Genomic DNA, 92,705 nt, shown 5'->3' with positions numbered 1-92,705 from the left:
GTGCTGACCCCACCGCCGCAAGACGGCCCTGGTGGCGCTCCGCCAGCCCCTTCACGCCAAACCCGCCCCGCGATCGCGCCTTGTTCAGCGCCCTCCTAGGACGGCTCCCCAGTGAAGGACGATGACGACCTTGAGTGCACACAGTCACGCCGAGATGGTCTGGAAGATCGCAGACCTGCTTCGCGGCCCGTACCGACCGAAAGAGTACGGGCAGGTGATCCTGCCGTTCACCGTGCTGCGCCGGATGGACTCTGTCCTAGAGCCGACAAAGAGCCAGGTGCTGGCCGCGTACGAGAACTACGCCGAAACCGGGGTGCCGCTGACAGCGGTTCTGCCGCAGGTCTCAGGCCAGCCGTTCTACAACACGTCCAGGTACACCATGGAGAAGCTGGGTGACCCAGACCATGTCCGGTCCAACCTGCTTGACTACGTCAACGGGTTCTCCGCGAACGTGCGTGACATCTTCGACGAGTTCGACTTCGCCGCCCAGGTCGAGCGGTTGGACAAACACGACTTGCTGCTCCTCGTGACGCGTGAGTTCGCCCGGCAGGACTTCTCCCCGGCGGTGGTTTCGAACGCTCAGATGGGCACGATCTTCGAACACCTGATCCTCAAGTTCGCTGAGTCGTCCAACGAGACCGCCGGGGAGCACTTCACCCCCCGTGAGGTGATCGAGCTCATGGTCGACCTGCTGTTCCAGCCGGACGCGCACGAGGACGGGCTGAACAACCCGAACGCGATCCGGTCCGTGTACGACCCCACTGCGGGCACCGGCGGCATGCTCTCGGTCGCGGACGAGCACCTGCGGGACCGGAACCCGACCGCGAAGCTGTCCCTGTTCGGGCAGGAGATCAACGCGTCGTCGTACGCGATCTGCAAGGCCGACATGGTCATCAAGGGCCAACCCGTCGACGCGATCATCCTGGGCAACACCCTCACCGACGACGGGCACGCCGACCGCACGTTCAACTACTGCCTGTCCAACCCCCCGTACGGGGTCGACTGGCGACCCTCTCAACGCGCCGTCGTGGAGGAAGCCAAGCTCGGGTTCGAAGGCCGATTTGGTCCCGGCCTCCCTTCGATCAGTGACGGGCAGATGCTGTTCTTGCTCCACCTGATCTCCAAGATGCGCCCCAAGAAGCAGGGCGGCGGCAGGGCCGGGATCGTCCTGAACGGGTCCCCCCTGTTCACCGGGAAGGCAGGGTCAGGAGAGTCGGAGATCCGACGGTGGATCATCGAGTCCGACCTGCTGGACGCGATCGTGGCGCTGCCGACGGACATGTTCTACAACACCGGTATCGCCACGTACGTGTGGATCCTCGACAACGACAAACCGGCCGACCGGCAGGGCAAGGTCCAGCTCATCGACGGGTCCGGTCTGTGGCACAAGATGCGCAAGTCCCTCGGGTCAAAACGGAAGCGCCTGGACCGGGACGACATTGACCAGGTTCTCGCCGCGTACGCCCGCCCGGACGAGGTCGACCCGGCGTTGACGAAGATCTTCGACAACGTCGACTTCGGGTACCGCACCATCACCGTCGAACGGCCCCTCCGCCTGAACTTCCAGACCACCCCCGAACGCATCGACACCGTCCTGGGCGACAAGACCATCGAGAAGGCACTCAGCGACGGCGACAGGGTGCTCCTGCGGTCCGCGCTCGAAGGCATGGACCCAGCCGCGGTGTGGAAGGACCGGGCCGAGTTCACCAAAGCACTCGGGAAGGAGCTCGGGAAGGTCGGGCTGCGCCTGTCCACGCCGCACCGAAAGGCCGTCATCGCCGCCCTCGGGGAACGCGACCAGACCGCGGAGAAGTGCCGCGACGGCAAGGGCAACGTCGAACCCGACCCGAAGCTCCGCGACACCGAGAACGTGCCCCTCGTCGAGGACATCCACGACTACTTCGCCCGCGAAGTCACCCCCCACGTGCCCGACGCGTGGATCGACGAGACGAAGACGAAGGTCGGGTACGAGATCCCGTTCACCCGCCACTTCTACACCTACACACCACCCCGACCCCTGACCGAGATCGACGCCGACGTCGAACGCGTCATCGCCCAAATCACCGCCCTCTTCCAGAAGGTCGAGCAGGCATGAGCACCGGGCTGCGTCTCAGGTTCGCGGTCAGCGAGCACGTTGACAAGACGGACGGCTCCCCAGAGCCATACCTCGGCCTTGAGGGCATCGTCGGCGCTGTCGGAGCCCTTGTGCAACAGGATCTGCCGCTCAAGGAAGCGACCGACTCGGTCCGGTTCCAATCGGGCGACGTGCTGTTCGGGAAGTTGAGGCCCTACTTGGCCAAGGCGTGGCACGCCGATCGTGACGGCACTGCGACGGGGGAATTGCTGGTCATGCGCCCCGGTCCAGAGGTAGACGGTCGCTACCTGACCTACCTCGCGCTCTCACGTGCGTGGCTGGAGTGGGCGGGCGTTTCTGCCTACGGAGCAAAGATGCCCCGGTCTTCCTGGGACGCCATGCGTGACTTCAGACTGCCCGCCTTCTCACTTGACCGGCAGCGGACTATCGCGGGCTTCTTGGATCGGGAGACGGCTGATATTGACGCGATGATCGCTAAGCAGGAGGAACTGGTTGGGTTGTTGGGTGAGCGGCGGTCGGCGGTCATCGCGCACGCCGTCACTAAAGGACTTAATCCCAACGCTCCGCTGAAGGACTCCGGCGTGGAGTGGCTCGGCGATGTGCCAGCGCACTGGGGAGTGAAGCGGCTGTCCTGGCTGTTCGGACTGATTTCCAGCGGCACGACGCCAGCCAATGAGGACCAGCTGGAAGACGACGGGGATCACTACTGGGTGACCACGAGCGAGCTCAGGGAACGCCCGATTCGGCATACTCGGCGCATGGTCTCGTCCGAGACCGTGGAGGCCCTCAGCCCGCTCAAGCTCTATCCGCCGGGGACTCTGCTCATCGCCATGTACGGCGCGACCATCGGCCGGCTTGGCATGTTGGAGGTCGAGGCATGCACCAACCAGGCATGCTGCGCCTTCGCTGAGGCGAAGGGTGTCCTCCCGGAGTTCGCCATGTACGCACTGCTGGCTGCCCGGGAACACCTGCTGGTGCTCGCATCGGGAGGCGGACAACCCAACATCAACCAAGACAAGTTGCGATCCCTACGCATCCCGGTCCCGCCCGTGGATGAGCAGGAGGCGCTGGTCCGACACCTGAAGGAGGTGCTCGACGACATGGACGCGGTCGTCGAGCGGACGCAGGAGTCGGTCGGCTTGATGCGGGAGCGTCGGGCGGCGTTGATCTCGGATGCGGTGACGGGCAGGTTGGACCTCGACACCTACGGGCGGGTTGAGCGGGAGGGTGTGGCGTGAGTCTGCACGAGGAGAAGACGTTCGAGGATGAACTGACGGCGCACCTGGGTGCGCACGGGTGGTTGTACTCGGAGAACGATCACGGGTACGACAAGGACCTGGGGCTGTTCCCGGAGGACGTGTTCGCCTGGCTGGAGGGGTCGCAGCCGGAGGCGTGGGAGAAGGTCGTCCGCCCGACCGACCCTGAGGCGGTGCAGGCTAAGTCGAAGGCTCGGGTGTTGGACCGGCTGGTGAGGACGCTCGATAAGCCGTTCGAGCATGGTGGGGGTGCGTTGAATGTGCTGCGGCGTGGGTTCAAGGAGCACCCGGCGACCTTCGCGATGTGTGAGTTCAAACCAGCAGACAACCTCAACCCGGCTGTGTTGGAACGGTACGGGAAGGTGCGGTTGCGGGTGGTCCGGCAGGTCCACTACTCCAAGCATCACAACGGGTCGATCGACTTGGTGTTCTTCGTGAACGGGATCCCGGTCGCGACCGCGGAGTTGAAGACGACGTTGACGCAGTCGGTCGGGGACGCGATCGCCCAGTACAAGCAGGACCGGGCCCCACATGCCCCGGGGAAGGGCGCCGAGCCGTTGTTGTCATTCGGGCGACGTGCCCTGGTGCATTTCGCGGTCGACACGGACGAGGTGTTCATGACGACCCGCCTCGCCGGGGAGAACACGAGGTTCCTGCCGTTCAACAAGGGCGACGGCCAGCGCGAGGGGAACCCGCCCAACCCGGACGGCTACCGCACGTCGTACTTGTGGGAGGAGACCCTGTCCAAGGACGTGTGGCTCACGATCCTGGGCAAGTTCATGCACCTGCAGGTGACCGAGACGGTCAACCCGGTCACCGACGTGAAGGAACGCTGCGAGACCTTGCTGTTCCCGCGCTATCACCAGTACCGGGCCGTGACCCGGCTGGTGGCGGCGGCACGGGAGGAAGGGGCGGGGCACCGGTATCTGGTGCAGCACAGTGCGGGGTCGGGGAAGACGAACTCGATCGCGTGGTTGGCGCACCGGTTGTCGTCGTTGCATGACAAGGATGACGAGAAGATGTTTGACTCGGTCATCGTGGTGACCGACCGGACGGTCCTGGATGACCAGTTGCAGGAGGCGATCTTCCAGATCGACCACAAGCAGGGCCTGGTCGTCCCGATCGGGGACCGGATCCACACCGGGACCACGGGCACGTTCACGTCGAAGTCGGAGGCCCTCGCGGATGCGTTGGAGCGGCGCGCGCCGATCATCATCGTGACGATCCAGACGTTCCCTTTCACGCTGAAGCAGATCAGCGAGTCCCAGGCCCTCCAAGGGCGTCGGTTCGCGATCATCGCGGACGAGGCACACTCGTCCCAGACCGGCATGGCCGCCGCCACGCTGAAGGAAGTCCTGTCCACGCAGGAGCAGGCGGATCTTGCTGATGGGGGTGAGGCGTCGTTGGAGGACGTGCTCGCGGTCACGATGGCGCAGCGGGCGAACCCGACCAACATTTCCTTCTTCGCGTTCACCGCGACCCCGAAGGGCAAGACCCTGGAGCTGTTCGGCCGGCCCGGACCGGACGGGACCCCAGGCCCGTTTGACCTGTACTCGATGCAGCAGGCCATCGCGGAGGGGTTCATCCTGGACGTGCTGCGGAACTACACGTCCTACAAGACCGCGTTCCGCCTCGCGCACAACGGGCAGGACTACGACAGTGACGAACTGGTCGACCAGTCCCAGGCGCTCAAGTCGCTCATGCGGTGGGTGAAGCTGCACCCGGAGACGATCGGGCAGAAGGTCCAGATCATCGTGGAGCACTTCCGGTCCAACGTCGCGGGCCTGCTTGACGGGAAGGCCAAGGCCATGGTGGTGACCGACTCCCGCAAGGCCGCGGTCCGGTACAAGCTCGCGATCGACAAGTACATCGAAGACCATCACTACAACGGCCTGGGCACCCTGGTCGCGTTCTCCGGTGAGGTCACCGACGCCGAGTCGGGGCCGGAGTCGTTCACCGAGACGAACATGAACGAGCTCAAGGGCCGGTCGGTCGCGGACGTGTTCCACAAACCTCAGTACCGGGTGCTGCTGGTCGCGAACAAGTACCAGACCGGGTTCGACCAGCCGTTGTTGACGGCGATGTACGTCGACAAGAAGCTCTCCGGCGTGACCGCGGTGCAGACCCTGTCAAGGTTAAACCGGACCGCGACCGGGAAGGACAACACGTACGTCCTGGACTTCGTGAACGACCCCGACGACATCCTCAAGGCGTTCCAGCCGTACTACCAGCAGGCGGCCTTGTCGGACGTGACCGACCCGAACATCGTCCACGACCTGGCAGACAAGCTCGACCAGGCAGGCATCTTCACCCCCGAAGACATCGAAGCGACCGCCCAAGCATGGTGGGTCACGAAGACCCAGGCCGCGTTGAAGGCGGCGTTGGACGTGCCGAAGGACCGGTTCAACCACGCCTACGACCAAGCCCTTGACGAGAAGGACAAGGGCGAGGTCGAACGGCTCGAACTGTTCCGCAAGGACGTGACCAGCTTCGTCAACGCCTACGACTTCCTCTCCCAAATCATCGACTTCCAGGATGTCGACTTGGAGAAGCGGGCCGTGTTCCTGCGGCTGCTCTCCAGGGAGATCACCGACCGGAACCGGCACCAGGTCATCGACCTGTCCGAGGTCGTCATGACGCACTTGGCCACGAAGGATCACGGCACCCACACGCTCAAGCTTGGCGACAGCCCCGACGAGGACAAGCTCAACCCGTTGACCGCGACCGGGTCCGGGGCCGCCCGCGACCCGAAAATGGTCCGCCTCGCCGCCGTCCTCGAACAACTCAACACTCTCTTCGAAGGCACCGGCCTGTCCGACGAGGACGCCCTGTCCGTGTACGAGGACGTCATGCGCAAGATGCTCGACAAGGACGCGCTGCGCGACCAGGCCAAGTCCAACACCCGCGTCGACTTCTACGACTCACCCGACCTGTGGCCCACCATCCAGACCGCCGTCCTCGAAGCCGGCGACTTCCACACCAAGGGCGTCACCAAACTCCTCGACGAGGACAACAAAGCCCAAGTCATCAAAACCCTCGTCGCCGGTGCCCTTTACGAGATGCTCCGCGGCGAAGCTCAGTCTGCGTGAGCGGATGCCCTGGATCGCCCGTGCAGGTGCGGGCGACGCCGGGCTGGCGACCCGATAGAGGTCGACAGGCTGGCTATCTGATCGTTACGAGTCCTCTAGCAACCAACGCACGAACCGCCCCGGGTCCCTCACGTGCTGAAGGTGGACCCGTTGCTGCCCCATGAGGACTTCCCGCATGGACATAGCCGTCTGAGTCGTGCATTTCTTTGTGCGGACGGCCAACCGCACAAGGTCCCAAGTCGTAATGCAGTGGACCTGGACGTTGTGGGACACCGCCCGATCGGGCACCTTTCTGTCATCCGTCACGAACACGGACTCGATGCGGCGGCAGTCAATGATCGCCAGGGTCTCTGACTCTCCTAGATGCTTCCTTGGGCCGTCACCTGGTTGACGGAAGTAGGCTTGGTGCCCCGTGATCTCCAGGTGCTCCTTCGTGCCGTTGGGGACGAGGGGCGTGCCGAAGATCGTGTGCGCGTCCAGCATCTTCGGTAGGTCCCAGTCCTGTGCCTGGTCGTTGCACTCCGTGGCGACTGATGCTGTCCAGGAGGCGCGTCCGTTCACCAGCTCTGCAAGGAGTTCCATCTGGTCGCACAGGGCGAAGTTGATCAGGACGGTGGTGTCGGGAAAGACGAGCGGCACCCTCACGAGGCTAGCTGAGGATCTTCTCCAGGTCCGCGGGAGCCATGCTCTTGGGGGCCTCGGGTGCGTCGACCTCTAGCGCATCCTCGGCGACCCCCAGCATCCAGGCGAGCGTTCCCTTGCGTGCGGATCCTTCTGCGATGCGGTCCAGGTGTGCCTCCTGGATCCACAGTGGGAAGTGTCGCGCCGACGCGGCCTGGATGCGTTCCGTGATCTCGTCCCGCATGGTTGCCCCAGTCCAGTGACGCCGCAGAAGGGCCTGCGTGGTCAACTGCAACAGGCTGTTGACTTGCTGGCTGACGGCAACTCGCAAGTTGGTAAGCCGTGTTGACAGCGCTTGAGTGGACACGCCCAGGACCCACACCTGGTCAGCGAGTTCCTTTGGCGTCATGCTCGCCCAGTCCAGGGAGTCCATCAGGGCCTGCGGCAGCAAGAGCTCGGCGGCGAACTTGTTCGCCTGCCGTTCGTACTCTTCAACGTCCTTACCGTCGGCCGCGATGACGTCCGCGTGGCCGAGGACGTGATGGGCGAGTTCGTGGGCCATGTCCCAGTTCTCTCGGAACCAGTTCCCCTTAGCGGGGATGGCGATCACCGCACGCTCACCTACGCAGAACGAGTAGGAGGTTGTGAGTTCGGGGACTCGAACCACGTCGATGCCGCAACGCCCCTCTAGCCGCTCCAGCATGACTCGGACGAAGTCATCTCCGAGACGCTCACGCGCTTCGGCCAGGTCGGTAGGAACCGTCGATGGCTGGGCTGCACACTCGCCTGCCTGGTGGTAGGCCAAGGCGATGTCATCAAGGACTTGCCGGTCCTGATGGTAACTGTCCACGGAGCGCTCGCGGGTGTCCCGATCGTAGGCATGGCGCGCTGCGGGGACCAGGCGTCGGGGGTCAGGTTCGCCGGTGATGAGGTAGTGGACGTCCTGGTTCAAGACGTCTGCCAGGTTGGCCAACTCGATCGCGGAGAAGCCTCGTTCTCCCTTCAGGGCACGGGAGAACGCGTCGGGTGTCATGCCGACACTCGCCGCGACTTCCTTCTGGGTCGTCCCTGATGGCAGTACCTGGGAAACTCTGGCTCCGATCCCCTTACTCATCTAGTCAGCCTAGCGCGCTGTTGGGATTTTCCCAACTACTGGCGGGCATGTCGAGGAGCCAGGGCTGGCCCTTGGGTGGTCATGCGCCCGGACCGTCGGGGAGGATGATCGTCCCCTCGTCGCGCACGTCGAGGATGGAGCGTTGCAGGTCGTAGATGATCGCCTCAACGTTCGTCACCCACGACCAGAGGGCCATCTCCTCGTACAGTTGGGGTCGCGCTCGGGAGCGGGCCCACTTATCGTAGTCGCCGTGTAGGTAGCTGCCATACAGGACATCGAGCGTAATGTCGTCGGCGTGGTCGTATGGGCCGCCCGCGCCGTCCCCGAACGCGGCACTCCCCGCGTTGCCCCCCCCCCCCCCCCCCCGCATCTCCGACCGGATCTGTTCGTTGCGTTCGGGCATGAGAGCGTCGAGGGACTGAACAACCCGGACAACCGTCACGTGGTCGTTCGCGGACACGAGCTTCCGGAGGGCGAACGCCCTGAGTAGACGGTGCCAGTGGTCCGCGGGATCCCTTGGAACCCCCACAGTGAACTCCACTGTGACCGGAAGGACGCTAGCGAGGACGCGATAGTCCTCGACCAAGTCTAAGAAGAGGAGCAGCCGGGCCTCGTGGCTGGGCGGTGCGCTCTTGGACACACGCGGAGCCTACGCCCGCACGGACGCGCCGACTCAGCCGGTGACCGGCCACGGCATGGTGTCCGCAAACGTCCATCGTGCTGCGTGGCGGCTCCCGAGCCTACCTGCGAGTCTCGACTCGCCCCAGGAAGAAGGCATCGGCCTCTTCAATGTCGTGAATGATCTTCGCTTCGGGCACGCCCACGGCTCGTGCAAGGTCGATGCTGGCCAGCATCCTGAGCTCTACGTTCGCAGTCAGATCGAAGGCCCGTTCCCGAAGCGCGCGGTAATAGTCGTGCTGTGCCGTGATCCGCAGGTACTCCGCCTGGAGTTCCCCGTCCAGTCCAGAGATGTACTTCGCGATCTCGGCCTCGCGTGCCTCGATGGTCGCTGCCTCAGCTCTGTTCAGAGAGCCCTTCCCCTGGCTGAGGATTACGTTCGCGGCGATCGACCCGACGACCGCCCCCAGGATCGGAATGGGGATGACCATCTGCCCGAGTGCCGCACCGACGGCTGCGCCTGTCGCGTCCAAGGCGTTGAACAGGGCGAGGTCTGCGAACTCGTCGTCGTCGACCTTCCCCGCGCGAAGGTTCAGGGTTGCAGCTGCTAGGCCGATCGCCCCCGACGCGACGGCAGCGGCTGCTGGCGCACTCATGCCGCAGACATTGGTCAGCCCGTAAATGGACAGGCCCGTGACCCCGCCCTTCGCGCTGCCTTTCGCAGTCTCGACCCCGGCAGCCTTCCAGTCCTCCCGTCCGAACTCCCACAGCTTCACGCCGTCCTTGTGCCGTTGGTATGCGAACATTACGAACGCGAGCCCGCCGTGGACCGCTGCCCCGGTGGCCGCAACCTGGCCGGCTTCGGCCCACGATGCCTGCGCCTGCTGTGCGGCGTGAGCTCGTTTCGCGTTCGCGTCGTCACGAACCTGGCGACGCTGTTCCGACGCTCGATCTTGAAGGGACTGTGCGCGAGAATCCAGCGTGTCCCGGAACGTGCCGACCTGCACGTCCGCGTAGTCCAACTTGGAGGCCCTCATCCACTCCGTGTAGGGCCCGCCGCGCTGCGCGCTCTCGTTCTCGATGAGTTCGCGGATCGCGCGAACCTGGCTCATTTTCAGTGGCGTGCCACCGACCTCGATGTGGGTCTCGCCCCGCATGATCCTGTCGAAGACCTCGACGTGGTCCTTGGGGAACATCATCTTCATGCCGTGGTAGCCCGCGGACGTGCGAATCTCGTTTCCCAGATCGGCGTAGAACTTCATCTGCACGGATGACTTTCCGACATGCAGATCCGCCGGACCGTTGTTTGCCCAGACAGTCGTGAGTACGCGGGTCCCATCAATGGCGCGTTCGGCGTTCGTGATGCCGGTCTCCGCGAACTCTGCAATGAAGCCGTGCACTCCCCTGGACCCTCCGCGGTTCACTGCCACGATCGCTTCGGCTCTGAGGCGCGCCACGTCCACGTGTCCGAGGGCCCTTGCCTCACGGGCGGCGACCTGGGCCAGTCCGTCCGTCTCGTGGGTCAGGATCTTCGCGGCGTTCTCGGCGAAGTCAGCCAACCGCATGGATTCCAGGAATCGGGCGTGCGCCCCGATCCCCTGCGCGACGACGCGGTCCGCAGCGCTACTCGTCGGCATCGACGCTGAGTTCCTTGTTCACGAGCTCGGCAAGGACGAGGTTCCCGTTGACCAGCATGGCTGCCCCCTTGCGCTCCGCCTCCGAGAAGGACCGGTAGTCGGCGTCGGGAACACCCTTGGAGAGGCGCTTTAGCTCAGCCATCTGGCTGCGCGTAAGTTCGTCGAGCGAGGAGATTTCAGCGATGACGCGGTCGAACCGGCGGATCGCCGCCTCGATCTCCATCCGTTCGTTGTCTGACTCGGCGGCGGCGGACTTGTTCTTGGTCGCAGTACGGACACCGACTCCAACTGACACGGCACCTGCGGCTACCGCGATCGCCCAGCCAACCGGGCCGGCCAGGGCAAGCAGCGTCCCCCCAGCGGCCATCCCACCTCCCCCTGCGGCGAGCGCTCCCCCGCCGAGCCACGCAAGTGCCGCATTGGTCGCGGCAGCTCCGGACAGGCTCGCGATGGCGGTACCCGTCGACGCAACACCGAACGTTGTCGCAACGCTCATCGCCGCCGTGGGCCCCATGGTGGCGACAGCGACGCCCAGAGCACCGAGAGAAGCGCCCGCAGCGCTTCCCTTAGCCTCACGCTTAGCCTGCTTCACTACCTTCTCGATCGCGCGCTGCTTGCCCTCGAAACTCTTGATCTCGGCCCTCGTAAGCGCCACCGCTGCCTTGAACTCCCGGGGGGTGTGCGCGAGAGAGTTGATCTTTCCGGTCACTGCCTCAACCGTCTGGACCGCGTCGAGACGTACCCTGTAAAGATCTTCCGCCCCCGTCTCGAACTTCTTGGCCGTCGCGACATAACGCTCGACGGCAGCGTTGAAGTTCTCTACCGCGCGCTTCCGCACCTTCGAGTTGTACATCCGCGACTTCCATCTCCCGGGAACTCCGCCCGTGCCGTGCCGACCGTCTGCGCACTCGGGTGTTCTGCGTCTACAAGGTCCGTGGTGGAGCCTGCATGTGGCAAGTATGGCCCAGCCCACCGACAACCCACGAGAGATCCTCGTCTCTCGGCCCTCACAGAGGACCGAGATGACCCGGACAGCCACCATCAACACGGACGACCGTGCCGAGTTCTTCTTCGGCCTGGCTGTGGTCCTGGCCGCGCACAGGCAGTCGGGCCGGAGGCAGGCGACCCACGGACTGGAGGCTCGGCCTCCCCACGCACGCACGCCAGCCTCGCCAGGCTGCGGGGGGTGTGCCATTCTGCTTCTCGAGCCTGTGCCATCGTCCTGAACAGCCTGGGATCGTCCCAGGTCAGACCCTTTTGTGAAGGTCCCGCCCACCGCCTAGGGTCGTCGGTATGCAGACCCGTCGCCTGGGCCCGTTCACCGTCTCCGCCATCGGCCTGGGGGCGATGCCGTTCTCGCTGGGCAAGGACCCGCAGCCCAGCGAGGAGCAGGCGATCGCCACGGTGCACGCCGCCCTCGACGCGGGGGTGACCTACATCGACACGGCCGACATCTACGCGCCCAGCTGGGACCAGATGGGGCACAACGAGCGGGTCGTCGCGAAGGCGCTCCAGGGCTACGGCGACACCAGCCACGTCGTTGTCGGCACCAAGGGCGGCATCACCCGCGCCGAGGGCGAGCAGTGGGGTCGCGACGGGTCACCGGCATACCTGAGGGGTGCCGTCGAGGCCTCGCTGCGCGCGCTGCAGGTCGAGACCATCGACCTCTACCAGTGGCACCGCCCCGACCGCTGGCGGGTCTACGGCGAGGTGATCCAGACCTTCAAGGAGCTGCAGGACGAGGGCAAGATCAGGGCTGTCGGCATCTCCAACGCCGACGTCGAGGAGATCGAGGTGGCGCTGGAGGTGCTCGGCGAGGGCGGGCTGGCCTCGGTGCAGAACGAGTTCTCCCCGCGCTTCCGCTCCAGCCGCGACGAGCTCGAGATGTGCGGTGAGCACGGGATCGCCTTCCTCCCCTGGAGCCCGCTCGGCGGCACCGGGTCGGCGAGCGACGTCGGGGTGACCTACCCCGCCTTCCACGAGATCGGCACTGAGCGCGGCGTGAGCCCGCAGCAGGTGGTGCTCGCCTGGGAGCTGAGCCTGGGCGAGCACGTCATCCCGATCCCCGGCGCCAGCGGCCGGAGTCGATCACCGACTCGGTGCGCGCCGCCGACCTGCAGCTGACCCGGGACGAGCTCGACCGGATCGAGGGTCAGTTCCGCTGATTCACCCCCTCTTGGGTCCTCGCCTACTGTGGGAGGCATGAGCCAGGGACCGGACGACGAGGTGGACCGCATCGTCGCGGCCTGGGGCGCGAGCGCCCGGACCTGGACGTCACCCCGCTGGAGGTGCTCTCCCGGGTCTCCCGCCTGTCCAGGCATCTCGACCTGTCCCGGCGGCACGCGTTCAGCACCCACGAGCTGGAGTCGTGGGAGTTCGACGTGCTCTCGGCCCTGCGCCGCGCCGGTGAGCCCTACGAGCTGACCCCCACCCAGCTGGTGCGGCAGACCCTGGTCACCAGCGGCACGATGACCAACCGGCTCGCGCGGCTGGAGGGACGCGGCTTCGTGGACCGCGCTGCGTCCGCGGCGGACCAGCGCTCCAAGCTGGTGCGGCTGACCGTCGAGGGTCGGGACGTCGTCGACGCGGCCCTGGCCGACCTGGTGACCGACGAGCGACGGCTGCTGCAGGGGCTCTCACCGCAGCGTCAGACCGAGCTCGCCCAGCTCCTCAAGGGGCTGCTCGCGCCGTTCGACTGACGCTCGGTGGGGGTCGAGCCCACCACGCGCGAGGCCCGGTGGGGACGTGGTCAGAGAGTGGTTGACTGAATGTTCAGTCAATGCCACGCTGAACACATGGTCAGCCACGCGACCGACGAGACCCCCGCCGAGCCAGGGCTCGAGCGCATCCTCACCACGGCGATCGACCTCTTCGGCCGGCACGGGGTGAAGGCGACCAGCGTCCGCGCCATCGCCGAGCAGGCCGGCGTGTCCCCACCGCTGGTCATCCATCACTACGGCTCCAAGGAGAAGCTGCGGGAGGCCTGCGACGACCGGGTGCTCGCCTTCATCCGCGAGTCCAAGGCCGAGACCATGCGCGCCGGCCTCGGCGGCCCGCCGATCCAGGTCGACACCCGCGTGGCGCAGGCACGACCGGCGTTGCGCTACCTCGCCCGGACCCTCTCCGAGGGCAGCCCGCGGCTGGACGAGTTCGTCGACGACCTCGTCGAGGACGCCGTCGGCTACACCGCCCAGGGCGTCGAGACCGGCCTGGTCCTGCCCAGCGCGAACCCACGGGCCCGGGTGGTCATCCTGACCCTCTGGTCGCTCGGCGCGCTGGTCCTCCACGAGCACATGCAGCGACTCCTCGGCGAGGACCTCATCGGCGAGGGCAGCACCGACCTCTACACCCAGACGATGCTCGAGCTCTTCTCCGAGGGGCTCCTCACCGAGCGGGCGAAGCAGGCCTTCATCTTCTCGGGCGACACCGACGACACCACGGAGGAGACCGCATGAACACCACCGTCAGTCCCGTGATCGAGACCAACGCCCTGGTCAAGACCTTCGGCAGCACCCGTGCCCTCGACGGCCTCGACCTGTCCGTCGCCCCGGGCGAGGTCCACGGCTTCCTCGGCCCCAACGGCGCCGGCAAGTCCACGACGATCCGCGTCCTGCTCGGACTGCTCCGGGCCGACGGCGGCACGGCACGCCTCTTCGGCGCCGACCCGTGGGACGACGCCGTGGCGCTGCACCACCGGCTGGCCTACGTCCCCGGTGACGTCGAGCTGTGGCCCAACCTCACCGGAGGTGAGGCCATCGACCTCTTCGCCCGGCTCCGGGGCACGCTCGACAAGGCCCGCCGCAGCGAGCTGTGCGAGCGCTTCGACCTGGACCCCACCAAGAAGGCCCGCACCTACTCCAAGGGCAACCGGCAGAAGGTCGCGCTCATCGCCGCCCTGGCCTCCCCCGTCGACCTGCTGCTGCTCGACGAGCCCACGGCGGGTCTCGACCCGCTGATGGAGCTGGTCTTCCAGGACTGCATCCGCGAGGCCCGCGACGCCGGGACCACCGTGCTGCTCTCCAGCCACATCCTGGCCCAGGTCGAGGTCCTCGCCGACCGTATCTCCATCGTCCGCGCCGGCCGGGTCGTCGAGACCGGCAGCCTGGACGACCTGCGCCACATGACGCGCACCACGATCGTGGCGCGCACCGACCGCCCGGCCGACGGTATGGCCTCGCTCACCGGCGTCCACGACGTCACCACCGAGGACGACCAGGTGCGGCTCGAGGTGGACGGCGAGCACGTCGGCCCGGTGGTCAGCCGGCTCGGCGAGCTGGGGGTCCGGTCGATCACGGCCCACCCGCCGACGCTGGAGCAGCTGCTCGTGAGCCACTACGGCGAGCAACGACAGGCGACGTCCGGCGGGGCTGAGGGCAACCACTCGCGGCGCTCGGTCGAGGAGGGGGCCACGCGATGAGCACCGCCATCCGCGACCACGACGCCTCGGCCAGCCGCCCACCGACCGACCGGAGCGGACCCGCCCACGGGGCGCCACGGCATACCCGCGGCAGCGGCACGCTCGCCGGGACCGGCACGCTGGTGCGCTTCATGCTGCGGCGCGACCGGATCAAGCTGCCCGCCTGGGTCGCCGGGCTGGGCCTCTTCGTCATCTACATCGGTGCCGCGCTGCCCCAGGTCGCGCCCACCGAGGCCGACCTCGCGGCCGCGAGCCCGTTGCTGCGCCAGCCGATCGGCCGCATGTTCGCCGGCCCGGCCTACGGCATGGACCCGCCGAGCTACGAGACCTTCTTCGCCGGCGGCTACACGCTCTACCTCTACCTGCTCGCCGCGCTCATGAACATCCTGCTGATCTCCCGGCACACCCGGGTCGAGGAGCAGAGCGGCCGCGCCGAGCTGGTGCGGGCCAACGTGACCGGCCGGCACGCCCGGCTCACCGCGGCGCTGGTCGTGGCGGTGATCACCAACCTCGCGGCGGCGGTCGCGGTCACCGCGATGGCGCTCGCCAACGACTTCGCCACGACGGGCTCGCTGCTGGTCGGCGTCGGGGTCGCCCTGACCGGTATGACGTTCGCCGGGGTCAGCGCGGTCACCGCGCAGCTCTCGGAGTACTCCCGCTCCGCCTCGGGCCTGGCCGGTCTCGTGCTGGGGGTCTCCTTCGCGCTCCGCGCCCTGGGCGACATGGCTGCCGAGGGCGGCAGCACGCTGTCGTGGTTCTCCCCGCTGGGCTGGGCCAGCCAGACCGCCCCCTACGTGCTCGACCGCTGGTGGCCGCTGCTGCTGTCGGTCGGCCTCGCGGCGGCGACCACGGCGCTCGCCTTCGGGCTGCAGGACCGGCGTGACCTGGGCGCGGGGCTGCTGGCCGCGCGTCCCGGCCGCGGCGAGGCGGGCCCGGCGCTGGGCACGGTCTGGGGTCTCGCAGCGCGGCTGCAGCGCGGCCCGGTCCTGGCCTGGGGCTTCGCCATCGCCGTCCTCGGGGTGGTCGACGGGCTCTTCACCCAGGTGATGCTGGACTCGGCCGAGAACATGCCCGACGCGCTGCAGCAGGTCTTCGGCGCGGGCGAGCTCGCCGCCGGATACCTGGCCTTCCTCTCGGTCTTCAGCGGCTATCTCACGGCCGCCTTCATCGTGTATGCCGTGCAGGGCCTCAAGGCGGAGGAGGACTCCGGCCGGGCCCAGGCGGTGCTCGCCACGCCGACCGGCCGCACCGCCTGGGGCCTGTCGCACGTGCTGGCGATCGGCCTCGGGGCCGTGGCCGTCATGCTCGTCACCGGCCTGCTCGTCGGCGTCGCGGCGGCCGGGGTCACCGGCACCGGTGCGCTCGTCGGCGACGGATTCCTCGCCCACGTCAACACGCTGCCCGCGGCGCTCGTCACCCTGGGGATCTGCACGCTGCTCGTCGGCTGGGCACCGCGGCTGCTGGCTCCGGTCGGGTGGGCCCTGGTCGGCGTCATGATCTTCGTCGGCAACTTCGCGACCCTCCTGGAGGTGCCGGACTGGGTGCTCGCGCTCTCCCCGCTGCACCACATGGCTCAGGTGCCGGTCGAGCCGGTGCAGTGGCTGCCGCTGCTCTGGCTCGGGCTCATCGCGGTCGTGGCGGCGGCCCTCGGTCTGGTCGGTCTGCGCCGCCGGCAGATCAGCGCCCGGAGCTGAGACCCCGGCGCGCGCGGAGACTCCTGGCCGGGGCTGAGCGCGTGATAGGCCCGGGCCATGGCTGAGGTGCACCGCTGGGGATCCTCCGCACGCACCGCTGCCCTCGCGGTTCGTCCTGGGCGCCGGCGCGGCAGCCGCCACCGGCACGGCTGTGCTGCGTCGACCGCTCGCCTCCGTCCTCATCCTGCTGGTCTTCCTCCCCCCGGCCGTCCTGGTGCCGATGGTGACCGGCGCCGCCGTGGCGGCGTCGGTGACCCAGGCCCTCGGCGAGCGCGCACCGCAGCCACCGGCACCGACGCACTGACGTCTCGGGACGCGGCTACGCCTCGGCCACCTCGGAGGCCTCGAGCCACTCGGTCTCGAGCGCCTCCTCCTGCGCGGTGAGCTCGGCGTCGCGGGCGGTCAGCCGGGCCAGCTCGTCGGGATCGGTCGCCACGGCGGCCATCTGCTCGTGCAGCCGCTGCTGCTGGGTATGCAGCCGGTCCAGGGCCTTCTCCACCCGCGCCAGCGTCTTGCGGGCCTCGCGCACCTGGGCCGGGCTGCGCGACGAGGAGCCAGACCCCGACCCACCGGCGGCCGGTCCGCCCACCCGCGCCGCGGTCGGCGTGCCCGAGGGGGACGCCGCAGACCCCCTGGTCCGGCCGGCCGAGCTCATACCCTCGCGAAGCCGGAGGTATTCCTCCACGCCGCCCGGCAGGTCCCGCAAGCTGCCGTCCCCGAGCAGCGCCACCTGCCGGTCGGTCATGCGCTCCAGCAGGTAGCGGTCGTGGGAGACGACGAGCAGGGTCCCGGCCCATCCGTCGAGCACGTCCTCCATCGCGGTGAGGGTGTCGATGTCCAGGTCGTTGGTCGGCTCGTCCAGCAGCAGCACGTTGGGCTCGTCCATGAGCAGCCGGACGAACTGCAGCCGCCGCCGCTCCCCGCCGGAGAGATCCCCGACCCGCGACTGCTGCCGCCCGCCGGAGAAGCCCAGCCGCTTGGCCAGCGAGCTCGCGCTCACCTCCTTGCCCCCGATCACCGTGAACGATCGCACCTCGGTGATCGCGTCGATGACCGACCAGCCGGCGACCCGGTCCAGCTCGCGCAGCTCCTGTGACAGGCACGCCATCCGCACCGTCTTGCCGGTCTTGAGCTTGCCCGCGGCCAGCGGGTGCTGGCCCAGCAGCACCCGCAGCAGGGTCGACTTGCCCGCGCCGTTGACGCCGACGACGCCATATCGGTCGCCCGGTCCGATCCGCCAGGTGACATCGGTGAGCAGGTCGCGCTCCCCCACCCGCACGGTGGCGTCGAGCAGGTCGAGGACGTCCTTGCCGAGCCGGGTCGTCGCGAAGCGCACCAGCTCGACGCTGTCCCGGGGCGGCGGCTCACCCTGGATGAGCTCGGTCGCCGCCTCGATGCGGAACTTCGGCTTGCTCGTGCGCGCGGGCGCTCCCCGGCGCAGCCAGGCCAACTCCTTGCGGGCGAGATTCTCCCGCCTCTCCTGGGTCACCCGGGCGACGCGCTGCCGCTCGACCTTGGCCAGGACGTAGGCGGCATACCCGCCCTCGTAGGTGTGGACCTCGCCATCGGCGACCTCCCAGGTCAGCGTGGAGACGGCGTCGAGGAACCACCGGTCGTGGGTGACGACGACGAGCGCGCCGCCCGGTCTCGGCCGCCGCCCCGAGAGGTATGCCGCGAGCCAGGCGACCCCCTCGACGTCCAGGTGGTTGGTCGGCTCGTCGAGGACGAGCAGGTCGGGGTCGGCCACGAGGAGCGCGGCGAGGGCGAGCCGGCGCCGCTCCCCGCCGGAGAGCGGACCGACGCTCGCCTCCCACCCGCCGACGGCGCCGGCGCTGTCGCCGAGCAGCCCGTCGATGACGTGCCGGACCCGCGCGTCGCCGGCCCACTCGTGCTCGTCGAGGTCGCCGAGGACGACCTGGCGCACCGCCGCGTCCGGGTCGAGCACGTCGGTCTGGCTGAGCATGCCCACGGTGACGTCGCCGGTGCGGATGACCCGGCCGGCGTCGAGCGGCCGGTCCCCGGTGAGCACCGAGAGCAGCGAGGTCTTGCCCCCGCCGTTGCGGCCGACCACGCCGATGCGGTCCCCGTCGAGCACGCCGACGGAGACCTCGTCGAGGAGCACCTGGGTGCCGGCGAGCAGGTGGGCGTCGGCGAGGGTGACGAGGCTGGCGGGCGGCCTCCCCGCCATCAGCCGATCACCGGGCCGAGCGGGCCGGAGCGGTCGGTGTCGGGGCGGGCGCGCGGCGGCTCGGGGCTGCTGCGCTGGTGGATGATCTGCGCGCCGGGGACCGGGCCGACGGCCCGCTCGATGTCGCCGGTGGGGCCGTTGGCGGCGAGGCCGACGGACAGGTCGATCGCCTCGGTCTGCGACCCGACGAGGAAGGCCACCGTCGGTCCGGAGCCGGAGACGATGCCCGCGCGCGCACCGAGGTCGAGCCCGGCCGAGAGCGCCTCGGCCAGGACCGGTTCCAGCGAGATCGCGGCCTCCTGCAGGTCGTTGTGCAGCGCCGCCGCCACCTCGTCGGTGTCCATCCGGCGCAGCGCCGTCATGAGCTCACCGCTCGGCTCCGGCGGGCCCGGCGTCACCCCGGCCTCCTCGCGGAGCCGGTCGCACTCGGCATACACCTGGGGGGTGGACAGCGAGAGCCCCTCGCCGGCCCACAGCACCCAGTGCAGCTCGCCGCGCGCGAGCACGGAGGTGACCTGCTCGCCGCGCCCGCTGCCCATCGCGGTGCCGCCGTGCAGCAGGAAGGGGATGTCCGAGCCGAGGCTGGCGCCCATGAGCTCGAGCAGGTCGTTCTCGAGGTGGTCCAGCCCCCACAGCTCACGGCACCCGACAAGGGTGGCCGCGGCGTCGGCGCTGCCCCCGGCCATGCCGCCGGCGACGGGGATGTGCTTGTCGATGTCGATGCGCACCGGGTCGACCTTGGCCTTGCGTGCGCGGCGCTTGGCGAGGGTCCTGGCCGCGACGAGGGCGAGGTTGCTGTCGTCGGTCGGCACGTGCTCGCCCCAGGGCCCGGTGACGTGCACCGACCAGGAGTCGGCCGGCTGCACGCTGACGGTGTCGTAGAGGCTGACGGCATGGTAGACGGTGGACAGCTCGTGGTAGCCGTCGTCGCGCAGCGGGCCGACCGACAGGCCCAGGTTGATCTTGCCGGGCACCCGGACGGTCACCGTCTGCGCCTGCGTGCCCAACGTCATGGCTTCACCCTATGGTGTCGGCTCGAGGAGCGCGTCAGGGGCGCTGACCTGCGGCTTCGGCGATGCGGGCGAAGTCGGCGACGGTCAGCACCTCGCCGCGCGCCCGGGGGTCGACCCCCGCCGCCCGCAGGTATGCCTCCGCCTGCGCCGCCGACCCGGCCCACCCCGCGAGCGCCGCGCGCAGCGTCTTGCGGCGCTGTGCGAAGGCCGCGTCGACGACGGCGAAGACCTGCTCGCGGGTCACGTCCACCGGCGGCGGGTCCCGGCGGACCATGCGCACCAGGCCGGAGTCGACGTTGGGCGCGGGCCAGAAGACGCTGCGGCCGATCCGCCCGGCGCCGGTGACGTCGGCATACCAGGCGGCCTTGACGCTGGGCACGCCGTAGACCCTGCCGCCGGGCGCCGCGGCGAGCCGTTCGGCGACCTCGAGCTGCACCATGACGAGCACGGTCCAAAGCGTGGGCACGTTCGCGAGGAGGTGCAGCACGACGGGGACGGCGACGTTGTAGGGCAGGTTGGCGACGAGGGCGGTGGGCTGCGGGTCGGGCAGGGTGTCGACCCGCAGGGCGTCGGCGTGCAGCACCGTCAGCCGGCCGGCCAGGTCCGGGGCGTGCTCGGCGACCGTCTGCGGCAGCTGGGCCGCGAGCGCCGGGTCGATCTCCACCGCGGTGACCTGGCGCACCTGCGCGAGGAGGCCCAGGGTGAGCGAGCCCAGCCCGGGCCCGACCTCCAGCACGACGTCATCGGTGCCGACGTCGGCGGCGCGGACGATGCGTCGGACGGTGCCCTTGTCGATGACGAAGTTCTGCCCCCACTGCTTGGTCGGCCGGATCCCGAGCCGGGCCGCCAGGTCACGCACCTGCGCCGGCCCCAGCAGCGCGGCGTCGGTCCCGCCGGTGTCGCCCTGCGCACCGGAGGACGGCCTGCGGGTCGGTCGCTCGCTCACGCCCGGCATCCTCTCACCCGACGTCCCACCCCGACCTCTCCGCACCGGGGTGCTCCGCCAGGCTCGGAGGCACCCTGAGCCTCCTCTCGCCGGGGCGCGCGAGGTTCTGCCACGCTGGTGCTGGTGCCGCTCCTGACCTCCGCCAGGCCGAGGCGGCACGTCTCCTGGGCTTGCGCGTCGCCTCACCAGGGGCCGTAGACCGCCTCGCTGGTCGCCGAGAGGGCCTCGCACAGCTGCGGCACGGAGGTGTTGAGCGTCGCCGCCATCGCCCGCACCGTGAGCGGGACGAGGTAGGGCGCGTTGACCTGGCCGCGGTGCGGCGTCGGGGTGAGGTAGGGCGCGTCGGTCTCGACGAGCAGGTGCTCGACGGGCGTCACCGCCAGGGCGTTGCGCAGGTCCTTCGCGCTCTTGAAGGTCACCGTGCCCGCGAACGACAGGTAGTAGCCGCGCCGCACGCACTCCCTCGCCATCTCCATGTCGCCGGAGAAGCAGTGCAGCACCGTCTTCTCCGGTGCGCCCTCCTCGGCGAGGATGCGCAGCACGTCGTCGTGGGCGTCCCGGTCGTGGATCTGCAGCGCGAGGCCGAGCTGCTTGGCCAGGGCGATGTGCCGGCGGAAGGAGTGCTGCTGCGCGGCGACGCCCTCTTCGCCGGTCCGGAAGTAGTCCAGGCCGGTCTCCCCGATCACCCGGATCCGGGTATGCCCCGCCAGCGCGCCGATCTCGTCGATCACCGCGTCGAGGTCCCCGGCGGCCTCGTGACCGGGGGCCTCGTTGGGGTGGATGGCGACGCCGCCGAGCAGGGCCGGGTGCTCGTCGACGACCTGCGCCGTCCACCGGGCCGACTCGATGTCGCAGCCGATCTGCACCAGCCGGTCCACCCCGACGGCGGCTGCCTCCCGCACCACCTGCTCGACGGGCAGCAGCTCGGCACCCTCCCGGCGGCTGTCGAGGTGGCAATGGTTGTCCGCCACCGCGATCGGCAGCGGGTCAGGAGCCGGCGGCCGGTCGGCCAGCCGCTCGTCACTCACCGCACGACCGTCACTCACCGCACGACCTGCCGCGGCGACGCCATCATCGACCTGGGCAAGGTTGTGCACCCGATGCGCCCTTCTCGACCGTGCTTCCGGTGCAGAGCCTCGCCCAGGTCGGGCCGGCGGTGCAGAGCCTTGCCCAGGTCGGGCCGGCGGCGCGCGGGCGTCATACCGCGGCGCCGGCGGGCTCGTCGACCAGCCCCAGCCGGGCCCGCTCCTCCTCGACCACCGAGGGGTCGAGCTTGGTGAAGATCGGCGACGGCTTGGCCACCGGCGCACCCACCTCGACCGGGCGGTGCTCCCAGCGCGGCGCGGCGGAGTAGTCGCCGGTGATCACCGGGTAGTCCGGCCGCGAGCTGTCGTCGAGGTCGGCGACCGTCTCCAGCCGCGGCATCGGCTGGAAGTCGCCCTCGCCGCCGAGCGCCCGGTGCACGGCGGTCGAGCTGTGCGGCAGGTAGGGCGACAGGATCGTGTTGAGGTCGACGACGACCTGCGCGAGGGTGTGCAGCACCGTCGCCAGGCGCTCGCGCTGGTCGTCCCCCTTGAGCTTGAAGGGCTCCGTGGTCGAGACGTAGGCGTTGGCCTCACCGACCAGCCGCATCGCCTCGGCCAGCGCCGCCTTCTGCTTGTGGGTCGCGATGAGCCCGCCGACCGTGCCGAAGCCCTCACGGACCTGGTCGAGCAGGGCCCGGTCGACGTCCTTGAGGTCACCGGGCTCGGGGATCTCGCCGAAGTTCTTCGCGATCATCGAGGCGGTCCGGTTGACCAGGTTGCCCCAGCCCGCGACCAGCTCGGTGTTGGTCCGCTTGACGAACTCGGGCCAGGAGAAGTCGGAGTCGGCCGTCTCCGGCGCGGCGGCGGAGAGGAAGTAGCGCAGCGCATCGGGCTGGTAGCGCTCCAGCACGTCGCGGACGTAGATGACGACGTTGCGCGAGGTGGAGAACTGCCGACCCTCCATGGTGAGGAACTCGCTGGAGACCACCTCGGTCGGGAGGGTGAGCTCGCCGAACGGACCGGTCTCGCCACCCTTGCCGCCCTGCCCGTTGTGGGCCAGCATCTCGGCCGGCCAGATCTGGGAGTGGAAGGTGATGTTGTCCTTGCCCATGAAGTAGTACGTCAGCGCGTCTGCGCCGTTCCACCACTCGCGCCAGCGCTCGCCCTGGTCGCCCGGCAGCCTCCGGGCCCACTCCACCGATGCGGACAGGTAGCCGATGACGGCGTCGAACCAGACGTAGAGCTTCTTCGTCGGGTTCTCCCGCCAGCCGTCGAGCGGGATGGTGATCCCCCAGTCGATGTCCCGGGTGATCGGCCGGGGCCGGATCTCGGAGAGGATGTTCTGCGAGAAGCGGATGACGTTGGGCCGCCACAGCCCGCTGGCCTCGCGCCCGTCGAGCCACTCCCCGAGCGCGTCCGCGAGCGCCGGCAGGTCGAGGAAGAAGTGCTGCGTGTCGCGGAACTCCGGCGTCTCGCCGTTGATCTTGGAGCGCGGGTCCTTCAGCTCGGCCGGGTCGAGCTGGTTGCCGCAGTTGTCGCACTGGTCGCCGCGCGCCTCGGCATACCCGCAGATCGGGCAGGTGCCCTCGATGTAGCGGTCCGGCAGCGTCCGGCCGGTCGAGGGGCTGATCGCGACCTGCTGGGTCTGCTCGATGAGGTAGCCGTTGCGGTGGCAGGCGAGGAACATCCGCTGCACGACGTCGTCGTGGTTGGCGGTCGTGGTGCGGGTGTAGAGGTCGTAGGACACCCCGAGCGCGGTGAGGTCGGCCGCGATGAGCGCGTGGTTGGTGTCGATGAACTCCTGCGGGCTCTGCCCCGCCTTGTCCGCCTGCACCAGGATCGGCGTCCCGTGCTCGTCCGAGCCCGACACCATGAGCACCTCGTGCCCGGCCATCCGCATGTAGCGGCTGAAGACGTCGGAGGGCACCCCGAAGCCGGCGACGTGACCGATGTGGCGCGGGCCGTTGGCATACGGCCAGGCGACCGCGGACAGGACGTGACTCATGGGTCACCAGTCTAGGTGCGCCCCGGCGGGCACCCTCCCCGTCCCGGCGTCGTCCCGGGCACGGGCGGCGTTCGTTCGGGGCGCGGGCGGCGATCGGCCGGGGCGCGGGCGGCGATCGGCCTCCGGTGCTCACGCAGGTCACGTGAGCCACACCCGTCGCAGGAGGCGGGGAAAGTCACCGATGCCGCCGGTATTTCTCCGTCATCCGTGCAGATCCCCGCACGGGGATGCGCGAGTGACCCCTGGGATCTCCGTGACGTGCCGAGTCCGGTATGCCGTCGCGCCGCTCCTCCGGCACCGCCGCTCAGTCGCCGAGCGGGACCACCTGGACGTCAGTGAGCCCCAGGGGCTCGGGGTCGCGCGCTCCTCCTGGCACCGTGCCGACATCGGTGACCTGCGCCTGCTCGGTCGCCGACAGCTCGGGAAGTCCCAGGACGGTCACCGGCCGGCCGTCGACGAGCTCGCGCACCCGTACCGAGGTGGCGGCCTCCCAGCGACCACCCGCGTCGTCGCCGATGCGGACGGCGACCTCCCCCGCGCGAGGCTCCCAGCCGCCGACCACGACGAGGGTGCCGCCAGCCACCGGCAGCAGGACGGCCCGTCCGTCTGCCAGCTCCTCCTCGACCGACAGCGCCTCGGTGCTGGACCCTTGATCCAGCCACAGGAAGCCCTCGACGGTGGATCTCCAGGTGACCGGCGGGTCTCCGACACCGGCCTCGGTCGCCTGGGCATGGACGTAGGACGTGAGCGCCTGCCGCTCCCCGTCGATGACCACCTCGACCTCGGGCGTCGCGGTCCCGTCGCCGACGGCGACCAGGACCTGGTGCCCCGTCAGCTCCGCCGATGCACCCTCGACCCCGCCCCCTGCCAGGACGGCCTCGGCGTCAGGCGGGATGAGGGACACCACCCACGGGGCCGGGCCGTCACCACCACTGATGCTGCCGGCGCCGCCGTGGACGGCATCCACGTCGATGCGGTCTGCGTCGTCCGGTCCGTGGACACCCCACAGGCCCGCCCGCTGGTCCAGGAAGACCACGAAGCGACGTTCCTCCACCGCGAGCTCCAGGGACGGGACGTCGCGGCCATCCAGGGTGGTGACCGCGCCCTCGGTCATGACGTACAGCTCTGCGGGGTCCCCGGACCCCACCCCTGCCGACGCGGCGTACCCGATGCTCGTCCCGCCACTCTCGGCAGCGCCGCCGGTGCACAGGAGGCACTGGCCTCCCCAGGCCACCTGACCTCCGGTGTCGTCCTCGGTGTGAAGCCAGACCGCGACCGTCAGCCCGTCCGTGCGGAACATCTGGATGTCTCCCGGCCCGTCCTGCGCCTCCAGCGGCTCGGGCAGGACCACCCCGTCTCGCGAGAGACGAGCTCCGGATGCGGCTTCCCGTCCACGTCCGCAGCTCGGCACTCCAGGAGGTCTCACCCGACAGCCCGAAGAGGCGGCCGTCCAGGTCGACGTCCGACCAGGTGACCTCGGCCGGTGCCGTGGTCGGGTCCTCGCCGAACGGTGCGACCGCCCACCCGAGCCACAGCACTCCCGCCGCGGTGAGCGCCGACGCGACAGCGGCGACCCGACGACCACGACGGATCCTGCCGCCCCGACGCACCACGTCCTCGCGGGACACGTGCAGCGGTGGGGCGTGGCCGCCGGCCCGGTCCAGCAGCGCCACGACCTCGTCGATGTCCTGACGAGCCTCAGTCATGGGACTCCACTCCCTCCAGCAGGTCGCGCAGCGCGCGGCGACCGTTCATGGCGTACTTCTTGACGCTGCCGACGCCCACGCCCAGCGTGCGCGCGGTCTCGGCCTCGGAGAGGTCCAGGTAGTGCCGCAGCACGACGCACTCGCGCTCCCGCCGCGGCAGCCGGGCCAGGGCCCGCACGAGGTCGACCGACATCGGGTCGTCAGACGTGGCCCGCTCGGGCACCGCGTCGGTGAGCACCTCGCGGCGCCGCTTGCGCCAGCGGTCGGTGTGCAGGTTGACGATCGTCCGCCGGGTGTAGGCGGCAGGGTTCCCGCGACGCACGCGCGACCAGCGGGCATACGTGCGCGCCATCGCCTCCTGGACGAGCTCCTCGGCCACGTGCCCGTCGCCGGTCAGCATCCAGGCCGCGCTGAGCAACCGCGAGGAGCGGGAGTCGAAGAACTCCGCGAACTCTTGCTCGTGCGTGGACCGCATACCGCCTCCTGCTCGACACCCTGTCATCCCCTCAACGGCCCGGAGGGCCGGGAGGTGGGGTCGGCCGGTATGCCGTGGCGCCGCTACTCCCCCTTCGGCACCGTGAACGCGCGCCAGGTCAGCGGGCCGACGACGCCGTCGGCCGGCGGGGCGAACATGGCCTGGAAGTCCCGGACCGCGGCGTCGGTGAGGGGCCCGAAGGCGCCGTCCTCGGCGAGCCCCGGCAGCATCGACTGCACCGCCCGCACGTGGTCACCGGTGTCCCCGAGCCGCGCCGTCCGCGTCAGCCCCGGCCAGTCGAGCTGCCCACACGTCGTGGAGATGAAGGTCGCCCGCTGCGTCTGCTGCCAGGAGCGCATCGCCTCCCCCGTGAACGGGCCGTAGTCACCGTCCACGGCCAGGGAGGCGCCGTGGTCGACGAGCAGGTGCTGCACCGCCCGGACCCGCCAGTTCACCGCCTGGGTGTGGCCGACCTTGGCCATGCCCCACACCTGGCTGCCGGCGCGCATCGTCGAGAGGAACGACCACGTCTCCCGGCCGGCGAGCCCGTCGATGGTCAGCCCCCAGCGCCGCTGGAACTCGGCGACGGCCGCGGCGGTGTCCGGCCCGTACACCCCGTCCACCGCGAGCGCGGGCGCGCCGACCTGCGCCGCGGGGTCGAAGCCCTGCACCCCGCGCACCGCGTCGCCGACCGATCCGGGACCGGTGGGCACCACCAGCTGGACCCAGGTCGAGGTGTCGACGTCACCCGTGGAGGGCAGCCCGTGGTCGGACTGGACGCCCGCGACGGCCGCCGCGGTCAGGGGCCCGAAGAGCCCGTCGACGACGAGGGACGCGCCGCGCTCCCGCAGGAGGAACTGCATACCTCGCACGACGAGCGGGGCCGCGTCCCCCGGGGACAGGTCCCTCCACGGTTCGACGTTCATGATCGCTGCCTCTCCGGCCGGGCACGGTGCGACGGCCTCTGCCGGTCGGAGGATCCTGCCGCCCCCTGGATACCTCGTCGACCCGACCGGTCCTCGGCCGGCAGGAGGGGACCCGCCCGTATGCCGCGTGGTTCACTGGTGGCGACGGCTCCCGCCGGGGGTCGCCCGAGTCAGGAGGCCATGACGTGCTCGCTGCCCTCACCGGAGCCGGCCTGTCGGCTGCGGCGGGGCTGAACGCCTACATCCCGTTCATCCTCGTCGCGCTGATCGCACGCTTCACCGACGTCATCAATCTGCCGCACCAGTACGCCTGGATCGAGTCCAACTGGGCCATCGGCATCGCCGCCGTGCTGCTGCTCTCGGAGGTCGTGCTCGACAAGGTCGCGCTCGTAGACCACATCAACGACGCGGTCGGCACCTTCGTGCGCCCGGCGACCGGTGGCCTCATCTTCGCCGCCACCACGGCGGCCGAGGACTTCGAGCAGGGCTCGTCCTTCATGCAGGACAACCCCTGGGTGGGCGTGCTGCTCGGCATCATCACCGCCGGGATCGTGCACACCGGCAAGGCGGTCAGCCGCCCGGTCGTCAACGCCGGCACGGCGGGCATGGGCACCCCGGTCGTCTCGGCCGCCGAGGACGGTGCGGCGGTCACCCTGTCGCTCGTCGCGATCTTCCTGCCGGTCCTCGTGATCTTCCTGCTCCTGCTGCTCCTGTGGGGCGGGGTCGTGCTGTGGCGGCGCAGCCGCGCCCGCAGGCGTCACCGGGACCAGCTGATGGCGGACGCCGGCTACAGCTGATCGCGCGGGGCCGGGTGCATCTCGTCGTCGAGGGACTGCGGGCGCAGCAGCGCGGCCGTCAGGCCGCAGACAGCGGCGAGCACGACCAGCCCGGCGCCAAGCATGAGCATGACGCCGACGAGGAAGGGCCAGGCCCGCTCGGGGACGGCGTCGCTGCGCGACCAGGCATAGGTCCCGACGAGGGTGCCGAGGAGGGTCGTGATGGCGGCGATGCCGCCCAGGCCGCGGGCCCGTCGACCGTTGACGAACCACCCGGCGGCGACCCCCAGCGCCCCGCCGATGGCGGCGACGACCCCGCACCAGACCATCGACCACGTCGTAGGGTCACCGGCATCGCCCGGCAGCACCTGCGTCGTGGCGTAGACCGCCACCAGGCCGGCGAGCACGCCACCGGCCAGGCCCCCCAGGATCGCCATCCAGTTGAACCGCATGCGTGCCTCTCGTCGTGGAGTCCGAGCCCGTCACGGTACGGGCCGGGGCACAGTCAACCACGGGCTTGCCCGCCCCACCAGGGGCCGCACCGTGCTCAGCGGGAGCGGATGGCCTCGTCGTAGATCGCCCGCGCGGACAGGCCCGTCCGCCCGGCCAAGTCCCGAGTGACGTCCTTGAGCCGCTCCCCGGCGGCGACCCGCTCCCGCACCTCGGGTATGACGTCGGCCGGGTCGGTGGTCGCCGCCGCTCCCCGCGGGCGACCGGCCACGACCACGGTGATCTCGCCCTTGACCCCGTCGGCGGCCCAGGCCGCGAGCTCGGCCAGCGTGCCGCGCCGCACCTCCTCGTAGGTCTTGGTCAGCTCCCGGCAGACGGCGGCGGACCGGTCCTCGCCGAGCACCGTCGCCATGGCGGTCAGGGTCGCGGCGAGCCGGTGCGGCGCCTCGAAGAAGACCATCGTGCGCGGGTCGTCGGCGACCTCGGACAGCACGCGCTCGCGCTCCCCGGCCTTCCTCGGCAGGAAACCCTCGAAGAAGAAGCGATCGACCGGCAGGCCGCTCACCGCGATCGCCATGAGCACCGCCGACGGGCCGGGCACGCAGGTCACCGGGACGTCGGCCGCGACGCACGCCTGGACCAGGCGGTAGCCGGGGTCCGACACCGAGGGCATACCGGCGTCCGTCACGAGCAGCACCCGGTCACCGCCCTCGATCCGCGCGACCAGCTCGGGCGTGCGGGATGCCTCGTTGTGCTCGTGGTAGCTCACGACCTCGCCACCGACCTCGATCCCGAGCCGATCGGTCAGCCGGCGCAGCCGGCGGGTGTCCTCGGCGGCGACGACGCCGGCGCTGGTCAGCTCGTCGAGCAGGCGCGGGCTGGCGTCGCGGGAGTCCCCGATCGGGGTGGCGGCCAGGACCAGCGCCGCGCGGTCCTCAGTCAGCACGCGCACTTCCCCGTTCTGGACAGAGGTTTGCGAGGACGCGCCCCACACACCCGTGTCCATGAGGGTGCGGACGACGCTCAGTCGCCGGCGGAGGCGCCGTAGCCGGCCCGGCGGTAGTCGCCGTTGAGCTGGCCGATGACGTTGAGCGGGATGCCCTTGGGGCAGGCGCGGGTGCACTCGCCCAGGTTGGTGCAGCCGCCGAAGCCCTCGAGGTCGTGCTGGGCCGTCATGGCGACCACCCGGGCGTCGCGCTCGGGCTGGCCCTGCGGCAGCTCGCCGAGGTGGGTGACCTTGGCTCCCATGAAGAGCATGCCGGAGGCGTTGGGGCAGGCCGCGACGCAGGCGCCGCAGCCGATGCACTCGGCGGCCATGAAAGCGCGGTCGGCGTCCTCCTTGGGCACCGGGGTCGCGTGCGCGTCCGGGGCGGAGCCGGTGTTGGCGGAGATGTAGCCGCCGGCCTGGATGATCCGGTCGAAGGAGGTGCGGTCGACGCAGAGGTCCTTGATGACCGGGAAGGCGTCCGCGCGCCAGGCTCGATGACGATCTCGTCGCCGTCGTTGAAGCTGCGCATGTGCAGCTGGCACGTCGTGGTGCGCTCGGGGCCGTGCGCCTCGCCGTTGATGACGACGCCGCACATGCCGCAGATGCCTTCGCGGCAGTCGGAGTCGAAGGCGACCGGTTCCTCGCCGTCGGCGATGAGCCCCTCGTTGAGCAGGTCCAGCATCTCCAGGAAGGAGCTGTCCTCGCTCACCTCGTCGAGCCGGTAGTCCACCATCCGGCCCGTGTCGGCGGGACCCTCCTGGCGCCAGATCTTCAGCGCGATCCTCACTTGTAGCTCCTCTGCTTCAGCTCGATGAAGTTGTAGACGAGGTCCTCCTTGTGCAGCACCGGGGCACCTTCGTCACCACCCCACTCCCAGGCGGCGACGTAGGCGAAGTCGTCGTCGTGGCGCAACGCCTCGCCGTCCTCGGTCTGGCTCTCCACCCGGAAGTGACCCCCGCACGACTCGCGCCGGTGCAGCGCGTCGACGCACATGAGCTCGCCGAGCTCGAGGAAGTCGGCGACCCGGCCCGCCTTCTCCAGGCTCTGGTTGAGCCCCTCGGCGCTACCCAGGACGCGCACGTTGGACCAGAAGTCCTCGCGCAGGGCGCGGATCTCCTCGATCGCCCCCTTGAGCCCCTCCTCCGAGCGCTCCATGCCGCACTGCTCCCACATGATCTTGCCGAGCGCCTTGTGATAGCTGTCGACCGACCGCGTGCCGTCGATGCTCATCAGCCGCTCGATGCGCGAGGTGACCGCCTGCTGCGACTCGACGACGGCGGGGTCATCGTCGTCGATCTTCGGGAACGGGCCCTTGGCGAGGTAGTCACGGATGGTGTTCGGCAGCACGAAGTAGCCGTCGGCCAGACCCTGCATGAGCGCGGACGCACCGAGCCGGTTGGCACCGTGGTCGGAGAAGTTGGCCTCGCCGGTGACGAAGAGCCCCGGGATCGAGGACTCCAGGTCGTAGTCGACCCACAGCCCGCCCATCGTGTAGTGCACGGCCGGGTAGATGCGCATCGGCACCTGGTAGGGGTTCTCTCCGGCGATGCGCTCGTACATGTCGAAGAGGTTGCCGTACTTGGACCGGACGGCGTCCTCACCCATGCGCTCGATGGCGTCGGCGAAGTCGAGGTAGACGCCGCGCCGCACACCGTCGACGGCGGGGCCGACGCCGCGACCCTCGTCGCACATGTTCTTGGCCTGCCGGGAGGCGATGTCGCGGGGCACGAGGTTGCCGAAGCCGGGGTAGATCCGCTCCAGGTAGTAGTCGCGGTCCTCCTCGGGGATCTCGCGCGGGTCCTTGTCGCAGTCCTCGGCGTTCTTCGGCACCCAGATGCGGCCGTCGTTGCGCAACGACTCGCTCATCAGGGTCAGCTTGGACTGATGGTCACCGCTCTGCGGGATGCAGGTCGGGTGGATCTGGGTGTAGCAGGGGTTGGCGAAGTAGGCGCCCTTGCGGTGCGCCCGCCAGCTCGCGGTGACGTTGCAGCCCATCGCGTTGGTGGACAGGAAGAAGACGTTGCCGTAGCCGCCAGAGGCCAGCACGACCGCATCGGCGAGGTGGGTCTCGATCTCGCCGGTGACCATGTCGCGGGCGATGATGCCGCGCGCCTTGCCGTCCACGACCACGAGCTCGAGCATCTCGTGCCGGGCATACATCTCGACGGTGCCGGCCGCGATCTGCCGCTCCAGCGCCTGGTATGCCCCGATGAGCAGCTGCTGGCCCGTCTGGCCGCGGGCGTAGAAGGTGCGGGAGACCTGGACACCGCCGAAGCTGCGGTTGTCGAGCAGACCGCCGTACTCGCGGGCGAACGGCACGCCCTGCGCGACGCACTGGTCGATGATGTCGGTGCTCACCTCGGCGAGGCGGTAGACGTTGGTCTCGCGGGAGCGGTAGTCACCGCCCTTGACCGTGTCGTAGAAGAGGCGGTGGATCGAGTCACCGTCGCCCTTGTAGTTCTTCGCCGCGTTGATGCCGCCCTGCGCCGCGATGGAGTGCGCGCGGCGCGGGCTGTCCTGGTAGCAGAACGACTTGACCTGGTAGCCCGCCTCGCCCAGCGTCGCGCCCGCGCTGGCCCCCGCCAGCCCGGTGCCGACGATGATGACCGAGAGCTTGCGTCGGTTGGCCGGGTTGACCAGGGCCGCCTCGAACTTGCGGTTGGTCCAGGTCTCGGAGATGTCCCCGCCCGGGGCCTTGCTGTCGGCGACCGGGGCACCCTCGCGGTAGAGGCCGTTCACCAGCGACGAGTCCTGGTCGGGCTCGGTCTCGGTCAGCGTGTCGCTCATGCTGCGCTCCTCAATCACGTCAGTCGATGATGCCGAACAGGATGGACAACGGCGGGATGAGGAAGCCGACCACGACCACCGTCGCCACCAGGATCGCCGTGAAGCGGATCTGCTCGGCCCGCTTGAGCGAGGTGTTGAGCCCCAGCGTCATCGCCGCGCCCCAGACGCCGTGCAGCAGGTGCATCCCCAGGAAGAACATCGCGGCGACGTAGATGAGCACCGCCCACCAGACGCTGAAGCTGCTGATGACCCGCTCGGCGGGGCTGGCGTAGGCCCCGTCGATGGTGATCGTCTGGGTGGTGAAGTGCAGGATGTGGAAGACGACGAAGGCCAGCAGCGCCAGCCCGCCCCAGCGCATGGCCTTGGCGTAGAACGTGCCGTAGGAGGTCTTCTTCTTGCCCGCGTAACGGGTGGTGCGCGCGCCCCCGGCGCGGCGCCACAACGTCATGCTCGCCCAGATGTGCAGGAGCACCGAGACGAGCAGCCCGATCCGCGCCACCCAGAGCACGCCCTTCTCCGGGATCATCGGCTCACCGAAGGTCCGCAGGTGGTGGGCGTACTCGTCGAAGGCCTCGGGCCCGACGAGGATCAAGAGGTTGCCGTACATGTGCACCAGCAGGAAACCGACGAAGAGCAGCCCGGTGACCGCGACGACGGTCTTCAGCAGGATGCTCGGCGGGCCCGTGCGGGCCGCTTGCCTGGGAGCAGTTGAGGTGGCCACCCCCTGATCCTAGCGCTCGACCTGCGGCGACTCCCCTCGGCCCTGCACCCCCGGCAGGCACCCGGGACGTCCCGGGTCAGCACCTACGATGACCGGTATGGAGTCACTGCGGGCGCGCCTGCTCGGCCCGGCGCCCGCGACGCTCACCTCGCAACGCCGTGCCGCGGCGCTCGGGATCCTGCTGCTGACCGTCGTCGGCGGGGCGCTGCGCTTCTGGCGACTCGGCTACCCCGACCGGCTCGTCTTCGACGAGACCTACTACGTCAAGCAGGGGTGGTCGCTGATCCGCTTCGGCCACGAGCGGGAGATCAAGAGCGGGCTGGAGGAGCCGGACGCGCTCTGGACGGCGGGCGACCCGGACGTCTTCGGCGACCAGCCCGACCTCATCGTCCACCCGCCCGTCGGCAAGTGGATGATCGGGCTCGGCGAGCTCGTCACCGGGCCCGAGTCGTCCACCGGCTGGCGGCTGTCGGCCGCCACCGTCGGGACGCTGTCGATCGCGCTGCTCGGCGTCGCGGCGTGGCTGCTGTGGCGCAACGCGCTGCTGGCGATCAGCGCCGCGACCCTGCTCGCGGTCGACGGGCACCACTTCGCGTCCTCGCGCATCGGGCTGCTCGACATCTTCCTCATGTGGTGGGTGCTCCTGGCCTTCGTCCTGCTCCTGCTGGACCGGGAGCAGGGGCGCCGTCGGCTCGCCGCGCGCTGGGGGCCGTGGTGGGAGCGCACGCACGGTCCCGGCGTGAGCGTGCCCCGGTCGCCCTGGGCGCGCGCCCGCCGCTGGTGGGGGCCCAGCCTCGGGATCCGGTGGTGGCGCCTGGCCGCGGGGGTATGCCTGGGCCTGGCGATCGGGACCAAGTGGTCCGGGCTCTACTTCCTCGCCGTCTTCGGGCTGATGACCGTCGCCTGGGACCTCGGCGCTCGCCGGGCCGCCGGGGCGCGGGACTGGCGCGCGGGCACGGTGGTGCGCGACGGCATACCCGCCTTCCTGCTCATGGTGCCGACCGCATTGCTCACGTATGTCGCGAGCTGGGCCGGGTGGTTCGCGACCGCCGGGGGGTGGAAGCGGCAGTGGGCGGCCGAGAACCCGGCTCCGTCGGGCAGCCTGGTCGGGCTCGTGCCGGACCCGCTGCGCTCGCTGTGGGCCTACCACCAGGAGCAGTGGAACTTCCACATCGACCTGGCCAACGACCACGCCTGGAAGTCCAACCCGTGGAGCTGGACGGTGCAGTGGCGGCCCACGCTCTTCTACGCCGAGTGGCCGAAGCAGGGCGAGAAGGGGTGCGAGGCCGCCGAGTGCGTGGAGTACATCGCCTCGCTCGGCAACGTCGTGCTCTGGTGGGGCGGCACGGTCGGCCTGCTGGTCGTGGCGTTCTTGTGGCTGCTGGGGCGGGACTGGCGGGCGGGCGCCGCGCTCTCCGGGATCGTCGCCGGCTGGCTGCCGTGGCTCCTCTACCAGACGCGGACCGTCTACAGCTTCTACGCGGTCGCCTTCGTGCCCTGGCTGGTGCTCGTCGTGGTGTGCTGCCTCGGGCTGGTGCTCGGCCGCGCCGACGCCTCACCGGCGCGCCGCCGCTGGGGCGCGGTCGCGGTGATCGGTTACCTGACGCTGGCCGCGGCCTGCTTCGCGTGGTACTGGCCGGTGCACACCGCCATCACGATCCCGCGCGAGGCGTGGAACCTACGCATGTGGTTCGACTTCTGGACCTGAGGGCAGCCAGCGGGGCCGTCACAGGGCGGAACAGTCGCCCGATGGCCCGGTCGTGCGGCGAAAGCGACCCGGTTCCGGCCCCTGAGTGGGCCACTCGACGGGGCTCGGCGGTCGCTTCAGACATCCAGCCCCATCGCCTCGGCCATCTTGAGGTGCGGCGCCCCCTCCTCGGCGCGGCCCGCGCGCTGCAGGGTCCGGGCCAGCACGAGGTGGGCGTAGGCGTCGCTCGGCCATCGCTCGACCATGGCCCGCAGCTCGGTCTCCGCCGGGCCCAGCCGCGCGGAGTGGTAGTAGCTGCGCGCGAGCAGCAGGCGCACCTCCGCGTTGCCCGGGTCCGCCTGCGCCAGCGGCTCGAGCAGGGCAGCGGCCCTCAGGTAGTCCTTGGTCTCGAAGGCGAAGGTCGCCCGGTCGTAGCGCGCGTGGTCGTCGAGCTGCTCGTCCGACGGCAGCGACACCGCGTCATCGCGTCCCTCACCCCGTGGGTCGTCGGCGCCGGTCCCGTCCAGCCCCCGCAGCATGTCCTCGAAGTCGCCCATGCTCCTCCTACGCGCGGAAGCCGTCGAGCATTCCCGGGGTGGCCCGGTCGGCGAGGTCGACCGCGAGCGGCACCGGGATGTTGGGCGCCAACAACTGTTCGTTGCCCGCTGCGGTGGTGGCGGTGAGGTCCGCGAGCCCGAGGCGGCGCTGGAAGAAGCTCTGGTCGAGGGTCCACCCGATGATGCCCGCCCGCTCGAGCACCTCGCGGCTGCGGATGACGGCGCCGGTCTGCACGATCACGTGCCCGTCGGTGAGCCCGTGCCCGAGGTTGCGCCACGCGCTCTCGGCGATCAGCAGGTTGAGGAGGACGACGACGGCCAGCACGGCGAGCGGCCCCCACCAGGGCAGCGCCTCGAAGATCCACACGTCGAGGACGAAGGTCGGTATGCACGCCAGCCCCGCCAGGACGAGGCTGCCCCACTGGCGCCGAACGTGGATCCGGCGCCGGGCCCGGGGCCCGTGCCCGACGAGCGGCATCGTGAGCGGGCCGTCCTCGCCCAGCAGCTGGTGGCCGACGTCCTGGACCACCCGGCGGGGCGCCGGGGGGAGCAGCTTGACGCTGCCGCCCGCACCGACCCCGGTGGCGAGGGCGGCCAGCTCTCCGCCGCGCACGAAGCGCAGCAGGAACTGCTCGGTCATCAGGACGCCGCGGATCTTGCCGCTCTCCAGGGTCTGGCTCCTGGTGGTGAACAGCCCCCGGGTGAGCCGGATCTTGCCGCCGCCCTCCCGGACCAGGCGGAGGTTCCACCACGTGATGACGTAGGAGATCGTCGACACGAGGAGCCAGCTGATCAGCAGGATCGCGAGCGCGCCGAGGACCAGGACGGCGACGGCCTGGGCCACCACCCACTCCCAGGCGCCCTCGGCGACGGCGACCTCGTCGACGGGGATGTCGTCGCCGAACTGGCCGAGCACACCGAGGCACCCGCGACGACGACGAGGCTGGACAGGCTGAACGGCGCATACCGCAGCCAGCTCCAGTCGATCCGGGCCAGCTCCTCCTCCGGGGCGGGCAGGCTGCGCTCGGGCTCGCCCGCCGGCGCGTCCTGCGGCGTCCCGGCCTCCGCGACCTCGTCGTCGGCGAGGTGGGACCGGGCCAGCAGGTCCACCCGCAGCTGCGCGGCCTGCTCGCGCGGCAGCCCGTCGAGGGTGATCTGCGAGGTGTCGACGCCCGTGCCGACCTGCGCCTTGGTCAGCCCGAGGACCCGGCGCAGCAGCGAGGACTCCAGGTCGACGCTGCGGATGCGGTCCAGCGGGGCGGTGACGAGCTTGCGGTTGAGCCACCCGGTGCGCAGCTGCAGCTGCTCGGGGGTGAAGCGGTAGCGGGTGAAGTGCCAGGAGAGCAGGCCGAAGACGACCGCCAGCACAGGGAAGACCAGCGCGATCCAGATCCACGGGCCGCCGCCGCTGAGACCGTCACCACGCATGACCTGGAAGACGACCAGGGCGAGCGGGACGATCATCGACCGCAGCGCCAGCAACGGGTGGACCAGCAGCATCCGGGGGCTGAGCCGGTGCCAGCCGTCGTCCGGACCGGCGTCGGCGGTGCCCACCGGCGGCATACCCGCGACGTCGGGCCGCTCCTCGACCTCCGGCCCGGCGCCGGGGGCGTGCGGCTCGCTCACGTCGCGTCACCCCGGGTCTGCCCGGTGACCCGGGCCAGGTCGGCGGTGACGCGGTCGGCGAGGTCGGTGTCCAGGCACGGAGGGTGATCGGTCCCGCGGCCGAGGCGGTGGTCACGGTGACGTTGGCGAGCCGGAAGAGCCGCATGATCGGCCCCCGCTCGGTGTCGACCGTCTGCACCCGGGACAGCGGCGCGATGCGCTGCTCGCGGGAGAGCCACCCGGTCTGGGAGAACACCCGCTCCCCGGTGACCTCCCAGCGCGTGCGCCGGTAGCGGATCGTGGGCTCGAGGATCAGCTCGAGGACGTTGTAGACCATGATCAGGACGAACAGCGGCCCGAGCCACCGCGCCCAGGAGTCCGGCAGGAACCAGTGGATGGTGAACAGGACGCCCCACGTGAGGACGCTGCCGATGAAGTTCTGCACCACCCAGTAACGCAGCGCACGCGGGCTCACCTGGTGCGCCGGCTCCCGCAGCGCCGGGCCGACGTCGACGTGCTCGGGCTGGACGACGGTCATGCGAGGGTCGCCACGAGGAGGGCCTTGATGGTGTGCAGGCGGTTCTCCGCCTGGTCGAAGACGATGCTGGCCGACGACTCGAAGACCTCATCGGTCACCTCGAGACCGTCCTTCAGCTCCGGATGGGTGTCCATCAGCTCCTGCCCCACTGCGGTGTCGGTGTCGTGGAAGGCCGGCAGGCAGTGCATGAAGCGCGCCGCCGGGTTGCGCGTGGCCGCCATGAGATCGGCATCGACCTGGAAGGGCATCAGCTGCTCGATCCGCTCTCCCCAGGCGTCGGCCGGCTCCCCCATGGAGACCCAGACGTCAGTGTGCACGAAGTCCACGCCGGAGACGGCGGCGAGGGGGTCGTCGGTGATCGTCACCCGCGCACCGGTGGTCCCGGCGACCTCCTGGCACAGGGCGACCACGGAGGGGTCAGGCTGCAGCCCGGCCGGGGCACCGACGCGGACGTCCATGCCGAGCTTGGCGCCCAGCAGCAGCAACGAGTGACCGGTGTTGTTGCGGGCGTCGCCGAGGTAGGCGTAGGAGATCTGCGACCACGGCTTGTCGCAGTGCTCGGCCATGGTGAGGGCGTCGGCGAGCATCTGCGTCGGGTGCCACTCGTCGGTGAGGCCGTTGTAGACCGGCACACCGGCATACCGGACGAGCTGCTCGACGGTCGACTGGGCAGCGCCGCGGTACTGGATCGCGTCGTACAGCCGACCGAGGACGCGGGCGGTGTCCTTGATCGACTCCTTGTGCCCGATCTGGGTGCTCTTGGGGTCGAGGAAGGTGGTGTGGGCGCCCTGGTCGGCGGCGGCCACCTCGAAGGCGCTGCGGGTGCGGGTCGAGGTCTTCTCGAAGATCAGCGCGACCGACCGGCCGACGAGGCGGCGCTCCTCGGTGCCGGCGCGCTTGGCGGCCTTGAGCTCGGCGGCGAGGTCGAGCAGCGACCGGATCTCCTCCGGCGTCTCCTCCACCAGGGACAGCAGGCTGCGCCCCCGCAGGTCCACGGTCATGGTCGGGCTCCTCGCTCGGGTGCGGACGGCCGGGTCTCACCCGCCGGCCGCTGGGCTCCAGCCTAGTCATCGCGCGACCGCCGGCTCTCGTACCCGGGTGGTCGGGCCGGGTGGGTTGGCTGTCCGTGGTCGCTCGACGGCAGGCCGCACAGCACGAGAGCCCGCCGAGTGACTCGGCGGGCTCTCCGGTGGTGGAGCTGAGGGGAATCGAACCCCTGACCTTCTCATTGCGAACGAGACGCGCTACCAACTGCGCCACAGCCCCGTGTGCGTCTCCAGACTATACAGACCCGCAGGTGGCCAGCCCAAACCAGCGACGAGCCGGGCGACCGGGGCGACGGACCGGCAGGCGGGGTGGGTGGGGACCTGGTCGGCCGGCGCCGAGCGCGGGGCTCAGCCGACGCGGTGGATCTGCGGGAGGTCCTCGAACTCCTCCTCCAGCGCCATCTCGGTCCCGTCCGCGGGCAGCTCGGCGGAGCCGGTCGACGGCTGCGGGGCGCCACGGTATGCCTTGGCCTTGAGCGTGTAGGTCGGCGGCGGCACGGGGGCGGGCGTCCACGACCCGGGCGCCGCGACCGTCTCGGCCTCGTCGACCACCGCGGTGACGGCGACCGGCGGGGCCGCGAGGTCGGCCTCGACCTCGTCGATGTCGAAGAGCGCGGGGCGCGCGGGCCGGAGGTCCACGGCCCGACGCGCGGTGCCGGCGGAGGCCGGTGCGACGGGACCGGCCGAGGCGGAGGCCGCCGTGGCGCGGGCCTGGGCGGCGAGCGGGGAGGCGGACGCCTCCGCGGTCACCGTGACCTCCGCCGACGCTTGCGCCTGGTGGCCCGGACGGCGGCTGTCGGCCTGCACCGGTGCGGGCGCACCGGATCGCTGCGGTGCCGTGTCCGGGCGCACCGTCGCACGACGCGGCCGGGCCCGGCGCGAGCGCTGGGCGGCGGCGGAGCGCCGCACGAGCAGGAGCGTCGCGGCCAGCACAGCGACGCCCACGAAGCTCCACCACCAGTCCAGCACGGGGCTGACCCCGAGCGAGACGAGCGCCACCATCACCACGGAGGCGACGATCAGCGCGGTCGCCCGCAGCTGTGCGGCACGCCGGGCGCGCCGCACCGCCGGGGTGGGACCGACGGCAGTGGCGCCGCTCCGGCGCCGGGGCGCCGGTGCGCTCGACGTGGCGCTGGCCGCAGGACGAGCGGCAGCGGGACGGGCCGCTGGGCGCGCCGTCGCGGGAGCAGAGGCCGCAGCGCTCCCGCCGCGCTTGACGACGACGTCCGGTCGGGCCGGGCGCAGCGGGGAGACGGAATAGGCCGCCGGGGCCTGCTCCGCGATGTCGGGGCGCGGGAGCGCCCGACGGCGCTCGAGCACGCGCATGGCCTCGGAGAACCGGTCGACCGACCGCGCGGTCGCGACGTGCTCACGACGGCGGACCCAGTGCTGGACGAGATAGACAGCCCAGACCGCCACGATGACGACGAAGATGAGGCTGCTGACCGGAGGCACGGGACTCACGGTAGGTGCCGCCGCAGCACGAGGCGGTGAGGTCGGCGGAGTGTCGCGGGAGTTTCTCCTGTGACTCGCGGGAACGGCCTCCTCACCCGGCGCGGCCGTGCAGCAGCGCGACCAGGCCACCCGGGGCATACCCGCCCGGCCGCAGGTCCTCGGCGACCACGGCGAAGAGCCGGTGGTCGGCCCACCCTCCGTCGACGTGCATGAGCCCGCGCTGGCGACCCTCCTCCCGGATACGCAGCCGGGTGACCACGGCGAGGGAGGCGGAGTTCTGCGGTCGGATCGCCACCTCGACGCGGTGCAGGCCCACCTCCAGGAGCGCGTGGTCGACCAGCGCCGCGAGCGCCCACGTCGCCACCCCGCGCCCGGTCGCCTGCCGGTCGAGCCAGTAACCGGCCCACCCGGCCTGCCGCGCGCCCCAGAGCACGTCGAAGAGCTGGATCTGGCCGACGATCTCCCCGTCCACGTCGATGACGAAGGGCAGGACCAGCCCGTCCCGCGCGCCGCGGTCCAGGACCCGCCGCAACCGCGGGAAGGCAGGTTCGGCGTCCTCTCGCCCGGCGCGGTCGACTCCCACGGCCGCAGCCAGGCCTCGTTGCGGCGCCGCAAGGACTCCCAGGCGGCCCGGTCGGCCCGCTCCAGCGGCCGCAGGACCAGCGCCCTGCCGTCGGGGAGCTGGTGCCGGACGCTGACGGGCCAGCGCCAGCTCACGCGTCCCTCATCCCTGACTCACCCCGGCACCCGTCATGGCGCCGACGCGGGGCTCACCGGCCCCTCGCCTCGGTGCGGACCCAGTCCCCCGACCGACCCCCGGACTTCGCGACCACCCGCACCCCGCCGATCACCGCCAGCTTGTCCACCGCCTTGACCATGTCGACCAGGGCCAGCGCGGCGACGCTCACGCAGGTCAGCGCCTCCATCTCGATCCCGGTGCGGTCGGCGGTGCGCACCGTCGCGGTGATCTCCACCCCGCCGTCGTCGACCGTCAGGTCCACCTCGACAGCGTGGATCGCGATCGGGTGGCACAGCGGCACGAGGTCCGGCGTGCGCTTGGCCGCCTGGATGCCCGCGATCCGCGCCACCCCGAGGGCGTCGCCCTTGGGCACGGTGCCGTCCCGCAGCGCGGCGACCGCGTCCGCCGACAGGTCGACGCGTCCACGCGCCGTGGCGCTGCGCGCGGTGACCTCCTTGGTGCTGACGTCGACCATGTGGGCCGACCCGTCGGCCCGCAGGTGGGTCAGCCGCGGCTCGTGCCCCATCAGCCGTCCTCGCCCGCCTCGTCACCCTGCCCCTCGGCGTGCAGCCGGGCGTCGATCTCGGCGCGTGGCCGCAGCAGCAGCAGGTCCAGCTCGGACCCGGCGGACACTTCGTTCACCTCCGGCTCCGAGATCGCCAGCGCGTCGGCGACGGCGAGCGGCCCGACGAGGTGCGACCCGGCACCGCCGGCGGGCGAGACGGCATACGCGCCGGTGGGGTCGCGGTCGACCCGCACCCGGGTATACGTCTGCCGGTCCGGCGAGCTGCGCCACCCGGTCGTGGCGAAGCCGCGCGCGAGCCGGGCGCCCTCGCGCCGTCCGGCTCTGCGCTGCAGCGCCGGCCGCACGAAGACCTCGAAGCTCACCAGCGTGCTCACCGGGTTGCCCGGCAGCGTGAAGACGGGCACGTCGCGACGCCCCAGCACCCCGAAGCCCTGCGGCTTGCCGGGCTGCATCGCGACCTCGACGAACTCCATCGACCCCTGGCCGGTGAGCACCTTCTTGACGAGGTCGAACTCGCCCTTGCTCACGCCACCGGTGGTGATGACGAGGTCGGCGTGGTCCAGCATTCGGTGCAGCTGCTTCTTGGTGGCACCCTCGTCGTCGGGCAGGTGCCCGACGTGCACGACGTGGGCCCCCGCGTCGCGCACCAGCGCCTCCAGCATCGGGCCGTTGCTGTCGACGATCTGCCCGGGGCCGACGGGCTCGCCGGCGGGCACGAGCTCGTCACCCGTCGACAGGATCGCCACCCGCACCGGCCCGACGACCTCGACCTCGGTCACCCCCGAGGACAGCAGCGCGGCGATCTCCCCCGCCCCGACCCGGCTCCCCGCGGGCAGGATCAGGTCCCCGGCCCTGACGTCCTCGCCCGCGCGGCGGATGTGCGCCCCCTCGTCGGGGTGGACGCGCAGCTGCGGCTCGTGCGGGTGTCCGTCGGTGTCCTCGACCTTGACGACGGCGTCGGCGCCCTCGGGCAGGGGGGCGCCGGTCATGATCCGCCACACCTGCCCAGGGGCGAGCACGTGCTGCGACTGGTCGCCCGCGGCGACGTCGCCGGCGACGGGCAGCACGACCGGGCTCTCGCTGCTGGCCCCCTCGAGGTCGGCCCGGCGGACGGCATACCCATCCATCGAGGAGTTGTCGAAGCGCGGCAGGTCGACGCGGCTGTGCACGTCGGCGGTGGTCACGAGGCCCTGCGCACGCCGGACCGGCAGCGTGACCGGGGCCACCGGCTCGACCTGAGCCAGCACGGAGTCCAGGTGCTCGTCGACAGAGATCATGGCCCCACCCTAGGAGCATCGGCCACACTGGGGCCGCATGAGCCTGCCGCTCCCGCCCTACCGTCCGACGGGCGACGTCGTCGCCGACAAGGCGCACTGGCGCGCGCTGGTCCGGACCGCGCGCCGCGACCTCGTCGCCGCGTGGTCGCCGGCGGACCGGCCCGCCCTCGCCAGATCGCTCGCCGAGGCGGGTCTCACGCACCTGCGTCGGTATGCCCGTGGCTCGGCCCGCGCGGACCTCGCCGGGATGACCGTGACCGCCTACGAGCCGATGCGCACCGAGCCACCGGTCGACGGGCTGACCGCCGCGCTGCGCGGTGCGGGCGTGCGGGTGCTCGTGCCGATCACCCTCGCGCGACCGCGGCTGGAGTGGGCCGACCTGGCCGACCCCGACCGGCGCCCCTTCGGCGAGGACGTCCTCGCCGAGGTCGACCTGGCCTTCGTCCCCGGGCTCGCGGTCTCCCGCGACGGGGTGCGGCTGGGGCAGGGTGGGGGCTACTACGACACGGTGCTGCCGCGGCTGCGTGAGAGCTCCGCCGGGGCACCCGTGGTCATCGTGCTGCACGACCACGAGGTCGTGCCCCGGGTGCCCGCCGCGGACCACGACGCCGTGGTCGACGCGGTGCTGCGGCCGACCAGCGGCGTGGTGCCGGTCCCGGTGCGCTGACCCGCACCGGCGCTCAGCCGGCCCCGCTCACTCGTCCGCCGGCAGCAGCGTGAGGGTGTCGGTGCCCGCCTCGTCCACGGCGGCCCGGGTGAAAGCCCACGGGTAGGTGCCGCCCTCGACCCACGCCTGCGTCTGGTCGTCGTAGTTGCTGTGGAAGGGATGGCCGGAGGTGCCCGTCTGGTTGACCCAGGTGGAGGCGTCGAGGTCGCCGAGGTCGACGACCATGCGCATCGAGGGTGCCGACGTGACGTCGAAGCTGTCCGTGCTGGCGTCCCAGTTCATCGCGTTGACCATGGAGCTGCTGCCGGACACCGGGAGCGGCCCGCGGTTGACCATCTGCTGCACCAGGCCGGGCACTCCCTCCTCACCGAGGACCTGGTGGCGCAGGTCCGCCCGGTGCAGCTCGCCCCAGCTCCAGTCGTCCGGGTCCTTGGAGACCGTGCGGGTGAGGTCCAGCCGCGCGTCCACCAGGGCCGTGCGCAGCACCTCGTCCCGGGACTCCACGACCCCGGGGGTGCGCTGGTCGTCCCACCAGACACTCTCGGGGGTGGCCATGAGCTCGGCCATGACCTGCATCGAGCGGGAGTTGCCGGTGGCCCCGAGGTCCGGGGGGAGCTCGTCGTCGAAGACCGCCTCGAGGAGGTTGTCGTAGACGGCGTAGAAGTATGCCGCGGCCGCCGTCTGCTCCCCCTCCGCCGGGGCGGTGCCGTCCCAGTCCCGCAGCAGACCCTGCGCCTCGGTGTAGAACCGGCCGTCGAGATCGATCGAGGTGAGGTAGGGGACCACGTCCAGCGCGAAGGTGCTGGTGTCGTCGAGCTGGATGTCGTTCATGTCCGCCGCGGTGAGCGGCCCCTGCTCGAGCCGCTCCTGCAGCAGCTCCAGGATGCGGGTCGAGCGGTAGCCCTTGTCGTACTCGCTGGTGAGGAAGGGGGTCGAGCCACGGACCACGGCCTGGTTCGCGGCCACGACCATGCCGTCCTCGGGGTTGTAGGCCGAGGGCAGGTCCGCGAAGTCGACCCACCCGCTCCAGGCATACTGCTCGTCCCAGCCGGGGGCGGGGAAGTAGCCCGGCGGGGTGCCGTGGGTCGCCGCCCGGCGGACCGGGACCAGCCCGGGCGCCTGGTAGCCGATGTTGCCCTCGGTGTCGGCGTAGAGCAGGTTCTGCGAGGGCACGGCGAAGAGCTCGGCCGCGCCGCGGAAACCCTCCCAGTCGGTGGCAGCGTTGAGCGCGAAGACCGCCTCGGCGGTGCGCGAGGGCTCCAGCCCGGTCCAGCGCAGCGCGACCTCGAAGTCACGGGAGGTCGCGACCCCGTCGATCGGCCCGTTGGCGCCCATGACACCGGTCTCGGCGAGCACGTCGGAGACGATCGGCCCGTGGGAGGTCTCCCGCACCTCCAGCTCCACGTCGTCACCGCCGGCCACCCGGATGGTCTCGGTGCGCACGTCCATCGGCACGTGCTCGTCCTCGCGCAGGACCGTGTCGCCGGCGGTGTCCTCGAGGTAGAAGTCGGTGACGTCGGGGTCGAGGTTGGTGAAGCCCCAGGCGATGGACTGGTTGTGGCCGATGACGACCCCGGGGAAACCGGCGAAGGTGAAGCCTGTGACGTCGAAGGGGCAGGCCTCGTCCACCTCCCGGCAGTGCAGGCCGCTCTGCATCCAGATCCCGGGCTGCGTGATCGCCAGGTGCGGGTCGTTGGCGAGCAGCGGCATACCGCTCTCGGTGTGCTCGCCGGAGACGACCCACGAGTTGGAGCCGATCCCCTCCCCCTCGCCGAGCAGCTCGGGCACCGCCGCCAGCACCGTGCCGGTGTCGGCCAGGGCGTCCCGCGCGTCCGGGCTCCCCCCGGCCAGCCAGTTGCGCGTCATCCCGGAGGTCGGTCCGTCCGGGGCCTGCGGCTCGGTGAGCCCGGCGATGTCGGCCGGGTCCCCCTGACCGGGGACCGGGGCCAGGACCGTGCCGCGGGCGCCACCTCGCGTGTCGCTGACCCCTGGTGCGGGCCGCTCCGGCGGCGACCACTCGCTGCGGTCGAGGATCGGCGGGTGCTCGTCGGCGGGGTAGTCGGGGTAGAGGTTCTCCAGCTGGTCCAGGGAGACCTCGCCGACCAGGCGGCCGCGGGCGAGCTCGTCGTCGTAGTTGCCGCGCAGGTCCCAGGCCATCGCCTTGAGCCAGGCGAGCGAGTCGACCTCGTCCCAGTCGCGCACGGTGTAGCCCGGGGCGCTCTGCGCCAGCGCGACGTACTCCACCCCCATCGCGGAGGGGCCGCTGCGGCTGTCGATGTAGGCGTTGACGCCGGAGGCGTAGGCGGCGAGGTAGGTCCGCGCGTCCGGGGACAGCAGCGAGAGCTCCTGCTCGGCGACGCGGCGCCACCCCAGCGTGCGGATCACCCGGTCCGTCTCCAGGCCGCCCTCGCCCACGAGCTCGGACAGCCGCCCGCTGACGATGTGGCGACGCAGGTCCATCTGGAAGAAGCGGTCCTGGGCGGCGACGAAGCCCTGTGCGCGGAAGAGGTCCTCCGCGGTGTCGGCGTAGATGTGCGGCACGCCCCGCTCGTCCCGGACCACCTCGACGGGACCGGCGAGACCGGGCAGCTCCAGCTCGCCGGAGACCTGCGGGAAGGCGCGCCTCGCGAGGCCCACGCCGATCACGGCCGTGGCCACCGCCACGACCACGAGGATCGCGACCGTGGGCACGGCCACGCGCTGCCACAGAGGTCGGGACACGGGCCCCAGCCTAGGCGACCGTGCGTGAGGACCGTCGGAGGCGACGTAGAATCCGACCTCGTGCCCACGTATTCATACGCCTGCAAGGACTGCGGTCACGCCTTCGACATCCAGCAGGCCTTCACCGACGACGCACTGACGGTATGCCCGGAGTGCGACGGATCGCTGCGCAAGGTCTTCAGCGCGGTCGGCGTCGTCTTCAAGGGCTCGGGCTTCTACCGCACCGACTCCCGCGGATCGCGTTCCTCCGGCGCGGGCGGGTCCGGCACGAGCGAGTCCGGCAAGGGCCAGTCGGGCAAGGGTGAGACGGGGGCGGCCGGGTCCGGCACGAGCGGGGGAAGCACCGGCGACTCCGGCACGAGCGGCTCCGGCGGGGCGAAGGGCTCCTCCGGATCCTCCGGGGGCACGTCGACGTCCGGCGCATCGTCGTCCACATCCTCGGGGTCCTCCGGCGGGTCGTCCACAGCCGCGCGCTGAGCCCTGGTCGGCACGCGCCGGCCTGCCTACGGTCGGTGGGGTGACCCGACGAGCAGCCCGATCCGGCACCTCCTCCCGACGTGAGCTGGCCCGTGTGCTGCGACATCCGGTGCTGCGGCGCTGGCTGGCGGCGGCCCTCGCGGCGATCACGGTGGGCGGCAGCCTGCACCTGGTGCTGACCCGCCCGCAGCCCGACGAGGTCCCGGTGGTCGTCGCCGCCCGGCAGCTCGCCGTCGGCACCACTCTGTCCGCGCGCGACACCGAGCTGCGCCACGTGCCGCCGGACCTGCTGCCCGAGGGGTTCCTCTCCGCCGCCCCTGAGGTCGGCGCCTCCCTCGCGGTGCCGGTGCAGGCCGGGGAGGTGCTGACGACCGCGGACCTGCGCACCAGCGCGCTGCTCGACGGGCTCGAGGGTGAGGTGGCGGTCTGGCTGCCCGTGACCGACGCGGCGGTGGCGACGGCCACGGTCGCCGGCGACCGGATCGACGTCCACTCCCCCGTGGACGGGGATCGGGTGGCCCGGGGTGCGCTCGTGCTACGGCCCGGCACGGGAGAGGAGCCCGGCCTGTGGGTGGCCGTCGACGAGGGCACGGCCGGCGACCTGGCCGCGGCCCGGGGCGCCGACCCGCTCGGCGCTGCGCTGCTCGTGGCGGTCCGCGCGACCGGTGGTTGACGCGTGAGTAACCTCACACTCCCGACTCACCCGAAAGGGTGATCGAGAGCGCGGGTGGCGGTATACACTTCTCGACTGGCCCGAGGGGCGTGTCACGATGTCGGGCCACCCACCACCACCACCACGAGCGATCTGCCCCTGCCCTGCGCTCGCACGAAAGGAGAGGCCATGCTCAGCGGCTTCAAGGACTTCATCATGCGCGGCAACGTGATCGAGCTGGCCGTCGCGGTCGTCATCGGCTCGGCCTTCGCCGCGGTCGTCGACACCATCGTCTCCAGCATCATCACCCCGCTGCTCAACGCGGCGGGCGGCGCCGAGGTCGGCGGTCTCAAGTTCGAGATCATCAACGGTCGCGCCGACACCGCGATGGACTTCGCGGCCATCATCAACGCCCTCATCGTCTTCCTGCTCACCGCGGCCGTCGTGTACTTCGTGCTCGTCGCCCCGATGAACAAGGTGAGCGAGCGCATGAATCGCAACAAGCCGGTCGAGGAGGAGATCGTCACCGACGAGGTGGCCACGCTCCGCGAGATCCGCGACCTGCTGGCCCAGCGCCGCGCGGACGGCTCGCTCTGACCTGAGCAGCCGCGGGCACCTGCTCACCGCGCACCGGGACGCCCCGGCACAGACACGTCGTCCTGTGCGGCGTCCTGCATGTCACTGGGGATGTCCCGACACGGCGTCAGTCCCAGTGCGGCGGGCGCTGCTCGAGGATCCAGTCGTCCCGCGGGTCGAGGCGGCGCGGCACGCGCCCGGCCTCCCGGCCGCGTTCGGGCTGTCCGGGGACGGACCGGCCGTCATGAGAGGCGGGGACCTCGTCGGACTGGTCGGCCGCCGGGTTGGTCGGTGCGGCCACGGCACGCCGGGGGGCGCGACGGCGCTTTTCTCCGCTCGGTCGGCTCACCCAGACCGCCCGCGCAGCGCCTGCAGCACCCGGGCGACCTCGCGGGCGGGGTCCGTGAAGACGTCGGTGGTGCGCACCCGCACCGGCACCCACCCCATCCGGGTCAGCTGGTCGTGCCGCAGGCGCACGTCGTCGCGCCCCGGACTCGGCACCGGGCCGCGCTGCACGTCGCCGTCGACGGCCACGGCATACCGTGCGTCGTCGTCCTCCGACACCACGGCCAGGTCGATCGCGTGCGGTCCGTGGCCCACCCCCTCCTTGACCTGGAGGCCCTCGGCGCGCAGCCGGCGGACGAGCTCGGTCAGCACGGCGGAGCCGTGCCCGTGCTCCTCGCGCCCGGGACCAGGGCGTGCCGCACGATCGCCGCCCCGTGACCTGCACCGGTCGGCCAGTCGGCCACGGGGGTCGCGGTGACGAGGTCGACGCTGCGCCGCGCCGCGGCGAGCACCGACCCGGCGGCCTCCGGGCTGCGCACGGCCTCCGGCGACCCGATCCAGACCACGCGGTCCCGCGTCTGGCCCGCGACCCGGTGCACGGGGAGCACGAGGAAGGCCTGGCTGTGCTGCTCGTCGTCGGACAGCGACGCCGGCCGCTCGTCCTCGCCCATCGCCGCGCGCAGCGCGATCCCGGCGTCCTCGGCGCCCGCCTCGTCGTCGGTCACCAGGAGCAGGCTGTCCGGCCCGGAGCGGGCGTGCCCGAGCACCAGCCGCACGCCGGCCTCGACCCGGGCGCTGACGTGACCGTCCACCACGTGCTCGCGCACGCTGGCCGCCCGCTCCACCCCGGGAAAGGAGTGCACCGGACGCGGCATGAGGGGTGCCAGCGGGGCGACGAGACCCTGGTCGAGCGCCCGGTAGTGCGTGCCGAGGTGACGCACCGGCAGCACCTGTGCGGCGCGCGAGAGCAGCGACGGCTCGTCCATGGGGCCCGGGTCCCCCTCGGCCCGGGGGTCGGCGACGACGGCGAAGTGGCTCGGCCCCGGTCCGCCGCTGTCACCGACGACGAGGACCTGGCGCCCCCGCGCCAGCGCCGGTGCGGTGCGGGCGGTGGTGGTGCGCCCGGCGCGGTCGACGACCACGAGGCCGAGCGTGAGGTCGGGCGGCAGCACCGCCGGGACGGCCAGCTGGCTGGCCAGGAGGACAGGCGCCGCGGCCAGGACCACGTCGGGAGCGCGGCTGATCACGTCACGGGCGTCGACCGCACCGACCTTCGTCTCCTCCAGGGCACGCTGCCAGGCCCCGAGCTGGGAGGCGTGGCCGGACAACGTGCGGCGCAACCGGCGCAGCACGGCGCGACGGGCCCGCAGGGCGTTGCGGTGCAGATGGGCGCGGTCGGCGGCGCGGAAGGAGCGCTCGGCCTCGCGCACGGTGTCCCCGCCGACCTGCTGCGGCACGGCGTCCGAGGTGAGGTGGTCCAGCACCGAGCTGCGGTGCACGAAGCGGACCTCCTGGGACACCCGGTCCGCGGGCACGCCACGCCGGGCGAGGTCGTCGACGAGCTCACCGAGACCGCGCTCGCGCAGCGGCGCGAGCAGCGGGTGCGCCTGTGCTGCCACCGGGGCCCGGTCGGCGCGCGCGTCCAGCCGCACCAGCCGCTCCAGGACCGTGTCCAGGTGAGTGGTCGACAGCTCGTCACCGGCCGAGGTCCCGGTCAACGCCTGCTCCAGCCAGGCCAGGTCCTCCCCGATCGGCGCGTGCGCCGCCAGGGCCTCCTCCCAGCCTTCGGGCGCTGTGGGGCGAGCCGCCTTGCCGGCGACCTCCTCCCACTCCTGCTTCTCGTCGCGCGCCCTGCGCACCCGCTCGGCGAGGTCCGGTGGTGGGGTGCCGGGCCGCAGCTGCTGGCGCACCTGACGGCGCAGCCGGGCCCGGGCGACGGCACCGGGCCGTGGGGCCGCTGCCGTCGAGTCGCGGTCGGCCCCCAGCGCGGCGACCATCTGCTCCAGCGGTGCGTCGTAGATCCCCGGCGAGAAGTGGTCGAGGGTGTCGCTGGCGCGGGAGAGGAGACCGAGCCGATGAGCCCACTGGGTCAGCGTCACCGGCGCCGGCAGGCCTGCGGCGCGGCATACGGTGTCGGCCTGCTGGCGTGCGCTGCTGAACTTCTCGGAGACCAGGCGGCCGACGATCTCGGTCGCCCGGGCGGCGTCGTCGGGGCCGGTGAGGCGGGCGGCATACCACGGGTCCTCGGTGCGTGCCGTCGACCAGGCGCCGCAGTCCGCAGCCTCGATCAGGCGTCGGTGACCGCGGACAGCTCCTCCTCGGTCAGCGTGCGCAGGACGTCGAGCGGGAGCCGCACCCGGGAGGCCGGAGGGTGCTCGGCGGTCGCGAGCGCGGAGAGGTCGTCCTCGGTGCTGGCCAGGCTGAGCCCCCACGGCCCGTGCTCCTGGTGCAGGACCTCCTGCTCGCGGCGCAGCACGGACAGGGCGTCGGCCCGTGCGGGGAGCGGGTCGGGACCGAGGTCCGGCTCGTCCTCGGCGGGCAGGCGGTCCAGGTTGTGACGCACCGCGGCGAGCGTGTCGCGCATCGAGGCGGGGTCCTCGGCGAGGTGCAGGCACAGGTCGCCCAGCCCGACGTGATCCAGCCGGCGACGCAACGCCTGCAGCGCGCTGCGGTCCTCGCTGCAGACCATGACGGTGCGGCCCTCCGACAGGGCGCCCACCACGACGTTGGCGATCGTCTGGGTCGCGCCGGTCCCGGAGGGGGTGTCGAGCACGAGGTCACCGCCGTGCGACACCTCGTCGATCACCGCCCGTTGCGAGGCGTCGGCGTCGAGGGCACCGAGCTCGCGGGCGGCGTCCTCGGCGCGGTCCGGGTCCTGCACGGAGGGGGTGAGCCGCACGTCGGCCCCGGCGAGCGCCGCGACCACGTCGTGCGCGGCCAGCGGCTCAGGATCGCCGGTGTAGGAGGTGACCAGCGGCAGCTTGGCCCAGGGGAAGGTGCTGATGACCATCTGCGGACCGATGGCGAACCCGGACATCTCGATGCAGATGTCCTCCAGCGCCCGGTAGGTCAACCGCGGGTCGAAGCCGTGACTCTGCGCGGACAGGCCCGCCAGGAGCGCCGGGTCGGGCTGCAGGTGCGCCTCGCTGCGCAGGTAGTGCTCCAGCACCGGGTTGAAGACGACGTCCTCGTGCAGCTCGAGGACGAAGTCGGAGTGCGCGGCATCGGTCGGGGTGATGGTGCACGCCCGCAGCAGCACGGGGGCACGCGGGGGCACCGGCACGCGGTGCAGCGTCCAGGTGGCCAGCCCGATGGCCAGGAAGCTGGTCTCCAGCCCGTGCTCGCGCCGCATCTCGGTGACCTTGTCGCGGATCCCGCCCAGCCGCCGGGCCGCATCGGCGAAGGCCACCTGCTCACGGACCAGGTCGGACAGCGGCGTGGGACGTCCCGACAAGAGCTTGGCCACCCCGCCGGGGTGCGCCAGGTTGAGGTCGAAGGTGCCGGTCAGCGACGTGCGGTGCCAGAGCAGGGAGTTGGCCCCGCCGAGCTCGGCGACCTCGTGACGCCACCGGGTCCGGGCGCGCTGCACGGCCTCGACGCGTGCTTCGTCGAGGGTGTTCAGGGGGCGCAGCGAGCTCACTGCCTCAGGCTAACGACTCGGCGGGTGTATGCCGCGAGCCCCACCGCGGCGAGCGCGGCGAGGACGCAGAGCCAGGCATACCCGGCGAGGTCCATGACCACCCCGGCGAGGGCACCACCGGCGGCCGCGGACAGGCCCATGACGAGATCGGCCGCGCCCTGCACCGAGGCCCGCTGGCCGACGGGCACCGACCCGGCGACCGTGCCCGAGCCGGCGACCATGGTGCAGGACCAGCCGAGACCGAGCAGGACGAGGCCGGCCGTGAGCCCTCCCGAGAAGCCGTCCTGGCTGAGCCCGGCGAGCAGGCAGGCCAGGACGAGCAGGACGACCCCGAGGAGCACCACCGGGCGGGCACCCCACCGGTCGGTGAGCTGTCCGGTCACGGGGGCCAGGCCGTACATGCCGAGGATGTGCAGGCTGATGACCAGGCCGATGAGCTCGATCTCCGCCTGCCCGTGCCGCATGTGCAGCGGCGTCATGACCATGACCGCCACCATGACGATGTGTCCGACCGTGAGGGCGACGGTCCCCCACATCGCGGCCGGGGTCGCCCGGATCAGCCGCAGCCCGTCGGCCACGCTCCCCTGCCGGCCGACCGGCTGGTCGGTGTCGACGCCGGCGAGCCGGCGGGCGGTCACGAGCGGGTCGGGCCGGAGCGCGAGCTGCAGCACCACGGCGGCCAGCGCGAAGCCGACGGCGGAGAAGACCCAGCGCCCGCGAGCGGGGGCAGCCCGAGCACCCCGGCGACGGCCTTGCCGGGGCCGACCATGTTGGGGCCCAGCACCGACCCGATCGTCGTGGCCCACACCACCCAGCTCAGCTGGCGTCCCCGGCGCTCGTGGACGGCGAGGTCGGTCGCGGCATACCGGGCCTGGCTGCCTGCGGTCGTCGAGGCGCCGAAGAGCGTGGTGCCGACGAGCAGCAACCAGAAGGTCCCGGTCGCGGTGGCGGTGATCGCCAGCGCTGCCCCGAGCGCGCCGATGACGTAGGCCGCGGAGAGCCCTGCCCGGCGCCCGTGCCGACCCATGAGCGCCGCGACCGGGATGGTGAACAGGGCCCCGCCGAGCACCTGGGTCGTCGTCGCGAGGCCCGACAGCGCGTCCCGACCGCTGACGTCCGCGGCGACGATCGCCCCCACGGCGATGCCGCTGGCCACCCCGATGCCGCCGAGGGTCTGGCTGCCCATGAGGGTGAGGACGGTGCGGGACTGGAGCTGCGCGGTCCCGGCGGGGTCGAGGGCGCGTTCGATCACCCGGGCAGTGTCGCAGCAGCGGTCCCGGCGGCGGTCAGTGGATCTGCAGCCGCCAGTTCGCCGGGACCCTACCGGCGGGGCCGGGTGCCGGCTGGTCCTCGGGCCGGCTGGTCGGGGCCGCGAGCTCCGGGCCGAGCACACCCTTGCCCTTCTCGTAGGACCAGAACCAGTCCTCCCCCGGCTCGAAGCTCTGCACGACCGGTGCCCGGAGTCACGGAAGTGGGCGCTCGCGTGCTGGCCCGGCGAACTGTCGCAGCACCCGACGTGCCCGCACTCGGCGCACCGGCGCAGGTGCATCCACCAGCCCCCGGCGTCCGCGCACTCCACGCACCCGGTGCCGCTCGGCGGCACCTCGGCGCTGATCCCCTCGCTGCTCATGTCGGTCCTCTCTCCTCGGGTCGCCCCATTCACGCACGAGGAGGGGTATGCCGTCCACGGGCGGTCGCCACGTGCCCGGCTCCGGCCGGTCGCAGTCGCCCGTCGGGATCGACGCGAGCATGGCCGCGGCACTGCAGACGGCGGGGGCCTCGCCGACCGGACCGGCGTTCGCGGCGTACGACCGGCAGCCCTCCGACACGGTCGACCTGCGGATCGGCCTCCCGGTCGAGGGCGACGTCCTCTCCGCCGACGGCGTGGAGCTGACCCGGATCCCCGGCGGACGCGCGGCCCGCCTCGTGCACGCGGGGAACTACGAGGACCTGTCCGGGTCCTGGGAGCGCCTGACGACGTGGGTGCTCGACCGGGGCGAGCGTCCGGCGGGCTGGTTCTACGAGGAGTACCTCACCGAGCCGACGCCGGGGGCGGACCCCGCCGACATGCGCACCCGGCTGACGCTCCCGCTCGCCGACGGCTGATCTGGTCAGGCTCACTCCGCCGGCGCGTCCTCGCCGACCCCGTCGGCGACCCGCCGCCGTCGGCGCAGGACGACGAAGGTGGCGACACCCAGCACGAGGCCGGCGAGGATCGTCAGCACCGTGCTCGCCGTGCTCCCCAGGGCCTGGGAGAGCAGGATCCGGCTCTGCGAGGTGGGATCGGCCAGGATGACCGCGACGAAGACGGCCACGAGGAGGGTCGCGAGCATCATCGGGACCCGTTCCCAACGGCCGGTCAGACCCCATCGCCGTTGCAGGAGCCGTCCGGCCCTGAGGATGCGCCCGGCGCGCACCAGGCGCAGCGCGCCGACGACCCGGAGCAGCCGCAGCAGCTGGACCGGGCCGACCGCGAAGACCACGGCCACGACGACCGCGACCGTGAGCAGCACCAGCCACCAGTGCCGCAGCAGCCAGGCCCGACGGTCCTCCGCCACGACGAAGAGGATGACGGTCTCGGCGACGAGGACTCCCCCGGCCAGCCAGTTCGCGACCGTGCCGACGGTGGAGTAGGGCTCGGCCAGGAGGGTGAGGAAGACGGCGGGGACGGAGGCCAGCGCGGCGACCAGCACCGGCAGCGCCAGCCGCTCCTCCCACTCGTCCTCACGGCTGCGCGCCACTGACACCTCCCGGTCGGTGGCCCAGGTTAATCCGTGGCCTCGCGGCCACCCACCCGGCTACGGTCGGGCTGCATGGGCCGCGTGAACTTCCTCGTGGAAGGCGTCTCCGGCACCGGCAAGACCTCGGTATGCCGCGAGCTGCGCAGACGTGGGATCCAGGCGTTCAACGGCGACACCGAGCTCGCCCACCAGGGCGACCCGGCCACCGGCGCACCAGTCTCGGGACCGCCCTCGCACCAGCAGCATCTCTGGCGTGAGAGCGAGGTCCGTTCGCTCGCCGGACAGCGGGACCGGCGCCTCACGTTCTTCTGCGGAGGGTCACGGAACCATGACCGATTCCTCGACGTCTTCGACCGTGTCTTCGTCCTCGACGACGTCGTCGACGAGATCCTCCGCCAGGCCGAGGTGGTGGCGGGCACGTGCCCCCGGCAGGATTCGAACCTGCGACACCCGCTTTAGGAGAGCGGTGCTCTATCCCCTGAGCTACGAGGGCGGACCGGGCCGCTGGGGCCGGAACCGGCATATCGTCTCATGCTCCGGGAGCCTCCCTCGGGTGACCCGATGACCGGCGACGAGCAGCTGATCCGGGCAGGGGCTGCGCTGGAGGACCGGTTCGGCCGGCAGCGCGCCGACGCCTTCTCCGCCGCGCTGCCCCGGCTCGTCGAGAACCTCGTGGAGCGATGAGAGCTCGCCCCCGAGGGGCGGTGCTGCTGGAGCGCATCCTGCCGGGAACAACCCTGGACAGTGCCCGGCGCAGGCCCCCGGCCCCGGCGGACTGGGCCGACCTGCTGCGGGACCTGCACCCCACCTCCGCCGAGGGTGTCACCACACCCTGGCGCAGTGGTGCGAGGAGATGATCGAGCGCATGGTGACCTGCACCTGGGCAACGTCCTCGACGGTGGGCACCGTGGACTCGTGGCGATCGACCCCCAGCTCTGCGTCGGCGACCCGTGCTTCGACCTGGTGGACTTCGTCGTGGTCGAGGGGACACCGGCGGCCATGCGGGACCGGGCCGGGTCACTGGCCCGGCTGCTCGACCTGGACCGTGACCACCTGTATGCCTGGACCCGGGTCAACGCCGCGGTGACGGCGGTCTCCCTCCTGACCTGGGACGGCCCGAGCACCCGCACCGAGGCGCTGCTGACCCTGGCGCGGGACGACTGAGCCCCCGCCGCGGCGGGGGCCCAGTCGTCGGTCGATGTCGGTCAGCCGGTGGCGGCGGCAGCGAGGTTGCCCAGGCTGGTCTCCAGCTGCTCCTCCTTGACGAGGGGGAAACTGACCTTCTTGAGCAGCTCGGTGTCGGTCACCTTGCCCCAGTCGTAGGTCAGCCGCACCTCGGTGCTGTCCGGGCCCTGCGGGGTGAGCTCCCACACCCACTCCCACCCCTTGGGGTCGGTGCCGGCCGGCGCGGTCTGCCAGGCCACCAGCTTGTCCTTGGCGTAGCCGGTGACGTGGTTGTCGGTCTGGTAGTCACCGCCCATGTGGTCCCCGGACATGTTCATGGTGAAGACCTGCCCGGTCTCGGTGATCCGGTCGCCGTGGTCGACGGACTGCACGAAGCCCGAGCCGTCGATCGCGACGTGGTTGTCCGGCAGGGTGAGGACCTCGAAGACGTCCTTGGCGGACACGTCGATGGTGCGGCTGACGGTGATGCTCGTCTGTTCGCTCATGCTCCCGACGCTAACGAGGTGAGGACGACGACGCGAGCCGAGGAGCAGCCGCACCGACGACCTGCCAGGCTGGGCGCATGGCGACGCACACCTACGAGCTGGCGCTCACCTGGACCGGCAACCGAGGCTCGGGGACGTCCGGCTACCGCGACTACGACCGCTCGGTCCTGGCCCGCAGCGAGGGTATGCCCGATCTCCAGCTGTCCGCGGACCGCGCCTTCCGTGGCGACGCCGGGCGGTGGAACCCCGAGGTGCTGCTGCTCGCGGCCCTGAGCGAGTGCCACCTGCTGTCGCTGCTGCATGTGGCGGTGACGCACGGGGTCACGGTCGTGGACTACACGGACGCCCCGGTCGGAACTCTGGAGCAGTCCGGGATCGGCGGGCGCTTCACCCGGGTCCTGCTGCGGCCCGAGGTGACGGTCGCCGACCCGGCCCACGTCGACCTCCTCCCGCAGCTGCACGAGGAGGCGGGCCGGGCCTGCTTCATCGCGTCGTCGGTGAACTTCCCGGTCGACCACGACCCGACCGCACGGGTGATGGGTGAGCTCCCGAGCGGTCGAACAACAAGTTCCTCGATGCCCTCGAAGTCTGTCGGGTTGCGGGAGTAGAGCGGGAGGTCGTGCGCGATGGCGATGGCTGCGATCAGGGCGTCGTAGGCCCGGGCCGCGGGCTTGCGTCCCGCCCGTCCCAGGTCGGCGGCGACCCGCCCGAAGGCCCGCGCAGCCTCAGCGTCCAGGGGCAGGGGGTCGAAGTCCGCCTCAGCCTGCTGCAGATGGGCCTGACGAGCAGCCCGCTCCGACAACGAGCGGGCGACGAGCGGCCCGACCGACAACTCAGCCAGCGTCACCGTCGTGATGAGCGGTTGCTCCGGCAGCTCGACCGGATCCAGGTCGGCCAGGTCGATCAGCGTCGAGGTATCCCCTGATCGTCACGTCACCCATCCGCGACGCTATCACCGCTGATACGTAGGAGCGCCGCTCACGAGGCGTCCAGGTGCACGGTCCGGGCGCCGGGGATCGAGGCATACCGGTCCGGGGTGCAGGTGAGCAGGACGACCTGCACGTCCTGCTCGCCCACGGGATCCCCGGCGAGGACCTGGCTCATCTGCTCCAGCCGCTCCGGGTCGGTCCAGCCGAGGGCGTCGTCGATGACGACGGGCACCCCGCGTGCGGGGTCGACCAGTTGCGCGACGGCCAGGCGGGCCAGGATGCCGAGCTGCTCCTTGGCGCCGCCGGAGAGCTGGTCGTGGGGGACGGTGGTGCCGTGGAGGGTCCGCTCCACCACGCTGAGCTGCTCGTCGACGGTGACACCGAAGGTGGGGCCGTAGACCCGGCGCCCGAGCCGCTCCAGGGCCGCGGTGAACGGGCGGACGTAGGCCCGGTGCGCGGCATCTCTGTGCTCGTGCAGCGTGGTCCGCAGGTGCCGCGCCGCCCGCGCCCGGCGATCCAGCGCGCCGACCCGGCGCTCGGCGTCGTCGAGGTCCGACACCGCGAGGTCGTAGAGCTCCTGGCGTCCCTCGCTGGCGGCGAGCTCGACCTGCCCGGTGAGGGTGTGCAGCCGTGCCCGCGCCTGCTCCAGCTCGTCCTGGCTCCGGGTCGCAGAGCTCTCGGCCGCCGCGAGCGCGGCCATGACGCCGTCGGCGTCGGCCGCGGTGAGGGCCGCCGACGCCGTGATCTCGGCGGCCTGCGCCTCGTCGAGCTCTGCGGCACGCAGCGTGGTGGTCACGGCCAGCTCCTCGTCGCTGGTGCTCTCGCGCGCGCCGGAGAGCGCGGCCTGGGCCTGCTCGTGCCGGGCGCGCTCTCCCTCCACCCGGCCGGTGAGGCGGTCCAGCTCGGCCTGTGTCCGGCGGGCCTCCTCCTGCCGCTCGCTCAGCCTGGCGCGGGCGGCGCGGTGTGCCTCGCGGGCCTCCCGCAACCGGGTGCCGGCCAACCGCTCCGCGTCGCGCGCGGCGTCGACGTCGGCCATCGGCCGCTCCCGCACGTCGGTGGACAGCGGACTCAGCCGTCGCCGCGCCTCCTCGAACCGGGCGAGGAGAGTCGGCGGGGCGGCCCCGGCCTCGACCTGCGGCAGGTCCGCCTCGGCGCCGTGCGCCTGCAGGAGGGAGACGAGGTCGCGGCGTGCCTCGCGCCACGCCGCCTGCGCGGTCTGGGCCGACTGCGCCGCGTCCCGCATCTCGTCGAGGTCGGCGCACCCGGCGTCGGCCAGGGCCGCAGCGAGATCCTGCCGGGCCCGGTCGAGCGCGGCCATCCGCTCGGTCGAGTCAGCAGCACCCTGCACGACGATCTCGACCGCGCCGGGAGCCTCGACCCGGAGGTCCTCGGTCGCGACGAAGGATCGCTCCCGACCAGGCGGCACCGCCTCGTGGCCGGCCCCCGCCCCCCGCACGGTCACCTCCTGGGCCTCCCCGAGCGCGTGGACGACGACGCGTGGGCTGGCCGCCTCGTGACGCGCCCGCTGGACCTCCAGCTCGTGGACCCTGGCCTCGACGTCCCGGACCTGCTCCGGGGTCACCGCCCGCGCGGGCAGCGCTTCTCGCGCTTCCTCGACCAGGAGGGCCTGCCGCTCGACCTCGGTGAGGACACCCCCCAGCCGCGTGACCTGCTCGTGCTGCTCCAGCCCGTCCAGGTCGTCGCGGGCCTGCTCGAGCCGTTGCTCGGCGCTCTCCACGTCGGTCTCGGCCCGGTGGGCGGCCTGCTGCGCCGGCTCGAGCACGGCGAGCAGCCCCTGCGCCGCCTCGGCCAGCTCGGTGACCTGCCGCTCGTGCCGGCCGAGAGTCCGCGCGGACTCCTCCACCTCCCGCACCTGCGCGCTGCGCCGCTCCACGTCGGTCGCGGCGGTCCGAGCCCGCTCTCCGGCCTCACCCAGCCGGGAGGCAGCCGCCTCGTGCGCGGCGACCAGCGAGGTGATGCCGGCGGCCTCCGCCCGCGCCGTGGTGAGCGCCGCACGGGCAGCGCGCACCTGCTCGACCAGGCCGTCCACGACCGTCCGGGCGGCTGCCTGGCGCTCCAGCAGCTCCTCCGCCTCGGCCAGCCGCCGGTGCGCCTCGGCCACGTCGGTCTGGGCCCGGGCATGCTCGGCGATGGCGGCCTTGTAGTCGCCGGTCGGTCGACCGGTGCGCTCGGTGAAGTAGCGGAGGTACTCCTCCTCCACGAGGTCCAGCACCCGCTCACTGTCACCGCCGTGCAGATGGGCGTCGGCAGCAGTGTCCAGCGCCTCGCGCAGCACGCCGCTGGACACGAGCGGCTGCACCGTGCCGTCCCCGGACTGGGTCAGGCGCAGCGCCTCCCACAACGTGGTGTCCAGGCACCCGCGCAGCAGCGCCTCGAGCCGCTGCTGGGCCGCCGACCCGGTCAGCTGCTCCGGACGCCCGGAGAGCACCTCCAGCTCGGTCATCGGGGAGCGCAGCCACCGCTTGGCCAGCCGCAGCCGCTGACCGTCGAGGGTGAACTCGGCCTCGACGAAGGGCCCGACGTCACGCCCGATCGGCTGCAGCGCCTGCGCCCGCGCGCTCCTGGACGTCGCCTTGAGCTCCAGCAGCCGGTCGAAGGCCTCGAGCAGGGTCGACTTGCCGACCTCGTTGGGCCCCTCGACCACGACGACACCGCTCTCGGGAAGGTGCACGGTGCGCTCGGCGACGCCGCGGACGTCCCGCAGGGTGATCCGGTGCAGCCTCACGACCCGCTCCCGCTCAGACGGTAGAGCAGGGCGAGCGCGTCGCGCGCGCTCTGCTCGTCATCGGGGCGACCGGCCACGAAGGGGTGGGCCGTCCGCTCGGTGAGATCGGTCTCCACGGTCGCGAGCACCGGCATTGCCGCCGTGCCGGGTTGCTGCGCCGTTCCCCGGATCTCCTCGACAGCCGAGCCGAGGAAGCCGCCGAGCTCCAGCTCGTCCCAGGCGGCATCGTCGTCGGCCACGACCACGACGTCGTGGTGCTGCTCCCGCTCGACTAGCGCACCCAGGCGGTCGCGGTGCCGGTGCCGCACCTGCTCCAGGCGTGCGTGCTCCGCCACGCCGAGCATCCCCCGCAGGTTGAGGAAGACGACGCGGCGGTCCGGGTCGGTCAGCGCCGCCAGCTCGCCGTCCAGCGCGGCGACGTCGTCGGCGGAGTCGACCTCGCGGTCCAGCACGGTGAAGCTCCAGGTGCCCACGTGGTGCGGCGTCGTCCGGACCCGCTCCCCCGCCGGGGCGTCCGAGTCGACCTCCACGACGAGCACCTCCCCGGGCGCCACCTCGGTCTCCCGGGTGGGCTCGGGGGTGCCGGCATAGGTCAGGTCCGGGCGACCGGCGACCTCGGTGCGCGAGTGCCGGTCACCGAGCGCGACGTAGTGGACCTGGCCGATGTCCAGTGCCTGCACCAGGGGCGCGGTGGCGATCGTGGCGTGGTCGCGCCACTCCGGGTCGAAGGTGTCCACGCCGCCGTGGCCGACGAGCACCCGGGTGACGCCCTCCGGCGCGGCGCCGGCGGGTAGTGCCGCGAGGGCCTCGGCCACCAGGTCACGCCCGGGGTGCTTGCTCTCCCAGGGCGCCGCGACCAGCTCCACACCGTCGCCCACCTCGTGCACGCCGGCCCGGTCCAGCACGTGGACGTGCCCGGGCCGCTCCGCGAGGAAGAGTGCCGAGGTGAAGACCGAGGCGGCGTCCAGCGGGTCGTGGTTGCCGGGCAGCAGGTAGACCGGCACCGGCACGGTGCGCAGGGCGTCCAGCGCCCGCCGCACCGTCTGCCCGGTGAGGTGGTTGCTCTCGAAGACGTCGCCGCTCACGACGACGAAGGCGCAGCCCTCCTGCTGCGCGACACGCCCCAGCCGGCGGATCGCGTCGGTGCGCGCCGCGGTGAACCGCGACTGCGCCTCGGGCTCGAGGAACCGGCGGGTCATGCCGATCTGCCAGTCCGCCGTGTGCAGGAACCGCACCATTCGCCCGCCTCCTCTCGCCGGTCGCCGTGCTCCGCTGTCGCGTCGTGCCTCCACCGTAGGAGAGCGCACCGACAGTCCCCCGGAGCCGAGGCACCGTGTCGGCTCGGCGCTCCTGCCTCATCGCCCCTCAGGGCGACGGCAACGACCAGGCGAGCGCGAGGCCGAGCGCCGCGGCCGTCACCCCGAGCCCGAGGGTCAGCGTGAGGTATGCCGCGCCACGCCGCCACGAGTCCTGACCCAGCCTCCAGGTGTGCACCGCCAGGGCGCTCCAGGTGGTGAGGGCACCGGCGAAGCCGGTGCCGAGGAGCAGGAACAGCCAGGCGGGCAGCGCCTCGGCCACCCCTGCCAGCACGCCCAGCACGAAGGAGCCGACGACGTTGACGAGGAGCGTCCCGCCCAGGCCCCCGATTCGTGACGCCGTCGCCAGGTGCCGGAGCACGGCACCCGACGCCCCGCCGAGCGCCACGCAGACCAGGGCCGCCAGCGCGGGCAGACCCGTGCTCACCGTGCCCACCGGAGCGCGGCGCCGCCCCCCAGCGCCGCCGCGACGACGCACAGCACCGGGGTCCCGAGCAGGTAGGCGGCCGCGGTCGCCGGGGCGACGCCGGTCGCGAGGGCCACCTGGACGGCATACGTCGAGAAGGTGGTGAAACCACCCAGCAGCCCGGTCCCGACCCCGGGTCGCAGCCAGACCGGACCCGGGCGCCGCTCGTCGCGGACCAGCAGCCAGGCGAGCGCCGCGCTGCCGAGCACGTTGACCAGCAGGGTGGACCACGGCAGGACAGCGCCGACGGGGGTGAGCAGCTCCAGGGCCCACCGCAGCAGGGCGCCGACCGCTCCCCCGGCCGCCACCCAGCCCAGCACGCCAGCATCCCCGGCGCCGCGGCGGGCGGGCGTGGTGGGCGAGGACACGGGCCGACCCTACCGGCGGTCGTACACTGGGCGGCATGGATCGACCCTGCGCCGACGCGCAACCTCCGAGTCCCCGGCCGGACGACGACCTCGTCCGGCTGCCCGAAGGCGCGGGGGGCGCCACATGCTGATCCTCGGCGGCATCGCCGTCATCGTCGTCCTCACCCTCATGACCGGCTACTTCGTGGCCCAGGAGTTCGCCTACGTCAGCGTCGACCGGGGCCGGCTGCGCCACCTCGCCGACGAGGGGGACGCCGCCGCGCAGCGGGCGCTCAAGGTCACCTCCCGCCTGTCCTTCACCCTCTCCGGGGCGCAGTTCGGCATCACCGTCACCGCGCTCATGGTGGGTTATCTCGGTGAGGCGCTCCTGGTGCGCGGTCTGACCGACTCGTATGCCGACGCCGGCTGGCTGGCGCGGGCAGCGATGATCTCGCTGTTCTCCATCGGCACGCTGGTCTTCTCCACCCTCCTGCAGATGGTGATCGGCGAGCTCGGGCCCAAGAACTGGGCGATCGCCCGGCCCGTACCGCTGGCCCGGGCCCTGTCCCGCAGCACGCTGCTCTACCTCACCGTGCTCGGCCCGGTCATCGCCCTCTTCGACAAGGCGTCCAACGCCCTGCTGCGCTCGGTGGGCATCGAGCCCGTCGAGGAGCTGCCTCAGGGCGCCACCCCCGAGGACCTCACCCGGATCATCGCCGAGTCGCACAGCGGGGGCACCCTCGACGAGGACCTGTCGATCCTGCTCGAGCGCGGCCTCGCCTTCCGCGACCGGGTGGCCGAGGAGGTCATGACGCCGCGCACGTCGGTCCAGACGATCCAGGCCGACGAGCAGGCCGCCGTGGTGCTCGAGGCCCTGCAGAGCGGGCACGCCCGCTTCCCCGTCATCGGGCGCGACATCGACGACATCGTCGGGGTCATCGGCCTGCACGACCTCCTCGAGGTCGACCCCGAGGCGCGCCGCACGACCCTCGTCCGCGACCTGGCCGACGACGCGCTCATCCTCCCCGAGTCGCTGCCGCTGCCGAAGGTCCTCGAGGCGCTCCGGGAGGGGCACCAGCAGCTGGCCGTCGTCGTCGACGAGTACGGCGGCTTCGCCGGGATCGTCACCTTCGAGGACGTCGCGGAGGAGGTCGTCGGCGAGATCTGGGACGAGGACGACGACGAGGAGGCCACGAGCGCCGCCCGTCCCGACGGCATGTGGGACCTCTCGGCCCGGTTGCGGATCGACGAGGTCGCGCAGCTGACCGGTGTGGAACTGCCCGAGCACGAGCACTACGACACATTGTCCGGGTTGGTCCTGGACCAGCTGGGCCGCACCGCCGAGGAGGGGGACAGCGTGGTCGTCATGTGGAACGGCCGGGACGGGGAGGGCGAGGAGTACGTCCACCTCACCCGCATCGACGTCGTCACCACGCAGCGCTACGTCCCCGACACGGTCACCCTGCACCCGATGGTCACCCGCACCCTCGAGGAGTGGCGCGAGCTCGGCGACGAGGAGCGCGAGCACCTGGGTGACGGGCTGGTCATCGCGACACCTGCGGCCGACGAGCTGGAGGTCGCCCGATGAGCACCACCCAGGCCCTGCTCGTCAGCGTGCTGCTGCTGATCGCGAACGGCTTCTTCGTCGGCGCCGAGTTCGCGGTCGTCGCGGCCAAGCGGCACCGCCTCGAGGAGCGCGCCGAGGCGGGCAGCCGCGCCGCGCGCGCCGCCGTCGACGCCTCGCGGGAGCTCTCGCTCATGCTCGCCGGCGCCCAGCTCGGCATCACCCTGTGCACCCTGGCGCTCGGAGCGCTGGCCAAGCCGGCCGTCGCCTACCTGCTGGAGCCCGTCATCCACGCCGTCGGCGTCCCGGACGTGGCGGTGCACGCCATCGCCGTGGTCATCGCGGTCTCGATCGTGGTCTTCCTGCACATGGTCGTCGGCGAGATGGCACCGAAGTCGTGGGCCATCTCGCACCCCGAGAGCTCGGCGATGCTCCTGGCCCTGCCCTTCCGTGCCTTCACCTGGCTCGCCCGGCCGGTCCTGTGGCTGATGAACGCCCTGGCCAACCTGCTGCTCCGCCTCGGTGGGGTCGACCCCGTCGACGCGCTCGGCAACGCGCAGAGCCCGGCCGACCTGCAGCTGCTGCTCGCCCAGTCCTACGAGCACGGCGTGCTCGAGGACGCCGACCACCAGATCCTCACCGGTGCGCTGCGCCTGGAGGAGGAGACGGTCGAGGCGGTGATGTTCCCGACCACCGAGGCGGTGACCATCGCCCGCACAGCAACGGCGGCGGACGTGGAGCGCATCAGCCACGCCAGCGGTCGCTCCCGGCTGTTCGTCGTCGAGCCCACCGGCCGGCAGGGGCAGCAGCGCATCCGCGGCCTCGTCCACGTGCGTGACGCCATCCTGGCCTCGGCCCATGGCCGGGGCGTGCAGTCGCTCGGCGACTTCCTGCAGCCGGTGGCCTCGCTGCCCGCGTGCATGCCGCTCATCGACGCGGTCTCGAGCCTGCGCCAGCAGCGCGGTCAGCTCGCGCTCGTGCGCGACGACTCGGGCCGGGTCGTCGGGATGGCCTCGATGGAGGACATCCTGGAGCAGATCCTCGGCGAGTTCGACGACGAGTCGGACCCCGAGAGCGACACCTTCGACGTCGAGGCGTCGCAGGCGGAGCGCTCCCCCGCCTGACGACCTCTCGCAGGGGCGGCAGGCGCCCCGAACTCAGGCATGCCGAAAGGGCCCCGACCGCGGTGCGGTCGGGGCCCTCTTGGTGCAGGCTGGTGCGGGCTGGGTCAGCCGACGCGGCCGTAGCCGGAGACGCCGCTGAAGACGGGCCGGTAGCCGGAGTAGTTCCCCGGGGTCGGCGAGTCGTACATCATGCCGTCGCCGGCGTAGATGCCGATGTGGTAGGCCGGGTAGCCGTAGAACACCAGGTCGCCGGGCTGCGGGTTGCTCACCGGCGTGGCGAAGGCCTGCTGCTGGGCCGCGGTGCGCGGCAGGCTGATGCCCACCTGGGCGAAGACGTAGCTCGTGAATCCGGAGCAGTCGAACCCGGCCGGCGTGCTGCCGCCCCACTGGTAGGGGATGCCGGTCAGACCGGCGGCCACGCCCAGCACACCACCGGTGGGGGCCGGAGCGGCGGGCTCGGGCTCCGGCTCGGCCTCGACGGCCGGCTCGGCCTCGACGGCCGGCTCGGCCTCGACGACGGGCTCGGGCTGGGCCTGACGCTCGTTGTCGCGGCTGGCGGTGGTCTCCTCGCGGGCGGCGACCTGCTCGCTCGCCTGCTCGGTGACCGGAGCAGCCTGCTCGGTGGCCGGGGCAGCCTGCTCGGTCTGCTCGACCGGGGCGGGCTCCTCCTCGACGACCGGGGTGTAGGCGGAGAAGCCGCCGACGCCGAAGGAAGCCAGGTCGACGTCCTCGGGCGCGGCCACGGCCTCGGCCGGGCGGTCCACGGTCACGGTGCGGTCGGCGGTCACGTCGACCCCCAGCCGCTGCAGGCCCTCACCACGGTCCTGGGACAGGTCCGGGGCGGCGTTGGCGCTCAGGGTCGCGCCGGCCAGCAGCCCGGTCGAGGTGGCCGCGACGGCCGCCGTGCGGGTGAGAGCGGTGCTGGTCGTGCTGAGACGACCGGGCCGACGGTGGCGGCCGGTGATGCGCTGCGTCATGTAGATCCTCCAGTGCCTGCGGGGTGAGCTGTCGGGCTCGGGCTGGAGTGCCCCTGGTCCGACCGAGCCGGACCGTTCGCCCCGAGGAGCCAGGTCCGGCTCCAGAGGTGGTTCCCCCGCTCCTGTCAAGCGGTGTTCGTACGTGCCACGGCCCCGGGTGCGCGCGGACAGGACTAGGCAGTCACGCTTCGGGGATCCCCCCAGGGAGGAGGACTCGACAACGGTACACAGCCCCGGTAACAAATGTCACGCTGAGGTAACGACGCTGTGGACAACCCGTGAAGACCTCACCAGCACCATCCCTGCTGACCTGCAGATTTGCGGTCCGGCCTGACCGACCTCCCAGGCTCCGCGTGAGCCATCTCACACGTCAGGAGGGGGTCGGCGCGGCGCAGAAGATGTGCGCGGCGACATCTGTCGGCAGGGACACGGCCTCGCCGTCCAGTGCCTCCACGATGGTCCGCCCGTCCTCGCTCCACACCGCGACGCGCGCGCCCGGCCTTACGCCGGACTCCAGCAGCAGCCCGAGCACCTCGGGGTCCACCTGGACCGGCTCACCCAGCCGGACGACCGTCGTCGTGCTCCGGTCCCCGCCCTCGGCCAGCTCGCTGCTCGCGACACCCTGGGCCGGCGGGGCGTCCTGCTGCCCGAGCTCGGCGAGGCCGGGCACCGGGTTGCCGTAGGGCGAGCTGGTGCCGTCCTCGACGAGCTGCAGGATCTTCTTCTCCACCTGCTCGCTCATGACGTGTTCCCAGCGGCACGCCTCGTCGTGGACGTAGGCCGGGTCGAGGCCGATGACATCCATGAGCAGCCGCTCGGCGAGCCGGTGCTTGCGCATGACCCGCACGGCGGAGAGCCGACCGTGGTCGGTGAGCACGAGGTGGCGGTCCTCGGCCAGCTCGAGCAGACCGTCGCGCTCCATGCGAGCGACGGTCTGCGAGACGGTCGGCCCCGACTGGCCGAGGCGCTCGGCGATGCGCGCCCGCATGGGCAGGACGCCGTCCTCCTCCAGCTCGAAGATCGTCTTGAGGTACATCTCCGTCGTGTCGATCAGGTCGCCGCTCACGGTGTCATCCTAGGGCCGGGGTCCGACGGGCTCGGCTCCTGCGCCGGGCTCACGGCTGGATCCTGCTGCGTCGCCAGGCCGCCGGGTCGTCCAGCCCGCCCGCCGCGACCCGCTCCCAGACGAGCCGGTCGTGCAGCCGGTTGCGCCGGCCGCCCCAGACCTCGACCCGCTCCGGGACGATCCGGTAGCCACTCCACGTCGTCGGCCGTGGCACGTCGTCCGGCCGACCGCGGTCCGGCCAGCGTTCCGCACACTCCTGGTATGCCTGCTCCAGCGTCGCCCGGTCGGCGACGGGGGCGCTCTGCGTCGAGGCGTGCGCGCTGATCCGGGAGCCGTAGGGGCGGCTCCGGAAGTAGTCGTCGACCAGGTCCGTCGGCAGCTCCTGGGCGCGGCCGCGGAAGCGGACGGCGCGGAACATCCCCGCCCAGGTGAGGGTCGCCGCCACCTTGTCGTTCGCCGCCAGCTGCAGCCCCTTGGCCGAGTCGCTGCTGGTGAGGAAGCCCGGGCCCCGCGCGTCGAGGAAGCGCATGAGCACGGCGCGCACGTCGGGCATACCGTCGGCGTCGACCGTGGCCACCCAGAGGGCCGCCGGTTCGGGCACGTCCCCGCGCTCCTCGTGCCGGGCGATCGCCTGGTCCAGCCAGTCCTGCACCAGCGGCAGCGGCGCCTCCGGGGCGTCCTGCTCGGTGATCCCCTCCCCGGTGTAGTCGGCCCGCCCGCCGAGCGCGCCGTTCATCGCCTGCCCCGGCGCGGCAGGTGCACGGTGCGGCGCAGCTCGTCGGGAGTGTGCCGCTTCGCCGGGTCGGCGTTGAGCAGCAGGGTGCCGAAGGGGGCGTCGGTGTGCGGGTGCACGCCGACCGGCTCGTTGCGGGAGAAGACCACCCAGTAGGGCTGGCCGCGGTGGAAGACCTGCTGCAACGAGCCCTCCACCACGGTGTCCGCGTGGGCGAGGGCGTGCTTGCGAGGGTTGGTGCGGGCCTTGGCGGCCTGGTCCTGGACGAACCGGGTCGCGGGCTCACGCTGCTTGAGGATCTGGTCGACCACCTGCGGGCCGTACTTCTGCGCCATGGCGTAGACCACGGGTCCGTACTTGATCGCCTGCTTGGCCAGCCGGGTCTTGCCGGGCACGGGTCCTCCTGCGGATCTGGGGTGTGCCGCCAGGGTAGGCGGTCTCCTGGTGTCAACGCCCGACGGCATACCCCTGCATTCCCCGGGGGTTCGCCCCGGCGCTGAGCACCCCGGTCTCCGGGTCGCGGGCGACGGCGCACATCCGGCCCAGGCTCCACGGGCCCTGGTCCAGGACCTCGTGCCCGCGGGCGCGCAGCCCGTCCAGCACGTCCGCACCCAGCCGGGACTCCGTGACCAGCACGCCGGGCTCGCTCGCGCGCGGGTGGAACGAGCCGGGGAAGCTCGTGGTGTGGAAGACCGGCGCGTCGATCGCCTCCTGCAGCCCGGCGCCGCCGACGAGATGGCGCAGCAGGAAGACGCTCTGCCACTGGTCCTGCTGGTCGCCTCCGGGGGTTCCGCAGGCGAGGACGGGTATGCCCTCGCGCAGCACCATCGTCGGCGTCAGCGTGGTGCGGGGTCGCCGGCCGGGGACGAGCGAGCTGGGAAGCCCCTGCTCGAGCCAGGTCATCTGCAGCCGGCTGCCGAGCGCGAAGCCGAGCTCGGGGATGAACGGGCTGGACTGCAGCCAGCCGCCGCTGGGGGTGGCGGAGACGAGCAACCCCCACCGGTCCACGACGTCGACGTGGCACGTGTCGCCCCGGGTGGCGCCGTCCCGCTGCACGGTGGGCTCACCGGCGCTGCCGTCGGCGGCGTCCGCACCCGCACCCTCGGGGACCATCGCCTGTGCGGCCAGCCGGGGCTCGCGGCCTCCGGGTGCGCCGGGCCGGAGCTCGCGGGAGGCGCGCTCGCCCACGAGGGCCGCCCGGTCCGCGACGTAGGCCGGGTCGAGGAAGTCGCTCATGGGCAGGGCGTCCTCGCCCGCGCTGTCGCCGAGCCACGCCTCCCGGTCGGCCATGGCCAGCTTCCACACCTCGGCGAGGGTGTGCACCCCCGCGACCGTGTCCAGATCGGTCGCGCCCGGGTCCTCGCCGGCCACCTCGTCCACCATCGCGAGCACCTGCAGCAGCGCCGGACCCTGCCCCCACGGACCGGTCTTGGCGATCGTGTGGCCGCGCCACTGCGCCGTCACCGCGTCCTCCCAGGTGGCCTCGAAGGTCGCGACGTCCTCGGCCGTGATCACACCGGGCAGGACCGCGCCGCCGCTGTGCCGGAAGGCGCGCTGCGCGAAGGCGCCGATGGCCTCGGCGACGAACCCCTGCCGCCAGGCGGTCAGCACGGCGTCGATGCCGGCTTCCCGTGAGCCGCCGTCCCGCACCGCGTCCCGCTCTGCCTCGAGCAGCCGCTCCAGCGTGTCGGCCCAGGCCGGGTTGGTGACGACGGTCCCGGGCGCGGGCGCCCCGCCGTCGACGAGCCACTGGTCGGCCGAGGTGTGCCAGTCGGAGGCGAACAGGTCACGCACCGAGTCGATGGTCGAGCTGACCCGCGGGACCACCGGGTGACCGTGCCGGGCGTAGTGGATCGCCGGGCCGAGCGCCTCCTGCACGCTCATCGTCCCGCGGTCGCGCAGCAGCGTGAGCCAGGCGACGGTCGCGCCGGGCACGGCGGTGGCCAGCGGCCCGGACCCGGGGACGCGGTCCAGCCCGGCCGCGGCGAAGTGCTCGGGGGTGGCGCCGGCCGGCGCCGGGCCCTGGCCGCACAGGACCCGCGGCGTCGGGTCGTCGGCGGAGGCGACGATGAGCGGCAGATCGCCCCCCGGACCGTTGAGGTGCGGCTCGACGACCTGCAGCACGAAGCCGGCGGCGACCGCCCCGTCGGCGGCGTTGCCGCCCAGCTCGAGCATCCGCATACCGGCCGAGGAGGCGATCCAGTGCGTGCTGGAGACCATGCCGACCGAGCCGGTGAGCGTGGGGCGCGTGGTGGAGGTCATCGTCAGCCCAGGGCCGCCAGGACGGGGACGAGGATCAGGGCGGCCAGGGCCACCAGCACGACGAGGCGACGGGTTCGGGCACTCATCAGGTCACCTTCTCAGGGAGCGGCTCGGTCATGCGCACCAGGTAGACCGGGCGCGGCCAACGGGCGCGGAAGCGCAGCCGCAGGTGGTCGTGGCGCATGACGTGGACGGCGGCGAGGACAGCGGTGGCGCCGCACATCACCGTGGCGATGAGCACCGTCGCCCGGGCACCGAACTGCTCGGCGAACCACCCGAGGAAGGGGGATCCCACCGGCGTGCCGCCCATGAAGACGGCCATGTAGAGCGCCATCACCCGACCGCGGACGGCCTGGTCGACGCTCAGCTGGACCATCGCGTTGGCACTCACCATGACGGTCAGGGCGAAGAGGCCGGTCGGGATCAGCAGGAGGGTGTATGCCGTGAAGCTCGGTGCGAGGGCGATGAGCGCGGTGCACCCGGCGAAGGCGGCCAGCGAGCCCAGGAGCAGGCGCCACCGGGGGCGGTCGCGGCGCGCGGCCAGGAGGGCGCCGGCGAGGGAGCCGATGGCCATGACCGAGCCGGTGATCCCGAACTCGGCGACGTCCTTGCCGAAGACCTCGGTGGACATGAGGGCGTTGAAGATCTGGAAGTTCATCCCGAAGGTGCCGTGCATGAAGGCGATGACGAGGATGAGCTGGATGTCCGGCCGGCCGCGGACGTAGGCGATGCCCTCGCGCACGCTGCCGCGGGGTCCGGTGCGGTCGCGGGTCGCGAGCTGGGAGGGGTCCATCGCGAGCAGCGCCAGGATCACCGCGACGAAGGTCACCGCGTTGAGCAGCAGCGTCGGGCCGGTGCCGACGGCAGCGATGAGCAGGCCGGCCACCGCGGGGCCGATGAGGCGGCCGGAGTGGAAGGACGCGGAGTTGAGCCCCACGGCATTGGTGATCTGCGCCTTCGGGACCATCTCGGAGACGAAGGCCTGGCGGGCGGGGGCGTCGACGGCGGCCGCCGTGCCGGAGAGGAAGGCGAGGACGAACATGTGCCACAGCTCCATGTGGCCGGTGAGCACCGCGATCCCCATGACGGTGGCGAAGAAGGCCATCGCGCTCTGGCTGACGAGCATGACCTTGCGCTTGGAGAAGTTGTCGCTGATCGCTCCCGCGACCGGTGAGAAGAGCAGGATCGGCAGGAACTGCAGGCCGGTGACCAGACCGAGCGCCTGCGCGGAGTTGTCGGTGAGCTCGGTGAGCACCACCCAGTCCTGGGCGATGCGGCCCATCCAGGTCCCGGTGTTGGAGATGATGCCGCCGGTGGCGTAGATCCGGTAGTTGCGCACCGAGAGCGCGGAGAACATCGCGCTCACCGCACCTCCCCCGTCCCCGTGCCCTCCCGGGACGCCTCGCCCCGGTCGACGTCGCCGCACAGGAGCCCCTCGAGGAGCTCCGCGGCCTGCCGCAGGACGCCCCGGTCAGCGCTGCTCAGACCGTCCAGGCGCGCCGCCATCCAGGCGTCCCGCAGGGCGCGCTCACGACCCACGACCGCCCCGCCCTCGTCGGTCAGCGAGAGCCGCACCAGCCGGCCGTCGTCCGCGTCGGGCGACCGGTCGACATACCCCAGGTCGGTCAGCTGGGTCACGGTCCGGCTCATGCTCGGCGGGCTCACCTGCTCGATCGACGCCAGCTCGCCGAGGGTGCGCGGCTGCTCGCTCAGCCGCACGAGCACGCTGAAGTGGTGCGGGGCGATGGTGTTGCCGGCGTCGAAACGCACCCGGCGGGCGACCCGCATGCACGCGATGCGCAGGTCGTGCGCCAGGGCGGCGGTCGCGGGATCGGGTGAGGTGTCAGGCATACAGTCGTTAGTCTATCTCATTACTTCATCTAACGATGGAGCCATCGGCGCGTTCCCGGTGTGGAAAGGGCTACGTTGGTGGCGTGAGCAGGATTCCGCCGAACCGGCCCCCGGAGGACGTCCGGCCGCCAGACGTCACCCTGCGCACCATCACCCTGGTGCGCTGGGGGATCCTCGTCTGGCTGGTGGTCCTGGCGGTCCTGCTCGCGCTGCCCTCGCTGCGCACCGGGGACCGCGAGTGGTGGGTCTGGGTGCCCGTCGCGGGGATCGTGCTCGGCGCGCTGGGGTATGCCTACCTGCGCCGCGGGAAGGGCAACGCCGCCGAGGCGTGAGCCGTGGTCCTCAGCGGTCGCTGAAGACGATCTCGGTCTCGTCGTCGAGCACCGGCGGGTCGATGCGCTCCGGCGCCCGCTTCTCGACGTCCACCTCGCTGTGCGCCCCGCAGCCGAAGTCGAGGGCCACGACGGAGCCGTCCGCGGGCGACCACTCGTTGGCGCAGACGCCGAAGACGGTGCGCAACGCTCCGGCCATCGGCAGGAAGTAGCCGCAGGTCCGGCAGGGCGCGGGAGCCTTGCGGGCACTCTCGCTGGTGGGGCCGTGGTCGCCGTCCTGCCACCGGGTGGCCGCCGCGTCACGGCCCTCGGCCGAGAGGACCCGGGGCCGTCCGAGCCCCAGCTCCCAGAGGGCGACCTGGTCGACGTCCTCCTCCCCCGTGGCCTCGAAGCCGGCCTCCAGCCGCGGGTCGTCCGCGACGAAGGCGGTCCGGTCACCGGGGCCGATGTCACCGGGGGCGAGGCGCTCGGCATACGGCACCCACTCCGGGGAGAGCAAGGCCCCCTCGCCGGCGAGGAGATGCACCTCGCTGATGGTGGCCTTGCGTGCCCGCGGGACGCGGGAGAGCGTCACGGCCCAGCGCCAGCCCGGGTAAGCGGCAGCGGTGCAGGCGAAGTAGTGCGTCGCCAGCCGCTCGGCCTCCATGACCACCTCGAGGTGGTCGCCGACGGTGCCCGGCTCGGCGATCTCAACCGCGGCGGCGCGGGCGACCTCGACGGCACCGGTCAGGACGGCATCGCTGCGGGGAGAGGGCATACGGGCTACTTCCCGGCCTCGAACTGGTCGGCCACCGCGCGCAGCGCCTTGGCCATCGCCGCACCGTGGGTGCGGTCGGGGTAGTGGCCCTTGCGCAGGGACGAGGACGCCTGGTCGAGCAGGGTGATGAGGTCCTCGACGACCACCACCATCTCCTCGGCCGGCTTGCGGTCGCGCATCGACAGACCGCGCGACACCGAGGGGGCTGGGTCGAGCAGCCGCACGTGCAGCGCCTGGTCGCCGCGCTTGCCCGCGACGACGTCGAACTCCACCTTGCTGCCGCGCGGGAGCGCACCCACGCCCTCGGGCAGGGCGGAGCGGGGCACGTAGACGTCGCTGCCCTCGTCGCTGGACACGAAGCCGAAGCCCTTGTCCTCGTCGAAGAACCTGACCTTGCCGGTGGGCACGGGAGCACCTCACGAAAGTGTGTGGGGGATGGAACGGGAACACCTGAGGATATCGCCCGCGGCGGCACGGGTCGAATGACTTGCCCCGTCAGGGTGCGGCTCGGGACGCACGAGCGGGGCACCCCGGCGGCTGTCGGCCGTGGGTGCCCCGCTGTCGTGCTGGCTCGCGCGTCGCCCCGAGCGACTAGGCGCGGGCCTCCTCGGCGATGGGGTCGTAGGAGGCTTCCTCATCACCGAAGGCATAGGCGGACTCGCTGTGCTCGGACAGGTCGACCCCGCGGGCCTCGTCCTCGGCGCTGACGCGGAAGCCGATGGTCCTGGCGATCGCCAGGCCGATGAGGGCCGTCATCACGCCGGTGTAGACCAGGGTGAACAGGGTGGCGACGACCTGGGCCACCAGCTGCCCGGCGCCGCCGCCGTAGAAGAGGCCCCCGCCCTCGCCGTCGACCGGCAGCGCCAGGAAGCCGATCATGACGGTCCCGACGATGCCCGAGACCAGGTGGACACCGACGACGTCGAGGGCGTCGTCATACCCGAACCTGTACTTCAGACCCACCGCGAGCGCCGAGGCGACACCGGCGAGGACGCCGATGAGGATCGCGCCGAGGGCCGAGACGTTGGCGCAGGCCGGGGTGATCGCGACCAGACCGGCGACGACGCCGGAGGCGGCACCCAGGGAGGTGGCGTGGCCGTCGCGGACGCGCTCGGTGATCAGCCAGGCCAGCATCGCGGCGGCCGGGGCGACCATGGTGTTGACCCAGATCAGGCCAGCCTCCTCAGCGGTGCCCGCGGCGCCACCGTTGAAGCCGAACCAGCCGAACCACAGCAGGGCGGCGCCGAGCATCATCAGGGGGATGTTGTGCGGCTTGTGGAAGCCCTTGGGGCCGAAGTCGCTGCGGGAGCCGATGATGTAGACCAGCACCAGGGCCGCCAGGCCCGCGTTGATGTGGACCACGGTGCCACCGGCGAAGTCGATCGCCTCGCCGAAGGTGGCGCCGATCGCGCCGTCGGCGGAGAGCAGGCCACCGCCCCACACCATGAAGGCCAGCGGGCAGTAGACCAGGGTGACCCAGATCGGCACGAAGACCGACCAGGAGCCGAAGCGGGTGCGGTCGGCGACCGCACCGGAGATGAGGGCCACGGTGATGATCGCGAAGGTCGCGCCGAAGCCGATACCGATCATGTCAGCGGTGCCGACGTGGTTCGCGAGCCCGAAGTCCGCGGCCGGGTTGCCGACGAGACCGCCGAGCAGCGGCGGGGCGGCCGACATGCCGTAGCCCCAGAGGACCCAGACCACACCGACGAGACCGATCGAGACGAAGCTCATCATGATCATGTTCGTCGAGGCCTTGGCTCGCGCCATACCGCCGTAGAAGAACGCCAGGCCCGGCGTCATCAGCAGCACGAGCGCCGCCGAGACCATGACCCAGACGTCGCTGGTCGAGAGTTCCATCGTTGCGTGCCTCCAGTGAGTGGTGGTGCGCTCGGGCTCCCCGCGTCACGTCTGTCGGGGGTGGGAGTCCGCTCGCCGTGCGCACCAGTCAAGACCGGGGATGTTTCGGGAGCAGGCGCATCGGTGTAAAAGGTGCGTTACCGATGTTTCCGTCGCGTAAATCTTTCAGCGCGGTCAGAGGAGCGCGTGGGCGCGGGTGAGGCGGTCGCGCCACCAGGTCTCACGCTCCGGCACCGGTCGGTATGCCGCGAGCGCGGCCGGGTCGACCGAGTCCCGGGCCGCCTCGGCGCGCTGGAGCGTCAGCCGGCCGGCCTTCGGCGCCAGCGGCTCGGCCACGACGTCGGTGTCGAGCAGGGTCGCCGTGCCCAGCCCGCAGTCGTGCTGGAGGGTCGGCAGGGCTGCGGCGAGCCGCACCCCGAGCGACAGGCCCACCGAGGTGTCCAGCGCCGAGGAGACCACGGCCGGCAGCCCGCACCGCTCGATGACGTCGAGGGCACGGGCGATGCCGCCCAACGGTGCGACCTTGACCACGACGAGGTCGGCCGCGTCCAGCCGCGCCACGCGCAGCGGGTCCTCGGCGCGGCGGATGGACTCGTCCGCGGCGACGGGCACGTCGACGGCGTTGCGCGCCAGGGTCCGCCGGAGCTCGGCCAGCTCCTCGACGGTGGCGCAGGGCTGCTCGGCATACTCCAGGTCCAGCGGCGCGAGCCTGGCGAGCGCCGTGGTCGCCTCCTCCACCGACCAGCCGCCGTTGGCGTCGACCCGGATCCGGGCCTGCGGCCCGAGCAGCCGACGCACCTCGGTGACCCGCTCGACGTCGTCGACGAGACCCTGGCCGGCCTCAGCCACCTTGACCTTCGCGGTCCGGCGGGCGTCCACCCGGGCGAGCAGGCCCTCCACCTCGGCGGCCGGCAGGGCCGGGACGGTGGCGTTGACCCCGACCTCGTCGCGCACGGGCGGGGGCAGCTCGCCCCATCCGGCCTCGACCGCTGCGGCGAGCCAGCGCGCGGCGTCGGGGTCGGCATACTCGACGAAGGGGGCCCACTCGGCCCAGCCGGCCGGGCCGCGCAGCAGCACCGCCTCGCGCGCGGTCACCCCGCGGAAGCGCACCCGCATCGGCAGCCGCACGACGTGCGCGGCGGCCAGCAGCTCGTCCAGGTCCGGGATCTCGGGGTCGGGCACCGGTCCAGCGTAGGACGACCTCCCCCGGCCGCCGACGGACGCCACCTGTCCGCGACCTCGCCGAAGGGCTCCCATCGCGGGCCGATCCGCGGGCAGGATGACCACATGGCACTCAAGTGGTACACCGTCGTCGTCGACTGCCGGGACCCGCAGGCCCAGGCCCGCTGGTGGGCGGAGGCGCTGGACTGGACCGTCGCCTACGACACCCCGGAGGAGGCGGTCGCGGTCCCCCGCTTCGCGCTGGAGGGGCCCGAGCACGAGAGCGACCTCGACGCCTGGATGCGGCGCGGCCAGGGGCTCGTCTTCGTGCCGGTGCCCGAGGGCAAGGAGGTCAAGAACCGGCTGCACCTCGATCTCGCCCCGCACACCAGCCAGGACCGGGACGCCGAGGTGCGGCGGCTGCTCGACCTGGGCGCCACCCACGTCGACGTCGGTCAGACCGAGACCGACACCTTCACCGTGCTGGCGGACCCGGAGGGCAACGAGTTCTGCGTGCTCTCCTCGCGCGACGGTTGATCCTCTCTCGCCCCGCGGTCAGCCACCGCGCCGCGACCATAGGGGCTGCTCCCGCCGGGCGAACTCCGCGAAGGAGGCGGGCGGCTCACCCAGCACCCGCTGCACGTCGTCGCTCAACCCGTCCGCGAGGCCGAGCCGTGCGGTCGTGTGGATCGCCGCGGTGACGGCGGCCATGCCGGGCGGCATCCGCAGGGTGCGCGTCGCATGCCGGAGGTAGCGCGGCAGGCCCGGTCGGGCATACCGCACCCTCCTGTCGAGCACGGTGCTGAGCACGTGGGCCGTCTCCCTCCGTGACGTCGGTCTCCAGGACAGGAGCGCTCACCCCTGCTCGTTACAGTGACGCCGTGACCGAGAACGCCGACCCGCGCCACGCCCCGAGCAGCCCCTTCGACCCCGCCGCCTGGAAGCCGGTCGAGGGTTTCGAGCTGACCGACATCACCTACCACCGGCACGCCGAGCTGGGCTGCGTGCGGATCGCCTTCGACCGCCCGGAGGTGCGCAACGCCTTCCGCCCGCACACCGTCGACGAGCTCTACCGCGCTCTCGACCACGCCCGGATGACCCCGGACGTGGGCGTCGTGCTGCTCACCGGCAACGGCCCCTCTCCCAAGGACGGCGGCTGGGCCTTCTGCTCCGGCGGCGACCAGCGCATACGCGGCCGCAGCGGCTACCAGTATGCCGACGCCGAGACCGCGGACAGCGTCGACGCCGCGCGGGTCAAGGCTGAGGGTGGCCGCCTGCACATCCTCGAGGTCCAGCGCCTCATCCGCACGATGCCCAAGGTCGTGATCGCGGTGGTGGGCGGCTGGGCGGCCGGCGGCGGGCACAGCCTGCACGTGGTCTGCGACCTCACGATCGCCTCCCGCGAGCACGCCCGCTTCAAGCAGACCGACGCCGACGTCGGAAGCTTCGACGCCGGCTACGGCTCGGCCTACCTCGCCGCGATGGTGGGCCAGAAGAACGCCCGCGAGATCTTCTTCCTCGGGCGCACCTACGACGCCGAGCAGATGCAGCGCATGGGCGCGGTCAACCTCGTCGCCGACCACGCCGAGCTGGAGGCCGAGGCGGTCCAGGCCGCCCGGGAGATCCTCGGCAAGAGCCCCACGGCGCAGCGGATGCTGAAGTTCGCCTTCAACCTCGCCGACGACGGGCTCATGGGGCAGCAGGTCTTCGCCGGCGAGGCGACCCGGTTGGCCTACATGACCGACGAGGCGGTCGAGGGCCGCGACGCCTTCCTGGACAAGCGGGCACCGGACTGGGGCCCCTACCCCTGGTACTTCTAGAGGGCCACGTTTCCGCAGGTCAGAGCGCTATTGACGCTCTACTGTGCACCCACCGTGCACAACGCGGTCAGTCGCTGGCGGCAGTCACCGGCACCGTGCAGACTGGTGGACGATGGCCAAGAACAAGCGCAAGAAGAGCACCCGCCACCGGATGTCGGGAGACCCTCGACGGGCAGCGGAACAGCGGCGTGAGGAGCACGCCCGTCTTGTACGCGAACGCGACGGGAACATGAGGTTCGTGCAGACCGCCCGGACGCCGACTGGCCGGCAGTACTCCTGGGACGCAGAGTCTGAGACCGGCGTGCAGATGGCCGACGTGCTCCGGCGTCGACGCGCACTGTTCGTTGAGACGTTCGGGCGCGAGCCTGGCCCCGAGGACCCGCTCTTCTTCGACGCGGAGGCACGTGAGCCACGGCCCCTGGAAGAACTCGACTTCGACTGGGACATGATCTTCGAGGCCTTCGACGCCACCGGCATCGACCCTGCCTACGCCGAGGCGTGGCGCGAGCTCGGCTACCTCGTCACCGAGATGAACCGGCACACCTTCACTGCGCACGAGGTCGAAGCCTGGGATGAAGCGGTCGAGCGGCATATGGAGGAGTAGTCATGGTGGACCTCACGGAGTACGAGCAGCGGGGAGGCCTGGAGACCCCCTTCGAGCTCACGAAGAAGCACCAGAGGGCGCAGGAGGAGTCTGGGCGCATCCGTGAACACGCACATCGGCTCGCTCAACAGGCACCACCGCTGCAGCCGGGGCAGGTCTCCGAGCTCAGCCGCTTGCTCGGCCATCGAACTCCGCCTCACGAGTTGATGCGGTGGCGGCTGCGCCTGTATTGCGGCCACGTGGTCGAGAAGACCTCGCACAACACGCACAAGACGTTGCACAGCGCCTTCACCGGCTCGACGCGCTGCCCCGAGTGCGAGCTGGACCCGGCGACGATCGTGGATGGGGAGGCGATCGGTCTGGCAGAAGAGCCACCCGCGCCGGCGGGAGGTGACACCGACCAAGTCCCGCTGGCCGACGTGTAGCAGCTGGCTGGCTGAGAAACTCGGAGGAACCGGCAAAGACCAGGCTTAATCGTACTAGCATGGGCTCGTGACCGAGCCTTGGGTGTCAGCCGATGAGATCGCCGAGCACCTCGGTGTGACGAAGGACAGCGTCTACACCTGGATCGCCAAGCGGAAGATGCCGGCACACCGGGTCGGGCGGCTCTGGAAGTTTCAGGTGAGCGAGGTCGACGCTTGGGTCCGAGCCAAGGGGGCAGACGAGAGCAGTCCTAAGGACGAGGACGGCTGATGGAGATCATCGACAACATCAACCGGCTCTTGGGGGAGGACCTCAGGCGGACGATCACACCGGGTGCCCGGCTCCGCGTCGCAGCGTCCACCTTCTCGATCTACGCGTTCGAGGCGCTCAAGGACGAGCTCACGGACCTAGAGTCGTTGGAGTTCATCTTCACTTCGCCCACGTTCGTGGCCAGCGAGGCAACAGATCGGGCTCGAAAGGAGCGACGAGAGTTCTTCATCCCGCAGGCGCGGCGTGAGTCCAGCCTCTACGGCTCCGAGTTCGAGATCCGTCTCCGCAACAAGCTTAACCAGCGCGCCATAGCCCGTGAGTGCGCCGAGTGGATCAAGTCCAAGGTCACCTTCAGGTCGAACAAGACCGGTGCCCAGATGCAGCAGTTCGCCGTCGTGGATGACGCCACCGCCTACATGCCACTGCACGGCTTCACCTCGGCCGACCTCGGTTACGAGAAGGGTGATGCCGTCTCCTACCTGGTGAACAAGCTCGACGACACACCGATGACGGCCGCCTACCTCCAGACCTTCGACCAGATCTGGAACAGCCCCCAGCAGGTCGAGGACGTCACCGAGCTGATCCACGAGCACATCTCCTCGGTGTACGCGGAGAACAGTCCCGAGCGGATCTACTTCCTCATCCTCTACAACCTCTTCGCCGAGTTCCTCGAGGACATCAGCGAGGACGTGCTCCCCAACGACCTCACTGGGTACAAGGACACCGAGGTCTGGAACCGCCTCTACAACTTCCAGCGCGACGCCGCCACCGGCATCATCAACAAGCTCGAGATGTACAACGGCTGCATCCTGGCTGACAGCGTCGGCCTCGGTAAGACGTTCACCGCGCTTGCCGTCATTAAGTACTACGAGCTGCGCAACAAGTCGGTCCTAGTTCTCGCCCCGAAGAAGCTCTCCGACAACTGGACGACCTACAACAGCCCCTACGTCACCAACATCCTCGCCAAGGACCGCTTCAACTACGACGTCCTCGCACACACCGACCTCTCCCGTGACAGGGGCCTCTCGGGGAGCCTCGACCTCGCTAAGGTCAATTGGGGCAACTTCGACCTGGTCGTCATCGACGAGTCGCACAACTTCCGCAACGCTGACTACGCCGAGGAGAGGGAAAGCCGGTATCAGCGGCTGATGCGCCAGGTCGTCCAACAGGGCGTCAAGACGAAGGTGCTGATGCTCTCCGCCACCCCGGTCAACAACAGGTTCCTCGACCTCAAGAACCAGCTGGCGCTCGCGTACGAGGGCGAGTCCGAGAACCTCTCCGCGAAGCTGGATATCTCCACTAGCGTTGAGCAGGTCTTCCGCGATGCCCAGATCGCCTTCAAGAAGTGGTCGGAGCTTCCTGCTGAAGAGCGCACCACCGACGCGATCCTCAGGATGCTCGACTTCGACTTCTTCGAGCTTCTCGATGCGGTGACCATCGCACGGTCGCGTAAACACATTCAGGCGTTCTACGACACGTCCGAGATCGGTGTTTTCCCAAAGCGTCGCCCGCCGGTCTCGATCCGAGAGCCGCTTACTGACCTCCCCGATGCCCCGAGCTTCAACGAGATCTTCGAGCGACTGCAGCAGCTCAACCTCGCGGTCTACGCCCCCTTGTCGTACGTGCACGCCAGCAAGATGCAGAAGTACGTCGACATCTCCAGCGTCCAGGGTGGCACCGCGCGCGGCAACCTCGGCCAGGCAGGCCGTGAGCGCGGCCTCCAGAAGCTGATGACGGTCAACCTCCTCAAGCGCCTGGAGAGCTCGGTCGAGGCCTTCCGCATCACCCTGAGGAAGGTCGACAGCGCAGTAAGCCAAGCGCTCAAGACACTCGACAGCCATGATGGCGCAGTCGAAGACCTCGCGTCGACTTGGACATCGACGCCGATGACGACGACTTCGAAGTGCCCGAGAACTTGTCTGTCGGCAACAAACTCGAGATCGATCTCGGCGACATGGACACCATCTCCTGGCGCAAGGACCTCTCGAATGACCGCGAAACGCTGCGCGAGCTCGTCGACGCCATAGACCAGGTCACCCCGGAACACGACCGCAAGCTCCAGCGGCTCAAGCAGGAGATCCTGAACAAGATCCAGAACCCCATCAACGGCGACAACAAGAAGGTCCTGCTCTTCTCCGCCTTCGCCGACACCGCAAACTATCTTTATAGGGAGCTGCAACCCGCACTCAGCGGGAGGCGCGGCATCGAGCTCGGGCTGGTCACAGGCAGCACGAGGCCGAAGACCACCCTCGGCGACGGGTACGACTTCCAGAAGGTCCTCACTCTGTTCTCGCCCCAGTCCAAGGACAAGGACCTCGTGTTCCCGAACGAATCGGCATCGATCGACGTCCTGATCGGCACCGACTGCATCTCCGAGGGACAGAACCTCCAAGACTGCGACTACCTGATCAACTACGACATCCACTGGAACCCGGTCCGGATCATCCAGCGGTTCGGGCGCATCGACCGGATCGGCTCGGCCAACGCGACGATCCAGATGGTCAACTTCTGGCCTGACATCTCCCTTGACGAGTACATCAATCTCAAGGAACGAGTCGAGAACCGCATGGTCATCGCCGACCTCGCAGCGACCGCCGACGACAACCTCCTGACCCAGCAGGCAGGTGACACTGCCTTCCGTCGGGAGCAGTTGCGCAAACTCCAGGACGAGATCCTCGAGCTTGAGGATGCAAACACCGGTGTCTCGATCACCGACCTCGGTCTCAACGACTTCCGTATGGACCTGCTGTCCTACATGGAGACCTACGGCGACATCGCCTCAGCGCCCAAGGGCCTCCATGCCGTTGTCCCTGCGGACCCGGCCAAGGGACTCCAGCCGGGCGTGATCTTCGCCCTGCGCAGCGTCGACGAGCAGGTCAAGGTCAACCGACACAACCGACTGCACCCGCACTACCTCGTGTACCTCGGCAATGACGGCGACGTGGTCGCCGACCACACCGAGGTGAAGGCACTGCTCGATCTCATCCGCAGCAGCGCCCGCGGCAGGATCGAACCCATTGCGCCCGCTTTCCGCGTCTTCAATGCCGCCACCCGAGAAGGCGTCGACATGAGCGCCTACTCGACGCTCCTCAACCAGGCGATCGGCTCACTCATCGACGTCACGGAGCAACGAGACATCGACAGTCTCTTCGCGGGTGCCAGGACCACGGCCCTGGAGCAGAGCTTCGCGGGACTGGATGATTTCGAGCTGATCGCCTTCCTCGCGATCGTCGAACCCGAGGAGCCCCTCCGTGGTTGAGCCAGTTGAACCAAAGACCTTGTTCCAGTGGCCCAAAGCCGGGCGGGTCGACCGCATCATCCCCAAGGAACGCCTCTACTCCGAAGGCAGCGTGACGACCGCAGTCCGTCAACGCTTCATCGACCAGATCCAGCGCGTCCGCTGGGCATACAAGCTCGGCGAGGAGTCCGTCCGGCTCAAGGGCACTGCGAACGTCTCCGAGATTCAAGTGTTCGAGATTGAACTCAAGAACGCCACGCTGGACGACACGGTCCTCGCAACCATCGACAAGTCCATCCCGTCGCCCATCGTCTTCGAACTGCGACGCGACGACGGCAGCTGGGTCGAGCAGGCGATGTCCGCCGCCGACGTGCAGTCCTCCGCAGGCAAGCCGAAGGCGAAGGCCTACTTCCGCTCTGGATGGATCCGAGACGCCGACGAGCGTGCTGCGCTTCCGCAAGCGCTCGACATCGAAGGCCTCTACGCCCAGCTGCTGGGTGCCTTCCTCCCACATCCGCTCCGGCGCGGCGAGAAACTATCGGACGGCATCGCCAGGATGGAGCACATCCGAAAGTTGGAGCGGGAGATTGGCCGGCTCGAGACGAAGGTGCGCCTCGAACCTCAGTTCAATCGCAAGGTCGAGCTTCGCCGAGACCTGCGCGCGCTCCAAGCTGAGCTTGACAATACGACTACCCCAGACGAGACGACGACAGAGGACGCCACGTGGAGAAGCTAGACACGCACTCACCCGATCTGACCGAGCAGAACATCGACAAGATCGTCGAGCTCTTCCCGTCGGTCGTCACCGAGTCCATCGACGCCGACGGTAACCCCGCGCGGGCCCTCGACTTCGACCTACTGCGTCAGGAACTCTCCGACCATGTCATCGATGGGCCGCAGGAGCGATACCAGCTTGATTGGCCAGGCAAGCGCGCGGCGCTGTTTGCGGCCAACGCACCCGTCGCTAAGACACTCCGGCCCGTTCGTGACGAGTCCGTCGACTTCGACACCACGAAGAACCTGTTCATCGAGGGGGACAACCTCGAGGCGCTCAAGCTGCTCCAAGAGCCGTACCTCGGCAAGGTCAAGCTCATCTATATCGACCCGCCGTACAACACCGGCAACGACTTCGTGTACGCCGACAAGTTCGCGACGAGCTCGGCTGAGGAACTCAGACGCTCCGGTCAGGTCAGCGAGGATGGCGTCCCGCTCGTCACTAACTCGAACGCTAACGGGCGGTACCACTCGGACTGGCTGAGCATGATGTTCCCTCGCCTCAAGCTCGCGCGAAACCTGCTGACTGACGACGGCGTGCTCGTGGTCTCCATCGACGAGAACGAGCACGCCAACCTGGTGAACCTCGGCACCGAGGTCTTCGGCACCGACGCGTACGTCGGCGAGATCGTCCTGAAGAACAGCAGCAGGAGCGACCAGCGGTACATCTCAATGCAGCACGAGTACATCGTCTTCTTCGTCAAGAACAAGACGGCCAACCCTGGCGAGTGGCTCGAGAAGAAGGGGGGGGCTCGACCGGATTTACTCCGCCTTCGAGGGGTTCCGGAAGAAGTTCGGTGACGACTGGAATGCAATTCATGAGGCTGCCAAGGCGTGGTACAAGGGTTTCACCCCCTCTGACCCGGTCTACGCGAGCAAGCATTACAACCGCATGGACGAGCGAGGTGTCTACTTCGCAGACAACATCTCGGGCCCGAACGACGGGCAGTACGTATACGAGCTCCTTCACCCGGTGACAGGCGAGCCGTGCAAGGCCCCCGCACGCGGATGGGTTTTCCCTGAGGACTCAATGAAGAAACGGATCGCGGAGAACCGCATCCATTTCGGGCCGGATCACAGCACGGTTCCCAATTTGAAGACCTATCTCGCGAACACGGAGTATCAGAGTCTGACGAGCATCCGGCACGTCGATGGCCGCGCCGCCTCAAAGCGGCTCCAGGGGCTGTTTGGCGAGAAGGTCTTCACCAACCCCAAGGACGAATGGCTCCTTCGCGACATCTACAACGCCGTCGGCGTTGGTAACGGCGACATCGTACTCGACATGTTCGCCGGCTCTGGATCGGCGCTCCATGCTGTGTGGGAGCTCAACCTCGCCGCAGGGAGCGAGACACGCTTCATCGGGGTTCAGGTGGCCGAAGATCTGAACGCCTCGCTAAAGACGGCCAAGGGGGCCGCCAAGCAGATAACCACCAACGCGATTAAGTACCTCACTGCCTTGGGCAAACCGGCCACGGTCGCCGAGGTCGGGAAGCAACGACTTCGGCTCGCTGGGGACAAGCTCAGGGACAAGGCAGCGATGCTGGACGTCGGGTTCAGGTCGTTGAAGGTCGACACGACGAACATGGAAGACGTGCTGCGCACGCCTGACGAGACTGAGCAGGAGACACTCTCTGGTCTTGAGGACAGCGTGAAACCTGATCGATCCGCCGAGGACCTCCTCTTTCAGGTGCTTCTCGACTGGGGCCTGGACCTCGCGATGCCGGTCAATGCGGAGAAGCTCGACGACCAGGAGATCCTTGTCGTCGACGAGGATGCGTTGGTCGCGTGCTTCGACGCCGAGGTGTCTTCCGACACGGTCCGTGAGATGGCGAAGCGGGGGCCCCTACGGGCGGTCTTCCGGGACTCTGGGTTCGCCTCGGACGACGATCGGATCAACGCGGAGCAGATCTTCAAGCAGCTCTCGCCTGCTACGGACGTGAAGGCGATCTGAGTCGTGAAGCTCCAGTTCAAGATCCAGCCGTACCAAACCGCAGCAGTCGACTCGGTCGTCGAGTGCTTCAACGGGCAGCCACGGGTGGACGCGACCAGGTATCGGATCGACCCTGGTCGTGAGCCCCAGACACAGATCGAACTCGCGGGATTCCGCAACGCTGAACTCCGCCTGACTGGCTCTCGGCTGCTGCAGAACGTCCAAGACGTCCAGCGGCACCAGAACCTTCCGCGATCGGACGAGATGGTCCCGAGCAAGGCCGGGAAGATCAACCTCGACGTCGAGATGGAGACCGGGACCGGCAAGACCTACGTCTACATCAAGACGATCATGGAGCTGAACAAGCGCTACGGCTGGTCGAAGTTCATCGTGGTCGTGCCGAGTGTCGCGATCCGCGAGGGCGTCCAGAAGTCGTTCGACATCACCGCAGAGCACTTCCAAGAGACCTACGGCACCAAGCCCCGCTCCTTCATCTACAACTCCAGCCAGCTGCACGAGCTCGAGAGCTTCTCCTCCGACGCCGGGGTGCAGGTCATGATCATCAACATCCAGGCGTTCAACTCGAAGGGCAAGGACAACCGCCGGATCTACGACGAGCTGGACGACTTCCAGTCACGCCGGCCCATCGATGTGATCGCAGCCAACCGCCCCATCGTGATCATTGACGAGCCTCAGAAGATCGACAGCCCCAAGGCCCAGGAGTCGCTGAGCCGATTCGATCCGCTGTTCCTGCTCCGTTACTCGGCCACGCACAAGGTCGACCACAACAAGGTGCACCGGCTCGATGCGCTTGATGCGTACAACCAGAAGCTCGTGAAGAAGATCGCTGTCCGTGGGATCACTGTCAAGGGCCTCGCTGGTAGTACTGCCTACCTCTACCTCGACGCGATCGAGGTCAAGAAGGGTGCGAAGCCGGCAGCGCGGGTCGAGCTGGAGGTGCAGACCAAGTCCGGCATCAAGCGCCAGCTCAAGCGCGTCGAGCAGGGCAGCAACCTGCACGACCTCGCCGGCGGCATCGAGGCGTACAAACCTGATGGCAAGGCGCTGATCGTCACCGACATCGACGCCAACCGAGACATCATTGAGCTGAGCAACGGCGACATCGTCACCGCCGGACAGATCACCGAGGACGTCACCGAGGCCGCCAAGCGTCGGATCCAGATCCGTGAGGTGATCCGAGCCCATCTCGACAAGGAGCGGGAGCTCTACGGCCAGGGCATCAAGGTGCTCTCGCTGTTCTTCATCGACGAGGTCGTCAAGTACCGCGACTACAACCGCGACGACACCAAGGGCGAGTACGCCCGCATCTTCGAAGAGGAGTACCAGAGCCAGGTCGACGACTACCTCAGCGAACTGCCCTTCGACGCCGAGGACTACAGGCTCTACCTCAAGGACATCTCGGTCGAAGACACCCACAAGGGCTACTTCTCCATCGACAAGAAGGGCCACCAGATCGACGGCAAGGTCGCGGGCCGAGGAGACGAGAAGGGCCAGTCGACCGACACCGACGCCTACGACCTCATTCTGAAGCACAAGGAACGCCTGCTCTCCTTCGAGGAGCCGACCCGATTCCTGTTCTCCCACTCGGCCCTGCGCGAGGGCTGGGACAACCCCAACGTCTTCACGATGGGCATGCTCAAGAAGAGCGACAACACCGTCTCGCGGCGTCAGGAGATCGGCCGTGGGCTGCGGCTCGCGGTGAACCAGCAGGGCGAGCGGATGGACAACCCGCTCACGGTGCATCAGATAAACGAGCTCACCGTCGCCACCGACGAGTCGTACACCGACTTCGTGACGGGCCTGCAGCGCGAGATCAGCGAGTCGCTCGCAGCCCGGCCGCGCAAGGCTACGGAGAAGTACTTCCTCGGCAAGACCTTCGTCACGTCAGACGGTGAAGAGAGCGTGGTCGAGGAGAAGCTCGCACGAGCGATCTATCGGTACCTGCTCAAGAACGACTACATCAACGACGACGACACCCTGTCCGAGTCCTACAAGCAGGCCCGCGACGAAGGCACATTGGCTTCAACCAGCGACGCGAACCTGAAGCCGGTCATCGACTTCGTGTGGCCCTTGGTCGACGCGCTGTACCTCGATCTCCCCGAGCCGGGCGACAGCCGCAAGCCGAAGGTGATCCCGCTCAACAAGAACTTTGAGAAGAAGGAATTCACCGAGCTGTGGAGCCGGATCAACCACAGGGCGGTCTACCAGGTCGAGTTCGACTCGGATGAGCTCATCGGCAAGTGCGTGACCGCCCTCGACGCGCAACTCAAGGTCAGCGCGCTCCAGTACGTCATCGAGCACGGCCAGCAAAAGGACGCGCTTGAGGCTGACGAGCTCGGGACGGGCGAAGGCTTCGACAAGGGCCAGCACCGGACCGAGTTCGAGTCACTCAGCTCGGGCTCGCAGGTCAAGTACGACCTACTCGGGGAGATCACCGAGAAGACCCAGCTCACTCGTCGCACCGTCACCAAGGTCCTGACGACCATCAAGCCGACAACCTTCGCGAAGTTCCGGCAGAACCCGGAGCACTTCATCACCGAGTGCGCGCGGCTCATCAACGAGCAGAAGGCGACGGTCATCGTCGAGCACCTGAGCTACGACGCACTGGACGACCGACACGACACCGACATCTTCACCGCCAACCAGACGAAGCAGGACTTCACCAAGGCCGGCGACAAGCTGAAGAAGCACATCTACGACTACGTCGTCACCGACTCCGGGACGGAGCGCAGCTTCGTCGAAGACCTCGACACCAGCGACGAAGTTGTGGTCTACGCCAAACTGCCGCGTGGATTCTTCATCCCCACGCCGGTCGGCGACTACAACCCTGACTGGGCCGTCGCCTTCAAGGAGGGCACGGTCAAGCACATCTTCTTCGTCGCTGAGACCAAGGGCTCGATGTCGTCTATGCAACTGCGCCAGGTCGAAAAATCGAAGATCGAGTGCGCCCGGAAGTTCTTCGACTCGCTGAGCGCCAAGGCCGCTGCCGATCAGGTCAAGTACGACGTCGTCGACAGCTACACAGAGCTCATGAACCTCGTCGTGGGCTAACGATGTCGCGGAACTACACGAAGCTAACGATCAAGCTGCTGTTCGGGCAGGCCAGGCAGTGCGGCTACCCGGGCTGCCGTACCCCGCTGATCTACGAAGATCGCGGCCGAAAGACAGTCGTAGCCGAGATCGCCCACATACGATCCGAAGCTCCGGGCGGGCCGCGCCACGATCCCGGGTTCGTCGGCGACCTGGACGGGCCGGACAACTTACTGCTCCTCTGCGGCGTTCACCACAAGCCGGTGGATCGTCACGACGCGATCTACTCCGTCGAGGAACTGGAGGCCTGGAAGAAGGCACAGGCCGAAGGAGCAGACGGCGGTGTCGCCATCGCTGACGAGGACGTTGTGAGGTTCATTCGACTCTCCACGGAGGAACGGACAGCGATCGACCGACTGGCTCGTCTCGCGTACCGCCTTGAAGCGGCGGCAAAGTCCGCGGCGGCTGCCCTTGGCGACATCAATGACGAGTACCGGCGCTCGGACGACAAGGGGTACGCCGCGCTGGGGATCATCTACGAGGTTGACGACGACGGCAACAAATCGCGGGTTCCGTCCAGCAGCTTCCGCCTTCCTCAGACTCAGATCAACGAGTTTCAACAGCGCTTCAACGAAGCGCATCGACAGCAACAGGACCGCGTCCGGGACTTCGCCGCGCAGTTGGGCGAGGAGGTGGCTGTACTCCGGTTGATGGATCCGGGGCTCGGCGACCTGGCGGGCGAGGCACTCGGATACGTAACGGCGATCGTCAACGATCTCGCCGACGCCGAGCAGCTCGCCACGGATCTCGAGGCACTTCAGGCGACCCTCCAGACCGTCTATGACGCTGCCCGCGAGCGGTTCTGACTCGTGCGACATGCACCGTTAGTCAAGCCACCGCGCTCACGGCGTGCTGGCCCAGAGGCGCTCGCGCTCTGCCAGTCGGTCGGAGCGCCCATGTGCGTGATCGGCACTGCACGCACGGTCGGGTACGACTTCATCACTGCGGGCAGCAGCGTGGTCCGGCCGAGTCCAAGCCGGTCGAGCAGGAACTGGATCAGCGTCAGCTGACCGAACGTCCGGGACCAGTCTGTCGAGACGGCGTCGAGATCCGGGTTGACGCCAACCTTCGGCAGCTTCGGCGAGAGTGTGTGGACACGATTGAACAGCCGTCCATGGTGCGCGCACGTGTTCCGGACGAGGTTGAGCGCCTTCATCCAGCTCGTGAGCTGCGGTGCCCGCAGACCGCACGCGTCAGCGACGGCGTCCTGAACCTTTCGGGGAGCGAAGCCATAGAGCCACGTGAGGCTTCCCCAGTCGAGGATTTCTACCGCTGCCCAAACTGGGAGCGTCCGCCGTACTTGTCGTGATGGTGCGCGACGAAATCCTCGCGCGAGCGGGAGAGCTCTGCCTCATAGCCCTCCAGCCACTTCCGGTACGAGTTGCCCTTTCGCACGGTGGGGCCGAGCAGATCGGGATCGAGATGGGCACAGGGGTCCACTCGGCCGAGCTCGTGACCAAGGTGGGCTCGCAGCGCTAGCTCGATCGGGGCGAGCACCGAGAACGTTGCCGCTCTCAGCCGGACATCGAACTCGTAGAGCGCCACCACGTCGTCGAGGCTGGTACCAGGGTAGAAGTCGTCTACGCGGTTCCCGCCGACTAGCTGCCGGAAGGGGTACCAATACCCGCTGAGGCGGTAGTAGTTGACTCGCTGCAGGGTCGCGATCGCCTTGCCGCGGTCCCCGATAGCCATGCCGCGGCCGGCGAGGAGGTCGACCTGCTCCTCGTAGGTTCGGTACGCCTTCACGTCATCGTGCATCGCGACCGCCGGGAAAAGTGAAGACCGGCCCTGGGCCTACCGAGGTAGGCGGAACCGGTCGTGATGACTGAAGGTTAGCACGACGCCGGTTGCTTGTACCCATCGTTGGTCAGTCCTGCGACTCGTGGCGATGTGAGGGGTGGATCCGAGCATCGCGGATCTGCTGCAACTCCTCTGCGGACAGGAGGTAGGCGTGCCTGTCGAAGCTGCCTCGGTCCCGGCTGTCCATGATGCGGCGGTACTCGGCCAGCATCCGCATGTAGGTCTCGAGCATCGGGAAGTGCGAGTTCCCGCCGTCGGTGCGCTCGATCTGCGGCTGCAGCTCGGTCCAGCGGTCGCCGTCGCGCATCTGGAACTTGACGTAGTCGTCCATATGGCCCTCCAGCGAGTCGTTGAAGTCGAATCCCTGGAACTCCAGAGCGCGGGCCAGATCCTCATCGACCGGCGTCCCCTCCTTCTCGAGGTGGCTGATGCTGTAGGTCAGGATCCGGAACATCTGCAGGATGTCGATCACCCGCCGGCAGTCGCGCTTCGAGAGCTCGGTCCGGAACCCGGCCACCTCGTACCAGTACTCGCCGGTGAAACCCTCCTCGAGGATGCGTGCCCGCATCAGCTGGTACTCGGGATCACCGTCGACGTCGTTGGCGTCCTCTGGCAACACTCGGGCGAGGATCCGGTGCAGCATCGAGAGCACCTGTCGGTCGGCCAGCCTCATGCTGTCCGGAGCAGCCTGGTCGCCGTGCTCTGCCTCGGCCTCGAAGACGGGCACGACGGCCTCCATGAGCCTGTCCCGCACGAACTCGCTGAGGGTCACGCCTTCGTCGTCGGCCAACTCCCTGAGTTGGTCACGCACCCGGTCATCCACCCTGATGTTCAGAACAGCCACGAGAATCTCCTGTGAGACAGTATGACGATAAGCGTAGCACCATCATACGCATATGTCGAAGACGAGGATCTCTCCGCCCGGTCGTGTCCCGCAGACACCTGGTTGTCGGGACACCGGATCCGGGACGGCTCGACGCTCTGGATCAGGGCCTTCGGATGTCCCACGACCGGTGGAGCCGGCGCATCGACTTTTCGGGACATGTATGCGCGAGGAGGCTCAGTCGGCTTGCCATGCAAGTGGAGCAGAGGTCCGGGGGGTTTCGCGCGCCCCGGTCTCGAGGTTGACTGCGAACCGCAGTATCTGAGCAGCTGGCTTGTCTGCGTCGGGATGGCGGATGCGTGCCAAGCTTCGCGAGACGTCGAGCTGGACCCCAAGGTGCGAGATCCCCGCTTCACGTAGCTCGCGTATCAGGGCAGGGGCGTCCTTCACGGGGAAGTCCTTGTACTGGTCGTTTCGTGCGGCAGGGAAGGACCGGATGAGCATCGCTTCGGCGGCGGTGACGAGCTTGGCCTGATCGGCGAGCGGCCCGTCCGGTTCTGTCATGAACTGTTGTATGCGTTCGGCGAGGCTGTCGTCATTGTTCGGGCCCACGCTTAGCGTCATCTCTCTTCCTGAAACGTGCGCATCCATGACGATCACTGCGACCGCAACACTTGGGTGGTGATCAGCCACCTCGGCGAGAACCTGCTGGACTCTCATGTGTCCCTCGCCGATTCGCTCGGCGGCGGTGCGTTCACCGTGCTTCCCGTATGACTGTCCGATGTACTCGACTTGGTAGGTAAAGAACTTGCGGATCGTGTTCTCACGCCATGGGCCGAGATCGTGACCGAGCCGATCTGCGTGTTCCAGCACCGACCTAGCCACTTGGGCTGCATTCCACCGGTGGGACGTGCCGGATTCGTCTGTCCAATCGATCGCCCCATCGCGGAGAGCAGTGCCGTCCCTGGGGAGCACTTCGAAAGGGACGCGGATGGTGCGCGGTTTCATCTCAACGCCATCGTGGAACCGCGCACGTAGTCGCCAATGATCCGCACGCAGTCGCAAGTGGTCACCGTCTAATGCCAACTCGTCGACCTCCGTCTTGGGGCCGATCAGCACCATGTAGAGGTGGACAGCATTGTGGTGGGCCCACTCGGTGAACGCATCGGTGTAGACCTCCGACGGGGTGAGGGCACGAGACCGCCAGTTGGTCACCGCCAACAGAGACTGGGGCTGCTCATATTTGTTCGACATGGCCCCAGTCTCTGCTAACGCGCGCGGACTACTCGGCGCGCCCGCGAGAGAGGTGTCGGTAGTACGTGGTCTTCGACCAGCCGATGGTCTTCGCGGCCGCCACCACGGTCATGTCCTCGTTCTCGATGAGGTGCCTGACGGTACGGAGGTTCCGCGCGACCTGCTCCGGGTCGGTCTCCGGCCTCCCGAAGCGGACGCCGCGCTCCCGGGCGGCGTCGACACCGGCCTGGACCCGCTCACGGATGAGCGAGCGCTCGTACTCGGCGAGCGAGGACAGGATCTGCAGCACCAGCCGGCCGGACGCGTCTCGGGGTCGATGCCGTCTGTGACGGACATGAGCTTGATGCCTCGCTCGGTCAGGTCGTCAATGGTGGTCACCACGTCGACCATGGACCGGCCGATCCGATCGAGCCGCCAGACGACCAGCTCGTCCTCCTGGCGGAGCTGGGCGTCGAGTTCGGACCAGCCCGTGCGTGTCCTCGCCTTCTTCGAGCCCGAGATCTGGTCGGAGTAGATGTTCTTCGCATCGACACCGGCGGCGATCAGCGCCCGACGCTGCAGGTCGTCAGTCTGCTTGTCCCTGGCCGAGGTGCGGGTGTATCCGAACTTCACTACTGATCACCCCATCTCCGGCTGGTCGTCATGCTCGATCGCGGCGTCGTACTCGGCGGCGTCGTACTTCGTCTCGGTCATGGGCTTCTTCACCTTCGAGGTGTCTTCGTAGACGCCCGCATTGATCTCGTCGGTCAGGCGCTTGACCTTGCGGTTGCTCTCTACGAGCCGATCGCGGACCTCCTTGGCCTGCGGGGTCAAAGAGGCGTCCAGCCCGCGTTCTGTGTATCGGGCGGCCTCTTTCTTCTCGGCCTCGGCCTTGAGTAGAGACCACTGCTCGTGATCCCGACCGCCGAGGACGTCGGCCTGTTGCTCGACAGCGCCGACCAGAAGAAGCGCAAGTCCACCCGGGTCGGGTTCCAGGCCTACGTCGCGCTCTGCGCCTTCGCCGGGCTGCGCAAGGGTGAGGCTCTCGGCGTCCAGGTCGCCGACATCGACTTCCTGCGCCGTCAGCTCAAGGTGACTCGGCAGATCCAGCGCGCCAAGCCCGAAGACATCGAGGCCGGCAAGAACATCGTCGAGGCCACCGGCGGGACCAAGGTGATGATCCGGCCGCCGAAGTACGGTTCCGAGCGCACCATCTACCTGTGCGACGAGCTCATCGAGATCCTGTCCCAGCACATCGCGAACCACACCCCGGACGGCAGCTCGGATCGCTGGCTGTTCGCCGACGACGAAGGTCGCCTGTGGCACGACAACTCGGTGCACTGGCGCTGGCGCGGCACTCGTGACGCCGCCGGCTTGAGGACCCGACTCCACGACCTCCGGCACTTCTTCGCCTCTGGTCTGATTGCCGAGGGCTGTGATGTCGTCACGGTGTCCCAGGCGCTCGGACAAGCCTCCACCGCGACCACCCACAAGACTACCTGCATCTGTGGCCGAAGGCCGAGGACAAGACCCGTGCCGCCGCCTCCGCGATGGCCAAGCAGGCGCTCGCCGCGTGTTCCACCGTGCACACACCGTGCACAGAAGGGTCGAACGACACCGGCGCTGACCAACTCGACAAACATGCGCAGGACGCATAGGGGTCAAGCCCAGTGGAGTGGTGTAGCGCTGTGATCCCTCGTTTGGGTTCAGGTGGTGAGGGCGGGTAGGTGATCAGCTCCGATCTCGGGTTCGGTGTCGGGGACGATGGTTGCCCGGCAGCGG

Annotated in this window: 89 protein-coding genes, 2 tRNA genes, 7 pseudogenes and 1 riboswitch; of the genes and pseudogenes, 35 read left to right on the top strand and 63 right to left on the bottom strand. The window is 70.3% G+C overall.

Translation table 11 applies throughout. From position 1 onward, the window contains the following. Window positions 1-130 precede the first annotated feature (130 nt). Genes BJF80_RS02040 through BJF80_RS02030 form a run of 3 tightly spaced genes read left to right on the top strand, consistent with a single transcriptional unit; the run spans window position 131 to window position 6,440 of the window. The gene (locus BJF80_RS02040) at window positions 131-2,095 is read left to right on the top strand and encodes a type I restriction-modification system subunit M (protein ID WP_414899268.1); all 1,965 of its coding nucleotides are present in this window, start codon (window positions 131-133) and stop codon (window positions 2,093-2,095) included. Beyond that, entirely contained in the window at window positions 2,092-3,333 is a 1,242-nt protein-coding gene (locus tag BJF80_RS02035; RefSeq protein ID WP_083673401.1) for a restriction endonuclease subunit S, read from the top strand. Before BJF80_RS02040 ends, BJF80_RS02035 begins: the two co-directional genes overlap by 4 nt. Continuing rightward, window positions 3,330-6,440: a type I restriction endonuclease subunit R gene (locus BJF80_RS02030; protein WP_075811040.1), complete on the top strand. Its 3,111-nt coding sequence runs from the start codon at window positions 3,330-3,332 to the stop codon at window positions 6,438-6,440. The genes BJF80_RS02035 and BJF80_RS02030 overlap by 4 nt, the downstream gene beginning before the upstream one ends. Window positions 6,441-6,524: 84 nt before the next feature. On the opposite strand, the gene BJF80_RS02025 is transcribed toward BJF80_RS02030, so the two are convergent. From BJF80_RS02025 to BJF80_RS02005, 5 genes are all read right to left on the bottom strand, one after another. Continuing rightward, a complete protein-coding gene (locus BJF80_RS02025; RefSeq protein WP_143553934.1) occupies window positions 6,525-7,079 on the bottom strand; it encodes a hypothetical protein in 555 nt (184 codons plus the stop codon). Window positions 7,080-7,089: 10 nt separating this feature from the next. Continuing rightward, a complete protein-coding gene (locus BJF80_RS02020) occupies window positions 7,090-8,175 on the bottom strand; it encodes a helix-turn-helix domain-containing protein (RefSeq protein ID WP_075811038.1) in 1,086 nt (361 codons plus the stop codon). Window positions 8,176-8,254: 79 nt separating this feature from the next. Next, complete coding sequence (locus BJF80_RS02015) at window positions 8,255-8,815, bottom strand: hypothetical protein (protein ID WP_075811037.1); 561 nt, start codon at window positions 8,813-8,815, stop codon at window positions 8,255-8,257. 100 nt (window positions 8,816-8,915) lie between these two features. Further along, entirely contained in the window at window positions 8,916-10,352 is a 1,437-nt protein-coding gene (locus tag BJF80_RS02010; protein ID WP_143553933.1) for a hypothetical protein, read from the bottom strand. 64 nt (window positions 10,353-10,416) lie between these two features. Further along, the gene (locus BJF80_RS02005) at window positions 10,417-11,283 is read right to left on the bottom strand and encodes a hypothetical protein (RefSeq protein WP_075811035.1); all 867 of its coding nucleotides are present in this window, start codon (window positions 11,281-11,283) and stop codon (window positions 10,417-10,419) included. A 440-nt stretch (window positions 11,284-11,723) separates the two neighbouring features. On the opposite strand from BJF80_RS02005, the pseudogene BJF80_RS02000 reads away from it, so the two are divergent. From BJF80_RS02000 to BJF80_RS18675, 6 genes and pseudogenes are all read left to right on the top strand, one after another. After that, window positions 11,724-12,595: pseudogene (locus tag BJF80_RS02000) on the top strand (aldo/keto reductase). Window positions 12,596-12,718: 123 nt separating this feature from the next. After that, on the top strand, window positions 12,719-13,129 hold the full coding sequence (locus BJF80_RS01995) for a MarR family winged helix-turn-helix transcriptional regulator (protein ID WP_321166330.1): 411 nt from the start codon (window positions 12,719-12,721) through the stop codon (window positions 13,127-13,129). Window positions 13,130-13,225: 96 nt separating this feature from the next. Further along, window positions 13,226-13,885: a TetR/AcrR family transcriptional regulator gene (locus BJF80_RS01990; protein WP_075811034.1), complete on the top strand. Its 660-nt coding sequence runs from the start codon at window positions 13,226-13,228 to the stop codon at window positions 13,883-13,885. After that, window positions 13,882-14,847 carry an ABC transporter ATP-binding protein gene (locus BJF80_RS01985; protein ID WP_075811033.1) on the top strand — a complete coding sequence of 322 codons (966 nt, stop codon included), beginning with the start codon at window positions 13,882-13,884 and terminating at the stop codon, window positions 14,845-14,847. The genes BJF80_RS01990 and BJF80_RS01985 overlap by 4 nt, the downstream gene beginning before the upstream one ends. Then, the gene (locus BJF80_RS01980; protein WP_075811032.1) at window positions 14,844-16,541 is read left to right on the top strand and encodes an ABC transporter permease; all 1,698 of its coding nucleotides are present in this window, start codon (window positions 14,844-14,846) and stop codon (window positions 16,539-16,541) included. Before BJF80_RS01985 ends, BJF80_RS01980 begins: the two co-directional genes overlap by 4 nt. A gap of 151 nt (window positions 16,542-16,692) precedes the next feature. Further along, complete coding sequence (locus tag BJF80_RS18675) at window positions 16,693-16,845, top strand: hypothetical protein (RefSeq protein WP_158068375.1); 153 nt, start codon at window positions 16,693-16,695, stop codon at window positions 16,843-16,845. 15 nt (window positions 16,846-16,860) lie between these two features. Here the strand turns inward: BJF80_RS18675 and BJF80_RS01975 are convergent, their stop codons facing one another. The 8 genes from BJF80_RS01975 to BJF80_RS01940 all read right to left on the bottom strand — a co-directional run bounded on the left by BJF80_RS01975 (window position 16,861) and on the right by BJF80_RS01940 (window position 26,825). Next, the gene (locus BJF80_RS01975) at window positions 16,861-18,729 is read right to left on the bottom strand and encodes an ABC-F family ATP-binding cassette domain-containing protein (RefSeq protein WP_075811031.1); all 1,869 of its coding nucleotides are present in this window, start codon (window positions 18,727-18,729) and stop codon (window positions 16,861-16,863) included. After that, window positions 18,729-19,742 (bottom strand): 4-(cytidine 5'-diphospho)-2-C-methyl-D-erythritol kinase, encoded by a 1,014-nt coding sequence (locus BJF80_RS01970; protein ID WP_075811030.1) that lies wholly within the window; start codon window positions 19,740-19,742, stop codon window positions 18,729-18,731. The genes BJF80_RS01975 and BJF80_RS01970 overlap by 1 nt, the downstream gene beginning before the upstream one ends. 34 nt (window positions 19,743-19,776) lie before the next feature. After that, entirely contained in the window at window positions 19,777-20,619 is an 843-nt protein-coding gene (gene rsmA, locus BJF80_RS01965; RefSeq protein WP_075811045.1) for a 16S rRNA (adenine(1518)-N(6)/adenine(1519)-N(6))-dimethyltransferase RsmA, read from the bottom strand. Between the two features lie 251 nt (window positions 20,620-20,870). Further along, entirely contained in the window at window positions 20,871-21,716 is an 846-nt protein-coding gene (locus BJF80_RS01960) for a TatD family hydrolase (RefSeq protein ID WP_075811029.1), read from the bottom strand. Window positions 21,717-21,885: 169 nt separating this feature from the next. Continuing rightward, complete coding sequence (gene metG, locus BJF80_RS01955) at window positions 21,886-23,718, bottom strand: methionine--tRNA ligase (RefSeq protein ID WP_075811028.1); 1,833 nt, start codon at window positions 23,716-23,718, stop codon at window positions 21,886-21,888. A gap of 304 nt (window positions 23,719-24,022) precedes the next feature. Beyond that, the gene (locus tag BJF80_RS01950) at window positions 24,023-25,069 is read right to left on the bottom strand and encodes a hypothetical protein (protein WP_075811027.1); all 1,047 of its coding nucleotides are present in this window, start codon (window positions 25,067-25,069) and stop codon (window positions 24,023-24,025) included. A gap of 347 nt (window positions 25,070-25,416) precedes the next feature. Then, a complete protein-coding gene (locus tag BJF80_RS01945) occupies window positions 25,417-25,899 on the bottom strand; it encodes a SigE family RNA polymerase sigma factor (protein ID WP_158068453.1) in 483 nt (160 codons plus the stop codon). Between the two features lie 83 nt (window positions 25,900-25,982). Then, complete coding sequence (locus BJF80_RS01940) at window positions 25,983-26,825, bottom strand: peptidoglycan-binding domain-containing protein (protein WP_075811025.1); 843 nt, start codon at window positions 26,823-26,825, stop codon at window positions 25,983-25,985. Between the two features lie 185 nt (window positions 26,826-27,010). Here BJF80_RS01940 and BJF80_RS01935 point away from each other — a divergent pair, with 185 nt between their 5' ends. Beyond that, a complete protein-coding gene (locus BJF80_RS01935; protein ID WP_075811024.1) occupies window positions 27,011-27,622 on the top strand; it encodes a DUF4126 domain-containing protein in 612 nt (203 codons plus the stop codon). Here BJF80_RS01935 and BJF80_RS01930 read toward each other — a convergent pair. The 5 genes and pseudogenes from BJF80_RS01930 to BJF80_RS01910 all read right to left on the bottom strand — a co-directional run bounded on the left by BJF80_RS01930 (window position 27,613) and on the right by BJF80_RS01910 (window position 32,547). Then, entirely contained in the window at window positions 27,613-28,053 is a 441-nt protein-coding gene (locus BJF80_RS01930) for a hypothetical protein (RefSeq protein ID WP_075811023.1), read from the bottom strand. The two genes, BJF80_RS01935 and BJF80_RS01930, sit on opposite strands and share 10 nt — an antisense overlap. 95 nt (window positions 28,054-28,148) lie before the next feature. Beyond that, on the bottom strand, window positions 28,149-28,997 hold the full coding sequence (gene rsmI, locus BJF80_RS01925; RefSeq protein ID WP_237767383.1) for a 16S rRNA (cytidine(1402)-2'-O)-methyltransferase: 849 nt from the start codon (window positions 28,995-28,997) through the stop codon (window positions 28,149-28,151). A gap of 77 nt (window positions 28,998-29,074) precedes the next feature. Next, window positions 29,075-29,826 (bottom strand): annotated as a pseudogene (locus tag BJF80_RS01920) (succinate dehydrogenase/fumarate reductase iron-sulfur subunit). Next, complete coding sequence (locus BJF80_RS01915; RefSeq protein WP_075811022.1) at window positions 29,823-31,826, bottom strand: fumarate reductase/succinate dehydrogenase flavoprotein subunit; 2,004 nt, start codon at window positions 31,824-31,826, stop codon at window positions 29,823-29,825. Before BJF80_RS01915 ends, BJF80_RS01920 begins: the two are co-directional and overlap by 4 nt. Window positions 31,827-31,845: 19 nt before the next feature. Beyond that, complete coding sequence (locus BJF80_RS01910) at window positions 31,846-32,547, bottom strand: succinate dehydrogenase cytochrome b subunit (RefSeq protein ID WP_075811021.1); 702 nt, start codon at window positions 32,545-32,547, stop codon at window positions 31,846-31,848. Between the two features lie 97 nt (window positions 32,548-32,644). Between BJF80_RS01910 and BJF80_RS01905 the strand changes: the two genes are divergently transcribed. Beyond that, the gene (locus tag BJF80_RS01905; protein WP_083673397.1) at window positions 32,645-34,255 is read left to right on the top strand and encodes a dolichyl-phosphate-mannose--protein mannosyltransferase; all 1,611 of its coding nucleotides are present in this window, start codon (window positions 32,645-32,647) and stop codon (window positions 34,253-34,255) included. A 116-nt stretch (window positions 34,256-34,371) separates the two neighbouring features. Here BJF80_RS01905 and BJF80_RS01900 read toward each other — a convergent pair whose 3' ends face one another. The 10 genes and pseudogenes from BJF80_RS01900 to BJF80_RS01855 all read right to left on the bottom strand — a co-directional run bounded on the left by BJF80_RS01900 (window position 34,372) and on the right by BJF80_RS01855 (window position 41,977). Next, the gene (locus BJF80_RS01900; protein ID WP_237767382.1) at window positions 34,372-34,791 is read right to left on the bottom strand and encodes a tetratricopeptide repeat protein; all 420 of its coding nucleotides are present in this window, start codon (window positions 34,789-34,791) and stop codon (window positions 34,372-34,374) included. 7 nt (window positions 34,792-34,798) lie between these two features. Continuing rightward, window positions 34,799-35,707 carry a PH domain-containing protein gene (locus BJF80_RS01895; protein ID WP_075811019.1) on the bottom strand — a complete coding sequence of 303 codons (909 nt, stop codon included), beginning with the start codon at window positions 35,705-35,707 and terminating at the stop codon, window positions 34,799-34,801. Between the two features lie 245 nt (window positions 35,708-35,952). Next, window positions 35,953-36,219 (bottom strand): annotated as a pseudogene (locus BJF80_RS19580) (PH domain-containing protein); the annotation flags it as partial. Further along, window positions 36,209-36,934: a PH domain-containing protein gene (locus BJF80_RS01885; protein ID WP_237767381.1), complete on the bottom strand. Its 726-nt coding sequence runs from the start codon at window positions 36,932-36,934 to the stop codon at window positions 36,209-36,211. The pseudogene BJF80_RS19580 and the gene BJF80_RS01885, both read right to left, overlap by 11 nt. Next, a complete protein-coding gene (gene argF, locus BJF80_RS01880) occupies window positions 36,931-37,935 on the bottom strand; it encodes an ornithine carbamoyltransferase (RefSeq protein WP_075811017.1) in 1,005 nt (334 codons plus the stop codon). The genes BJF80_RS01885 and argF overlap by 4 nt, the downstream gene beginning before the upstream one ends. A gap of 189 nt (window positions 37,936-38,124) precedes the next feature. Then, a tRNA-Ala gene (locus tag BJF80_RS01875) sits at window positions 38,125-38,200 on the bottom strand. A gap of 128 nt (window positions 38,201-38,328) precedes the next feature. Beyond that, window positions 38,329-39,435: a SepX/GlpR family protein gene (locus BJF80_RS01870; protein WP_075811016.1), complete on the bottom strand. Its 1,107-nt coding sequence runs from the start codon at window positions 39,433-39,435 to the stop codon at window positions 38,329-38,331. A 91-nt stretch (window positions 39,436-39,526) separates the two neighbouring features. After that, window positions 39,527-40,018, bottom strand: a complete 492-nt coding sequence (locus tag BJF80_RS01865; RefSeq protein WP_075811015.1) for a GNAT family N-acetyltransferase — start codon at window positions 40,016-40,018, stop codon at window positions 39,527-39,529. A 187-nt stretch (window positions 40,019-40,205) separates the two neighbouring features. After that, on the bottom strand, window positions 40,206-40,700 hold the full coding sequence (gene moaC, locus BJF80_RS01860; RefSeq protein WP_022924514.1) for a cyclic pyranopterin monophosphate synthase MoaC: 495 nt from the start codon (window positions 40,698-40,700) through the stop codon (window positions 40,206-40,208). Further along, window positions 40,700-41,977: a molybdopterin molybdotransferase MoeA gene (locus BJF80_RS01855; protein ID WP_075811014.1), complete on the bottom strand. Its 1,278-nt coding sequence runs from the start codon at window positions 41,975-41,977 to the stop codon at window positions 40,700-40,702. The genes moaC and BJF80_RS01855 overlap by 1 nt, the downstream gene beginning before the upstream one ends. 37 nt (window positions 41,978-42,014) lie before the next feature. Here BJF80_RS01855 and BJF80_RS01850 point away from each other — a divergent pair, with 37 nt between their 5' ends. Beyond that, window positions 42,015-42,644, top strand: a complete 630-nt coding sequence (locus BJF80_RS01850; protein ID WP_075811013.1) for a 5-formyltetrahydrofolate cyclo-ligase — start codon at window positions 42,015-42,017, stop codon at window positions 42,642-42,644. Window positions 42,645-42,671: 27 nt separating this feature from the next. Here BJF80_RS01850 and BJF80_RS01845 read toward each other — a convergent pair whose 3' ends face one another. Beyond that, entirely contained in the window at window positions 42,672-45,365 is a 2,694-nt protein-coding gene (locus BJF80_RS01845) for a penicillin acylase family protein (RefSeq protein ID WP_075811012.1), read from the bottom strand. A 60-nt stretch (window positions 45,366-45,425) separates the two neighbouring features. On the opposite strand from BJF80_RS01845, the gene BJF80_RS01840 reads away from it, so the two are divergent. The 3 genes from BJF80_RS01840 to mscL all read left to right on the top strand — a co-directional run bounded on the left by BJF80_RS01840 (window position 45,426) and on the right by mscL (window position 47,091). Continuing rightward, entirely contained in the window at window positions 45,426-45,842 is a 417-nt protein-coding gene (locus BJF80_RS01840; protein WP_075811011.1) for an FmdB family zinc ribbon protein, read from the top strand. A 40-nt stretch (window positions 45,843-45,882) separates the two neighbouring features. Continuing rightward, window positions 45,883-46,515 (top strand): SAF domain-containing protein, encoded by a 633-nt coding sequence (locus tag BJF80_RS01835; protein ID WP_083652720.1) that lies wholly within the window; start codon window positions 45,883-45,885, stop codon window positions 46,513-46,515. Window positions 46,516-46,683: 168 nt separating this feature from the next. Beyond that, the gene (gene mscL, locus BJF80_RS01830; RefSeq protein WP_075811010.1) at window positions 46,684-47,091 is read left to right on the top strand and encodes a large conductance mechanosensitive channel protein MscL; all 408 of its coding nucleotides are present in this window, start codon (window positions 46,684-46,686) and stop codon (window positions 47,089-47,091) included. Window positions 47,092-47,197: 106 nt separating this feature from the next. On the opposite strand, the gene BJF80_RS18670 is transcribed toward mscL, so the two are convergent. From BJF80_RS18670 to BJF80_RS01805, 7 genes and pseudogenes are all read right to left on the bottom strand, one after another. Beyond that, entirely contained in the window at window positions 47,198-47,371 is a 174-nt protein-coding gene (locus tag BJF80_RS18670) for a hypothetical protein (RefSeq protein WP_158068374.1), read from the bottom strand. 44 nt (window positions 47,372-47,415) lie between these two features. Then, window positions 47,416-47,727: a PDDEXK-like endonuclease domain-containing protein gene (locus tag BJF80_RS01825; RefSeq protein WP_075811009.1), complete on the bottom strand. Its 312-nt coding sequence runs from the start codon at window positions 47,725-47,727 to the stop codon at window positions 47,416-47,418. Next, window positions 47,721-49,454 carry a DEAD/DEAH box helicase family protein gene (locus BJF80_RS01820; protein WP_075811008.1) on the bottom strand — a complete coding sequence of 578 codons (1,734 nt, stop codon included), beginning with the start codon at window positions 49,452-49,454 and terminating at the stop codon, window positions 47,721-47,723. The genes BJF80_RS01825 and BJF80_RS01820 overlap by 7 nt, the downstream gene beginning before the upstream one ends. A gap of 188 nt (window positions 49,455-49,642) precedes the next feature. Further along, complete coding sequence (locus BJF80_RS01815; protein WP_075811007.1) at window positions 49,643-50,995, bottom strand: DUF4011 domain-containing protein; 1,353 nt, start codon at window positions 50,993-50,995, stop codon at window positions 49,643-49,645. Continuing rightward, window positions 50,992-51,669: an MFS transporter gene (locus tag BJF80_RS19575; protein WP_237767380.1), complete on the bottom strand. Its 678-nt coding sequence runs from the start codon at window positions 51,667-51,669 to the stop codon at window positions 50,992-50,994. Before BJF80_RS19575 ends, BJF80_RS01815 begins: the two co-directional genes overlap by 4 nt. Beyond that, a complete protein-coding gene (locus BJF80_RS19570; RefSeq protein WP_237767379.1) occupies window positions 51,630-52,247 on the bottom strand; it encodes an MFS transporter in 618 nt (205 codons plus the stop codon). Before BJF80_RS19570 ends, BJF80_RS19575 begins: the two co-directional genes overlap by 40 nt. A 34-nt stretch (window positions 52,248-52,281) precedes the next feature. Continuing rightward, window positions 52,282-52,625 (bottom strand): annotated as a pseudogene (locus BJF80_RS01805) (UBP-type zinc finger domain-containing protein). Between the two features lie 47 nt (window positions 52,626-52,672). On the opposite strand from BJF80_RS01805, the gene BJF80_RS01800 reads away from it, so the two are divergent. Beyond that, entirely contained in the window at window positions 52,673-53,101 is a 429-nt protein-coding gene (locus tag BJF80_RS01800; protein ID WP_075811006.1) for a GyrI-like domain-containing protein, read from the top strand. Between the two features lie 11 nt (window positions 53,102-53,112). On the opposite strand, the gene BJF80_RS01795 is transcribed toward BJF80_RS01800, so the two are convergent. From BJF80_RS01795 to BJF80_RS01790, 3 genes are all read right to left on the bottom strand, one after another. Then, on the bottom strand, window positions 53,113-53,736 hold the full coding sequence (locus BJF80_RS01795; RefSeq protein WP_237767378.1) for a hypothetical protein: 624 nt from the start codon (window positions 53,734-53,736) through the stop codon (window positions 53,113-53,115). 318 nt (window positions 53,737-54,054) lie between these two features. Next, window positions 54,055-54,186 carry a hypothetical protein gene (locus BJF80_RS20640; RefSeq protein ID WP_269087254.1) on the bottom strand — a complete coding sequence of 44 codons (132 nt, stop codon included), beginning with the start codon at window positions 54,184-54,186 and terminating at the stop codon, window positions 54,055-54,057. Then, window positions 54,157-54,229: transfer RNA gene (locus tag BJF80_RS01790), tRNA-Arg, on the bottom strand. Before BJF80_RS01790 ends, BJF80_RS20640 begins: the two co-directional genes overlap by 30 nt. A 68-nt stretch (window positions 54,230-54,297) precedes the next feature. On the opposite strand from BJF80_RS01790, the gene BJF80_RS20635 reads away from it, so the two are divergent. Together BJF80_RS20635 and BJF80_RS21410 are read left to right on the top strand one after the other, a co-directional pair. Continuing rightward, window positions 54,298-54,420 carry a hypothetical protein gene (locus BJF80_RS20635; RefSeq protein ID WP_269087253.1) on the top strand — a complete coding sequence of 41 codons (123 nt, stop codon included), beginning with the start codon at window positions 54,298-54,300 and terminating at the stop codon, window positions 54,418-54,420. A gap of 231 nt (window positions 54,421-54,651) precedes the next feature. Continuing rightward, a complete protein-coding gene (locus tag BJF80_RS21410; RefSeq protein WP_237767377.1) occupies window positions 54,652-54,900 on the top strand; it encodes a hypothetical protein in 249 nt (82 codons plus the stop codon). A gap of 41 nt (window positions 54,901-54,941) precedes the next feature. On the opposite strand, the gene BJF80_RS01780 is transcribed toward BJF80_RS21410, so the two are convergent. Next, window positions 54,942-55,406 carry an SRPBCC family protein gene (locus BJF80_RS01780; protein WP_075811003.1) on the bottom strand — a complete coding sequence of 155 codons (465 nt, stop codon included), beginning with the start codon at window positions 55,404-55,406 and terminating at the stop codon, window positions 54,942-54,944. A 77-nt stretch (window positions 55,407-55,483) separates the two neighbouring features. On the opposite strand from BJF80_RS01780, the gene BJF80_RS18065 reads away from it, so the two are divergent. Then, window positions 55,484-56,014, top strand: a complete 531-nt coding sequence (locus BJF80_RS18065; RefSeq protein WP_075811002.1) for an OsmC family protein — start codon at window positions 55,484-55,486, stop codon at window positions 56,012-56,014. 47 nt (window positions 56,015-56,061) lie between these two features. On the opposite strand, the pseudogene BJF80_RS19565 reads toward BJF80_RS18065, so the two are convergent. The 5 genes and pseudogenes from BJF80_RS19565 to BJF80_RS01750 all read right to left on the bottom strand — a co-directional run. Then, window positions 56,062-56,253, bottom strand: a pseudogene (locus BJF80_RS19565) (PIN domain-containing protein); the annotation flags it as partial. A 131-nt stretch (window positions 56,254-56,384) separates the two neighbouring features. Further along, window positions 56,385-59,081, bottom strand: coding sequence for an AAA family ATPase (locus tag BJF80_RS01765; protein ID WP_075811001.1), 2,697 nt, complete (start codon window positions 59,079-59,081; stop codon window positions 56,385-56,387). Beyond that, a complete protein-coding gene (locus tag BJF80_RS01760; protein WP_075811000.1) occupies window positions 59,078-60,319 on the bottom strand; it encodes a metallophosphoesterase family protein in 1,242 nt (413 codons plus the stop codon). Before BJF80_RS01760 ends, BJF80_RS01765 begins: the two co-directional genes overlap by 4 nt. A 127-nt stretch (window positions 60,320-60,446) precedes the next feature. Next, window positions 60,447-60,824 (bottom strand): fluoride efflux transporter FluC, encoded by a 378-nt coding sequence (locus BJF80_RS01755; protein ID WP_202817124.1) that lies wholly within the window; start codon window positions 60,822-60,824, stop codon window positions 60,447-60,449. Continuing rightward, window positions 60,821-61,231, bottom strand: a complete 411-nt coding sequence (locus BJF80_RS01750) for a FluC/FEX family fluoride channel (protein WP_083652716.1) — start codon at window positions 61,229-61,231, stop codon at window positions 60,821-60,823. The genes BJF80_RS01755 and BJF80_RS01750 overlap by 4 nt, the downstream gene beginning before the upstream one ends. A 124-nt stretch (window positions 61,232-61,355) precedes the next feature. Between BJF80_RS01750 and BJF80_RS01745 the strand changes: the two genes are divergently transcribed. Both BJF80_RS01745 and BJF80_RS01740 read left to right on the top strand, forming a co-directional pair. Further along, a complete protein-coding gene (locus BJF80_RS01745) occupies window positions 61,356-62,798 on the top strand; it encodes a hemolysin family protein (RefSeq protein ID WP_075810999.1) in 1,443 nt (480 codons plus the stop codon). Continuing rightward, the gene (locus BJF80_RS01740; RefSeq protein WP_075810998.1) at window positions 62,795-63,898 is read left to right on the top strand and encodes a hemolysin family protein; all 1,104 of its coding nucleotides are present in this window, start codon (window positions 62,795-62,797) and stop codon (window positions 63,896-63,898) included. The genes BJF80_RS01745 and BJF80_RS01740 overlap by 4 nt, the downstream gene beginning before the upstream one ends. Window positions 63,899-64,002: 104 nt before the next feature. Here the strand turns inward: BJF80_RS01740 and BJF80_RS01735 are convergent, their stop codons facing one another. The 7 genes from BJF80_RS01735 to BJF80_RS01705 all read right to left on the bottom strand — a co-directional run bounded on the left by BJF80_RS01735 (window position 64,003) and on the right by BJF80_RS01705 (window position 70,787). After that, the gene (locus BJF80_RS01735) at window positions 64,003-64,875 is read right to left on the bottom strand and encodes a C40 family peptidase (RefSeq protein WP_075810997.1); all 873 of its coding nucleotides are present in this window, start codon (window positions 64,873-64,875) and stop codon (window positions 64,003-64,005) included. Then, window positions 64,874-65,017, bottom strand: a riboswitch (cyclic di-AMP (ydaO/yuaA leader). Its footprint overlaps the gene before it by 2 nt. A gap of 228 nt (window positions 65,018-65,245) precedes the next feature. Further along, window positions 65,246-65,941: an iron-dependent transcriptional repressor DtxR gene (locus tag BJF80_RS01730; RefSeq protein ID WP_075810996.1), complete on the bottom strand. Its 696-nt coding sequence runs from the start codon at window positions 65,939-65,941 to the stop codon at window positions 65,246-65,248. Window positions 65,942-65,990: 49 nt separating this feature from the next. Next, entirely contained in the window at window positions 65,991-66,677 is a 687-nt protein-coding gene (gene pdxH / locus BJF80_RS01725) for a pyridoxamine 5'-phosphate oxidase (RefSeq protein ID WP_022925531.1), read from the bottom strand. Beyond that, window positions 66,674-67,069: a hypothetical protein gene (locus tag BJF80_RS01720; RefSeq protein ID WP_075810995.1), complete on the bottom strand. Its 396-nt coding sequence runs from the start codon at window positions 67,067-67,069 to the stop codon at window positions 66,674-66,676. The genes pdxH and BJF80_RS01720 overlap by 4 nt, the downstream gene beginning before the upstream one ends. A 52-nt stretch (window positions 67,070-67,121) precedes the next feature. Next, window positions 67,122-68,936: a gamma-glutamyltransferase family protein gene (locus BJF80_RS01715; RefSeq protein WP_075810994.1), complete on the bottom strand. Its 1,815-nt coding sequence runs from the start codon at window positions 68,934-68,936 to the stop codon at window positions 67,122-67,124. Window positions 68,937-69,021: 85 nt separating this feature from the next. Beyond that, window positions 69,022-70,293 carry an MFS transporter gene (locus BJF80_RS01710; protein WP_022925528.1) on the bottom strand — a complete coding sequence of 424 codons (1,272 nt, stop codon included), beginning with the start codon at window positions 70,291-70,293 and terminating at the stop codon, window positions 69,022-69,024. Between the two features lie 5 nt (window positions 70,294-70,298). Continuing rightward, on the bottom strand, window positions 70,299-70,787 hold the full coding sequence (locus BJF80_RS01705; protein ID WP_083673395.1) for a MarR family winged helix-turn-helix transcriptional regulator: 489 nt from the start codon (window positions 70,785-70,787) through the stop codon (window positions 70,299-70,301). 83 nt (window positions 70,788-70,870) lie between these two features. Here BJF80_RS01705 and BJF80_RS01700 point away from each other — a divergent pair, with 83 nt between their 5' ends. Next, window positions 70,871-71,119: a DUF2530 domain-containing protein gene (locus tag BJF80_RS01700; protein ID WP_075810993.1), complete on the top strand. Its 249-nt coding sequence runs from the start codon at window positions 70,871-70,873 to the stop codon at window positions 71,117-71,119. Window positions 71,120-71,129: 10 nt separating this feature from the next. Here BJF80_RS01700 and BJF80_RS01695 read toward each other — a convergent pair whose 3' ends face one another. From BJF80_RS01695 to BJF80_RS01680, 4 genes are all read right to left on the bottom strand, one after another. Beyond that, window positions 71,130-71,876 carry a DUF3027 domain-containing protein gene (locus BJF80_RS01695; RefSeq protein ID WP_075810992.1) on the bottom strand — a complete coding sequence of 249 codons (747 nt, stop codon included), beginning with the start codon at window positions 71,874-71,876 and terminating at the stop codon, window positions 71,130-71,132. A gap of 5 nt (window positions 71,877-71,881) precedes the next feature. Next, window positions 71,882-72,283: a cold-shock protein gene (locus BJF80_RS01690; protein WP_022925524.1), complete on the bottom strand. Its 402-nt coding sequence runs from the start codon at window positions 72,281-72,283 to the stop codon at window positions 71,882-71,884. Between the two features lie 184 nt (window positions 72,284-72,467). Further along, on the bottom strand, window positions 72,468-73,736 hold the full coding sequence (locus BJF80_RS01685; protein WP_075810991.1) for an ammonium transporter: 1,269 nt from the start codon (window positions 73,734-73,736) through the stop codon (window positions 72,468-72,470). A gap of 174 nt (window positions 73,737-73,910) precedes the next feature. Then, entirely contained in the window at window positions 73,911-74,918 is a 1,008-nt protein-coding gene (locus tag BJF80_RS01680; RefSeq protein WP_075810990.1) for an o-succinylbenzoate synthase, read from the bottom strand. 105 nt (window positions 74,919-75,023) lie between these two features. On the opposite strand from BJF80_RS01680, the gene BJF80_RS01675 reads away from it, so the two are divergent. Next, window positions 75,024-75,434 (top strand): VOC family protein, encoded by a 411-nt coding sequence (locus tag BJF80_RS01675; RefSeq protein ID WP_075810989.1) that lies wholly within the window; start codon window positions 75,024-75,026, stop codon window positions 75,432-75,434. 18 nt (window positions 75,435-75,452) lie between these two features. On the opposite strand, the gene BJF80_RS01670 is transcribed toward BJF80_RS01675, so the two are convergent. After that, window positions 75,453-75,707, bottom strand: coding sequence for a Rossmann-fold NAD(P)-binding domain-containing protein (locus tag BJF80_RS01670; protein ID WP_075810988.1), 255 nt, complete (start codon window positions 75,705-75,707; stop codon window positions 75,453-75,455). A 71-nt stretch (window positions 75,708-75,778) separates the two neighbouring features. Here BJF80_RS01670 and BJF80_RS01665 point away from each other — a divergent pair, with 71 nt between their 5' ends. The 11 genes from BJF80_RS01665 (at window position 75,779) to BJF80_RS01625 (ending at window position 87,873) form a co-directional block, all read left to right on the top strand. Next, complete coding sequence (locus tag BJF80_RS01665) at window positions 75,779-76,717, top strand: 1,4-dihydroxy-2-naphthoyl-CoA synthase (RefSeq protein ID WP_075810987.1); 939 nt, start codon at window positions 75,779-75,781, stop codon at window positions 76,715-76,717. A gap of 112 nt (window positions 76,718-76,829) precedes the next feature. Then, window positions 76,830-77,321, top strand: a complete 492-nt coding sequence (locus BJF80_RS01660) for a hypothetical protein (RefSeq protein ID WP_143553930.1) — start codon at window positions 76,830-76,832, stop codon at window positions 77,319-77,321. Between the two features lie 2 nt (window positions 77,322-77,323). After that, window positions 77,324-77,746, top strand: coding sequence for a hypothetical protein (locus BJF80_RS01655; RefSeq protein ID WP_075810985.1), 423 nt, complete (start codon window positions 77,324-77,326; stop codon window positions 77,744-77,746). 67 nt (window positions 77,747-77,813) lie between these two features. Further along, window positions 77,814-78,014, top strand: coding sequence for a helix-turn-helix domain-containing protein (locus tag BJF80_RS01650; RefSeq protein WP_075810984.1), 201 nt, complete (start codon window positions 77,814-77,816; stop codon window positions 78,012-78,014). Next, a complete protein-coding gene (locus tag BJF80_RS19560; RefSeq protein ID WP_237767376.1) occupies window positions 78,014-80,041 on the top strand; it encodes an SNF2-related protein in 2,028 nt (675 codons plus the stop codon). Before BJF80_RS01650 ends, BJF80_RS19560 begins: the two co-directional genes overlap by 1 nt. Next, window positions 79,969-81,273 carry a C-terminal helicase domain-containing protein gene (locus tag BJF80_RS19555; protein WP_237767384.1) on the top strand — a complete coding sequence of 435 codons (1,305 nt, stop codon included), beginning with the start codon at window positions 79,969-79,971 and terminating at the stop codon, window positions 81,271-81,273. Before BJF80_RS19560 ends, BJF80_RS19555 begins: the two co-directional genes overlap by 73 nt. Further along, window positions 81,266-81,988, top strand: a complete 723-nt coding sequence (locus BJF80_RS01640) for a DUF4391 domain-containing protein (RefSeq protein ID WP_083669409.1) — start codon at window positions 81,266-81,268, stop codon at window positions 81,986-81,988. The genes BJF80_RS19555 and BJF80_RS01640 overlap by 8 nt, the downstream gene beginning before the upstream one ends. Next, window positions 81,976-82,827, top strand: coding sequence for a site-specific DNA-methyltransferase (locus BJF80_RS17450; RefSeq protein WP_202817123.1), 852 nt, complete (start codon window positions 81,976-81,978; stop codon window positions 82,825-82,827). The genes BJF80_RS01640 and BJF80_RS17450 overlap by 13 nt, the downstream gene beginning before the upstream one ends. Before the next feature lie 91 nt (window positions 82,828-82,918). Further along, window positions 82,919-83,977, top strand: coding sequence for a site-specific DNA-methyltransferase (locus tag BJF80_RS17445; RefSeq protein ID WP_143456706.1), 1,059 nt, complete (start codon window positions 82,919-82,921; stop codon window positions 83,975-83,977). A 3-nt stretch (window positions 83,978-83,980) separates the two neighbouring features. After that, window positions 83,981-87,028, top strand: a complete 3,048-nt coding sequence (locus BJF80_RS01630; protein WP_075810983.1) for a type III restriction-modification system endonuclease — start codon at window positions 83,981-83,983, stop codon at window positions 87,026-87,028. Window positions 87,029-87,030: 2 nt separating this feature from the next. Continuing rightward, entirely contained in the window at window positions 87,031-87,873 is an 843-nt protein-coding gene (locus BJF80_RS01625; protein ID WP_075810982.1) for an HNH endonuclease signature motif containing protein, read from the top strand. Here the strand turns inward: BJF80_RS01625 and BJF80_RS19550 are convergent. From BJF80_RS19550 to BJF80_RS21405, 6 genes and pseudogenes are all read right to left on the bottom strand, one after another. Next, window positions 87,846-88,223: an Abi family protein gene (locus tag BJF80_RS19550; RefSeq protein WP_237767386.1), complete on the bottom strand. Its 378-nt coding sequence runs from the start codon at window positions 88,221-88,223 to the stop codon at window positions 87,846-87,848. The genes BJF80_RS01625 and BJF80_RS19550 overlap by 28 nt on opposite strands. Before the next feature lie 3 nt (window positions 88,224-88,226). Beyond that, window positions 88,227-88,759 (bottom strand): annotated as a pseudogene (locus BJF80_RS19545) (Abi family protein); the annotation flags it as partial. A 175-nt stretch (window positions 88,760-88,934) separates the two neighbouring features. Beyond that, the gene (locus BJF80_RS01615) at window positions 88,935-89,711 is read right to left on the bottom strand and encodes a YfbU family protein (protein ID WP_075810981.1); all 777 of its coding nucleotides are present in this window, start codon (window positions 89,709-89,711) and stop codon (window positions 88,935-88,937) included. A gap of 216 nt (window positions 89,712-89,927) precedes the next feature. After that, window positions 89,928-90,944 (bottom strand): hypothetical protein, encoded by a 1,017-nt coding sequence (locus BJF80_RS01610; RefSeq protein ID WP_075810980.1) that lies wholly within the window; start codon window positions 90,942-90,944, stop codon window positions 89,928-89,930. A 28-nt stretch (window positions 90,945-90,972) separates the two neighbouring features. Beyond that, a pseudogene (locus BJF80_RS01605) lies at window positions 90,973-91,556 on the bottom strand (recombinase family protein). 6 nt (window positions 91,557-91,562) lie between these two features. Further along, entirely contained in the window at window positions 91,563-91,757 is a 195-nt protein-coding gene (locus BJF80_RS21405) for a hypothetical protein (RefSeq protein WP_075810979.1), read from the bottom strand. Between the two features lie 78 nt (window positions 91,758-91,835). Here BJF80_RS21405 and BJF80_RS21400 point away from each other — a divergent pair, with 78 nt between their 5' ends. Next, window positions 91,836-92,615, top strand: a complete 780-nt coding sequence (locus tag BJF80_RS21400) for a tyrosine-type recombinase/integrase (RefSeq protein WP_075810978.1) — start codon at window positions 91,836-91,838, stop codon at window positions 92,613-92,615. Window positions 92,616-92,705 lie beyond the last annotated feature (90 nt).

This window comes from Serinicoccus sp. CUA-874 (genome assembly GCF_001942225.1).
Taxonomy (GTDB): Bacteria; Actinomycetota; Actinomycetes; order Actinomycetales; family Dermatophilaceae; genus Ornithinicoccus; species Ornithinicoccus marinus.
Note: the sequence above shows the minus strand (reverse complement) of the source record. Positions and strands in the feature narration are given on the sequence as shown.

Excerpts from the sequence above, each read along its gene's own strand:
- BJF80_RS02035 (WP_083673401.1), top strand. The coding sequence starts at position 2,092 with ATGAGCACCGGGCTGCGTCTCAGGTTCGCGGTCAGCGAGCACGTTGAC.
- BJF80_RS02020 (WP_075811038.1), bottom strand. The coding sequence starts at position 8,175 with ATGAGTAAGGGGATCGGAGCCAGAGTTTCCCAGGTACTGCCATCAGGG.
- BJF80_RS02005 (WP_075811035.1), bottom strand. The coding sequence starts at position 11,283 with ATGTACAACTCGAAGGTGCGGAAGCGCGCGGTAGAGAACTTCAACGCT.
- BJF80_RS01990 (WP_075811034.1), top strand. The coding sequence starts at position 13,226 with ATGGTCAGCCACGCGACCGACGAGACCCCCGCCGAGCCAGGGCTCGAG.
- BJF80_RS01985 (WP_075811033.1), top strand. The coding sequence starts at position 13,882 with ATGAACACCACCGTCAGTCCCGTGATCGAGACCAACGCCCTGGTCAAG.
- BJF80_RS01980 (WP_075811032.1), top strand. The coding sequence starts at position 14,844 with ATGAGCACCGCCATCCGCGACCACGACGCCTCGGCCAGCCGCCCACCG.
- BJF80_RS01975 (WP_075811031.1), bottom strand. The coding sequence starts at position 18,729 with ATGGCGGGGAGGCCGCCCGCCAGCCTCGTCACCCTCGCCGACGCCCAC.
- BJF80_RS01970 (WP_075811030.1), bottom strand. The coding sequence starts at position 19,742 with ATGACGTTGGGCACGCAGGCGCAGACGGTGACCGTCCGGGTGCCCGGC.
- metG (WP_075811028.1), bottom strand. The coding sequence starts at position 23,718 with ATGAGTCACGTCCTGTCCGCGGTCGCCTGGCCGTATGCCAACGGCCCG.
- BJF80_RS01945 (WP_158068453.1), bottom strand. The coding sequence starts at position 25,899 with ATGCGGTCCACGCACGAGCAAGAGTTCGCGGAGTTCTTCGACTCCCGC.
- BJF80_RS01940 (WP_075811025.1), bottom strand. The coding sequence starts at position 26,825 with ATGAACGTCGAACCGTGGAGGGACCTGTCCCCGGGGGACGCGGCCCCG.
- BJF80_RS01930 (WP_075811023.1), bottom strand. The coding sequence starts at position 28,053 with ATGCGGTTCAACTGGATGGCGATCCTGGGGGGCCTGGCCGGTGGCGTG.
- BJF80_RS01915 (WP_075811022.1), bottom strand. The coding sequence starts at position 31,826 with ATGAGCGACACGCTGACCGAGACCGAGCCCGACCAGGACTCGTCGCTG.
- BJF80_RS01905 (WP_083673397.1), top strand. The coding sequence starts at position 32,645 with ATGGAGTCACTGCGGGCGCGCCTGCTCGGCCCGGCGCCCGCGACGCTC.
- BJF80_RS01900 (WP_237767382.1), bottom strand. The coding sequence starts at position 34,791 with ATGGGCGACTTCGAGGACATGCTGCGGGGGCTGGACGGGACCGGCGCC.
- BJF80_RS01885 (WP_237767381.1), bottom strand. The coding sequence starts at position 36,934 with ATGACCGTCGTCCAGCCCGAGCACGTCGACGTCGGCCCGGCGCTGCGG.
- argF (WP_075811017.1), bottom strand. The coding sequence starts at position 37,935 with ATGACCGTGGACCTGCGGGGGCGCAGCCTGCTGTCCCTGGTGGAGGAG.
- moaC (WP_022924514.1), bottom strand. The coding sequence starts at position 40,700 with ATGGGGCACGAGCCGCGGCTGACCCACCTGCGGGCCGACGGGTCGGCC.
- BJF80_RS01855 (WP_075811014.1), bottom strand. The coding sequence starts at position 41,977 with ATGATCTCTGTCGACGAGCACCTGGACTCCGTGCTGGCTCAGGTCGAG.
- BJF80_RS01850 (WP_075811013.1), top strand. The coding sequence starts at position 42,015 with ATGAGCCTGCCGCTCCCGCCCTACCGTCCGACGGGCGACGTCGTCGCC.
- mscL (WP_075811010.1), top strand. The coding sequence starts at position 46,684 with ATGCTCAGCGGCTTCAAGGACTTCATCATGCGCGGCAACGTGATCGAG.
- BJF80_RS01800 (WP_075811006.1), top strand. The coding sequence starts at position 52,673 with ATGCCGTCCACGGGCGGTCGCCACGTGCCCGGCTCCGGCCGGTCGCAG.
- BJF80_RS20635 (WP_269087253.1), top strand. The coding sequence starts at position 54,298 with ATGACCGGCGACGAGCAGCTGATCCGGGCAGGGGCTGCGCTGGAGGAC.
- BJF80_RS01780 (WP_075811003.1), bottom strand. The coding sequence starts at position 55,406 with ATGAGCGAACAGACGAGCATCACCGTCAGCCGCACCATCGACGTGTCC.
- BJF80_RS18065 (WP_075811002.1), top strand. The coding sequence starts at position 55,484 with ATGGCGACGCACACCTACGAGCTGGCGCTCACCTGGACCGGCAACCGA.
- BJF80_RS01760 (WP_075811000.1), bottom strand. The coding sequence starts at position 60,319 with ATGGTGCGGTTCCTGCACACGGCGGACTGGCAGATCGGCATGACCCGC.
- BJF80_RS01745 (WP_075810999.1), top strand. The coding sequence starts at position 61,356 with ATGCTGATCCTCGGCGGCATCGCCGTCATCGTCGTCCTCACCCTCATG.
- BJF80_RS01740 (WP_075810998.1), top strand. The coding sequence starts at position 62,795 with ATGAGCACCACCCAGGCCCTGCTCGTCAGCGTGCTGCTGCTGATCGCG.
- BJF80_RS01735 (WP_075810997.1), bottom strand. The coding sequence starts at position 64,875 with ATGACGCAGCGCATCACCGGCCGCCACCGTCGGCCCGGTCGTCTCAGC.
- pdxH (WP_022925531.1), bottom strand. The coding sequence starts at position 66,677 with ATGAACGGCGCGCTCGGCGGGCGGGCCGACTACACCGGGGAGGGGATC.
- BJF80_RS01715 (WP_075810994.1), bottom strand. The coding sequence starts at position 68,936 with ATGACCTCCACCACGCGCCCCACGCTCACCGGCTCGGTCGGCATGGTC.
- BJF80_RS01710 (WP_022925528.1), bottom strand. The coding sequence starts at position 70,293 with ATGTTCTCCGCGCTCTCGGTGCGCAACTACCGGATCTACGCCACCGGC.
- BJF80_RS01705 (WP_083673395.1), bottom strand. The coding sequence starts at position 70,787 with ATGCCTGACACCTCACCCGATCCCGCGACCGCCGCCCTGGCGCACGAC.
- BJF80_RS01695 (WP_075810992.1), bottom strand. The coding sequence starts at position 71,876 with ATGCCCTCTCCCCGCAGCGATGCCGTCCTGACCGGTGCCGTCGAGGTC.
- BJF80_RS01685 (WP_075810991.1), bottom strand. The coding sequence starts at position 73,736 with ATGGAACTCTCGACCAGCGACGTCTGGGTCATGGTCTCGGCGGCGCTC.
- BJF80_RS01675 (WP_075810989.1), top strand. The coding sequence starts at position 75,024 with ATGGCACTCAAGTGGTACACCGTCGTCGTCGACTGCCGGGACCCGCAG.
- BJF80_RS01660 (WP_143553930.1), top strand. The coding sequence starts at position 76,830 with ATGGCCAAGAACAAGCGCAAGAAGAGCACCCGCCACCGGATGTCGGGA.
- BJF80_RS01655 (WP_075810985.1), top strand. The coding sequence starts at position 77,324 with ATGGTGGACCTCACGGAGTACGAGCAGCGGGGAGGCCTGGAGACCCCC.
- BJF80_RS19560 (WP_237767376.1), top strand. The coding sequence starts at position 78,014 with ATGGAGATCATCGACAACATCAACCGGCTCTTGGGGGAGGACCTCAGG.
- BJF80_RS19555 (WP_237767384.1), top strand. The coding sequence starts at position 79,969 with ATGGACACCATCTCCTGGCGCAAGGACCTCTCGAATGACCGCGAAACG.
- BJF80_RS17445 (WP_143456706.1), top strand. The coding sequence starts at position 82,919 with ATGGACGAGCGAGGTGTCTACTTCGCAGACAACATCTCGGGCCCGAAC.
- BJF80_RS01625 (WP_075810982.1), top strand. The coding sequence starts at position 87,031 with ATGTCGCGGAACTACACGAAGCTAACGATCAAGCTGCTGTTCGGGCAG.
- BJF80_RS19550 (WP_237767386.1), bottom strand. The coding sequence starts at position 88,223 with ATGAAGGCGCTCAACCTCGTCCGGAACACGTGCGCGCACCATGGACGG.
- BJF80_RS01610 (WP_075810980.1), bottom strand. The coding sequence starts at position 90,944 with ATGTCGAACAAATATGAGCAGCCCCAGTCTCTGTTGGCGGTGACCAAC.